This window comes from Cystobacter fuscus (assembly GCF_002305875.1).
Classification (GTDB): domain Bacteria; phylum Myxococcota; class Myxococcia; order Myxococcales; family Myxococcaceae; genus Cystobacter; species Cystobacter fuscus_A.
In genome coordinates this window covers 11,050,173-11,165,515 of sequence record NZ_CP022098.1, presented here as the reverse complement: position 1 = coordinate 11,165,515, position 115,343 = coordinate 11,050,173, and the positions used below count along the sequence as shown (strand labels likewise).

General features: G+C 68.3%; 86 protein-coding genes and 2 pseudogenes (2 of these 88 cut by a window edge). 53 read left to right on the top strand and 35 right to left on the bottom strand.

Translation table 11 applies throughout. The annotated features are described in order from the left end of the window. Positions 1-376, top strand: partial view of a methyl-accepting chemotaxis protein gene (locus CYFUS_RS45215; protein WP_095992609.1) — the final stretch only. It extends 1,211 nt beyond the left edge of the window; only the last 376 of its 1,587 coding nucleotides appear in the window; the start codon falls outside the window, past its left edge; the stop codon is at positions 374-376. 43 nt (positions 377-419) lie between these two features. Here CYFUS_RS45215 and CYFUS_RS45210 read toward each other — a convergent pair whose 3' ends face one another. Then, positions 420-1,271, bottom strand: coding sequence for a phytanoyl-CoA dioxygenase family protein (locus tag CYFUS_RS45210; RefSeq protein WP_095990870.1), 852 nt, complete (start codon positions 1,269-1,271; stop codon positions 420-422). A 177-nt stretch (positions 1,272-1,448) separates the two neighbouring features. Between CYFUS_RS45210 and CYFUS_RS45205 the strand changes: the two genes are divergently transcribed. After that, the gene (locus CYFUS_RS45205; protein ID WP_095990869.1) at positions 1,449-2,339 is read left to right on the top strand and encodes a CBS domain-containing protein; all 891 of its coding nucleotides are present in this window, start codon (positions 1,449-1,451) and stop codon (positions 2,337-2,339) included. Positions 2,340-2,839: 500 nt separating this feature from the next. Next, entirely contained in the window at positions 2,840-3,049 is a 210-nt protein-coding gene (locus CYFUS_RS54420) for a hypothetical protein (RefSeq protein ID WP_157759021.1), read from the top strand. Between the two features lie 121 nt (positions 3,050-3,170). On the opposite strand, the gene CYFUS_RS45195 is transcribed toward CYFUS_RS54420, so the two are convergent. The 3 genes from CYFUS_RS45195 to CYFUS_RS45185 form a co-directional block, all read right to left on the bottom strand. Further along, positions 3,171-3,845, bottom strand: coding sequence for a hypothetical protein (locus tag CYFUS_RS45195; RefSeq protein ID WP_095990868.1), 675 nt, complete (start codon positions 3,843-3,845; stop codon positions 3,171-3,173). Next, entirely contained in the window at positions 3,835-5,292 is a 1,458-nt protein-coding gene (locus CYFUS_RS45190; RefSeq protein ID WP_232537178.1) for a hypothetical protein, read from the bottom strand. Before CYFUS_RS45190 ends, CYFUS_RS45195 begins: the two co-directional genes overlap by 11 nt. Before the next feature lie 154 nt (positions 5,293-5,446). Further along, complete coding sequence (locus CYFUS_RS45185; protein ID WP_198316361.1) at positions 5,447-6,073, bottom strand: TetR/AcrR family transcriptional regulator; 627 nt, start codon at positions 6,071-6,073, stop codon at positions 5,447-5,449. A 244-nt stretch (positions 6,074-6,317) separates the two neighbouring features. Between CYFUS_RS45185 and CYFUS_RS45180 the strand changes: the two genes are divergently transcribed. From CYFUS_RS45180 to CYFUS_RS45160, 5 genes are all read left to right on the top strand, one after another. Next, positions 6,318-7,397 (top strand): hypothetical protein, encoded by a 1,080-nt coding sequence (locus CYFUS_RS45180; RefSeq protein ID WP_095990866.1) that lies wholly within the window; start codon positions 6,318-6,320, stop codon positions 7,395-7,397. A gap of 143 nt (positions 7,398-7,540) precedes the next feature. After that, on the top strand, positions 7,541-8,236 hold the full coding sequence (locus CYFUS_RS45175; RefSeq protein WP_095990865.1) for a Coq4 family protein: 696 nt from the start codon (positions 7,541-7,543) through the stop codon (positions 8,234-8,236). A 203-nt stretch (positions 8,237-8,439) separates the two neighbouring features. Next, positions 8,440-9,222: a hypothetical protein gene (locus CYFUS_RS45170; RefSeq protein WP_095990864.1), complete on the top strand. Its 783-nt coding sequence runs from the start codon at positions 8,440-8,442 to the stop codon at positions 9,220-9,222. Between the two features lie 108 nt (positions 9,223-9,330). Beyond that, on the top strand, positions 9,331-10,788 hold the full coding sequence (locus CYFUS_RS45165) for a DNA-3-methyladenine glycosylase 2 (protein ID WP_332468447.1): 1,458 nt from the start codon (positions 9,331-9,333) through the stop codon (positions 10,786-10,788). Then, positions 10,785-11,303, top strand: a complete 519-nt coding sequence (locus tag CYFUS_RS45160) for a methylated-DNA--[protein]-cysteine S-methyltransferase (RefSeq protein WP_095990862.1) — start codon at positions 10,785-10,787, stop codon at positions 11,301-11,303. Before CYFUS_RS45165 ends, CYFUS_RS45160 begins: the two co-directional genes overlap by 4 nt. A gap of 28 nt (positions 11,304-11,331) precedes the next feature. On the opposite strand, the gene CYFUS_RS45155 is transcribed toward CYFUS_RS45160, so the two are convergent. Beyond that, on the bottom strand, positions 11,332-11,940 hold the full coding sequence (locus CYFUS_RS45155; protein ID WP_095990861.1) for a DUF1801 domain-containing protein: 609 nt from the start codon (positions 11,938-11,940) through the stop codon (positions 11,332-11,334). Positions 11,941-11,945: 5 nt separating this feature from the next. Next, the gene (locus tag CYFUS_RS51395; protein WP_157759020.1) at positions 11,946-12,107 is read right to left on the bottom strand and encodes a hypothetical protein; all 162 of its coding nucleotides are present in this window, start codon (positions 12,105-12,107) and stop codon (positions 11,946-11,948) included. A 274-nt stretch (positions 12,108-12,381) separates the two neighbouring features. Between CYFUS_RS51395 and CYFUS_RS45150 the strand changes: the two genes are divergently transcribed. After that, the gene (locus tag CYFUS_RS45150) at positions 12,382-12,837 is read left to right on the top strand and encodes a hypothetical protein (protein WP_095990860.1); all 456 of its coding nucleotides are present in this window, start codon (positions 12,382-12,384) and stop codon (positions 12,835-12,837) included. Positions 12,838-13,037: 200 nt separating this feature from the next. Here CYFUS_RS45150 and CYFUS_RS45145 read toward each other — a convergent pair whose 3' ends face one another. Further along, positions 13,038-15,341: a Kelch repeat-containing protein gene (locus CYFUS_RS45145; RefSeq protein ID WP_095990859.1), complete on the bottom strand. Its 2,304-nt coding sequence runs from the start codon at positions 15,339-15,341 to the stop codon at positions 13,038-13,040. 502 nt (positions 15,342-15,843) lie between these two features. Here CYFUS_RS45145 and CYFUS_RS45140 point away from each other — a divergent pair. The 3 genes from CYFUS_RS45140 to CYFUS_RS45130 all read left to right on the top strand — a co-directional run bounded on the left by CYFUS_RS45140 (position 15,844) and on the right by CYFUS_RS45130 (position 23,737). After that, complete coding sequence (locus CYFUS_RS45140) at positions 15,844-17,289, top strand: amidohydrolase family protein (protein WP_232537177.1); 1,446 nt, start codon at positions 15,844-15,846, stop codon at positions 17,287-17,289. 52 nt (positions 17,290-17,341) lie between these two features. Further along, positions 17,342-22,618 carry a trifunctional serine/threonine-protein kinase/ATP-binding protein/sensor histidine kinase gene (locus tag CYFUS_RS45135; protein ID WP_095990857.1) on the top strand — a complete coding sequence of 1,759 codons (5,277 nt, stop codon included), beginning with the start codon at positions 17,342-17,344 and terminating at the stop codon, positions 22,616-22,618. A 189-nt stretch (positions 22,619-22,807) separates the two neighbouring features. Continuing rightward, positions 22,808-23,737, top strand: a complete 930-nt coding sequence (locus CYFUS_RS45130) for a hypothetical protein (RefSeq protein WP_157759019.1) — start codon at positions 22,808-22,810, stop codon at positions 23,735-23,737. A 403-nt stretch (positions 23,738-24,140) separates the two neighbouring features. Here the strand turns inward: CYFUS_RS45130 and CYFUS_RS45120 are convergent, their stop codons facing one another. The 6 genes from CYFUS_RS45120 to CYFUS_RS45095 form a co-directional block, all read right to left on the bottom strand. After that, positions 24,141-24,917: a patatin-like phospholipase family protein gene (locus CYFUS_RS45120; RefSeq protein WP_157759018.1), complete on the bottom strand. Its 777-nt coding sequence runs from the start codon at positions 24,915-24,917 to the stop codon at positions 24,141-24,143. 240 nt (positions 24,918-25,157) lie between these two features. Next, positions 25,158-25,472 (bottom strand): type VI immunity family protein, encoded by a 315-nt coding sequence (locus CYFUS_RS53530; RefSeq protein WP_232537176.1) that lies wholly within the window; start codon positions 25,470-25,472, stop codon positions 25,158-25,160. 127 nt (positions 25,473-25,599) lie between these two features. Next, positions 25,600-26,538 (bottom strand): SPFH domain-containing protein, encoded by a 939-nt coding sequence (locus tag CYFUS_RS53525; RefSeq protein ID WP_095990852.1) that lies wholly within the window; start codon positions 26,536-26,538, stop codon positions 25,600-25,602. Positions 26,539-26,543: 5 nt separating this feature from the next. Next, positions 26,544-27,431, bottom strand: a complete 888-nt coding sequence (locus CYFUS_RS45105) for an SPFH domain-containing protein (protein WP_095990851.1) — start codon at positions 27,429-27,431, stop codon at positions 26,544-26,546. Positions 27,432-27,479: 48 nt separating this feature from the next. Further along, complete coding sequence (locus tag CYFUS_RS45100) at positions 27,480-29,618, bottom strand: SulP family inorganic anion transporter (RefSeq protein ID WP_198316359.1); 2,139 nt, start codon at positions 29,616-29,618, stop codon at positions 27,480-27,482. Between the two features lie 229 nt (positions 29,619-29,847). Further along, positions 29,848-30,180: a hypothetical protein gene (locus tag CYFUS_RS45095; RefSeq protein ID WP_157759017.1), complete on the bottom strand. Its 333-nt coding sequence runs from the start codon at positions 30,178-30,180 to the stop codon at positions 29,848-29,850. A gap of 465 nt (positions 30,181-30,645) precedes the next feature. On the opposite strand from CYFUS_RS45095, the gene CYFUS_RS45090 reads away from it, so the two are divergent. Then, the gene (locus CYFUS_RS45090) at positions 30,646-31,434 is read left to right on the top strand and encodes a hypothetical protein (RefSeq protein ID WP_095990848.1); all 789 of its coding nucleotides are present in this window, start codon (positions 30,646-30,648) and stop codon (positions 31,432-31,434) included. Positions 31,435-31,500: 66 nt separating this feature from the next. Here CYFUS_RS45090 and CYFUS_RS45085 read toward each other — a convergent pair whose 3' ends face one another. The 4 genes from CYFUS_RS45085 to CYFUS_RS45070 all read right to left on the bottom strand — a co-directional run bounded on the left by CYFUS_RS45085 (position 31,501) and on the right by CYFUS_RS45070 (position 38,984). Beyond that, positions 31,501-35,415, bottom strand: a complete 3,915-nt coding sequence (locus tag CYFUS_RS45085) for a protein kinase domain-containing protein (protein ID WP_198316358.1) — start codon at positions 35,413-35,415, stop codon at positions 31,501-31,503. Positions 35,416-35,670: 255 nt separating this feature from the next. Then, positions 35,671-36,030 carry a MauE/DoxX family redox-associated membrane protein gene (locus tag CYFUS_RS45080; RefSeq protein ID WP_095990846.1) on the bottom strand — a complete coding sequence of 120 codons (360 nt, stop codon included), beginning with the start codon at positions 36,028-36,030 and terminating at the stop codon, positions 35,671-35,673. Between the two features lie 87 nt (positions 36,031-36,117). Beyond that, positions 36,118-37,524, bottom strand: coding sequence for a sigma-54-dependent transcriptional regulator (locus CYFUS_RS45075; RefSeq protein WP_095990845.1), 1,407 nt, complete (start codon positions 37,522-37,524; stop codon positions 36,118-36,120). After that, on the bottom strand, positions 37,521-38,984 hold the full coding sequence (locus tag CYFUS_RS45070; protein ID WP_095990844.1) for a sensor histidine kinase: 1,464 nt from the start codon (positions 38,982-38,984) through the stop codon (positions 37,521-37,523). Before CYFUS_RS45070 ends, CYFUS_RS45075 begins: the two co-directional genes overlap by 4 nt. A 222-nt stretch (positions 38,985-39,206) precedes the next feature. On the opposite strand from CYFUS_RS45070, the gene CYFUS_RS45065 reads away from it, so the two are divergent. From CYFUS_RS45065 to CYFUS_RS45050, 4 genes are all read left to right on the top strand, one after another. Beyond that, positions 39,207-39,629 carry a response regulator gene (locus CYFUS_RS45065; protein ID WP_095990843.1) on the top strand — a complete coding sequence of 141 codons (423 nt, stop codon included), beginning with the start codon at positions 39,207-39,209 and terminating at the stop codon, positions 39,627-39,629. Between the two features lie 12 nt (positions 39,630-39,641). Further along, positions 39,642-41,717, top strand: a complete 2,076-nt coding sequence (locus CYFUS_RS45060; protein ID WP_095990842.1) for a tetratricopeptide repeat protein — start codon at positions 39,642-39,644, stop codon at positions 41,715-41,717. A 132-nt stretch (positions 41,718-41,849) separates the two neighbouring features. Continuing rightward, on the top strand, positions 41,850-43,637 hold the full coding sequence (locus tag CYFUS_RS45055; RefSeq protein ID WP_232537175.1) for a chloride channel protein: 1,788 nt from the start codon (positions 41,850-41,852) through the stop codon (positions 43,635-43,637). Continuing rightward, the gene (locus CYFUS_RS45050; protein WP_157759016.1) at positions 43,624-43,875 is read left to right on the top strand and encodes a hypothetical protein; all 252 of its coding nucleotides are present in this window, start codon (positions 43,624-43,626) and stop codon (positions 43,873-43,875) included. Before CYFUS_RS45055 ends, CYFUS_RS45050 begins: the two co-directional genes overlap by 14 nt. 21 nt (positions 43,876-43,896) lie before the next feature. Here the strand turns inward: CYFUS_RS45050 and CYFUS_RS45045 are convergent, their stop codons facing one another. Beyond that, on the bottom strand, positions 43,897-48,621 hold the full coding sequence (locus tag CYFUS_RS45045; RefSeq protein WP_095990840.1) for a translocation/assembly module TamB domain-containing protein: 4,725 nt from the start codon (positions 48,619-48,621) through the stop codon (positions 43,897-43,899). Continuing rightward, complete coding sequence (locus CYFUS_RS45040) at positions 48,618-50,846, bottom strand: BamA/TamA family outer membrane protein (protein WP_095990839.1); 2,229 nt, start codon at positions 50,844-50,846, stop codon at positions 48,618-48,620. The genes CYFUS_RS45045 and CYFUS_RS45040 overlap by 4 nt, the downstream gene beginning before the upstream one ends. A gap of 111 nt (positions 50,847-50,957) precedes the next feature. On the opposite strand from CYFUS_RS45040, the gene CYFUS_RS45035 reads away from it, so the two are divergent. Continuing rightward, complete coding sequence (locus tag CYFUS_RS45035) at positions 50,958-51,287, top strand: hypothetical protein (RefSeq protein ID WP_198316357.1); 330 nt, start codon at positions 50,958-50,960, stop codon at positions 51,285-51,287. A 62-nt stretch (positions 51,288-51,349) separates the two neighbouring features. On the opposite strand, the gene CYFUS_RS45030 is transcribed toward CYFUS_RS45035, so the two are convergent. Next, on the bottom strand, positions 51,350-52,897 hold the full coding sequence (locus CYFUS_RS45030; protein WP_095992605.1) for a 4-alpha-glucanotransferase: 1,548 nt from the start codon (positions 52,895-52,897) through the stop codon (positions 51,350-51,352). A 149-nt stretch (positions 52,898-53,046) separates the two neighbouring features. Between CYFUS_RS45030 and CYFUS_RS45025 the strand changes: the two genes are divergently transcribed. The 5 genes from CYFUS_RS45025 to CYFUS_RS45005 are packed head-to-tail and all read left to right on the top strand — an operon-like array spanning position 53,047 to position 56,279. Beyond that, positions 53,047-53,628, top strand: coding sequence for a DNA-3-methyladenine glycosylase (locus CYFUS_RS45025; RefSeq protein WP_095990838.1), 582 nt, complete (start codon positions 53,047-53,049; stop codon positions 53,626-53,628). A 34-nt stretch (positions 53,629-53,662) separates the two neighbouring features. Further along, positions 53,663-54,277, top strand: coding sequence for an RNA polymerase sigma factor (locus tag CYFUS_RS45020; RefSeq protein ID WP_095990837.1), 615 nt, complete (start codon positions 53,663-53,665; stop codon positions 54,275-54,277). 59 nt (positions 54,278-54,336) lie between these two features. Continuing rightward, positions 54,337-54,576 (top strand): anti-sigma factor family protein, encoded by a 240-nt coding sequence (locus CYFUS_RS45015; protein ID WP_095992604.1) that lies wholly within the window; start codon positions 54,337-54,339, stop codon positions 54,574-54,576. Beyond that, positions 54,573-55,646, top strand: a complete 1,074-nt coding sequence (locus CYFUS_RS45010; protein ID WP_095990836.1) for a radical SAM protein — start codon at positions 54,573-54,575, stop codon at positions 55,644-55,646. The genes CYFUS_RS45015 and CYFUS_RS45010 overlap by 4 nt, the downstream gene beginning before the upstream one ends. An 18-nt stretch (positions 55,647-55,664) precedes the next feature. Then, positions 55,665-56,279, top strand: coding sequence for a DedA family protein (locus tag CYFUS_RS45005; RefSeq protein WP_095990835.1), 615 nt, complete (start codon positions 55,665-55,667; stop codon positions 56,277-56,279). Between the two features lie 31 nt (positions 56,280-56,310). Here the strand turns inward: CYFUS_RS45005 and CYFUS_RS45000 are convergent, their stop codons facing one another. Next, on the bottom strand, positions 56,311-59,490 hold the full coding sequence (locus CYFUS_RS45000) for an ABC transporter substrate-binding protein (protein ID WP_420042666.1): 3,180 nt from the start codon (positions 59,488-59,490) through the stop codon (positions 56,311-56,313). Positions 59,491-59,548: 58 nt separating this feature from the next. Here CYFUS_RS45000 and CYFUS_RS44995 point away from each other — a divergent pair, with 58 nt between their 5' ends. Next, on the top strand, positions 59,549-60,565 hold the full coding sequence (locus CYFUS_RS44995) for a hypothetical protein (protein ID WP_095992603.1): 1,017 nt from the start codon (positions 59,549-59,551) through the stop codon (positions 60,563-60,565). A gap of 21 nt (positions 60,566-60,586) precedes the next feature. Here CYFUS_RS44995 and CYFUS_RS44990 read toward each other — a convergent pair whose 3' ends face one another. Beyond that, positions 60,587-61,612, bottom strand: coding sequence for an arginine N-succinyltransferase (locus CYFUS_RS44990; protein ID WP_095990833.1), 1,026 nt, complete (start codon positions 61,610-61,612; stop codon positions 60,587-60,589). 233 nt (positions 61,613-61,845) lie between these two features. Beyond that, positions 61,846-62,787, bottom strand: a complete 942-nt coding sequence (locus tag CYFUS_RS44985; RefSeq protein WP_095990832.1) for an iron-containing redox enzyme family protein — start codon at positions 62,785-62,787, stop codon at positions 61,846-61,848. Between the two features lie 65 nt (positions 62,788-62,852). Here CYFUS_RS44985 and CYFUS_RS44980 point away from each other — a divergent pair, with 65 nt between their 5' ends. Continuing rightward, on the top strand, positions 62,853-63,335 hold the full coding sequence (locus CYFUS_RS44980; protein ID WP_095990831.1) for a hypothetical protein: 483 nt from the start codon (positions 62,853-62,855) through the stop codon (positions 63,333-63,335). Here the strand turns inward: CYFUS_RS44980 and CYFUS_RS44975 are convergent. Beyond that, positions 63,278-64,198, bottom strand: coding sequence for a methyltransferase (locus CYFUS_RS44975; protein WP_232537174.1), 921 nt, complete (start codon positions 64,196-64,198; stop codon positions 63,278-63,280). The two genes, CYFUS_RS44980 and CYFUS_RS44975, sit on opposite strands and share 58 nt — an antisense overlap. Before the next feature lie 235 nt (positions 64,199-64,433). On the opposite strand from CYFUS_RS44975, the gene CYFUS_RS44970 reads away from it, so the two are divergent. From CYFUS_RS44970 to mug, 3 genes are all read left to right on the top strand, one after another. Continuing rightward, positions 64,434-65,444: a polysaccharide lyase gene (locus tag CYFUS_RS44970; RefSeq protein WP_095990829.1), complete on the top strand. Its 1,011-nt coding sequence runs from the start codon at positions 64,434-64,436 to the stop codon at positions 65,442-65,444. Positions 65,445-65,515: 71 nt separating this feature from the next. Next, on the top strand, positions 65,516-67,036 hold the full coding sequence (locus CYFUS_RS44965) for a pyridoxal-dependent decarboxylase (RefSeq protein ID WP_095990828.1): 1,521 nt from the start codon (positions 65,516-65,518) through the stop codon (positions 67,034-67,036). 101 nt (positions 67,037-67,137) lie between these two features. After that, complete coding sequence (gene mug, locus CYFUS_RS44960; RefSeq protein WP_095990827.1) at positions 67,138-67,641, top strand: G/U mismatch-specific DNA glycosylase; 504 nt, start codon at positions 67,138-67,140, stop codon at positions 67,639-67,641. On the opposite strand, the gene CYFUS_RS44955 is transcribed toward mug, so the two are convergent. Continuing rightward, positions 67,638-68,108, bottom strand: coding sequence for a hypothetical protein (locus CYFUS_RS44955; protein WP_157759015.1), 471 nt, complete (start codon positions 68,106-68,108; stop codon positions 67,638-67,640). The genes mug and CYFUS_RS44955 overlap by 4 nt on opposite strands. A 1,273-nt stretch (positions 68,109-69,381) precedes the next feature. On the opposite strand from CYFUS_RS44955, the gene CYFUS_RS44950 reads away from it, so the two are divergent. The 8 genes from CYFUS_RS44950 to CYFUS_RS44915 all read left to right on the top strand — a co-directional run bounded on the left by CYFUS_RS44950 (position 69,382) and on the right by CYFUS_RS44915 (position 76,056). Beyond that, the gene (locus CYFUS_RS44950) at positions 69,382-70,467 is read left to right on the top strand and encodes a protein kinase domain-containing protein (RefSeq protein ID WP_157759014.1); all 1,086 of its coding nucleotides are present in this window, start codon (positions 69,382-69,384) and stop codon (positions 70,465-70,467) included. Between the two features lie 8 nt (positions 70,468-70,475). Next, on the top strand, positions 70,476-70,919 hold the full coding sequence (locus CYFUS_RS44945) for a helix-turn-helix domain-containing protein (RefSeq protein ID WP_095990824.1): 444 nt from the start codon (positions 70,476-70,478) through the stop codon (positions 70,917-70,919). Further along, the gene (locus tag CYFUS_RS44940; protein WP_095990823.1) at positions 70,916-71,188 is read left to right on the top strand and encodes a hypothetical protein; all 273 of its coding nucleotides are present in this window, start codon (positions 70,916-70,918) and stop codon (positions 71,186-71,188) included. The genes CYFUS_RS44945 and CYFUS_RS44940 overlap by 4 nt, the downstream gene beginning before the upstream one ends. 9 nt (positions 71,189-71,197) lie before the next feature. After that, a complete protein-coding gene (locus tag CYFUS_RS44935; protein ID WP_095990822.1) occupies positions 71,198-71,572 on the top strand; it encodes a helix-turn-helix domain-containing protein in 375 nt (124 codons plus the stop codon). Positions 71,573-71,764: 192 nt separating this feature from the next. Beyond that, positions 71,765-73,345 (top strand): serine/threonine protein kinase, encoded by a 1,581-nt coding sequence (locus CYFUS_RS44930; protein ID WP_198316356.1) that lies wholly within the window; start codon positions 71,765-71,767, stop codon positions 73,343-73,345. An 85-nt stretch (positions 73,346-73,430) separates the two neighbouring features. Further along, the gene (locus CYFUS_RS44925; protein WP_157759012.1) at positions 73,431-73,967 is read left to right on the top strand and encodes a hypothetical protein; all 537 of its coding nucleotides are present in this window, start codon (positions 73,431-73,433) and stop codon (positions 73,965-73,967) included. Positions 73,968-74,078: 111 nt separating this feature from the next. Continuing rightward, positions 74,079-75,017: a DUF2381 family protein gene (locus CYFUS_RS44920; RefSeq protein ID WP_095990819.1), complete on the top strand. Its 939-nt coding sequence runs from the start codon at positions 74,079-74,081 to the stop codon at positions 75,015-75,017. Between the two features lie 415 nt (positions 75,018-75,432). Next, a complete protein-coding gene (locus tag CYFUS_RS44915) occupies positions 75,433-76,056 on the top strand; it encodes a DUF4328 domain-containing protein (protein WP_157759011.1) in 624 nt (207 codons plus the stop codon). A gap of 135 nt (positions 76,057-76,191) precedes the next feature. On the opposite strand, the gene CYFUS_RS44910 is transcribed toward CYFUS_RS44915, so the two are convergent. The 8 genes and pseudogenes from CYFUS_RS44910 to CYFUS_RS44875 all read right to left on the bottom strand — a co-directional run. Continuing rightward, positions 76,192-77,532, bottom strand: coding sequence for a hypothetical protein (locus tag CYFUS_RS44910; protein ID WP_095990817.1), 1,341 nt, complete (start codon positions 77,530-77,532; stop codon positions 76,192-76,194). Further along, a complete protein-coding gene (locus tag CYFUS_RS44905; protein WP_232537173.1) occupies positions 77,529-79,847 on the bottom strand; it encodes a hypothetical protein in 2,319 nt (772 codons plus the stop codon). Before CYFUS_RS44905 ends, CYFUS_RS44910 begins: the two co-directional genes overlap by 4 nt. After that, a pseudogene (locus CYFUS_RS44900) lies at positions 79,837-80,037 on the bottom strand (hypothetical protein); the annotation flags it as partial. The gene CYFUS_RS44905 and the pseudogene CYFUS_RS44900, both read right to left, overlap by 11 nt. Before the next feature lie 223 nt (positions 80,038-80,260). Next, entirely contained in the window at positions 80,261-80,731 is a 471-nt protein-coding gene (locus tag CYFUS_RS44895) for an NUDIX hydrolase (RefSeq protein WP_095990816.1), read from the bottom strand. 22 nt (positions 80,732-80,753) lie between these two features. Further along, on the bottom strand, positions 80,754-81,224 hold the full coding sequence (locus CYFUS_RS44890; RefSeq protein ID WP_095992601.1) for an NUDIX hydrolase: 471 nt from the start codon (positions 81,222-81,224) through the stop codon (positions 80,754-80,756). A gap of 21 nt (positions 81,225-81,245) precedes the next feature. Beyond that, positions 81,246-81,716: an NUDIX hydrolase gene (locus CYFUS_RS44885; protein WP_095990815.1), complete on the bottom strand. Its 471-nt coding sequence runs from the start codon at positions 81,714-81,716 to the stop codon at positions 81,246-81,248. Beyond that, complete coding sequence (locus CYFUS_RS44880; RefSeq protein WP_095990814.1) at positions 81,713-83,233, bottom strand: DUF2380 domain-containing protein; 1,521 nt, start codon at positions 83,231-83,233, stop codon at positions 81,713-81,715. The genes CYFUS_RS44885 and CYFUS_RS44880 overlap by 4 nt, the downstream gene beginning before the upstream one ends. Positions 83,234-83,251: 18 nt before the next feature. Then, positions 83,252-83,980 (bottom strand): annotated as a pseudogene (locus CYFUS_RS44875) (hypothetical protein); the annotation flags it as partial. 442 nt (positions 83,981-84,422) lie between these two features. On the opposite strand from CYFUS_RS44875, the gene CYFUS_RS44870 reads away from it, so the two are divergent. The 11 genes from CYFUS_RS44870 to CYFUS_RS44820 all read left to right on the top strand — a co-directional run bounded on the left by CYFUS_RS44870 (position 84,423) and on the right by CYFUS_RS44820 (position 104,765). Further along, on the top strand, positions 84,423-86,603 hold the full coding sequence (locus CYFUS_RS44870) for a hypothetical protein (RefSeq protein WP_232537172.1): 2,181 nt from the start codon (positions 84,423-84,425) through the stop codon (positions 86,601-86,603). Then, positions 86,600-87,940 (top strand): hypothetical protein, encoded by a 1,341-nt coding sequence (locus CYFUS_RS44865; RefSeq protein WP_095990813.1) that lies wholly within the window; start codon positions 86,600-86,602, stop codon positions 87,938-87,940. The genes CYFUS_RS44870 and CYFUS_RS44865 overlap by 4 nt, the downstream gene beginning before the upstream one ends. 277 nt (positions 87,941-88,217) lie before the next feature. Then, complete coding sequence (locus tag CYFUS_RS44860; protein WP_232537171.1) at positions 88,218-90,266, top strand: hypothetical protein; 2,049 nt, start codon at positions 88,218-88,220, stop codon at positions 90,264-90,266. Beyond that, the gene (locus CYFUS_RS44855) at positions 90,263-91,603 is read left to right on the top strand and encodes a hypothetical protein (protein ID WP_095990812.1); all 1,341 of its coding nucleotides are present in this window, start codon (positions 90,263-90,265) and stop codon (positions 91,601-91,603) included. The genes CYFUS_RS44860 and CYFUS_RS44855 overlap by 4 nt, the downstream gene beginning before the upstream one ends. Before the next feature lie 29 nt (positions 91,604-91,632). Next, on the top strand, positions 91,633-92,913 hold the full coding sequence (locus tag CYFUS_RS44850; RefSeq protein WP_095990811.1) for a TIGR04013 family B12-binding domain/radical SAM domain-containing protein: 1,281 nt from the start codon (positions 91,633-91,635) through the stop codon (positions 92,911-92,913). Between the two features lie 71 nt (positions 92,914-92,984). Beyond that, complete coding sequence (locus CYFUS_RS44845; RefSeq protein ID WP_095992598.1) at positions 92,985-94,241, top strand: metallophosphoesterase family protein; 1,257 nt, start codon at positions 92,985-92,987, stop codon at positions 94,239-94,241. Next, on the top strand, positions 94,238-97,444 hold the full coding sequence (locus tag CYFUS_RS54210; protein ID WP_095990810.1) for an AAA family ATPase: 3,207 nt from the start codon (positions 94,238-94,240) through the stop codon (positions 97,442-97,444). Before CYFUS_RS44845 ends, CYFUS_RS54210 begins: the two co-directional genes overlap by 4 nt. 156 nt (positions 97,445-97,600) lie before the next feature. Then, entirely contained in the window at positions 97,601-100,630 is a 3,030-nt protein-coding gene (locus tag CYFUS_RS44835; RefSeq protein ID WP_095990809.1) for a carbohydrate-binding protein, read from the top strand. A 131-nt stretch (positions 100,631-100,761) separates the two neighbouring features. Further along, the gene (locus CYFUS_RS44830) at positions 100,762-101,526 is read left to right on the top strand and encodes an esterase family protein (RefSeq protein WP_095990808.1); all 765 of its coding nucleotides are present in this window, start codon (positions 100,762-100,764) and stop codon (positions 101,524-101,526) included. 116 nt (positions 101,527-101,642) lie between these two features. Then, positions 101,643-103,040 (top strand): FAD-binding oxidoreductase, encoded by a 1,398-nt coding sequence (locus tag CYFUS_RS44825; RefSeq protein ID WP_095990807.1) that lies wholly within the window; start codon positions 101,643-101,645, stop codon positions 103,038-103,040. Positions 103,041-103,154: 114 nt separating this feature from the next. After that, a complete protein-coding gene (locus CYFUS_RS44820; protein WP_095990806.1) occupies positions 103,155-104,765 on the top strand; it encodes a multicopper oxidase family protein in 1,611 nt (536 codons plus the stop codon). A gap of 77 nt (positions 104,766-104,842) precedes the next feature. Here the strand turns inward: CYFUS_RS44820 and CYFUS_RS44815 are convergent, their stop codons facing one another. Both CYFUS_RS44815 and CYFUS_RS44810 read right to left on the bottom strand, forming a co-directional pair. Continuing rightward, positions 104,843-105,334: a response regulator gene (locus CYFUS_RS44815; RefSeq protein ID WP_095990805.1), complete on the bottom strand. Its 492-nt coding sequence runs from the start codon at positions 105,332-105,334 to the stop codon at positions 104,843-104,845. Beyond that, positions 105,331-107,469 (bottom strand): sensor histidine kinase, encoded by a 2,139-nt coding sequence (locus CYFUS_RS44810; RefSeq protein ID WP_095992597.1) that lies wholly within the window; start codon positions 107,467-107,469, stop codon positions 105,331-105,333. Before CYFUS_RS44810 ends, CYFUS_RS44815 begins: the two co-directional genes overlap by 4 nt. A gap of 539 nt (positions 107,470-108,008) precedes the next feature. On the opposite strand from CYFUS_RS44810, the gene CYFUS_RS52065 reads away from it, so the two are divergent. The 6 genes from CYFUS_RS52065 to CYFUS_RS44785 all read left to right on the top strand — a co-directional run. Next, on the top strand, positions 108,009-108,326 hold the full coding sequence (locus tag CYFUS_RS52065) for a hypothetical protein (RefSeq protein WP_198316355.1): 318 nt from the start codon (positions 108,009-108,011) through the stop codon (positions 108,324-108,326). A 267-nt stretch (positions 108,327-108,593) separates the two neighbouring features. Then, the gene (locus tag CYFUS_RS44805) at positions 108,594-109,874 is read left to right on the top strand and encodes a multiheme c-type cytochrome (protein WP_157759010.1); all 1,281 of its coding nucleotides are present in this window, start codon (positions 108,594-108,596) and stop codon (positions 109,872-109,874) included. Further along, the gene (locus CYFUS_RS44800; protein WP_095990803.1) at positions 109,871-110,728 is read left to right on the top strand and encodes a hypothetical protein; all 858 of its coding nucleotides are present in this window, start codon (positions 109,871-109,873) and stop codon (positions 110,726-110,728) included. The genes CYFUS_RS44805 and CYFUS_RS44800 overlap by 4 nt, the downstream gene beginning before the upstream one ends. Positions 110,729-110,731: 3 nt before the next feature. Beyond that, positions 110,732-111,205 (top strand): hypothetical protein, encoded by a 474-nt coding sequence (locus CYFUS_RS44795; protein ID WP_095990802.1) that lies wholly within the window; start codon positions 110,732-110,734, stop codon positions 111,203-111,205. A 102-nt stretch (positions 111,206-111,307) separates the two neighbouring features. Then, positions 111,308-112,483 (top strand): RNA-binding domain-containing protein, encoded by a 1,176-nt coding sequence (locus CYFUS_RS44790; RefSeq protein ID WP_198316354.1) that lies wholly within the window; start codon positions 111,308-111,310, stop codon positions 112,481-112,483. Further along, positions 112,476-115,343: the 5' portion of an NACHT domain-containing protein gene (locus tag CYFUS_RS44785; protein ID WP_157759009.1), read on the top strand. 525 nt of this gene lie beyond the right edge of the window; the window shows 2,868 of its 3,393 coding nt (coding positions 1-2,868); it begins with the start codon at positions 112,476-112,478; its stop codon lies beyond the right edge, outside the window. The genes CYFUS_RS44790 and CYFUS_RS44785 overlap by 8 nt, the downstream gene beginning before the upstream one ends.

Here is a 115,343-nt window from a genome sequence, read left to right as displayed (position 1 = left end):
GCGGGAGGTCTCGGGGCTGGCCTCGGGCAGCGTGAAGGTGGCGACACGCTCGGGGCGGTTGCTGGATGAGCTGGTGCCCTCCATCCGCAAGACGGCGGACCTGGTGCAGGAGGTGGTGGCGGCGTCGGTGGAGCAAGCCGACGGGGTGATGCAACTCAACAAGGCGATGGGGCTCGTGGACCAGGTGATGCAGCGCAATGCGTCGGCCTCCGAGGAACTGGCGTCCACGGCGGAGGAGCTGTCGGCGCAGGCGGAGGCGCTGCAGCGGCTGGTGTCCTTCTTCCGCGTGGGGGATGACTCCGAGCGCGGCGGTGCTCGTCCCCGCGACCTCGTGTCCGCGGGCTCCGTGCGGCACGGGCTGAAGGCGGCGGCGTGAGGGATGGATCCACCCGGGGGCTTCCTTCCCGGGGCGCGGCCCTTCAGTCGGGCGAGGTCGTGGCGAGGGGGCCGAAGCCCCGGAGGGGCAGGGTGGGCGCGCGGTGCAGCCAGTTGTCCTCGGGGTAGCGCGCGGTGCCGTCGATGAGGTGGAGCGAGTAGGCGTGGCGGCTCCTGGGCGAGGTGTTGGCGCCGCTCTTGTGTGGCAGCAGCCCGTGGAGCACCACGAGCGTGCCCTTCTCTACCTCCAGGGGCACCATGCCCTCCTCGGGCAGGGGGGTGGGATCCAACACCTGGAAGGCCGTGCCGCCTCCCTCGGCGCGCACGAAGCGCTTCTTCAATCCGAGCGCGTGCCCGCCGGGCAGCGCCCACAGACAGCCATTCTCCAGCGTGGCGTCCTCCAGGGCGAACCAGAAGCCCAGACAGGTGGTGGGCTCCGTGTACAGGAACGTCGAGTCCTGGTGGCTGTTCACCTCACCGCCGATGAAGGGCTGCTTGAAGATGTACATCGACTGGAGCAGCAGCGCCTGCTTCAGGCCCAGCTCCGAGGCCAGGGTCGCCAGCTCCGGTGTGCGCGAGAACCGCTCGAAGACGGGGTCCAGGTCGTGCATCGCGTGGCCGATCTTGTTGATGGACAGCGTCTTGTCCTGGCGCAGCGAGCCGTCCGGGCGGAAGGCGTTCTCCTCGAAGAAGAACCGGATCTGGTCCCCCGAGGAGAGGAAGTACTCGTCCGAGGTGCGGCTCTGCTCGTGCGTGGTGAAGATGGAGACGGTCTCCGGCTGGAAGTCCGCCACGAGCGCTTCCGCCCGGGCCTTCAAGGCCTCGCAGGCGTGCGCCGGGACGAACCCGGGGAGTACGAGGAAGCCCTGTCGCGCGAAGTCTCTGGCCTGGCTCATGTCCACTCCTTTTGACGGTGTCATCCTCACATTTCAATCCAAGGCCGCCAACACCTCCTTGGCGCCCGGGGTGGCTGGGCATGCGCACGCCCGCCTCTATGTGGCCGATGGCGCCAGGAGGCTCCAGGGTTGAGGGGACCAAGGAGGTTCGTCTGGCCACAGACAGGAGGACTCCTCATGGCGCAGCTTCCCCAGTCCAATGAACCCCATTCCCCCGCGGAGCGGGATCGCCGTGCCGCGGAGTCTCCTCCTGGCTCGAGCGAGCGCGCGGAGTCGGACGTCACCGGCTGGAGCGTCGAGCGCGACGAGCCCCCCGAGCTGCGCCAGGACCGCTTCCAACGCGCCGCCCAGATGTGGATGGCCAACCCTCGCACCGACGCGCTTCCCTCCAGGGATGCGAGCGTGAGAGTGCCTGACGGGCCCTATGGCTGGGATGATCGCGCGCTGGGTGACGCCGTCGGATTGGGGGAGGGACCCCTCATGGGCGATCAGGATTGGGACACGTCCCAGGGGTTCTGGCACCCGGCCCGCGAGTACCGCCCGTGGGACCGCTATGGCGCTGGCGAGCCACCGATCGTCCCCTCGGAGTTGTCTTCTCTGACAGGCCGCCGCTGGCCCCGAGAGCCGTTGACGGCGCGTGAGGTGATGACTCGCCAGACGCGCACCGTGAAGCCCGGCAGCGGACTGCGCGAGGTGGCGTGGCGGATGAAGGAGGACCGTGGCCCCGTCCCGGTGGTGGACGAGCACGGACGGCTGCGCGGGATCATCACGGAGCGAGACCTGATCGCCCGGGTCCTGGCCGAGGGGCGTGCGCCCGAAAGCCTCCATGCCCAGGATGTGATGACGGACGAGGTGGAGACCGTGCGACCCCACGAGACCCTGCCCGCCGTCATCATGCTCATGGGCCGCCATCGGCTGCGCCGCGTGCCGGTGGTGGAACGCGACGGCCAGTTCGTGGGAATCGTCTCGATGGCGAACCTCGCCACGCGCGCCGAGCATGACGAGGAACTGCGGGAGGCCCTGCACCTCATCACGGAGCGGGGTTCCTTCTGGCGCCACCTGGACTGAGCCTTCCGGCTACTCGCGCACCACGAAGTCCCGCCCCACGAGTCGTTTGACACCTTCGCGGGCGTGGTCTTCGGCTCCACGCCGCCCAGCACCGTGTTGCCCCGGACCCCCGGTGACAGGATCATGAACCCGTTGTTGAGGTCATGCCCCGTGCCGAACATCTCCGTGGCACCCTCCGGCCGCGAGCGCGTGCGCCCGAACTCGGTCGCCATGTAGATCAACGAGCGATCCCACAGGCTCTCACCACTCGAGTCGAAGGGCTCCGACTTGAGCAGCTCGATGAGCTTGTCGATCGTGTCCATCAGGCGCGACCACATGAAGGCCTGGATGGAGCGGTGATCATTGTGGCTGAAGTCGTAGGCCAGCGGCGGATTGGTGACCTCATACGAGGGAGTCACCACCATGTTGAACGATGGGCCCAGGGTCACCGACACCGACACCCGGTGCTTGAGCAGCAGGAATGCCAGCGCCGCCTGCCCCTGCACCGGATCCGACATGTAATGGGGGAAGACCGCGCGCAGTCGCTCCGCATCGGGGAACTCGACAGGCCGTACTCGGAGAGCGGCGTCTTCGGCGGCTGGTCGGGCATCACGTTGAGGCGGCTGATGAGGTCCTGCACCTCCAGCGTGGCCTGCCCCGAGGTGCGCTGCTCGTTCCAGAGCCGGAGCGCCGCCGCGTCATCGAAGGTTCGAGTGCCGCCGGGGTGGTGAGCGCGTCGCGGCAGCCCGTCAACAGGGGCCCCATCGTGGAGCCCGCCGCGCACATCGACAACGCCTTCAGGACTTCCCGGCGCGAGAGCCGTCCATTGTTACGCAGTGACATGACGTTTCCTTAGAAGAAGACGGATTCGGCGGAGGAGAGGACGGTGAAGCAGGCCAGGGTCATCCAGTCGCGGCCCGGTGTCTGACTGCCCATGGACTCAACCCGGGTGGCCAGTTGCGACAACGTATCCACCTCGGTTCGCGTGGGTTTTCGCAACAGGGCGCGCTGGTAGAGCGAGGCGATGGCGTCGCGGACCGGCGCGCCTTCCCGGTGGGTCAGACGCCCCCGCGCGTCGAGTTCGATGCCCTTGAAGAGGAGTGCCTCCCCAGGGGTCGTGAGTTCGAGTGAGACGCGCCGGGCGCAGGCCGCCAGGGCCATGCGGTCGATGACGTTGGGCGTCGTCGCGCCCGTGGTCTTCAGGGGCTCGTAGAGACCGACGCCGAAGGGCTCGACACCGCCCAGGGCCACGGTGTGCGCATGACTCGCGCAGGAATACTGGCCCAACTCGTTGCATACCTGCTCCGGCGGCAGGGACAGCGCCGAGGCGAAGTGGGCCGTGAGCTGCTCCGGATTCATGATGCGCAGGTTGTTGCGCGAGGAGGGGGCCACGTCACCGGAGGAACCCGTGCCGGCATCGGCGGGCGGCGGCGTGCCGGCATCCGGCCCCGAGGGCGAGGGGGACGGGCACGCGGAGAGGACACAAGCGGAGGACAACAGCAACACGCGAAGGAAATCAGGGCGCACCGTAGGACTCCGTGCGGATCAGGTCATGAAGCATGCGCTGCACGCGGTACTGGTGCGTGCCCTTGAAGCGCTTCCAGGTGGAGACGAACTCAGCGTTCTCCTCGGGGGTGGGGGGATGGCCTACGAGCAGCTTCCAGTAGTCGGTGACGGCGGCGATGGCGAAGGCATCGCTGTTGGCACCGAGCTCCGCCCACTCCACGAGGTTGTTCACCTTCTGGCCGAAGAGGTACCCGGTCTCCGGCATCTGGGTGATGATCGGGGTGACGTTGGCGAAGCGCTTCTCGATGCGGTCGGGCACGTAGGTCGCCCAGGGCGCATCGGGGTTGATGGGGAAGGACAGGCCCTCGTAGTTGCGGAAGGGGTAGCTGAGCGGATCCAACGTCGCGTGGCAGGCCGCGCAGCCAGGCGAGGTCACGCCCGCGTGGTCATAGTCACGGGGCTCGCCGGGGATGCTGAAGAGGCCCTCCTGTTTGGCGATGTCGAGGCCCAGGTACGCCCGGTAGGCTTGCGACGCGGCGTTGCGCGGCAGCGCGCTGAACATCACGAAATAGAGGAGGCTCCACCGGGAGGTGATGTTGCCCGCGCGGTGCAGCTCATCCATGGTTTGTGTCGGCAGCGTCGGCACCACCGTATAGCGGGTGGGGTGGGTCTCCCGGCGCACGTAGTACTTCGCCGTGATCACCTCGCGCGCGTCGTGGTCGTCGATCTGCGCGTAGGCGTAGAGCGCGTAGTCGTCGTAGTAGTCGGCGAGGGCGATGACACCGGGGTCCTCCTCACCCGCCTTGAGCGAGCCCACCGGGCGGATCTTCGGGTGCGCCAGCTTCCACAACTGCCCGTTCTTGCCACGCCAGAACTCGCTCTGGGTGCAGCGGTCCAGCTCGGCATCCATCCGGGCGCGCTGCGCGTCGGCGCTCAGTGCGCTGAACTCCTCGAACTGCGTGTAGGTGGGCGGCACGCCGCAGAAGTCGAGCAGGAGCCGCTTGTACGCGAAGCGCGCGTCATGACGGCACACGTCGTACTGGGGATTGCTGTCACCCTCCTGGCAACGGCCGGTGTCCACGGGCACGCTGTTGGGATCGCCCGGGAAGGTGCCGCGTTGGAGCTCCACGAGGTTGGGCACGCCGTCACTGTCGGCGTCCTCCGTCTCGACGGCCTTGAGCGCCGTGGGGAGCGCGTAGGCGAAGTCCGTGTCGGACAACGGGCGCGCCGCGCCGGGAGCCAGGTGGGGCTCCAGTCCAGCGCCGAAGACATTTCGCTGCGGTGGTGCGATGTGACAATAATTGCAAGATGGTTGCTGTCCGGTGCACGCGGGCGCCGTGGGATAGGTGGAGCAGAACACACCTCCCGCGGGAGGTTTGGCCAATGCCACACCCGACAGGAACACGGCGACTCCTAGAACGAGTCGTTGAATATTTTTGATTGGAAAAGCTGTCCCGTCACTCTTCATCGGATCCCTTCCCCGCGACCCCGGCCCCGGCCGCTTCGTTGGAGACCCCGATGATGTGCCATTGCGGGAAGTCGGGAACAACCGACACTCTCCGGTGGAGCGCCGCTTAATCGACACGAGCGCACGAGTTTCGAAGAAGTCCGCCGGGGAGCCGTCACCGCCTGTTGTTCATCATGGCGGTGAGAGTCCCCAGCCACCGTGCCATCTCCTCGGGTGAATGGAGGGCGCGTCGATCCAACCACCACTCGAGCACCCCCATGTAGGCCGAGGCCATGAAGCGGTTCATGACGGGGACGGGCACCCCCTGGAACCGGGCGGAGACACTGGGTCGCTCCATGTCGAGGTTCATGAGCTGCTCGAGGAGCTTGCGCAACTGGATGGAGAAGGCGCGCATGCCGCTCCGGCCAAGCATGAGGTGATACAGCTCGGAGTGCTCGGCCGCGTGCTGGAACCACTCCACCAGGGTTCGATGGAGGCGATCGGGCGAGTCACCCAGCTGATGACTCCTCCGCGAGAGTTCGAGGATCATGCCCCGCATGACGTGCGTGAGCAGCTCATCCTTGTCGCGGTAGTGCAGGTAGAAGGTGCTGCGGTTGAGTTGGGCGCGCTCGGTGATGTCCTGGACGCTGATGGAGTCGAAGCCCCGCTCACGCATCAACCCGAGGAGCGCATCGCGAAGCATGGCGCGGCTGCGGTGGGCACGCGGATCCTCGGGGGCGGGCTTCGCTGACTTGCGCGTGCCAGGACCGCCTCGCGCCTGTTTTTTCAGTGGTTTGGGCATGGGGCAGGGCCTTGAAGACGCCTGTCTAGCCGCCCCCCACCAGGCTGGCAACCCATCCGTCCCACCGTCCGTGGCGAGCACGACGGTCCACCAGGTGAGCGGACTTCTTCGACATTTGCGCGCTCGTGTCGAGGAAGTGGCGCTCCGTTGAGGCTCGTGGGTTGTGCTCTGCTTTCCACGATGGCACATCCCTCATCGTGGTTGCCGATGAACTGGCGAGACAGAACATCCAGGGAGCACGGTGATGCTGACCGAAGCACGAAAAGACGAATTGGCGCGCATCCTTCACCCGGTGGCTCCGCCGCGCGAGCTGGACAACGTCTATTCGCAGGAGCAGTTGCGGCGTTTGTTGGGGGTGGTGCGGAGCAGCGGGCCGCACAAGCTGATCATCGCGCAGCATTTCGCCTCCGCCGAGGAGCTGATCGCCACCTCCGCGGGTGGGGTTCCGGAGGGTGTGACTCCGACGCTCGACATGTTCCTGTCGCCCACGTTCCGCAACTTCTACGGGAACTACTCGACCTGTCTCTTCCCCGAGATCAATGACTGCTTCTATAACGACAAGTTCCTGGAGCTGGCGAAGAGCTACTGGGGGGCCAGATACGCCAGGCCCCAGATGATGCTCTTCAATGTGAACGGCCCGTGCGGCAATACGGACCCCGGACACCTGGATTCGCCAAGCTTCCGTGGCGTCCGCTATGAGAATTCGCCGACCTGGCTATGCAGCGTCATGGGGAAGTCGGGGCTGTTCCGCGACCATCTCATCAAGATGGCCCAGGTCATCACCTGGTTCTCGTATGACCCTCGGAGCGGATTCACCTACTGGCCCGACGGGCCACGCGCGGCACCCAAGCGCCTGAAGCCGCCCATCTACAATCGTGGCGTTCTCGTCCAGAACGAAATGATGGTCCATCGTGGTGAGGCGAATGGGCCTGTCGAGCATCAATACCCGGCGGGGCTGGACTTCTCCAGTGTGTTCGCTGGCGACCCCAGCAGTGGCGATCACTGGATTGTCAAAACCGGTGACGCGGTGATCGCGCGCTATCACACGGACGAGCTGCGCTTCCTGGTGCACTGGTCGGCCGAGGTGTTCGAGGACTTCGCGGAGCTGAAGAAGAACATGGACCATACCGCGGATCTCACCTTTGAGCAGGTCTTCGACACCCTGATCAAGGACGTGCGCTCCAAGGGCATCCACGTCGAGACGCCCACGGATCCACTGCATGATCCCGTGTTCATTCGCACCATCAACTCGGCCTACGACATCGGCCGTCCAATGTCCTATCCGCCCGAGGCGCCGGTGTCGCGGTTTCGTACCGCGGCCTGAGTTCCATCAGGAGAGAGTCTTGCCAGGTGCATCGAACACGAAGTTCGGGTTCACGAAGCTCCTCGGAGTGAAGGTCGCCTTCGTGACCGACGTGGAAGGCCATTTGATCGAAGTCGCCCAACCGCTCTGAAGGGAACAGCATCATGCTCGCAAGTACCTCCTCCTCGCTCCCCAAGCTACCCGAGAATCCCTCCCTGTTTACCCGCCTGCGGGTGGGCCTTCAGGCGCTCAAGGTGTTGCAGGTCGAGCCCACGAATCCCGCCTACGGCGCCTTGTTCTACGACAGCGTGGAGATCGGCCTGTGCGCGGCGCTCGCCCGGGACTTCTCCCGCCATGAGGAGGGCCGCCGCCTGCTGGCCGAGAGGCCCTCGTTGCGTGCTTCGGCCCTGGACATGGACGCGCTGGAGAAGTTTCCCTTGGGGTCACTTGGCCACACCTTCGCGCGCTACTTCCGGGAGCAGGGACTGTCGCCGATCGAAACACTCTCTCCGCCGAAGAACGATGCCCAGTACGTCGCCACGCGGCTGCGAGAGACTCATGACTTCCACCACCTGGTGACCGGCTACGACACGGATGTCATGGGCGAGATGGAGCTGCAGGCCTTCACCCTGGGAAACCTCCACCTGCGCACCTCGTTCCTCATCCTGCTCCAGACGGCGAAGTTGCCTCAGCGGGTGCCCGGATTCGATGCGGCCCAGTATGCCCGGCGGTTGTGGGCCGCGTTCCGGCGTGGCAGCCAGTCCCGGCAGCTCGCCAGCTTCCGGTGGGAGGACAACTGGGCGACGCCGCTGGCCATGCTACGCGAGCAGCTCGTCGCGCCCGCGCCGCAGTGGAATTGACGCTCCTGCTTCCATTCCTCACGCGGGGCTCGATGTAGGGAGCGGGGGTCGCTCGTCCAAGCGCTGGGACGGTGAGCCGTCCTGGCCCGTGTCCAGGCCTGGAAGACAGTCAGACGGAGGAGCCGCACCCGTGGGCACACCGGGTTGGCGTCCCACTCACGGGCTCCATCTTTGACTTGTCTCGTATTCGACAGGAGAGGCTCATGCTCAAGGGTTCGTGGTGGTGGTCCGCCGGGGTGGCCGCGTTGTTGCTCATCGCCGGTTGCAAGCAACAGGGTCAGCAACAACAGCGGGACGTCCAGAGGGATGCGCACGCTCAGGTGGAGAAGGCGCAGGAGCAATCGAAGGAGGCGCTGAAGCAGGCCGAGGATGCACAGGCCAGGGCCAGCGACGAGCAGAAGGACGTGGCCAACGCGCGTCAGGACGTGCAGCGGGCCCAGCAGGACCTCCAGGAGGCTCAGGCCAGGGCCCAGAAGGAGGCCCAGAAGGCGCAGACCGCTCAGCAGCAGGCCAGCAATCAGGCGCAGCAGGCCCAGGCCGAGGTCCAGCAGTCTCAGCAGCAGGCCGCCGAGGCGCAGCGTCAGCAGCAGGAGCAGATGGCGCAGACGCAGCAGCAGGCCGCCCAGCAGCAGGAGCAGGTGGCGCGCACCCAGCAGCAGACGGCCCAGCAACAACCTTCGGGCCAGATGCAGCAGATGGTGACGGGCCGGGTGGTGAGCTCGAGCCCGGATGAGCTGTTGCTCAGCAGCGCGGGGGCTCCGGGGCAGCCGCAGATCCGCCTGCAACTCACCCAGCAGACGCAGGTGATGGTGAATGGGCGTCAGGGCTCCACCGCGGACATCGCCGAGGGCAGCCAGGTGCGCGCCTCGTACCAGGATGTGGGCGGTGAGCCGACGGCGCTGCGCGTGGACGTGACGAGCAGTGGTCAGGGCACCGGCGGTAGCCAGGACCTGGGCGGCAGCCAGGGCGGGCAGCCGCTGCCGTAACGGGAGCGACACTCGGGGACAGGCCCGCGGCGACGGCGACCCGATTTTCGCGGTCAGGTCCGAAAACGGCCAGACTGCGGGGAGCGGCCACGCTACGAAAGCCCCGTGATGAAGACGCTGGAGAACGAGACCTGCTACCGGGCCCTGACCGCGCGAGACCGGCGCTTCGATGGGCTCTTCTTCGTCGGGGTGTCCACGACGGGCATCTACTGTCGGCCGGTGTGCACGGCGAGGACGCCCCGCCAGGAGCGCTGCGCCTTCTACCGCACGGCCGCCGAGGCGGAGCACGCGGGCTTCCGCGCCTGCCTGCTGTGCCGCCCCGAGCTGGCCCCGGGCAGCGCACCCGTGGACTCCGTTCCGAGGCTGGTGGCGGCCGCGGTGTCTCGCATCGAGGGGGGATTCCTCAACGAGTCGTCCCTGGATGAGCTGGCGGCGGAGTTGGGCGTCACCAGCCGGCACCTGCGCCGGGCGATGGAGGCGGAGCTTGGTGTCTCGCCGGTCGAACTGGCGCAGTCGCGGCGGCTCGCGCTGGCGAAGCAACTGCTCCAGGACACCGCGCTCCCGCTGGCGGAGGTCGCGTTCGCCAGTGGTTTCCAGAGCGTCCGGCGCTTCAACGCGCTCTTCCAGGAGCGCTTCGGCAGGCCCCCTTCGGAGCTGCGGCGAGCCAGTGACGAGGCGGTGGGCTCGCGCTCCCTCGTGCTCCGGTTGGATTATCGCCCGCCACTCGACTGGGAGCAGCTCCTGCTTTACCTGCGAGGTCGTGCCATTCCAGGAGTCGAGTACGTAGGGGATTCCGAATACCGGCGCACGGTGCGCCTGGGGGCCAAGACGGGCTGGCTCGTGGTCCGGAAGGATCCGAAGCGCCCCGCGCTGCTGGCCGAGGTCTCGTTGTCACTGGCGGGAGTGCTGATGCAGGTGGCCACGCGGCTGCGGGCGCTCTTCGATCTCGATGCGCAGCCGGAGGTCATCTCGGAGTGCCTCGGACACGACGCGCTCCTGGCGAAGTGCATCCGGGCGCACCCGGGGCTGCGAGTGCTGGGTGCTTTCGAGCCCTTCGAGCTCACGGTGCGCGCCATCCTCGGGCAGCAGGTCACCGTGCGCGCGGCGACCACGCTGAGCGGGAGGCTCGTCGCGCGCTTCGGCGAGCCCGTGGACGGTCCCCATGCGGAGCTCTCCCGGCTGTTCCCACTGCCGGAGACGCTGGCGGCGGCGTCGGAGGATGACGTGGCGGCGTTGGGACTCCCCGGGGCGCGGGCGAGGAGCCTGCTGGGGGTGGCGCGGGCGGTGGCGGAGGGCTCGGTGCGGCTGGACCGGCACGCGGAGGTGGACGGGACGATGGCGGCGCTGGAGGCGCTGCCGGGCATCGGCGCCTGGACGGCGCACTACGTCGCCATGAGGGCGCTGCGCTGGCCCGACGCGTTCCCCGCGAGCGATCTCGGGATTCGCAAGGCACTCGGGGGCGTGACGGCGAAGGAGGCCGGAGCGCGGGCCGAGGCCTGGCGGCCGTGGCGTTCGTACGCGGCGATACACCTCTGGACTTCTCTCTCGGAAGGAGCAGGCGGATGAAGCTGTACACCACGACCCTGAAGAGCCCGGTGGGCCCCCTCCGGTTGTACGCCAACGAAGGGGCACTCACCGCCATCTACCTGGAGAACCACAAGCGGGCTCCCGTGCTCGTCGCGAGCGAGGGGGAGGAGCACTCGGTGCTGCGGGAGGCACGACGCCAGTTGGAGGAGTATTTCGCGGGCGAGCGTGGGTCCTTCGAGCTTCCGCTCGAGCCGATCGGGACGCCCTTCCAGCAGACGGTGTGGAAGGCACTCCGGGAGATTCCGTTGGGCGTCACCTGGTCCTATGCGGGCCTGGCGCGCCACATCGGCCGGGAGGGGGCCTCGCGGGCGGTCGGGTCCGCGAACGCGAGGAATCCGCTCTCCATCGTCGTTCCCTGTCATCGGGTGGTGGGCACCAGCGGGGCGCTCACCGGATACGCGGGGGGCGTGCCCACCAAGCAGTGGCTGCTCGAGCATGAGCAGCGGATTCGTGGGGGCTCCTCTCGGGTGGGCCAGGCCTTGCTCCCACTCTAATGAGTCGCACACGGCACGCACTGGCCGCTCACATTCGTTCGCCGGGCAATTGGCTGGCTTGCTTCACCCAAGCGGCGAGTTGAGCTTCGTCGAGCGGGTCGTCCTCATGGATGTCGAGGTAGCGCGTGTCCTTGCTCTTGGACTCGCCGGGGGGGACAGGACGCAGCGACATGCCGCGGAAGAAAGCCACCTTGATGTACTTCGTGAAGCAATGGATGCTGAGAAACCAGCCTTGGCCCTCGACTCCGTACAGCGGCGAGTTCCATTTGACTGCCTTGTGCACGCCGGGGACGGTGCGCACGATGAGCGCGTCGAGACGAAGCCCGACGTCGCGTTTCCAGCCCGGCATGGCCGCGATGTAGGCCTGCACGGGGGCGTCGCCGTAGTCCTTCGCGATCTGGGGGTTGCCGCCTGAGAGGAGGGCCGGCTTCGCGGCCACCGCGGGGCTCTTGGTCTTGGTTGCGCTGGCCTTGGGCATCGCATGGTGCGCCGGCGGTTTCTTCGCCGCGGCCTTCGTGGGCTTACGAGCCGATGACCTGGTGGCCGTCTTGCGCTGTTTGGCCGCCTTTGCAGTGACCCGCTTGGTGGCGGCCTTCTTGGCGACCTTCGCCGGCTTCTTGGACGTTTTGTTGGCCATTGTCTTCACCCCTTGGCGCTCTGGTAGATCGGCCGGTCGTTGTGGCGCACGTCGTCGTCGACGAAGTCGACCAGGCCTGCCAGAGCCCGCCGGTTGAGGCAGTTGATGTAACGCTGGTAGAGGGAGGGAAGACCGGGGTCGGTCAAGGCGGTCGCCTCGTCGGGCATGGCGGCATCCTAGCACGAGGCCGCGGCCGGAAAGGACGGCGTCAGCGACCATGACCGGAAAGATCACCTCGCGCGTCTCCCTTCTCCTCTGACGAAGAGGCGCGGATCTCCCTGGGGACCAAATTGGTTCTTACCGGATCAGATTTGGACCAAAAACCCTCGCCTCCATACGATGCGCGAGGCAGGAGGAGTACTGCGCCCGCCACAGCAGCATTGAGACTTCGCACGGGCAAATCGGAGCGATCCCCGTGACGCCGTTGAAGGTGCCGTAATCATGTTCCGCTTGAATTCGATTTCTCCCGACCTGGCCGAGAGCTTCAGGCACGCGACACCCGGGCAACGACGCAAGGCCACGCTGGTTGCCTGCACGTTTGTAGCCTCGCGGGTTGGTCTTGAAGGTGAAGAGGTTGCCGCCGCACTCGAGCACCTCCGCCATGGTGGGGAGGTGGATCGCGATCTGCTCCAGAAGATCGAGAGCCTCGCTGCCCGGCTCGATGACGAGTACCTTCGCCTGGATGAGGAAGGCGATGAAACAAAGAGGCCGGAGGTGCTCCGGCTCTTCTCGAAGGCTCGTGCAGCTTCCGCTCTCGGGTTCGCCCTCTCCGAGGACCCCGGACAGCTCCACGAGGCGCTCTACGAGGCGCTTGCGGCGGTGGACGATGCCACTGGAGTCATCCGGCTGGTGGCGGAGGCGCTCCAGAGCTCGGGGAAGGTGTCAAAGGGCTCGTAGCCTACAAATCGTCTGACACCCCCTCCCGGACACCCCCTCCCGGGGGCTCCTTTGACACCTTCCTCCGACACCTTCCTCCCTGGGCGGGGGACGGACGCTGTCTGGCAATGACGCCCGGGACCGATGACACGGCCCGGGCGTTCTTGTTTCAGCGGGTTCTCGCGCCTCGCTTCAGGCAGAGCGTCTCCCGAGCAAGCCTCTCAGGGCGTGTAGAGCTCCGCGGAGGAGAGATAGGCGCCTCCGGTGCCAATGCCCCCCGAGATGAGCACCTTCCCGGAGTTCAGCAGGGTGGCGTTGTGTGCACTGCGTGCCACGGCCAGGGGCGCCGTCGAGGACCAGGAGTTGGTGGCCGGGTCGTACACCTGCACGGAGGTGAGGGGTTTGTCCGCGTTGTCGGCCCCGCCCGAGACGAGGATCTTGCCGGAGGTCAGCAGGGTGGCGAGGTGTCCCGAGCGTTCCACGCTCAGGGAGCCCGCCGGGGACCAGACGTTGGTGGCCGGGTCGTACACCTCCGCGGTCGCCAGATGGCTGTTGTAGTAAGCGTACTGTCCCCCCACGACGAGCACCTTGCCGGACGCGAGCAGCGTCGAGGTGTGGGCGTAGCGGACCGAGGCCATGGACGCAGTGGGAGTCCAGGAGTTGGTGGCCGGGTCGTACACCTCCGTGGTGGAGAAGAAGCCGGAACCATAGCCTCCCGTGACGAGCACCTTGCCCGACGGGAGCAGGGTGGCCATGTGCAGGTAGCGCACCGAGGTCATGGACGCAGCGGGGGTCCAGGTGTTGGTGGTCGGGTCATACAGCTCCGTGGAGGAGAGGAAGCTGCCATTGAACCCTCCCGTGACGAGCACCTTGCCGGAGGCAAGCCGGGTGGCGGTGTGGCCGAAGCGTGCCGCGGTCATGGCGCGGGCGGTGGACCAGGCGTTGGTGGCCGGGTCGTACACCTCCACGACGGCGGTGGCGGAGCCTTGGTTGTACCCGCCTGGGACGAGCACCTTGCCCGACGGGAGCACGATGTCCGGGGCGGAGTCGTGGGGCGAGGCCATGGAGCCGGTGGAGGACCAGGAATTGGTGGCCGGGTCGTACAGCTCCGCGGTGGCGGGCGTGCTGCGATTCTCGCCCGTCGCGATGAGCACCTTGCCGGAGGGGAGCAGGGTGGAGGTGTGGCTGGCGCGCGCCGTGGCCATGAAGCCGGCCGACGACGACCCGGTTGCGCAGGCCGGCAGCCCGGAGAGGGCGAAGGGCATGGACGCGGAGAGGCCGTACGCATTGGTGACCACCACCGTCACGGAGGGGGGAGGGCCCGCGTCAGCGCACGCAGGCGCCGTCCACACGACGCGGCTGGTGCTGGCGGTATTCTGCGCCGTGGCCAGCGAGCCCATGTTGGCGCTCCACGCGAACGTCAGGGTGCTGGACTGGGGATCCTGGGCGTTGACCTCGAAGGTGACCGGCTGTCCCGCGGAGGCGGAGAGGGCGGACTGGTAATAGTGGGTGAAGACAGGCGGGAAACGCTGAGTGGACGTGGAGGTCACGCACAGGTTGAGCGAGCCCGTCGTCTGGCCACCGCGACCGTCCTGGATGGTCACCGTGAGACGGCAGTTGTTGCAAGCGCTGGCCGGGACCGAAGACGGCACGAAGGACGCGGCGCTCGAGGTGTCGTTCGTCCAGGTGCCGGGACAGGAGGCGGACCACAGGTACGAGAGGGTATCTCCATTCGCGTCCGAGGCGATGACGGAGACCGCGGTGGACTGCCCCGCGTCGAGCTGGTTGAGGGAAGCGGAGACCTTCGAGACCACGGGCGCGAAGTTGAAGGAGATGTTGATGGCGGCGTTACCGGTGGCGACACCGGAGTAGACGTTGATGGCAAGGGAGACGGAGACGGCCGCCCCCTGCGAGTCCGTCACCGTCAAGGTGAGGGTCTGGACACCGAGGGTGGTGGGCGCGGTCCAGGTGGTATTGGCCGCGGTGGGGGCCGAGAAGGTACCGCTCGTGGCGCTCCACGCATAGGTGAGGGTGTCACCCGGGTTCGGGTCGTGGGCCGTCGCGGTGAGGGAGAGGGAGGCGCCCGTCTGCACGGCGGTGGTGGCCGCAACGACGGAGTCAATCAGCGGGGCTTCGTTGCTGTAGGGCGGTTGGGGAGACAGCTCCTGCAGGGTGAGTGCGACGGCGGTTGTCTGATTGGCGATGATGGTGACGCCGGATGTCTGTCCCTGGAAGCGCTTGGTGCCGGAGGCGTCGAAAGCGTCGGCGACGAAGGTGCGGTTGGTGCCAGCGGGAATATTGCCGATCAACCCTCCCCAGGTGCCGTTCGACTCGGCCAGGTCGACGACAATGGAGGTCATGTCGGAAGCGGAGATGGTGACCGTGACGCGGGTGACGTCACTGGCGGAAAGGGCTTGCTGGACGGCGGCGGCGAAGCTGACGGAGCCTTGCGGCTGCGTGTGACAGGCGGCAATGCAGAGCAGCAGCAATGCGGGGAGAAAGGAGAGACGGCGAAATACGGACACTCTTTGACCTCCAGTGGGTAATGCGCTGGTGAGGCTAGAGTGGACGGAGCAGGATGATAACTTTTTTATCTCGTTGACGTGAAAACCATGTCAGGAGAACCGGAGATGCCGCGATAAGCCTGACATCGGAAAGGGAGTACCCGTGGGAGCCCCCTTCCCGGTGAGCAACACGTCAGGAGGAGACGCTCGGGCCTTGACCTTGGAACGGACCTCCCCGCTGCCCTCTGCTATCGCGCTGCGTCGATCGTCTCGAGAATGGCGATGAACGAGGCTCGACGCCACACCCTGCCACCCACTAGTCTTGCCAGTACTCCAGGGAAATCAGTGTCGCCGCCTCGCGAATGAGGTGGCACGACAATGGGCTCTGGTGAGTCCAGAGGGGGAGTACGACATGTGCCAGAAGCTTTGCGGAAACCATTCGAACCATGACGGCGAGCCAGTGAATGCGGGCTCCTCCCGTCGCGAGTTTCTCTCGGGAGGGGCTCTAGCCCTCGGGGCCGCGGTGGCCTCCTCGGTCCCCACGCCGGTGCTGGCGGCGACCGCGCGGGGGGACCTGTCGCAAGAGGGCGGTGCCAGGGACCAGGACATGCCAAGGGACACCGGTGCTTCGAACCGGCGCTACCTGCTCAAGGGCGGCGCGGTCCTCAGCATGGATCCCCAGGTGGGAAACTTCGCCCAGGGCGACGTGCTCATCGAAGGCAAGCGGATCGTCGCGGTGGGAGCCAGGCTGAACGCTCCCGGTGCGGCGATCATCGATGCCGCGGGCATGATCGTCATGCCAGGGTTCGTGGATACCCACCACCATCAATACCAGACCGCGCTGCGCAGCTTCCTGTCCGACGGCCTGCTGTTCAACGATGGGTTGCCGCACGGCGAGAAGAATTACCTCGACTACATCCACACCAAGATCACGCCGGTCTTCAGGCCTCAGGACGCCTACCTCGCCGAGCTCGTCTCGTCGCTCAGCCAGCTGGACGCGGGGGTGACCACGGTCGTCGACACGTCGCAGGTGGGACATACTCCGGCGCACACCGATGCGGTCATCCAGGGGCTTCAGGATGCGGGCCGACGCGCGGTGTTTGTGTATTCACCGGGAGTGGGTCCCGGCAACATCTTCCCGAGGGATCTCCAGCGGATCCGCGGCCGGTACTTCTCCTCGACCGATCAGCTCCTGACCCTGGCGATGGGCGGGGAGGTGTTCGACGCCTCGTTCCGGACCTACTGGGCGATCGGGCGCCAGAATGGCCTGCCCATCGTGACGCACCTCGTCGGCAGCCTCGGCCAGGAGACGCTGGTGGAGCAGCTCGCGAGCGAGAACCTGCTCGGGCCCGACCTCGTCTTCATCCACGCCAGCCGCATCTCGGAGGGCTCCTGGCAGGCGATCGCCCGCTCGGGGGCAAGCGTCTCGATCGCGGCCCCGATCGAGATGGCCATGCGGCACGGCCTGCCGCCGATCCAGTCCGCGCTCGATCATGGCGTCCAGCCCGCGCTCAGCACGGATGTCGAGTGCACCATGACCGCGGACTTCTTCACCCAGATGCGGACCGTCTTCACGCTCCAGCGGGCACTCATCAACGAGCGCGCGATCAACGGCGAGACGAACCTGCCCGAGCTCCTCACGTGCCGCGACGTGATTCGCTTCGCCACGGTCGAGGGGGCCCGGGTGGCCGGCCTCTCCCACAAGATCGGCTCGCTGACGCCGGGCAAGGAGGCCGACATCCTCCTGCTGCGCGCGAATGCCCTCAACGTGGCCCCGCTCAACAATGTGCCGGGGGCCGTCGTCACGTTGATGGACCGCAGCAACGTGGACACGGTCATCGTCGCGGGACGGATCCGCAAGTGGCGAGGCGCCCTCGTCGATGTGAACTGGGCCCCCCTGCGTGCCGCCCTCGAAGCGTCCAGGGACTACCTCCTCCAGGCGGCGGGCGTCCAGCGCGTGCTCTTCTGATGGAGAGTTCGGGGGTGTTGCGTGAGCGCGGCCCTGGGGGTGGACTCCATCCATGTTGAACCTTCCAGGCTATACGCTCCGTCGTCCGGTCCGCGCCACCGACTCGAACCTGCTGTTCCAGGCGGTGCGCGAGGCGGATGGCGCACCGGTCATCATCAAGACGCCGGTGGACCCCTGCGCTGGCCCGCGCGAGGACGAGCGGTACCGCCGGGAGCACAACATCCTGCGGAGGCTGCTGGGCGTGCGCGGCGTCACCCGGCCCCATGGGTGCGAGCGGGTCAACGGCCGCCCCGTCCTGGTACTGGAGGAGGTGCAGGGGGTGGCCCTCTCCGAGGCGGTGGGCCAGCCCTTCGAACTCGTCCGCTTCCTCGAGCTGGCTGTCTCCCTGACCTCGACCCTGGCGGAGATTCACCTCCGGGGAGTCATCCACAAGGACATCAAGCCCTCCAACATCATCGTCATGCCCTCGGGCGAGCCGCGCATCATCGACTTTGGTGCCGCCACCCTCCAGCGCACCGAGCATGTGGACGCGGCGCCGACCCACCTGATCGAGGGAACGCTGGCCTACATGTCCCCGGAGCAGACCGGGCGCATGAACCGCGTGGTGGACTACCGCACCGACTTCTACTCGCTGGGCGTGACGTTCTACGAGCTGCTCACGGGCGTCCGGCCGTTCCAGGGGCGTGACGCGCTCGAGTGGTTCCATGCGCACATGGCCCAGCTGCCGAGGCCGCCGCACGAACTCGTCGCCAGCGTCCCGCCCGTGCTGTCCGCGATCGTGATGCGGTGCCTGGCCAAGGTCGCCGAGGAGCGCTACCAGAGCGCCGAGGGGCTACGGCACGACCTCGCGGAGTGCGGGGAGTCTCTGCGCCGGGGCGCGCTCGAACTCTTCGTGCTGGGCAAGCGGGACATCCCCAGCCGCTTCCAGCTCCCCCAGCGGCTCTACGGGCGAGACACCCACGTCGCCACCCTGCTCCAGGGCTTCGAGCGAATCGCGCGCGGAGGTCGGCCCGAGCTCATCCTGGTCCGCGGCTACTCCGGCATCGGCAAGTCGTCGGTGGTCCACGAGCTGCACAAGCCCGTGGTTCAGCGGCGCGGGTTCTTCCTGAGCGGCAAGTTCGATCAGCTCCAGCGGGACGTTCCCTACGCCACCCTGGCCGAGGCCATCCGGGGGTTGGTGCGCCAGTTGCTGGCGGGCACCGACGAGGAGGTGGCCCGGTGGCGTGAGCGCCTGCGGGAGGCCCTCCAGGGCAATGGCCAGGTCCTCGTGGAGCTGGTTCCACAGCTCACGCTCCTCCTGGGCCCGCAGCCGGCGGTCCCGGAGCTTCCGCCCGTCGAGGCGCGGCACCGCTTCAACCAGGTGTTCCTCCGCTTCCTCGGCGTCTTCGCCACCGCCGAGCACCCGCTCGTCATGTTCCTGGATGACTTGCAGTGGGCGGACCTGGCCAGCCTCCGGCTCCTCCAGTCCCTGCTCACCGCGGAGGAGGCGCCAGCGGTGCTGTGGATCGGGGCCTACCGGGACAACGAGGTCAGCCCCTCCCACCCGCTGATGATGATGCTCGGGGAGGTGCACGAGGCGAAGGTCGCGGTGACCGACCTCCAGCTCGCGCCGCTGAGCCTGGAGCAGCTCCAGCACCTCGTGGGCGATGCGCTCCCGGGCGCGGGGGCGGAGGTCATCCTGCCCCTGTCGCAACAGGTGTACGAGAAGACGGGCGGCAACCCGTTCTTCCTCCTGCAGTTGATGCAGGCGTTGCACCACGATGGCCTCCTCGGCCGCATTCCCGGAGGGGGCTGGTGCTGGGATGCCGAGGGCGTCCGGGCCCGCGGGTACTCCGACAACATCGTCGACTTCATGGCTCGCAACCTGCACCAGCTTTCCGCGAGCACCCGGCACCTGCTCCCCCTGGCGGCGTGCCTGGGCAACAGCTTCTCACTCGGGATGCTGGCCCTCATCGCCGGCCTGGAGGCGGACGAGGTGGAGCGGGGCCTCGAGCCGGCGCTCCAGGAGAGCCTGGTGGTGCGCAGTGCCTCGGAGCAGTACCGGTTCCTGCATGATCGCATCCAGCAGGCGGCGCATGCCCTCATCCCCGAAGGCGAGCGCCAGGCGATCCACGTGCGCATCGGGCGCCTGCTGCTGGAGCGCCTGTCCGCCGAGGAGGTGCGCGAGAGGCTCTTCGAGATCGTGAGCCAGCTCAACACCGGGGTGGAGCTCATCGGCGGCCACGAGGAGCGCCACCGCCTCGCGCGCCTGAACGCCGAGGCGGGCTGGAAGGCCCGGGCCTCCAGCGCGCACGGCTCGGCCGCCGCCTATCTCGCGATGGCCTTCTCGCTCATCCCGGGCGATCCCTGGGCGCTGGACCCCGCGCTGGCCTTCAAGGTGCGGCTGGATCGGGCGAGCAGCGAGCTCATGAGCGGCAATCTCGCCGAGGCCCGCCGCCTGCTGGAAGAGCTGTGCTCGCGGGCACGGAACCGGGCGGACATCGCCGCCGCCTACACCTTGAGGCATGAGGTGCACCTCATCGTCGGCGAGATCGAGGCCTCCGTCACCTGCCTCCTGGAGGGACTGACCCTGCTGGGCATGCCGATGTCTCCGCATCCCTCCTGGGAGGAGGCCGTGGCCGCCCGGGAGGAGGTCCAGGCCCTGCTGGGGGGCCGTTCCATCGAGAGCCTCGTCGAGCTGCCGCTGATGACGGACGCGGACATGAAGCCGGTGATGAGCGTCCTGGGCCGCCTCTTCCCCTCCGCCTACTTCACCGACAACAACCTGCTCGTCCTCCATGTCTGCCGGATGGTCTCCCTGAGCCTGCGCTACGGCAACACCAACGAGTCGGCGATCGGGTACAGCTCGCTCGGCATCCTGCTCGGGATGTTCTTCAAGAGCTATCAGGAGGGCTATGCCTATGGCGTGCTCGCCCGCGCGCTCGTGGATCGGTACGACCTGACCCAGGAGCGGGTCCGGGCGTTCTTCAACCTGGAGATGATCAGCTACTGGTGCCGGCCCCTGGCCGAGGCGCACGCGCACGCGCTGAATGCCTTCCAGCACGCGGTCCAGAGCAACGACTATCTGTTCGCCTGTTACATCGTCGGCCATGTCGTCTGGAATCGGCAGGCCATGGGGCACCCCCTGGATGACGTCTACCAGGATGCGATCGCCCGGATGGACTTCATGCGCAAGACGGGCTTCGTGGGGGTGGTGGATACCACCCTCATCGTCCTGCGCTACATGCAGACACTGCGGGGCAACTCACCCACGTTCGGCACGCTGGATGGAGAGGGGTTCGACGAGAAGGCTCTCGAGGCCTCGTTGTCGCCGGCCCACATGAGCAGCATGGTGTGCCAGTACTGGCTCTCCAAGATGCAGGCGCGCTTCATGTGCGGCTCCTACGCGGAGGCCCGTGAGGCGGGGGACAAGGCGGCGGCGTTCATCTGGTCCTTCATCGGCATCATCCCCCTCCTGGACTTCCACCTCTTCCGCGCCCTCACCCTGGTCGCGTGCTGTGAGGGCGCGACGGAGGAGGAGCGGCGGCGCTACCTCGAGGCCGCCGAGGCGCACGGGCGACAGCTCGAGGAATGGGCAGGCAACTGTCCCGAGACCTTCCGCGCGCTCGAGCGGCTCGTCTTCGCGGAACTGGCCCGCGTCCGGGGCCACCTGGAGCAGGCGCTCCCCGCGTACGAGGAGGCCCTCCGCTCGGCCCGCGACCACGGCTTCATCCACTACGTGGCCTTGGTGTGTGAGCTGGCGGCGAACTTCTACCGCAAGCGGCAGGCTCCTTTCATCGCGGAGGCCTACGCGCGCCAGGCCCGGGAGGCGTACGCGCAGTGGGGAGCCCAGGGCAAGGTCAAGCAGCTGGACGTCCTGTGGCCGTCCCTGATGCGCCCGGTGGCGGCACCCACGGGTGGCACTACCACCTCCTCCTCGGGGTCCCAGGAGATCGACGCGCTCGCCGTGGTCAAGGCTCAGCAGGCCATCTCCAGCGAGATCGTCCTCGAGCGGCTGGCGTCCACGCTCATCCGGGTCGCCACCGAGAGCGCGGGGGCCCAGCGGGGAGCCCTGCTGTTGCCGCGCGGTGACAAGCTCGAGGTCGTGGTCGACACGGATGCCTCGGGCGGCACGCGGGCCGCTCTGCCCTGGACGATCCTCTCCTACGTCCGGCGCACGCGCGAGCATGTGCTCATTGGCGACGCGGCGGCGCCTCACCCGTTCTCGGGCGAGCCCTACCTCGAGCACAGTGGCGCCAGGTCCGTGCTCTGCCTGCCGCTGATGCGCCAGGAGTCGTTGTCGGGGGTGATGTACCTGGAGAACCGGTTCGCCTCCGGGGCGTTCACGCCGGAGCGCATCCTGCTGCTGGGGCAGCTCGCCTCGCAGGCCGCCATCTCCATCGAGAACGCCCGGCTGTACGCCGAGCTTCAGCGCACCGAGGCCGCCCTGCGCGGCGCCAACGACGAGCTGGAGCGGCGGGTGGAGGAGCGCACGCGCGAACTCAAGCAGGCCCAGGCCCAGCTGGTGGACACGGCCCGTGCGGCGGGCATGGCCGAGGTCGCCTCGGACGTGCTGCACAACGTGGGCAACGTCCTCACCAGCGCCGTCATCAACCTGGAGCTGATGCGCTCCGGGGTCGCGGCCTCACGCTTCGACCGGGCGGCTCAACTCTCCGCCCTGCTCAAGGAGCACCAGGCGGACCTGGTCGGCTTCCTGACGCGCGACCCGAAAGGCCGCGTCCTGCCGGACTACCTGCTGGCACTCACCGAGGCGCTCCGCCAGGAGCGGCTCCAACTCCAGACGAACCTGAACGAGATGAGTCTGCATCTCGAGCACATCCACGCCATCATCCGGGTGCAGCAGGACTACGCCAAGACATCACTCATCCTCAGTGAGTGGGATCTCACCCAGCTCATCGAGGACAGCCTGCGCTTCCAGTTGGTCACGCTGCAGCGCCACGGCATTTCCGTGACGCGCGAGTTCACCGACGCTCCCAGGATGCAGGTGGACAAGCACAAGGTGTTGCAGATCCTCATCAACCTCCTGAGCAACGCCAAGGATGCCATGGCCGAGCTCCCCGAGGGGCGACGTCACCTGTGCGTGCGGCTCACGGTCCAGGGGAGCGTGGCCCGGATTCAGGTGGTGGACAGCGGCAAGGGCTTCGCGCGGGAGCTCCACAGGCAACTCTTCGCGCTCGGCTTCACCACCCGCGAGGAGGGGCATGGCTTTGGCCTGCACTCGAGCGCGCTGGCGGCGCAGATGATGGGGGGCCGCCTGCTGCTGGAGAGCGAAGGCCCCGGCAAGGGCGCCACGGCCACGCTCGAGCTCCCCCTCTCTCGGCCGCTCTGACGCGGGGCCTCGATGAATTCCCGGGCTCGTCAGGCTGTCTTGGTCCACATGTCCCCCAGCACCTCTGTGTCCCTCGGTGTCCTCGCGGTCTGCCTCGGCCTCCTGACCCCCTCGCGGGCGGCGCGCGCCGAGGAAGGCGACTGTCTCGTCTGGGCACAACCTGACTCGAGCAAGCGTCCCGGAGGCGGCTTGCACAAGATCAAGATCCGCATGCCCGACGCGATGGCCCGAGACGAAGCGAGCTTGAAGCACGTCGCCGCGGGCCTCGCGAGCGTCGGCGCCCGGGTGCTCTTCGAGTACGGCGCCGGCTCCGGATTTCCCTTCTTCGTCCAGGCGACCGACTCACAACTGGATGCCCTGGCGGCCCGTCTCACGAGGCTCTACCAGAATCCGGTCGAGCAGGTCCGGGCCTGGTTTCAATATGCCGATGACGTGGACGTGCTCGAAAGCGTCGGCCTGGGCCTGATCGTCGATACCGGCAGGACGCGACCGGATCAGCTCCCGGTGCCGCGAGGGTGGACCCTCGCGGCTGGACCCGAGCAGCCGGTGTATTGGCTGGTCCACTTCGCCGCACCCATGTTCGGTGATTCACCGTGGCTCGCATCCTTGCAGCACGCCCCGGCACTCGCGAGTCCAGCGCCGGTGGTGCTGGTCGACTGGAATGCGACCACCGCCGTGGTCCGCATGAGCGCGGTTCAAGCAGGTCAGGTCCGCCGGTTGCCTGGAGTGGACTGGGTCGGTCGCTACGAGGCGGCATTGAAGCTCGGGCGAAGCCTCGGCCCGCTCTCCGGTTGTCTGGAAGGACGCGCCGGTGCTGCACGACTGCTTCGCTCCGCCGAGGCCCTGCCCGAGGAGGAAGTGGAGCTCGTGGTCGGACTCTTCGAGTCGAACCCGAAGTTGAGCAAGGCGATCATTGCCCAGGGCGGAGCGGTGTCCGAGGGGGGCGAGGACATGCTTATCGTCAAGGGACCGCGGCGGCTGATCCGCTGGCTTGCCCGCCGCGTTGAAGTTCGCTTCCTGGACGTGGCGGCCACCGGGGGTCCAGCCGTGGACGGGCTCGGCTCACCTGTTTCAGCGCCTCGTGCCCCTCATTCTCCCTCGAAGGAGTCGGAATTTTGACCCCGCCCCTCATCGTGCGTGTGCTCGGAGCACTCTCGGCGGCAGTGCTGCTTGGGGGGTGCCCCACCTCGCGTTACCTCTTCATTCCCATCGCCCACGCGCCCAGCGGGAGCGCCAGCAACTGCATCGAGGTCTGCTCTCGAGCCTTGGGCGTACCCCCGTCGGTCAGTTGTGGCTGGAGCGGCGAAGAGGTCCGATGCATCTACTCGGAGCGCGCTCCGGCGCTCCCGAGTCGTCCCTTGGAAGACTCCGCCTGCCGGGCCTCCTGCACGAAGGCCGGCATGCCCGATGTCGAGAGCTGCGAGGCAATCACCGCCATGAATGGGGAGCCGCTGGTGGCTTGCGCCTATCGAGTGGGCTACCTCTGAGCCCCCCCGCCTGGGGAGGAGTCATTTCCAGGGCCTCATCGGCCTGGGGGAATGGGGGTCACTTCGGGGCGCGCACGCGCCGCGAGCGTCGTCGTGAAGAAGGCCAGCCCATCCTCGCGGCCTTGCTCGAACAAGCGCTCGACGATCGTCACCCGGGGAAGGAGCGCGGTGATCAGCGGTGGCTCCTCCTTGGGGAAGATGTCGAGCCGCTTGCGCTGGAAGGAAGGCGTAGGGGAGACCAGGACCGTGTGGGCATCCAGTTGGGGCAAGTTGTTCGAGGCCCCTCCGTCCAGCGCGGGAAAGCCGCCGTAGAAGACGGGCCGTTCGTAGTACAGGGGGATGTAGCAGGACGCGAGCGCGATGCGGAGCAGCTCCTCGTTCGAGCGGAGTTCGCGCTCTGGCAGCAGCAGGTTGCGCAGGGTCGGCAGGCGGGTCACCGAGATGTAGACCCGCCCCCGCACGCGCAGATAGGTGTCCTCGGGCATCAGCCGCCGCAGGCCCGCGGTCACCGTCTGGCTCATCCGCCCGAAGGGTCCCAACCACCTCGGCTCCACGTCTCGCACCATCGTGATGATGAAGTCCAGTGCGTCCGCCGTCTTGATTTCCGCGGCCGCCAGGATCGCCGCCAAGCTTCCAGAGGAGGCCCCCAGGAACGTCGTCCGCGACAGGTCGCACACCTCGCGCGCCACATCGATGACGCCGAGATGGTACGAGATGAGCCACGCGCACCCGGAGAAGGAAATGGACGGCAGCGGAATTCCCGGGGACCCAGTCGGCGCAGTCTCTCTCCTGTTCAGGATCATGTTGCTCATGGGTTCATGGACCTCGGCGCTCGGTGCACCCGCTACTATATCGCACCAAGGCCCCACCCGCCCGCTGAGTCCCACTCGAGGGTCCCGCCGTCGGGGAAGCTGGCAATGAATGGCGTGGCATGTCGATGGGCGCCTCGCGGGAAAAGCATGCATGAGGCGTTCTCCTCCGCATGCGCATTTCACTGATTCCGGAGGTTCTGGCGGCGGGTTCGATTCCCGCCGCTCAGAGATGCCTCAAGCTCATTCGTGGAAGCGGCGCTCCCAGCGGCGGATGTGCTCGGGGACCTCTTGGTTTCGTGGGTACTGTCTGTAATAGAGGGCGGGTTCCAATACACGTGCCAGTTCCCGGTAGGCGGGCAGCGTGCGGCCTCGCTCGATGTCACCCGCGTCAGGTCGGGCGCCAAGGGTGATGACGGCCCGTCCCTCCTTCATTTCCTGAAGGGTGGTATCCGGCGAGTGCAACCGGGCCCGGAGACCCGCTGCTCCTCCCAGTCCGTCCAACACGGGATGACCCAGGAAGTTCAACCAATTAGGGCAGGGGGACGTCAGCTCCATCGCGAGCTCGCGCTCATGTTTGGCGCCGTGCTCCTCCAAGTGGGCTTGCCCGTGCTCGCCGGAGTCCCGGGAAGGGAGCACCCGTGGGTGCCCCCTTCCCGGGGTGCAACACTTCAAGGAGCGGCGCTCAGGCCTCGACCTTACGCTCGTCCCCATTGGGGCGCAGCGTCGGGACTTCCAGATCCTGGGCGCCGTTGGTCGTCGTGGTGGGGAGCATCGCCGCGTCGATGGCCCGCATCTCGTCTTCGGCGAAGCCATGGAAGGCCACGGTGCGGTGCGGGCGCACCTGGGAGAGCGAGTACAGCTCGTTGTAGGCGTGGAGCACCCGCGGCTGCTTGCCCAGCATCGCGAAGGCACGGCCCACCGCCGCCGGGTACTGGCCCTTGGCCTCGGCCACCAGCGACGCCACCTGGGCGCTCGTCTGCGCGTCCAGGAGCGCCACGCGCTGGCGTCCCTCCTCCTCCACCTCCGCCGTGGCGCGCTCGAGCCGCGCCGACAGCGTGTCGAACACCTGCTGGGCCACCTCGGGGCGCAGGCTCACGTTGCGGACGAGCACCCGCTCCACTTCCAGGCCCCAGCGCTGCGTCTCGTCCTGGATGTCCTGGCGCACCTTCTCGCCCAGCTCGCTGCGGTCACACAGGATGTGCTCGAACGAGCGGTTGCCCAGGATGGACAGCGCCGCGTGGGTGACGAGCGCCCGGAGCGACTTGTCCCAGTCCGCCACCCCGAAGAGCGCGCGCGCCGGATCCGCCACCCGGAACTCCAGCCACAGGTCCACGATGACCGTGGTGCCCCGCGCGTCGTTGACCTGGATGTTGGTGATGTCGCGGAAGTCGCGCGCCCGGCTCACCGGGAACGTGCGCACCCAGGGCAGCACGCGCTCGGGCACCCAGTGCCAGCCCGGCTTGCTCAGCGTCTTCTCCAGCTTGCCAAAGCGCGTGACGAGCACCGTCTCCTCGTCCTCCACCTGGAGGCCGAACAGGCGCCCCAGTCCAATCAGGAAGGGCACGGTGCACAGGCCCGCGACGATACCGCCGATGAGTTGAAGCAGTTGGCTCGAGTTCATGGGGGTTACTGTCCCTTGAGGTAGACGGTGCGCGACTCGGACATGACCTCGGCCCGGCGGCGCGACACGTAGAGGTGGAGGGTGTTCTGCCGGTCGAGCTCCGAGAGGAACTCGCCCAGCTTGAGGATTTCCGTCTCGGTCGCCGCGGCGCGCGCCCGGGCGATCTCCACGCCGCGCGCGGCGGCCAGCACGCGCTGCTGGCACTCCGCTCCGGCGCGCGCATAGGCCGCGTCCGACTCGTTCTGCGCGGCGATGACGGCGTTGAGCGCGCTGTCCAGCTCATCCGGTGGCAGCACGTCCGTGAGGTCCACGCCCACGAACTGCACGCCGTACTTGCGGCCGATCTCCTTGTGGCAGAACGCCTCGATGCGCTGGCTGAGCAGCCGGCGCTCGCGGCGGATGAGCGCGTAGGAGTTCTCACCCGCCTGGTTCGCCGCGGCCAGCGCGCCGCTCACCGTCTCCGGACCCGCGGCGGGAGCGTGGAAGTTGGCGATCTCGTTGCGCAACAGGCAGGAGAACAGCCCGGTGATGTGCTCCACCGGCGCGCGCAGGCCGAAGAGGAAGTGGCCCAGGCTGTCGCGCACGGGCACGTAGCGCAGGGTGCTGTCGAAGCGCAGCACCGTGCCGTCTCCCGTCATCGCCGTCTGGCCGCCCTTCTCGCCGGCCAGCTCCAGGGCCTGCTCCATCATGGGGATGTCATGCGCCCTCTCCCAGGGCAGCTTGCGGTGCAGCCCCGGACCCCAGGTGCGCAGCGTCTTGCCATCGGCCTCGGTCCGCGCCGCGCCGAAGGCGGTGAGCACCGTCAGGTGTCCCTCCTCCACCCGGAAGAAGCAGCGGGACAGCACATAGGCGCCGTAGACCGTCGCGCCCATCAGGATTCCCATCAAGAACATGGTTGTGTGACTCCGTAGGAAAGGTTGTCGTTCACGGGGGCCCCGCGCTCAGAAGCGCTCGTCGCGGGAGCGCCGCCAGTTCGTCCATCCGGACGTGGGCTCGGTGTTGTTGTGGGTTGCCAGGGGACGCGTGGTCTGCCGGACCTCCCCGTCCTGGGTACGGTAGGCGGCGGCCAGGCCTCGGTTGACGTCCACCACGTCCTCGTTGAACTCGCGGTGGGCCTCGCTCACCGGCGGCAGGCGCTCGGCCTTCTCCGCGGTGTCCACGATGGTGCCGTGGGGGACGAATCTCCCATCCGGCACCTCCACGCCCACCACGATGGCGCCGATGCCGATGTAGCAGTGGCTGCCGACGACGGCGTCGTGCACCACCGCCTTGAAGCCCACGAAGGTGTCATCCCCGATGTAGCAGGGGCCGTGCACCAGGGCGTTGTGGGCCATGGAGACGTTCTTGCCCACGTACACCGCCCACTCCTCGCCGCCCACCATCACCTTGCGCTCCTTGAGGGCGTGGATGACCACGCCGTCCTGGATGTTGGAGTTGGCGCCGATGTGGAAGGGCGTGCCCTCGTCCGCGCGCACCGAGCTGCCCGCGGCGATGTGCACATGGTCGCCGAGCACCACCCGGCCGATGACCGCCGCCTGCGGGTGGACGAACGAGGAGCTCGACATGAGGGGCCGGGACTTGATGTGCCGCAGCCAGCCGAGCGAGTGCGGCGAGGCCTCCAGGTGGCTCGGGTGCCGTGCCGCGGCGTGGGCCCGCGAGAGCACCGCGCGCACGCCCTGCTGCTTCTGCTCCTGCGAGGGCGCGCTCGGGTGCGGCTTGTGCCTGCGCCGGTGCAGCCAGGCGCCCACCGCGTGAATCACCATGCCGCCCGCGAGGCCCTCCACCAGGTGGCCGCTCAACGTGCCCGCCGCCGTGACGAGGAAGGCCACCGCCTCCACCCGCTCCTCCTTCCACAGGTGGACCAACGTGCCCACCTCCACCAGGCGCAGGCCCACCACGCACAAGAGCCCCGCCAGGCCCGCCAGCGGCACCTTGGCGATTTGATCCGACAGGTACAGCATCACGAAGAGCAGGGACGCGGAGTGCAGGAAGGAGGCGAGGCGGGTGCGGCCTCCGCTCTGCACGTTGACGCCCGAGCGCACCACCACGCCCGTGACGGGCATGCCGCCCATCACCCCGGAGCCCAGGTTGGCCAGGCCCTGGCCGAGCAGCTCCAGCGTGGGCTGGTGGGGCCGAGCGTTGGGGGCCATGCGGTCGGTGACGCGCGCGGACAGGAGCGACTCGGCCGCGGCGAGGATGCCGAGCGGCAGGGCCGCGGCGAACAGCTCCAGCCAACGGCCCTGCAGGGCCGGCAGCGAGGGAGGCGGGAGGCTGGAGGGGACCTCGCCCACGCGGGAGATGTCCCAGCCGAGGTAGCTGGCCAGCGCCGTGACGATGCCCACGCCCACCAGCGCCGCCGGGAAGCGCTTGAGGTGCCGCGCGGCGACCACCAGGAAGGCGACCGCGAGGCCCGACAGCGTCGACAGCCAGGACACCTCGTGCAGCCACTCCGGCCGGTGCATCATCTGCGCGAGCTCGAACACCCGGTAGTCGAAGCCGAGCAGCTCGGGAATCTGTTGATCGAGCAGCTTGATGCCCACGCCCGTGGTGAAGCCAGCGAGCACCGACTCGGGCACGTACTTCATCAGCCGGCCGGCGCGGCCCAGGGAGAGCAGCAACTGCATGCCGCCCACCGCCATGGCGGCGGCGGCCGCACCCGCCACGCCGAAGCGGGCGACCAGGGCGAACACCATGGTGGACAGCGCCGCGGCGGGGCCCGTCACCTGCAGGGGCGTGCCGCCCATCATCGCCGCGATGCCGCCGCCCACCACGCCGGCGATGAGGCCCGCCGAGGGAGGCAGGCCGCTGGCCACCGCCAGGGCCAGGTTGAGCGGCAGCGCCACCGCCGCCACGGTGACACCGGACAGCACGTCCTGGGGAATGAAGCGCACCACGTCCTTCCAGGAGTCCACCAGGTAGCGGCGCACCGAGTGCCACTCGGCGCCGAAGCTGTCCTCCGAGGGCGGGGGGCGTTGTCTCTCCAGGACGCGCGACAGGGGCCTTGGCGCGGGCAGGCGCCGGGCGCGCGTCAGGGCACTCTTCTCGCGCGTCAGGGCATTCTTCTCACGGGCTCGTTGCATGGGCATACACGTGTGGAAACCGGCACGTGCCAGAGGGCACGCGGCCGAGGGGTGAAAGGGACGCCGGGCGGGTGGCAAGGACACGGGAGTGCCTTGCCTCGCGCGGAGGAGCGGTGGCGAAAGGACGTGGCGGAGCGCCGTGGGGGGACGCGGGGTCCGTCACGTGCGCGCGCGCATCAGCACCCGGGGCACGGATGCCGGGCGGACGTCGGGCGCGGCCGGAGCCCGGTCAGCGACAGAAGGGTTCTTCGTCCGGGACTGGATTCGACGGCCGCCACACCACCACCGCCCGGGGGGTGATGACCTGCGCGGGTGGCAGCACCCGCGCGCGGCGGTCCTGCCGCGCACGTGGGGTTTCTCGAGGGGGACACGGCGGCAGGCGGCGTGCTCCCGACAGCCGGGCCATGATGCGCGAGAGCGTGAAATCCTTGTCGAGCGATTCCTGCGTCTCCTCGGTCGCCGCGGCACTGCGGACGGCCAGCTTCCAGGTGTAGGCGGTGAGCGGGCCGAGCAGCCCGAACACCAACAACCCCAGGAGCATGTGATGGATGACGCGCCTCATCGGCCTCGGGGCCCCCCACGCAGGTGGTAAAACCAGCCAAAACCCAATTCTTCTAACACTTCCGGGCGGGTCATGTGCAAGTCAATCGCACCAGGACTTTTCTCATTCCTTTTGGAGAAAAGTGGACGACGAATGGATTCATTTCACCTGAAAGTAGTTGAGTGAATCTAATGGTTTGCATCCATCAGGTTGAAATCGTGGGAGGTGCTACGGAGTGCACAGCGGTTCCAGGGCGGGCGTGGTCAGGGGGGTGACGCCGGTGCGTCGCCGCCCATGACGGGTTGGCCCTCGCTCACTGATGTTGTGCCTGGTGCCGCCGTGGATGGAGCCCACCCAGGCGGGGCATCCGTCTCCATGGAGAGATGGTGCTCTCTTGACCCAAGAGGACATGTGAAGGGACTTGACTTGAATGGTCAAATCCTGTCCCGTGTGGGCCTGGGCCGTGCGGTCACGAGGGGACGACGAATGACGGATGAGAAGAGCGGGGTGGGGGGCACGCCGAGGCTGTTCCAGCCTGGCGAGAGCTACGGCGAGGTCGGGCCGGGACTCGGCTGCCTCTACGAGGCATGGCGGGTGGACAAGGGGCGGCCCGCGCTGGTGCTGAGGCCCGGGAATGACGTGGAGTGGCGGCCCGAGGGTCCCTGGCGGGTGTGCATCTCCTGCGATCCGAAGGGAGACTCGGTGACGTTGGACGTGGAGCAGGCTCCCGCCGCGGCCCAGCTGATGGAGTTGGCGAACCTCCTCGTCCTGATGACCGCGGCGGTCGGACGCGTGGAGGACAATGCCCGGGTGCAAGCCCATCTCGCGCGAGGGCCGGTCGTTGCTTCCGCGCCGTGGAATTCACGAGCGCACTGGTCATGGAGTGTGCCGGCGCTCGCGAGCGTGGCGGTGTTCGCGCTGGGTCTGGGCGTGGGGCTGTCCATCGCGGGAGAGCCTTTGCTCCCGAATGAGGCCGTTGCCGGCATGGCGTCGAAGACAGTCGCCCTGTCGAATGCGCCTTATGTCATCGCCTCGAGTGAATCCCAGGCGGGCATCATTGCCTACCCCATGCCGGCGAACCCCTTCGCGAATCAGGAGCCGGCTCCCTGCAAGGCCCAACGGGGTGAAGTGACCATCAATGGTGGGTGCTGGATTGAAGTCGCCCAGCGTCCTCCTTGTCTGGCGGATACCCATGCCGAGTATCAGGGCAGGTGCTACCTGCCCGTCGCCAAGCGCGTCCGTCTACCGCAATCCGTCGAGCCCTCGGGTCAGTGAAGCGAGGTTTCGTTTCACTGACCTGTGCCCGTAAGGGCAGACAGGCAATGCCCATCCGGGCGTGAGTCACTGTTTGTGGAAGGACGCCTCGTGTGGTTCCGAGAGCTGGTTCAGGCTCGCGCGGGCCCGTCGCTCATAGATGGTCATTTCATGCTCGTGGGCGAAGTGGATGGCCTCGAGGAAGACCTCTCGCGCCTCCGCTTCCCGGCCCGCCATGCGAAGCAACTCGCCCCGGGTGCGAAGCAGCTCGGGCAGGTACCAATACTCTTTCGTTCTTGGCGGCCATGTCAGTGCCTCGTCCACTGCGGCCAGGCCCTCCTTCACCCGTCCCAGCCGCAGGTAGATGGAAGCCAGCATGCCCAGGTTGTGGTGCATTGCCGCGAGGATGCCGGAGTGCTCCCACTGCTTGTGTGTTCGCAGCATCAGGACCAGCCCCTCCTCGGGACGCCCCAACTCGGACAGGGCCCAGGCCCGCAGCGACGAGGACTGCATGCACCACGGGGATAAGCGGTGCTCGTGCATGAGTGAGATGCACTGCTCGGTGTATGCCAGCGTGGTGTTCGCATCCCCGCGCACCTGGCTGCCGAAGGCGCAATGGGTGAGCGCGAACGCCATCGTGTTCGGGTGGCCGATGCGGCCGGCCAGCTCCAGCGCCTCGCGGGTGAAGCGCTCGGCCTGGTCCTCCTCGCCCACCACTGAGAGCGGGAGTGAGCCAATGGTCAGCACGCTCACGCTCGGATCCACCCACTGTCTCACGGCGAGTTCCCGGTGCCGCTCGAGGTCGAAGTCCGAGTGCGCCCGTGCTTGCTCCACGTGGCGCAGGCTCTGGCGGATGTCCCCCCAGGTGAAGAAGTTCGTGGCCATCATCCGGTGGCCCATGCAGAGCATCTCGCTGTTGTCCTGGCGCTCTCCCAGTTCCACCAACAGTTCGGCCACCTTGTGCGCGTCGTGAAACCTGGCTCGCATGCAGTAGTAGACGAACGAGCCCCAGAAGCTCAGCTCCAACCGTGGCAGCTCCTCGCCCACCTGGCGGAAGAGCGCCTGCGCCCGTGCGTACGTGCTCTCCACCTCGGACGACTGGACGCCCTGCACCTGCATCAGTGGCATGCCCAGGGCGGTGAGTAGCTGCAGTTCCTCCTTCGTGAGCTCCGTGCTGTCCGGCAGGCTTCGCAGCAGCTTCAGCGCCTGAGTGAGGTGGCTCACCGCCTCCGTGCTGGCGTGACGCAAGGTGGCGAGCATGCCGCCCTTCCTCCAGTAGTGGATGGCGGACCGGAACTCCTGAGCCTCTTCGTAGTGACGTGCCAGCAGTTCGGGCCGCGTCTCCGCCACTCCGGGGAAGTGCGTCTCCAGTACGTGGGCGATCTTCCGGTGGTAGTGCCGCCGCGTCCCCCGGGGCTGGGATTGGCACGCGGCCTCCTGGATGAGGGAGTGGCGGAACTGGTAGGTGGGCTCGGGGTCGTCGGGCTGGGCTTGGATCAGCCCGGCGGACACCAGCCCCATCAATTCCCGGCGCAGCGCGGGCTCGCTCCGGCCCGTGAGGATGACGAGCAGCGCCTGGGAGAAGGTGCGCCCTATGAGCGCGCACAACTGCGCGAGCTGCTTCTGCCTCCTGGGTAGCGAGTCCAGCTGCGCCAGCAGCAACTCCTGGAGGGTCAAGGGGATGGAGGCCGGTGTTCCGCCCTCCAGGATCATGCGCGTCATCTCCTCCACGAAGAGGGGGATGCCGTCCGTGCGGGCCACCAGTTGCCGCGTCACCTCCTCCGGCAGGGACTGGCCGCGCGTCACCTCCCTCACCAGCCGCTCGGTACAGGCCGCGGGCAGCCGTTCCAGGGGGATGGACTCGAAGTCCGGGCCGTGGGCCCGCGGTGGGCGGAACTCCGGGCGCGCGCTGAGCACGAAGAGGACGCGCGTCCGTTCCACCTCTTCCAGTAGATAGTTGAGCAGTTGCAGAGTGGAGGGGTCCGCCCAGTGCAGATCCTCCACCACTATCAGGACCGGTTGCTCTCTGGCGTTCCACATGAGCAGCGATGCCAGTGCCGCCAGCATCTCTTCCTTCTTCTTCTGCGGGGTGAGGTGCAGGTGCGGCGAGTCCTCGGCCACCGGCAGTGACATCAGCTCGGCCAGCAGCCCCACCTGAATGGGCGACAAGCCCCGCTGCTGGAAATGCGCCTCCACCACGCGCAGGGTTTCCTGGCGCGAGCGCTCCGGGCGAAGCCACATGCGCTGCAGCATCTCGATGACGGGGTGCAGTGCGCTGGCGCTGTACTGGCTCCAGCACTGGAGCCGCAGCAGCGTGGGCCGCTCCGGTGACACCCGCTCGATCAGCTCTTGGATGAGGCGGGATTTGCCGATGCCCGCTTCGCCAGACAGGAGCACGTAGCTCCCCTGCCGCTCGCGGGCGCGCCGCCACGCGTCGAGCAGGCGCCCCAGCTCCCGATCGCGGCCCACCAACGGGCTCAACGTCCCGCCTCCTGTGCGTGCCCGTTCGAAGCGAATGATGGCCTCGCGCGAGCGCAGCACGCGGTGCACGGCCAGTTCGCGCCTGTCGTCGAGCATCCTCGGGCCGAGCGGTTCCGTGTCGAAGGCATGCTGCACCAGGTTGTGCGTGGTGGGGCCGACCACCACCTCGTCCGGCCCGGCCTGCCGTGCCAGCCACCCCGCCACCCGGGGCGCCTCCCCCTGGATGGTGAGGGTGCGCCCGCGCAACTCGGGGAGGATGTCGTCCAGCACCACCATGTCCGTGTAGATGCCCACCCGCGCCGACAACACCGTGTGACTTCCCGGCGGCACCTTCCCCTGGAGTGCTTCGCGCACGGCGGTGGGCAGCGCCAGACCCGCGAGCACCGCGCGCTCCGAGTCTCCCTCCCGTGCCACCGGGTAGCCGAAACAGGCCAGCGTCTCGTTCCCCATACACAGGTGGACGAAGCCACCGTGGCGCTGCATCACCTTCGACGCACACTGGTGGAAGGTCGCCTCCAGTTCGCCGAAGTCCTCCGGATCCATCTCCTCCGCCAGCGCGGACAGCCCTTCGAGTCGGCACGACACCAGCGTCACCTGCCGTCGCTGAGGCGCCACAGACCGGAGGGGCTCTCGCCCCGGCCGGAACTGCTCCTCCAGTTCGTGCAGCTCCTCGCTCAGCTCCTCGGCCGACAACAGTCGTTGCGAGGGCTCCTTGGCCAGCACCACGGACAGGAGTGATTCCAACTCCCCGCGCAGCTCCGGGTGGCGCGCGTGCAGCGGCGGCACCGTCTCCGGCGACAGCACCTTCTCGCGCAGCTCCTCCAGGTTCATGGAGGGGTAGGGCAGCTCTCCGGTGAGCAGTTCGTAGAGCATGATGCCCGCGGCCCAGAGGTCGGTGCGCTCGTCCACCCTCCGCCCGCGCCATTGCTCCGGCGCCATGTATGCGGGCGTGCCGGCGGTGGGCAGATGCGGCAGCGCCGAGGGGCCTTCCGTCAGCCATGCCAGTCCGAAGTCGAGCAGCTTCACCGTGCCTTGTCTGGTGATGAAGACATTGCTCGGCTTGAGGTCGCGGTGGACGATGTGATGCTGGTGTGCGTGCGCCAGCCCGGCCGCCACCCCGCGCAGGATGTCCAGCGCACGCCACGGCGCGAGCCGGTTCTCCCGCCGCAGCACCGCCGCGAGCGACTCGCCCTCCAGACACTCCATGACGAGCACGGGCACTGGATGCCGGCCCGGTCCCTTCGCCCACTCGGAGATGTCGAAGATGCGGACGATGTTCTCGTGGTCCAGTTGGGCAATGGCCCGTGCTTCCCGCAACGCCATGCCCGCCAGCTCCTCGCGGGGGAAGAGGAACTTGAGCGCAACCACGCGCTGTAATTCCTCGTCTCGGGCGCGGAAGACCTGACCCATGGCGCCCGCTCCCAGGCTCTGGAGGATCTCGAAGCGGCGTCCGTCCGAGCCTCCCAACCGCTCTCCGGGCACCAGACGGCGGAACGCGTGCCTTGGGGAGGAGCCAGCCACCTCTTTCAGAAGTGAGTCCCCGAAATCCGAGTCTTCGAATGACTCCCGGGAGGGTGGTGTCGGTCGTTGGTCGCCCTGCTCGCCGTCGCCGCTCTTCCCCATGGTTGGACCCCGTGAGCTGTCTTGAAAAATGTAGAAGCCTCGCAAGGCACGGGCAATGAATTCCCCTCTATGGCGCCAGCGGCGGGCCCACCGCGAGCCCGCCCTCTTGGACCTGGTTCTTCGGGTCGACGTGGTGGCAGCTGAGCCCTCGGGTCAGTGACGAGCGGTGTACTTCCACGCCCACCAGATGAGGGGAAGCTGCAAGGGCAGGCGGACGAGGGCCACCCACAGGTGGGGATTGCCCTGGCGGTGGTAATCGATCGCCATCTGGATGTTGGCGGGGAAGACGGCGATGAGTAGCGCGATGATGCCCCAGGCGGCGTAGGGCCGGGTGACGGCGGGCAGGAGCAACAGGCCCAGTCCAATCTCGAAGACGCCGCTGAGCAGCACCATGGCCCGGTGATAGGGAATGTAGGGCGGCATGAGCCGCACATACGGGTCCGGATGGACGAAGTGGTTGATGCCGGCACCGATGTACAGCAATGCCATCAGGTACAAGAAGAAGCGGGTCATGGGATTTCAAGGGATGTGAGCGTTATGGATATTGGCTCATGGCTGTTTGGAGCAGAGCGGTGGTTGGGATTGCCGCTCCTGCCGGGCCTACGCCTTGGCGTCGTCCTTGTCCTCCGCCCCGGAGGACGCGGCGGGGTGGCGTCGGCCGAGCTTGCGGTAGAGCGTCTTGCGGTCCACGCCGAGGATGCGCGAGGCGAGTGTCCGGCTGCCCCCCACCGTCTCCATGACACGCTGGATGTAGCGCCGCTCCATCTCCTCCAGCGACACCAGCTCGGACACGTCCTGGTTCTGTGTCTGGGGATTGGGCGCGCGGTAGTCCCGGATGCGATCCGGCAGATCCTCCACCGTGAGCTGCTCGTAGGCCGTGAGCGCCACCGCCCGTTCGATGCAGTTCTGCAATTCGCGCACGTTGCCGGGCCAGCTATAGGCCAACAGCCGCTGGGCCACCGCGGGGCTCAGCCCCACCACCCGCTTGCCGCTGCGCGTGGCGAAGTGCTCCAGGAAGCGCTGCGCCAGCAGCAACACGTCATTGCCCCGGGCCCTCAAGGGCGGCAGCTCCAGGCCGATGACGTTGAGCCGGTAGTACAGGTCCTCGCGGAAGCGTTCCTCCTCCACCGCCAGCTCCAGGTCCCGGTTGGTGGCGGCGACGATGCGCGCGTCGAAGGCCACCTCCGTCTCCCCTCCCACCGGGCGCACCGTGCGCTCCTGCAACGCCCGCAGCAGCTTGGGCTGGAGCGTGATCGGCAACTCCCCCACTTCGTCGAGGAACAGCGTGCCGCCATTGGCCTTCACGAACAGGCCCGAGCGCGACGTCTTCGCATCCGTGAATGCCCCCCGCACGTGGCCGAACAACTCACTCTCCAGCAGCGCCTCGGGCATGGCCGCGCAGTTGATGGCCACGAAGGGCCCCGTCCGGCGCCGGCCCCGCGCGTGCAACGCCCGCGCGGCCACCTCCTTGCCCGTGCCGCTCTCGCCCGTGATCAGCACCGACGTGTCCGAGTCCGCCACCCGGTCGATGAGCTCGTACACCCGGCGCAGCGCGAGGCTCTCTCCCACCACGCTCCCTTCCACGGATACCTCGCCCAGCGCCCGGCGCAACCGCCGCACCTCCTCGCGCAGCGCCCGGTGCTGCACCGCTCGCTCCAGCACCAGCGCCAGCGCGTCCAGGTCCACCGGCTTCGTCACGAAGTCGTACGCGCCCGCGCGGATGGCCGCCACGGCCGTCTCCAGGCTGCCAAACGCCGTCACCACCACCACCGGGATGTCCGGACGGTTGAGCGCGACGCGCTCGCACAGCGCGATCCCATCCATGCCCGGCATCCGCAGATCCGTGAGCACCGTGTCGAAGTCCTCCGACTCCAACAGCGCGAAGGCCTCGTCCGCGCTTCCTCGCACCGTGGGCACGAAGCCCCGGCGCGTCAGGCCCTTCTCCAGGAGCGCCCGCATCTCGCGCTCGTCCTCGACGACCAGCACGCGGCCCTTCGTCGCGCTCATGTCCCCGCCTCCTGTGCGTCCCTCGCTCCCGGTGGGAGGAAGATGGAAAAACAACTACCGCGTCCGGGCTCGCTGCTCACGGCAATCCACCCCCCATGGTCCCGGATGAGTCCATAGGAGACAGACAGGCCGAGCCCCGTTCCCTCGCCCACGTCCTTGGTGGTGAAGAAGGGCTCGAAGATGTGGGGCAGCGCCTCGGGCGCAATGCCCTCGCCCTCGTCCCGCACGTCCAGCCGCACCCACTCGGCCTCGGGCCCTCCCAGGTCCGCGGGGGGCAGGGCGTGCTCCTTCCCAAGCCTCACCCGGAGCGTCCCCCCCTGCTTCATTGCCTGCATGCCATTGACGATGAGGTTGGTGAGGGCTTGTTGGATCTGCCCCGCGTCCAGTTCCAGCATGAGCGGACCCGTGGCCTCCTGGTCCAGCGTGACGTGGCGCCGCTCCGCCAGGGGCCGCAGGAGCGTGAGGGTGCGCTCGACGAGCTGCGTCAGATCCTCCGGGGTGCGCTGCGGCGTGCGCCGCCGGGCGAAGTCCAGCAGTTGGCGGATGATGCCCGTCATGTGCTGCACCTGCTGGGTGATGATGCGGGCGTATTCGGGCACCTCCTCGCCCTCGGCCTCGCCCGAGGCGATCATCTTCGCGCGGCCGAGCACCACGTTGAGTGGGGTGCCCAGCTCGTGCGCCATGCCCGAGGCGAGCTTGCCCACGGTGGCCAGCCGGTCCGAGTGCCGCAGGTGCTCGAGCGTGGCCACGCGCGCCGCCGTCTCCGCCTCCACCTGCGCGCGCGCGGAGGACAGTTCGTGGGCCATCTGGTTCATCGCGCTCGCCAGCGTGGCCAGCTCGTCCTCCTGGCGCAGGTGCACCCGGGCCTCCAGGTCTCCCTGCCCCACACGGTGGGCGAGCCCCACCAGTTGCTCCACCGGCTGGCCCACCAGCCTGCGCCCCATGGCCATGGCCACGATGAGGAAGGCGAGGGTGATGGCGCCCGTGGCCACCGCGGTGCTCACCACCGTCTGCCGCACGTGCAGGCGCTGCTCCATCAGGGGCTCGATGATCTCGATGGCGCCCAGGCGCCCGTTGACGGTGACGGGGGTGAAGGAGAGCAACCACCCCGGCGGCCGGGACTGGTCCGTGAAGGACGTGTCCTGTCCGGCGAGCAGCGCCCTCCATTGCTCGACGGGGAGCGCTCTGCCCTCGCGCGAGTCCAGCCACAGCCAGCTCAGCCGCACCTGCTCCTGGAAGAGGTTGGCGTCCGAGAGCAGGGTGAGTGCCGCCTGCTGGCCCTCCATCTGCCAGGCCCGGACGAAGGAGCCTCCCAGCGTATGGCCGAGCAGGCGGTGGTCATGCTGCATGTCCAGCTCGGAGCGAGCCAGCTCCCTGCGCACCTGGATGGTCTGCAGCCCGGCGATGACGGCGAAGGCGAGCAGTACGAGGGCGAGGACGATCTTCCGGGCGAGCTTCATGGCGTGGTTCCGGGGTCTGGCATACCCCCTGGGACTTCTTCAAGAAACGCACCCGACTCCCTGTCTTCCAGGGCCGCCCCGCGCGAGGCGCAATGCCCCCGATGGGGCAGGTTGCCCCCCGGGCGCGTGCCCTCCGGGCCCCGTGTCTCCTCCGAGACGCGCACTGGCACACGGCATGCTCCTGGAGGGGGGAGTGCCCTTCCTCCCGCCGGAGCGTTCTCCATGATGTCTTCCGAACCCCCTCCGCTTCGCATCCTCCTGGCGGAGGACGATGAGCAGATGCGCTCGCTCCTGACGTTGACGCTGGTGCGCGCCGGCTTCGCGGTGGTGGCGCTGGAGGACGGCTACGAGCTGGCCGACTACGTGTCGTTGACGCAGGTGTGTGGGGGGCCCCTGTCGCCGCCGGATCTCATCCTCTCGGACATCCGGATGCCGGGGCGCACCGGGCTGGAGGTGCTCGCCCAGACGCAGGCGGCGGGGCTCTCCTGTCCCGTCATCCTCTTGTCCTCCTTCGCGGACGAGGAGACTCGCGAGGAGGCCAGACGGTTGGGGGTGCGAGCGTTCCTGGACAAGCCGGTGGATCTGGAGGTGCTGCGGGACACCGTGCGTGAGGCGACCGGCGCGCTCGACTCCTCGTTGCGCTAACCTTCGTCGCGCATGTCCCGCTCCCGTCTGCTCCTCGTCGCGTTCGTCTCACTGCTCATGCTGGCCGCCGGAGCCGCCGTCTGGCGCACCGCGGCGTCCGCTCCTCCGGCGCCTCTGGCGGTGGCCGTCCCGAGCGCTCCACCCGCGGTGGCCCCGGCGTCCGTGAAGCCGGCCGAGGCGATGGCCCAGGCGCCCGCCCGGTTGTCCTCGCCCGCGGCGGGCTACGTGGGCGCGGAGAAGTGTGGCGAGTGCCATGACACCGAGCACGAGGCGTGGAGCAAGGACTGGCATTCGCGGGCGCTCTCGCCGGCCGAGCCCCGCTTCGTGGTCGGCGACTTCACCAACACCCACTACAAGGGCGAGTCCAGCGAGGCGTGGATGACGCAGCGCGACTCGCACCCCTTCATGCGCACGCGCGGGCCCACGGGCGTGCTCGCCGACTACCCGGTGGACTGGGTGATGGGCGGCAAGCACATGCAGGACCCCGTCACCCAGATGCCGGATGGCCGCTGGCAGGTGCTGCCCATCTACTTCCACGTCACCGGCCATGGCGAGTGGGTGGACTACTCCGAGGCCAAGCAGGGCGCCCTGCCGCCGGACCACCCCTTCTTCTGGTCCAACTGGCAGCGCAATGCCCAGCACTCGTGTCTGGACTGCCACGTCACCGGGCTCGACACGCGCTACGACCGCGCGAGCCATCGCTGGAGCACGGGCTTCGCGGACCCGGGCGTGGCGTGCGAGAGCTGCCATGGCCCGGGCGCGCGCCACGTGGAGACGCAGCTCGCCCGGGACATCGTCCAGCCGGAGAAGCTCCCGCCGGAGAAGGGTCTGGCCCTGTGTGCCCAGTGCCATGGCCCCCACCGCACGCTCTTCCCGTTGCTGGACGCCGCGCACCATTTCAAGCCCGGCGAGCGCTATGAGGACAGCTACCAGCCCATGGTGTTGCTGCTGGGCGAGGATCGCTCCGGCGACTTCTTCGACGATGGGCGTCCGAAGACCTCCAGCTTCGAGTACCAGGCCCTCATCCAGTCGCGCTGCTACCAGAAGGGAGGCGCCACGTGCCTCACCTGCCACGACGCGCCCCACGACGGGCACGTGAATGAGCTCAAGTCACCCAAGCACCCCGCGAAGGCGGTGACGGTGGGCTCGGCGACCTGCCAGGGTTGCCACGCGAAGGAGTTCGCCGAGGGCTCCCGGCACACCCACCACACCGCCTCGGCCGAGGCGCCGGACTGTGTCGCCTGCCACATGCCGCCCACGGTCTCCGGCGTGCTGGACACGTTCGCGGACCATGCCATCGACGTGCCGGTGCCGCGCAACACGGTGAAGCATGGCATCCCCAACGGGTGCAATGCGTGCCATGCGCATGCGAAGGCCACTCCCGAGGCGATGGACGAGGCGCTGGCGAAGTGGTGGCCCCAGGCGAAGACGCGGCAGGCCCGGCGCATGCGCCTGGCGGATGCCCTGGCGGTGAAGACCGCGGCGGACAGCCGTCCGTTCCTGGAAGGCGTGCTGGCGGACACGAAGGAGGCGCCGTCCCTGCGCGGCGTGGCGGCGCAACTGCTCGCCCAGCGCTTCCACCAGGACGCGGTGCCCGCGCTGAAGGCGGCGCTCGCCACCGCCCGGGATCCGGGACTGCGCTCGGACCTCGCCGCGGCGCTGGTCGCCACGGGCTCGCGCGAGGCGCTCGACGCGCTCGCCCCGCTGCTCGAGGACAAGTCGCTCTGGGTGCGTCAGTCCGCCGCGCTGCCGCTCGCCGGGGTGGGGGATGCACGCGGGCGCGCGACGCTGGAGTCGCTGGCCCACACGCCCACGTCGGAGGGGCTGCCATTGCCTCACGTGGTGCTCGGTCAGCTCGCGCTGCGCCAGGGCGACGTGGCCAAGGGCATCGCCGAGCTGGAGCGCTCCCTGGATCTGCAACCGTACAACACCGGCGTGCTGGTGCTCCTGGCCGATGTCTACGCCCGCCAGGGTGACATCCCGCGGGCCCGCGAGCGATTGGAAGAGGCCCTGCGGTTCGATCCACGCAACAAGGGGGCGCGGCAGCGCTTGAGCCTGTTGCAACGGGGGCCGGGCCCGCGCCGCTGAGCGGGTCTGGGCCGTCGTGAAGCGGCCAACGCTGGGGGTGGGTTCCTCGCTCCCTCGGGCCCCGCGCGAGCGAAGTTGCGGAGGGCAGTCAAGCAGGCAGGAAGAGGCCGGAGACCCACGGGTTGAAAGATCGTGGGTGTCCCTATCAAAAGCGAAGAGCCGGAGCCGCCAGTCCCGACCGTCCCCAGGTTCCGGCCCTCCTCCCTCTCTCCCTCCGTCCGCGAGTTCCTCCGCTCCCTGTCCGGCAGTGCTCAGCGCTTCTGGATCCTGGTGGTCCTCACGGGGCTGGTGAGCGGGCTGAGCGCCGCGTTGCTCGTCTCCTTCCTGCGGTGGGTGCAGCGGCTGGCCTGGTCGGAGAGGGGCGAGTCCTTTCTCGCGTCCGCCATGGCGACCTCCGCCTCCCACCGGGTGCTGGTCACGGTGTCGGGCGGGGTGCTCGTCGCGGTCGTGTCGCTGCTCATCCGCCAGCCCCTGAAGGGCCATGGGACGGCCTCCATCATCGAGTCCATCTGGGTGAAGTCCGGGCGGATGCAACTGCCGCGGACGCTGTTTCGCGGGGTCGTGTCCATCATCGTGGTGGCCCTGGGCGCGCCCCTGGGACGTGAGGGCGCGTTGCTGCAATCCGGAGCCGCCACGGGGTCCGCGCTGGGCACCCGGCTGCGGCTGCCAGCGGATCAGGTGCGGCTGCTGGTGGCGTGTGGCGCGTCCGCGGGTATCGCCGCGGCGTACAACGTCCCCATCGGGGGAGCGCTCTTCGGGCTGGAGGTCCTGCTCGGCAGTCTGGCGCTGGAGCTGTTCGGCCCCATCGTCCTATCCTGCGTGGTGGCGACCATGGTGTCGCGCATCCTCATCGCCGACCACCCCAGCTATCTCATCCCGGCCTACCACCTGCTGCGTCCGCGCGAGATACTGCTGGCCATCGCCTTCGGACCGGTGATGGGCGTGGCCTCCGCGCTCTACGTCCGCACGGTGAATGCCTTCGCGGTGGTGCTGGAGGGTGGCTCACGGGTGCGTGCCACGCTGCTGCCCGTGGTGTCCATGCTGGCGGTGGGCGTGGCGGCCATCTGGTTTCCCCAGTTGCTGGGCAATGGCTATGACTCGGTGAACGCGGCGCTCCAGGGCCATCTGCCCCTGTTGCTGTTGTTGCTGCTGCCCCTGCTCAAGATGGTGGCCACCTCGCTGTGCGCGGGCGCGGGCATCCCCGGAGGGCTCTTCACCCCGTCGCTCTTCTATGGCGCGCTGCTGGGCGGGGCCCTGGGCTCGCTCGCGCAGTGGGTCTGGCCCGGAGTCATGCCCTCGGGGGCCTATGCCTTGCTGGGTATGGGCGCGGTGCTGGCGGGCACCACGCATGCGTCGGTGTCGGCGGTGCTCATCATCTTCGAGCTGACGGGCAACTACAGCATCATGCTCCCGCTCATGCTCGTGTGCGTGCTGTCCGCGGTGATCAGCCGGAGGCTGTGCCCCGAGTCGCTCTATACGTCCAGTCTGTTGAGGCGCAACGTGAAGCTGCCACGGGCCTCCAGTCCCAACTGGTTGCGCTCCACGGACGTGGGGGCGCTGCTCACGCCCAATCCTCCCACCGTGCGTCTCCAGACGTCCTTCCAAGAGGTGGTGGTGCGGCTGTTGGAGGTACCCGCCGGCTACGATCTCTATGTCACCGGCGAGGACGGGCGACTCCTGGGCGTCATCATCCTGGACGCGCTCAAGGGCCACATCCCGGACCATTCCCTGCTGGGCATGACGGTGGCCGCGGACGTGATGGAGTCATCGCTGCCGCGTGTGCGCATCGACATGTCGCTCGCCGAGGTGGCCTATCGGTTTGGCGACACCTTCGTGGAGCACCTGCCCGTGGTGGATGAGCAGGGCCTGCTGTTGGGCACCATTTCCAAGAGGGACATCCTGCGTCATGGACGATTCTGAGCGACAGCGGCGAGTGGCGAAGCGGTGGGCGTCCGTGTCCCTGGTGGGCGCGACGATCCTGATGGCCCTGGGCATCCGGTACGCACCCCATTCGAGGCCGCCCCGGCGTCGCCGTCCGAGCGCCGTGGCCCCCGCCCATGCCGGGGAGGACGCCGAGACTCCGGCCACTCCGCCCCAGGAGAAGGAGAAGGCGGCGCCCGTGCCGCCCTGGCTCTTCTTCGTCCTGCCCGGGCATTGAATCGCCGGAGACGGGCGCCCCTCAGTACTCCTTGCTCCAGATGAAGTCCGCGCCACCCACCTGCGCGTCGCCGTACTCGGCCTCCACGCCCCAGCGCGGGCCGAACTGGTACTCCAGCCGCACGGAGTTGGCGTTCTCCCGCCGCGTGGTGGACTGGTTCTGGGGCGTGCCCAGCCGGCCGCTGTAGCCCAGGTAGAGCTTGTCCGTGAGGTACTTGCCCACCTCCAGCCGCGCTCCGGCGAGGCCCTCGTCACCGGACTCGATGGTGAGCACGTCCAGCGGCAGTTTCGCCGCCAGGGCCTTCTTGGCCTGCGAGGCCAGCAACGAGCCGAGCACCGAGGCCACCTGTCCCTGGTTCATCGACGAGGCGCCCGAGCCCGCCTTGAGCGTGCGCCGGCCCGTGGCCAGCAGCGTGTAGATGTCCGTCTCCGGCAGCGGCGGATCGCTCGTGGGCTTGATGGTGAAGTCCTTGCCCTGGCCGCGCACGGCGACGTACACCGTCACGCCCGCGCTCTCGTTCTTGTACTCGGCGGTGGCGTTGATGTAGGGCGCGGCCGCGGGACCGGTGAAGCGCACCTGGCTGGAGTTCTGGATGTTGAAGCGCCGGCCGAGCACCTCCACCTCGCCGCGATGCACGTGCACCTCGCCGTAGATGGAGGCGGTGTCCGCGTACTCGACGCGGAAGTTCTCCGACAGGCCGACCTCCACGTTGACGTCGGCGCCCTGGACCCAGAGGTTGCGCGGGGCATTGATGTTGATGCGGTACTGGCGCTGGGGCTCGGTCTGGGCGGGGCCGGCGCCGCCCGTGGCGGTGTCCGTGGGGGCCGCCGTGGCCTCGGTCCGGTCGGGATTCATCGGCTGGCCCTGGCACGTGAGCACGATGCCCTCGGGCCGATCGAGCACCTGCAGGTCCTTGCGTTTCTCCTCCGGCAGTTTGATGTGGGCCTCGGGGATGGAGAGGTTGCGCAGGTTGATGAACTGGGCGGTCTTGGAGATGTCTCCCTCGAACTCGGTGCGTAGCTGGATGATGGCGAAGAGCTGGTCGTCGAGCACGAGCGGGAAGTTGTCCAGGTTGCCCTCGCCCGAGAGGTCGAACGAGCCGGACGCCGTACGCTTCCCCTCGGCCTTGAGGTTGAGGCGGCCCTGACCACTCTGGGCGGAGAAGTCGGAGAGCGCGATGCGCTGGTCGTCCACGGCGAGCGCCACGTGCACGTCGCGGTAGTCGCCCATTCCATCCAGCGACAGCCGGCCCTGCTTCCACTCGAGCTGGCCCTGCAGCTTGGGCGCCCCGAGCGTGCCGTCCACGCGCACCTTGTTCATCACCAGCTCGCCGCCGATGGCGCGCACCATGGGCAGCTGGGCGCCGGAGAGGAAGGAGAGATCGAACTGGTGCGAGTCCAGCTCCACCACCAGGGGAATGCGGCGGGTGTCCATGCCCTGGCGCAGCGCGGGCAGGGACAGATCCTGCGTGGCCTGGCCTCGGGCCGTGAGCGTGCCGCCCTTGGGTGAGGTGAGGAGCGCGTCGAAGGCGGAGCGTGCGTTGGCGTAGGTGTAATGCAGCCGCGCCTGGCCGAGGCCCAGCTCGCGCACGCCGATGTTCTGCACCCCAGCGGTGAGGTCCACCTGGGGGTCGTTCAGCGTGCCGCGCGCGCTCAGGCTCAGGGCGACGACGTTCTGGGGCTCGGAGGCGTTGTTCTGCTGCTCCCGGGGTTGCGCTTCGCCCCCGCGGCAGCGGGCATTCAGCGAGGCCCGCGGGGAGATACTGGCCAGGCCTTGCAGCTCCCGCTGGGACAGGGGGCCCGCGCGCGCGGCGAGGGTGAAGGGCACATGGCCCACCACGTCCTGGTCCTGGAGCGCCATGAGCGAGGCGCGCACCTGGGCCTCCATTTGCGCGAGCAGCGTGCCCTCGCGCCGGGCCTCGAGCTGGAGCTTCACGGAGGAGGGGCCGGTGACCACGGCCAGATCTCCATCCAGGGGAACGACGCCATTGACTGTCGCCCGGCGGGCCTGCACCTTCAGCTCCCCCTCGGGCGCGAGCATCGGACCGGTGAGGTGGGCCGTCATGGAGAGCTTGCCGCCCGCGTCGGTGGCCAGCCCGTACTGAGACAGCAGCGCGAGCGGCATGTCGACGACCTCGGCGCGCAGCGCGCGCATGGGGGTCTCCATGGCCTGCTGCGCCGTGGGCGGACGGGCGATGAGCCCGCCGAGGGTGAAGGGCGTCTCCAGGGTGACGGTAGCCTTCTGGGCGAGGCCGCGCAGGTTCAGGGTCGCGCCGAGCGTGCCGTCCTGCTCATCCGACCGGGCGGTCAGCTCGAAGTCGAGCTGCTGTCCGGCCAGCTCGGGCGGGAGCGCGCCGACGGCGAGCGGCACGGGCGGGGCCTGCTCGGAGTTCGTCGCGGAGGCCGTTCCCCAGTAGCGCAGATCCGCGCCCTGGAGCGCGAGGTCCAGCCGCGGGTCGTTCGCCATGCCCTTGAGGGTCACCTTCCCGGACAGCCGGCCGGTGGCGGACTCGGGCTGGCGGGCCATGCGCAGCGCGGGGCCGATGTCCAGGTGGTCCAGGGTGAGCTCCAGGTCCACGGGCTCGCGGCGGTGCTTCATGAGGCCCTGGACCGGCACGTCGAAGTGGCTGGAGACGCGCAGCGCGGGTGCGCTCGCGGTGAAGGTACCGGTGGCGCGGTCGCGCGCGTAGCGGCCGTCCAGGTCGAACGCCAGGTCCGAGTACTGCTGGTAGCGGCCACCGCTCAACTTGAGCTGGGCCCGGGCATCCGGCCGGGACATGCGCCCGTCCACGGACACCTCGCCGGAAATCAATCCCGCCACGTCGAAGGACGCGGGCAGGTAGGCCTTGGGCAGGCGGCTGAGATCCAGGGCGCGCAGCTCGGTGCGCGCGCGGATGGACTCCCCCCGCATCTTCAGGGCGAGCGACAGGCCCTGCTCGCCGGAGGTGAGCGACAGCGCGGGCTCCACCTCCACGCGGCCACCGCCCCAGGTGAGGTGCGTGGGGTGTTGCAGCGTCCAGGCCGCCTCCGGGTACTTGAGGGTGACGTCCTCGAGCGCGAGGCCCTCGTTGTTCTTGTCCAGGGTGCCCCACAGCGCGAGTTCCAGGGGCGCATCGCCCTCGGTGTGCACGGAGACCTCGAGCTGGCGGCCCTTGGTGCCGACGAGGGCGCGCAGGTTCTTGTAGGTACGGCCTCCGGCGGTGAGCTGGTTCACCTGGAGCCGGGCATCCGTGGTGAGGGGCTGGGTGGCGTCGGGCAGGCGCACGTCGACGGTGAGTCCCTGGAGGGAGGTGTCCGCCCAGGCGAGCTTGTCGAAGCCACCCACGAGGCTGACGGCGGGCGCGCGCACGGGCCCGGACGCGGCGAAGTCGAGCGAGCCGCGGCCCGACAGGGGCATGGGCTCGCCGCCGCGGCCCAGCCGGCCCACGGTCTGGGCGAAGGTGCCGAGGTCGGCCGCCACGAGCCTGCCCTCCACCTTGAATGTCTCCTGCGTGCCCGAGCCGCTCGCGTAGAGGCTGAGGCCGGGGACGCGCGCCTGGAGCTGGGTGAGGGTGAAGCGTCCGTTCTTGGCGTTCGCGTGGATGTCCACCGGGCCCAGCGTCTGGCCCTGGATGGGCGAGGCGGGCATGGTGAGGTCCAGGGTGCCCTCGAGCGTGTCCAGGCTCTTGCCACCGCCGCGCACGAGCAGGTCCGCCGCGAGCGTGGAGTGGGGCCCGCTGCCCAGCAGCTTGGAGAGATCCAACTCGCGCACGCGCACGGTGAAGCCCTGGGTGGTGAACGTCTCGAGGTTCACGTCGCCCTGGGCCGTGGCGGTGCCGTCGGCGGCCTGGGCGTTGAGGTCCGCCTGCACGACGTCACCCGTCTTCGCCACCGTGCCCGCGAGGGTGACGGAGGTGGTCACGGGGTAGGAGGGCAGCACGGCGCGCGCCAGCGCGGGCTCCAGGCGGAGCTTCTTCACCTCGGCGCGCAGCTTCTGCTCGCCCTCCATGGCGCCGCTGCCCTGCAATTCGAGTCCGGGAGCGGTGAAGTCCACCTGGGCGTTGAGCTGGCCTTCCTCACCTCCGGCCTGGAGCGCGAGCCGCACGGGGCCCTGCTGGGGACTGGCCAGGCGGGCGGTGGCGTCGAGCTTCGCGGCGAGGGCCTCGGTGGCGGCGGCCCAGGACGCCGAGCCTCCGGCCTCCAGACCCTCGAGGCGCACCTCCTGGTTGCCCTGGGGGGATTCGGACACGAAGGCCACCGCGCCGCCCTTCAAGCGCAGCTCCTCCAGGGTGAAGCGCAGCGTGCCGCGGGGCGCGTTGGGATCCTCGGGCTTGGGCTCGGAGGGGTTGCGCAAGGCGATGGCGCGCGAGAGGTTGAGCCCGCGTGCGTCCTGGCGCAGGAAGAGGTGGGGCTCGTCGAGACCCACGAGCTTCACGACGACGTGCTTGCGCAGCAGGGGCAGCAGCGCCACGCGCACTTCCAGCCGGGTGAGCTCCGCCACCAGCTCCTGGTCGGGGTCATACAGCTTCACCCCCGAGAGCACGAGCGAGCGCGGCCCCAGGTCCAGTCCGGCGAGCTCCAGCCGGCCGGACAGCTGCTCATTGGCCTGGGTGATGGCGAAGTCGCGCAGGCGGGCCTCGCCCGGCGGGGTCATGAGGTAGATGAGCGCGCCAGCCACCAGCACGAGCACGAGCCCGATGAGGCCCACGAGGCCCCACAGGAGTCGGCGGCCCCAGCGTCGGGCACGGGTGGGAGGCGGTGTGCTCAAAACGCCTCTCCAATCGACAGGAAGAAGGTGCAGAGGCCCTCGGGAGCGCCCGCGTAGTTCCTCGTCACGTTCACGGTCTTGGACACCCCGTCCTCCACGATCGTCTGTTTCTTCACGCCCAGTCCAAAACAGTCGCCCAGACCACCCAGGGTGGTTGGCGAGCCAGCCGTGGAGCGCAAGATGGGCAGCGGCTGGCCGATATTCAACCTCCGGGCGATATCCACCCGGATGGGGCCGACGAGGGTGGCGTAGCGCAGACCCAGGCCCACGGCGTGATAATGGTAGTCGCCGAAGACGCGGCCACTCTCCAGGCGGATGTCGTCCTTGTGGGGCCCGAAGTTGAGCGGCCCGATGCCCGCGAGCCCCGAATCGTGGAAGAGGGCGAGCGTGAGCTCCGAGAACAGCTTCACGCGCAGTTCCACGCTCGTCTCCAGGAGGCTGTTGCCTCCGATGGGGACGAGGCGGTCCACGGGTTCTTCGGAAGTGGTGCTGATTTCACTCATGGGCGAGAGCCGGCGGGTGTTGAAGCCGCGCATGGAGGCGCCGCCGCCCAGGAAGAAGCGGTTGACGATGGCGCTGTCCTGGCCGGCGGGCGTGAGCAGGGTGCCCATGCGCAGCCGGGCCGCGAGCGTGAAGCGGTCCTTGGGCCCGAAGGTGTAGTAGCCGCGCAGGTCCGGCAGGATGCGCACGAACGTGTACTGGCCGAGCAGGGGACCGCCGCCCTCCTGCAGGGACAGCGAGGCGTAGAAGCCGTTGCGCGGCGCGAGCGGATCATCCCGGCGGTTGAGCTCGATGAACTGCTCCAGGTAGCTCACGGAGATGTTGCACTCGGTCCGGGCACTGTCCTCCGGACAGCCCAGCAGGATCGCCGGGGCGGTCGCCTGGTCCACGCTGCCGCGCTGCCCGTTGAGGTTGTAGAGTTCCAGGTTGTAGGTGGGGGAGATGGAGAAGTCGGGCCGGGGCTGCCAGACGACGCCGCCGCGCAGCCGTCCGCCGAGGTAGTTGTAGGCCTGCTCCAGACCACGCTCGGCGGTGAGGGACGTCTGCAGGCGCAGGTCCCGCGCGAGGAAGCGGGGCTGCTCGAACTGGGCGGAGAACTGGAAGATGGGCCCGTGAGGGGTGCTGGTGTTGGGCGCGTCGGCCTCGTCGTCCCCGTCCGTGTCGATCCGATCGAACGCGGCGGTGATGTTGGGGATGAAGGCGTAGCCCACGCGGCCGGTGAGGGTGAGCTTGCGCAGGCCGCCGAAGAAGTTGCGGTCCGTCCACTCGCCGAGCACGCGGATTTCCTGGCGGGCCGCGTCCAGGCCGATACCGCCACCGGCGCGCACCGAGCGGAAGGGGGCCTCGCGCACGTCCACCACCACGGGCACCGTGCGCGCCTCGCGGTCCGGCGCGCCGCGGTTGACCTTCACCGCGCCGAACACGCCCATGCGGAAGACGCGCGCCTGGGCGTCCGCCAGCGCCGACTCACTGAACCACTCGCCCTTCTTCACCGAGCCCTGGGCCTGCTCGATGATGCGCCGTGGGTTCACCTGGGGGTCGGCGTCCGTGGCCACGAAGATGTTGCCGAAGCGGTAGCGCGGCCCGGGCTGCACCCGCAGGTCCACCGTCGCGCTCTGCGTCGCCAGGTCCACCCGCACCTCGCCGCCCACCTCCGCCTCGGCGTAGCCCAGCTCGTGCAGGCGCTGCGCCACCATCTCCTTCGTCACCGCCCACTGCTCCTCGCGGAAGACGGCGCCCTGGGCGAGCGGCAGGTCCTCCAGGGCGCGCTCCCGGTGCTCCTCGCTCAGCTCCTCCAGGCCCGTCACGTTCAGGCTCGTGACGAGCGTGGGCGAGCCCTCGTGCACCGTCACCTCCAGCGCGACGGCGTCCTCGCCCCGGGGCTCCTGCTTCGCGTCGTCCACCCGGGCCTCGTAGAAGCCCTGGGCCTGGTAGAAGCGGACGATGCGCTTGAGGTCCGCCTGCCAGGTGTTGGGGTCGAAGTAGCTCGGCTTGCCGAACGGGTTGAGCCGCTGCCACCAGGGCGTCTTGGTGGTGACGATCTTCTCCTTGATGTCGGAGGCCTTGACCTGGTCGGTGCCCTTGATGTCCAGGGCGACCACCTTGGGCTGGCCCTCGGGCGAGGCGCCCTGGGTGTGGGCGCACCCGGCGGAGAGGGTGAGCAGGGAGAGGATCGCGAAGACCGAGCGGAGTGAAAAGGAGGCGGCGTCCACGGGGAAGTACATAGCCCGGAAGCCCTCCCAGGGAACCCCCACCCGCGCGGGTTCTCCGCCAGAGGACACTTGGAGTCGTGAAAACGTGCATCCCGGGCGGGGTGGCTCCAAAGTCAGCACCCTATGCGAGGACGAATCCGGAGAATCCTGGCAGGGGTGGTGCTGGTGGGGCTCACCGCGTGCGGGGTGACCGAGGACGAGGCGGTGCGGCTCAAGGAGGGCCAGACGCTGAGCGTCCCCGGCGTGCCCCTGGAGGGGTGCTCCACCTTTGGGTGCCTGTACGAGGGTCAGGTGTGCATGGAGGTGTTCTTCGAGTACGGCCGCTCGCCCGCGGTGTGCGTCTTCACGGACGTGTGCGACCGGCTCGAGTGCCAGACGCAGAAGCCGGGCTACAAGTGCACCCTCTTCGATGGCTTCCCCGGCCAGGTGAAGTGCATCGAGCGGGAGGACTGACGGCCGCCTCCCCGTGCCGCCGGGGCCTCCGGTGGGAGGCGCCCGGGCGGGGGGCGAGCGCGTCAGCGCCGGGCCGAGGCGGTGAGCAGGCCGAGCCGATCGGCCGCCCCGCGCGTCTCCTCGTGGGTGAGCAGGTCCTCGGTGTTGGTGGCGATGCGGTAGGCCCAGTTGGCGTCGCCCACGGAGCCGGGCAGGTTGATGCGGTCCTTGGTGCCGAGGATGTCCTGCCAGGGCAGCACGCACAGGTCGCTGCCCGCGTTGAGCGCGGCGGCGAGCGTGGCGCGGTGGAGGGCGGGGGTGAACTCGCGCGTGGCGGCGATGCCCTGGAACTCGGGGTAGACGCGCGCCATGGCCTGACGCTCCCCATCGCTGGCGGACTCCCACCAGTCCGCCACGGGCTCGGTGTCGTGGGTGCCGGTGGTGACGAGCGACACGGGTGGGAAGGCGTGCGGATCGCGGTACACCCCGTCGTCGCGCTCCCAGCGCAGCACGCGGTAGCCGGGCAGGTTCAGCTCCCGGAGGATGGTGCGCACGAAGGGCGGGACGACGCCCAGGTCCTCGGCGACGATGCCGGCGCCCTTGGACAGCAGGCGGAAGTGGCGCTCGCCGTAGCGCTTCCACTGCTCCTCGTGGTCGGGGACGAAGCGCCCGGTGGGCGTCTTCTCGTCGCGGATCCACTGGCGGAAGTAGCCCACCGCGTGGTCCACCCGGCGCAGGTCGTAGTAGCTGGCGGCCTTGGCGGCGCGCGACTTGAGCCAGCCGTAGTCGCCCTTCTCCATCTCCGCGAAGTCGAAGTAGGGCAGACCCCAGTCCTGGCCGGTGGCGGAGAAGTCGTCCGGGGGCACGCCCAGGCGCGCGTCACGGCGCAGGATGTCCGGGTGCGCCCACACGTCCGAGCTGTCCTGGCCGATGATGAAGGGCTCGTCGCCGCACAGCAGCACGTCGCGCTTGCTGGCCAGGGCGCGCATCTCGTTCCACTGCGTCTCGGCCACCCACTGCAGCCACGCGTGGTAGCGCACCTCGCGCTCCAGTCGCCGCACCTCCGCCTGGATGGCCTGGGGCTCGCGGTGCTTGAGCGGCTCGGGCCACTCCCACCAGGGCGCCTGGTTCCTCTCGTTGGAGATGGCGGTGTAGAGCGCGTAGCTCTCCAGCCACTCGCCCTGCTGCTGGCGCCAGGCGGCGAACTGCTGGGCGCGCGCGCTCCGGGGCCACTCGGTGCGCTCGAAGTGGTCGAAGGCCCGCCGGAAGGCGGCGTTCTTGAGCGGGAAGACCAGATCGTAGCGCACGCGGGGCGCGGCGCGCGCCTCGGCCAGCATGCGCTGCTCGTCGGGGGAGAGCGCCGCCTCGCCTCCGGAGGCGTGGAACTCCGGCAGCGACTCCAGGTGGATGAACAGGGCGTTGAGGCCGAACGCCGAGCGCGTGGCGTAGGGGCTGGGGTCTCCGGGCGCGGTGGGCAGCAGCGGGAGCAACATCAGCATCCGCTGGCGCGCCGCCTCCATCCAACGAAAGAGACCATCGAGCCCGCCGAAGTCACCGATACCGAAGTCGGTCTTCGAGCGGAGGGAGAACAAGGGCAGGAGGAGACCGGAGAGGCGGCCGGTGGAAGACATGGTGCGCGCACAATGCATCACGCGCCCCCCCATGTGAACTGTCCTGGCACTTGGTTCGTGGCCGGGGGTCGGGCTCGACCTTCTGGAGAACACTTGGGCTGCCCTGACATTGACGGGAATCTCTCGCGCGCGGCGGGCCTTCTTCCCGCGTGCGCCTGCCCGTCTCGTTCTATGCGCGCCCCGCGCTCACCGTGGCCCGCGAGCTGTTGGGGGCCCACCTCGTGCTCGAGGGGGAGGCAGGGCGGCGTGTGGGCCGCATCGTGGAGACCGAGGCGTACGTGGGGGCGCATGACCTGGCGTGTCATGCGTCCAAGGGGCGCACGGCCCGCACCGAGGTGCTCTTCGGTCCACCAGGGCGCGCCTACGTCTACCTCATCTATGGCATGTACCACTGTTTCAACGTGGTGACGGACGTGGAGGGCGTGGCGTCGGCGGTGCTGGTGCGGGCGGTGGAGCCGGTGGAGGGCCTGGCCCCGGCGCTGCGCACGGATGGTCCGGGGCGGCTGTGCCGGGCCATGGGGCTGACCCTGAGCCACAATCGTTGGGACCTGCAGTGCGCGCCGCTCTATCTGGAGGAGGGCTCGCCCGTCGCGGAGGCCCAGGTGGCGCGGGGTCCGCGCATCGGGGTGGACTATGCCGGGGAGTGGGCACACGAGCCCTATCGGCTGTGGGTCCGGGGCAGTCAACATGTGAGCCGGCCGCCTGCCCGCCGGGCCCTCGAGTCCGCTTGACGGGCACGGCCCGGGCTGGGAGGGTGCGCTCCAAATGTCCGACGAGGCCGTCAAGGAAGAGGACCGCCAGCTGGTGGAGCGGGCCCAGGCGGGAGACATCAGCGCCTTCGAGGCGCTGGTGGATGCCCACCGGGATAAGGTGTACGGCCTGGCGCTGCGGATGACGCGCTCCGAGGCGGACGCCGCGGAGATCAGCCAGGATACCTTCCTCTCCGCCTACCAGCACCTGCGGGAGTTCCGTGGTGATGCCGCCTTCAGCTCATGGGTGCACCGCATCGCGGCGAACAACGCCCTGATGCGTCTGCGCCACCGGCGGGTGGTGCAGGCGGCCGAGGGAGAGCTCCAGGGCCCGGAGTTCACCGAGCGGGGGAGCCTGACCGAGTACCCCGCCCGGGACTGGAGCCGGGACGCCGAGGGGCGCATCCTGGACGCCGAGCTGGGGCATGCCATCCAGCAGGCGACCGACCATCTTCCCGAGGGCTATCGGGAGGTCTTCCTGTTGAAAGACGTGGATGGGCTCAGTTACGAACAGATCGCCGAGGTGACGGGGGATTCCATTCCCGCCATCAAGAGTCGATTGCACCGGGCCCGACTTGCGCTTCGTGATGCCATCGACCGGTTCTATAATCAGGGTGATGCGAGCGGGTGAAACCCATCAGGAGGCTGGGCATCTCGTGAATGACGAGGCAGGCCACGGCCGAGGTCCGGATGTACACGTGTAAAGACTCCATCAACCTGCTGCAGGCGATGCTCGACGGGGAGTTGTCCGCCGAGGAGACCCAGCACCTGCGTGAGCATCTGGCGGGCTGCGCCCCCTGCGTGGACTTCCTACGCACCTACAGGGCCACGCCGGGCCTGTGTCGCAAGGCACTGGCCCAGAAGATGCCCCAGGAGGTCTCGGCCAAGCTCACCGAGTTCCTGCGCACGCGCATCAAGCCCACCCCGTGAAATTCCATCTCAGGACGCTGTCGCTGCCGGAGCTACAGGAGGCCCTCGCGCCCGTGCAGCCCTCGCCCGTGGCGGTGCGCAAGGTCTTCGCCGCCGTCTTCGCCCATGGGGCCTCCTCGGTGGAAGAGGTGTGCCGGGCGCCGCAGGTGCCCAAGCGCGTGGCGGACTTCCTGCGCGAGCACGCGGAGATGCCCCGCCTGACGATCGTCGAGCGACGCAAGGCCGAGGACGGCTTCGTGAAGTACCTCTTCGACTCGCCCCTCGGGGGCCGGGTGGAGGCGGTGCGCATCCCCATCTTCGACCACAAGTACGTGGTGTGCATCTCCAGCCAGGTGGGCTGCGCGCTCGCGTGCGACTTCTGCATGACGGGCAAGCTGGGCTTCCAGCGCAACCTGCGCACCTGGGAGATATTGGACCAGGTGATGCAGATCCGCGAGGAGGCCGACCGGCCCGTGCGCGGCGTGGTCTTCATGGGCATGGGCGAGCCGCTGCTCAACTACACGGAGACCTTGAGGGCCGCGCAAATCCTCTCGCACCCCGCGGGCTTCGCCATCTCCGGGCCCTCCATCACCTTCTCCACCGCGGGCATGGTGCCGGCCATCCGCCGCTACGTGCGCGAGGGGCACCCGTACCGGCTGGCCTTCTCGGTGACGAGCGCCATCCCCGAGAAGCGGCTGAAGGTGTTGCCCATCGAGAAGGCGCACCCGCTGCCGGAGCTGGTGGACGCCATCCGGGAGTACGCCACGGTGCGGCGCGAGCGGGCGATGATCGCCTACGTGGCCATCAGCGGTTTCAACCTGGGTGAAGAAGACGCACGGGCGCTCAAGCAGGCCTTCGAGGGCATCCCCATCAAGGTCGACCTCATCGACGTGACGGACCCCCAGGGCAAGTACCTGCCGCCCTCGCCCGAGGAACTCAAGGCGTTTCGCGACCACCTGCAGATCCTCGGCGCGCCCATCGCGCGGCGCTACTCGGGGGGCAAGGACATTGGCGCGGCGTGTGGCACGCTCGCCGCCTCCCAATATGGGGGTGTGGTGTTGCCGGCCCCGCCGCCCGTGAGCATCTCGTAGTCTCACCGCGAGAGGCGCATGGTCGAGTTCCTCGACAACTTCATCGCCCACCTGGGCCTTTTGGGCCTGCTGGTGTTCGGCGTGGCGGCGGCGCTGGAGTACGTGGTGCCGCCCTTTCCCGGAGACACCATCACACTGCTGGGTGGGGTGTACGCGGTGCGCGGGGAGCACCCCTGGCCGCTGGTGTTCGGGGTGGTGGTGGCCGGCAGCGTGCTCGGTGCACTCATCAACTACCAGGTGGGACACTGGCTGGGAGGCCGCTTCGAGCGGCGGCCGGGAGAGGCCTTCTTCGGCATCACCCACGCGCGGCTGGAGTCGGTGCAGGCGCAGATGCGACACAAGGGGCCGTGGCTCCTGCTCGTCAACCGTTTCCTACCGGGCATCCGCGGGCTCATCTTCGTCGCGGCGGGGGCCGCGCACATGCCCCGCGTCAACGCGCTGCTGCTCGGGGCGCTGTCGGCCATGGCACACACGGCCCTGGTGTTGGCGCTGGGCGTGGCGGTGGGCGGCAACCTGGAGCGGCTGGAGTTCCTCGTGGGGCGCTACCAGCGGGGCGTCATCCTCGGCGTCGCGCTCGTCGTCCTGGTGCTGGGCGTGCGCACCCTGTTCAGGCGCCAGCCGCGCACCGGGTGAGTCCGGGGCGGGGTGGGCTCCGCCCCATGCCTCAGTCCCTCGGGGCCGTCTCCGGCTTGTCCAGCCACAGCTCCTCGAAGCGCACCTGGGGCAGCGCCTGGTGCAGCCGCATGCCCTGCACCGAGCCGTTGGCCACCGTGTGCATGCGCTGGTGGAAGAGCGGGAGGATGGGGCTGTCCTCGTGAACGACCCGCTCCGCGAGCCGGTAGAGCCGCTTGCGCTTCTGGGGATCGATGGTGACGCGCGCCTCTTCCGTGAGCCGGTCCAGCTCCTCGTTGCGGTAGTTCAACGCGCACAGCACCTGGGCCTTGGAGTGCAGCAGGTAGTAGAGGAAGTTGTCCGGGTCGGGATAGTCGGCGACCCAGCCCACGCGGAAGGCGGACAGCCGCCCGTTGCGCCGCCGCTCGAAGAACTCGTCCGCGTGCAGCTCCTCGTGCCGCAGCTCCACCAGCCCCGCGTCCACCAGGGGCTGGAAGAGCACGGCGTCCTCGAGTGACGTGTCGTTGCCCTGGGGATAGTGCAGGGTGACGGGCAGGGTGCGCACCCCTGCCTCGCGCAGCAGCCGCTCGGCCAGGGCGATGTCGCTGCCCGGCCCCGAATCGCCCAGGGGCGCGTCGTCCTCCAACAACTCCGGTGGCGTCAACGTGCGCGCCAGGCGTGCCCCCTTGTGGAACTGGTCCACCATGCCGCGCACGTTCAGGCCCGCCCGCAGCGCCTTGCGCACGCGCACGTCGTTGTAGGGCGCCTCGCGCATGCTGAAGCCGAGGAACGTCGTGGAGGGCGTGCTGCTGGCGAGCACCTGCTGTCCGTCCCGCTCGAGCGACTCCACCTGCCGCATGAACAGGTGGGAGACGATGTCCACCGCGCCCTCGCGCAGCGCGTTCACGGCGTGCTCGCGCGACTCCAGCAGGTGGAACTCGACCCGATCCAGCAGGGGCTGCCCCGCGCGCCAGTAGCTGGGATTGCGCTCGAGCGTGATGAGCGCCGAGCCGAAGTCCACCAGCCGGAACGGGCCGGTGCCCACCATCTGTCCCCGGGCGTCGAGCCGGGCCACCGCCGCGCCCGGCAGGGTCATCAATTGCAGGAAGAAGGCCTTGGGCTCCTCGAGCCGGATCTCCAGCGTCAGGTCGTCCACCACCTGCAGCCCCTTCACCTCGCGCGTCTGCCCCGAGGTCACCTCCGAGGCCCCCTCGACGACCTCCATCAGGGTGCGGTCCGGCGAGTTCACCGCGGGGTCCAACAGCCGCTCGAAGTGGCGCTTCACGTCGCGCGCGTTCAAGGAGGTACCGTCGTGGAAGACGACGCCCGGGCGCAGGTGGAAGCGGTAGCGGCGCGCCGTGGCGTCCACCTCCCAGCGCTCGGCGAGCTCCGGCACCAGCACGCCATCATCCAGGCGCAGCAGCGGGGAGAAGACACAGCAGGTCATCTCCAGCACCTGGGTCTCCACCGCGAAGAGGGGATCCAACCCGCCCTGGTTGTGCAGGAACGCCGACTGATGGACGCCCGCGCGCAGCGTGCCACCCGGTCGCGGCGCGGGCAGCCGGAAGCGGAACACCTCGCCGTCCAGGCTCGCCGCCTCGTGCGCCAGTTGCTGCACCGAGCGGCTCAGCCCATCGCCAATGCGGATGACCTGGAGCGCGTCCTCGCTCACCCGCGCCACCTCCTCGGCGATGGCCGTGTCGCCCCGCATGAGCACGCCGTGCGCCGCGCGGATCTCCTCGATGGCCGTGCTCAGCCGCACCACCGCGCTCGACAAGTCCCTCCCCGTGCGCGCCTGGCCCTCCGCCTTCTGCGACGCCTCCTGCGCGAGCTTGGCCATCTGCTGCGTCTGGTGCACCAGCTCGCGGCCGTGGCCCGCCTGCTCGATGGCCGCGCGCGTCACGTCGTCCACCCGTCGCGCCACCCGGCGGCTGGCCTCCACCACCGTGGAGCCCTGGGCATCCAGCCGCTTCGTCTCGGCCACCGTGGCCTCCACCGCCGAGAAGGTGCGCTGGGTGATGGCGCGGATCTCCCGCAGCGCCTCGGCGGCCCGGTCTCCGAGCTGCACGCCCGTGCTGGCCTGCTCGCGGCCCTCCCTCACCAGCGACACCGCCGTGCCCACCTCGCGGCGGATGCCACTGACCATGGTGGCGATCTCCCGCGTGGAGCGCGCGGTGCGCTCGGCGAGGCTGCGGATCTCATCCGCCACCACGCCAAAGGGCCGGCCCTGCTCTCCCGCCTGCGCCGCGATGATGGCGGCGTTGAGCGCGAGCAGGTTCGTCTGATCCGCGATCTCCTGGATGACGTCCACGATGCGGCCAATCTGCGTGGAGCGCACGCCGAGCGAGTCCACCAGCTCGGCCGTCTTGCGCACCGTCTCCTCCACCCGGTACATGCCCTGCACGCAGTCGTTGACGAGCACCGCGCCGTGCTCGGCGGTGGCCGTCACCGCGTGGGCGAGCTGGTTGGTCTCCGAGGCGCGGTGGCGCACGGCGTCGATGCCCGTCTGCACCAACTGCACGAAGGCCTCCGCCTCGCTGGCGAAGCGTCCCAGCTCGTCACCCGAGGAGGCGATGTGGTGCAGCCGCTCGCTCATGGCCTGCACCTGCTGGGTGGTGCGGTGCGAGAAGTCGTCCAGCGCGAGCAGCGCCTCGGCCACCTGTCCGAGCCGCTCCGTCATGTCCGTGAGCGAGCCGTTGGTCTCCTGGATGAAGCTCTCCAGCTGCGTCACGCGCTTGCCCGCGGCCTGCATGCTCTGGCCCATGCTGAGCACCGACTGCTGCGAGCGCTCCACCGCGCCGCTCTGCCGGTGCGCGGCCTCCAGCAGCACGTGCACCTCCTCGGACACGCCCTGGCAGGTGCGGCGCACGTTGCCCGTCACCCGCTGCACCTGGGTGAGCGCCCGGCGCAGGGAGTAGAGCAGTCGGCGCACCTCGCGCTCATCGCGCAGGCCATTGTAGGCGCTGTTGGTGAGGTCTCCCTCGGCCAGCCGCGTGAGCAGACTGGCCCGCTCCTGGAGGCGCCGGTTGGCCCACAGCGTCCAGAAGGCGTAGGTCGCCGCCATGAGCAGCAGCGGCGTGCCGAGCAGCAACACGGCCCAGCTCGACGGAGTCATGGACTGCCCGGCGGCGAGGTGCAGCAGTCCTCCCGTCAGGATTCCGAGGGTGAGCCCGATGACGACGCTGAACGAAAGGAGGTACTTGTAGAGGTGCATGAGAGACCGAGGTCCCATCACCGTATCCCGCCTCGCCCATGGGGTCCTCATCTCGTCGCGAGGGAGCGCCCGGCGCGTGCTTCTGCCCGTGCTCCTGCTCGCACTGCCAGCAAGGGGCGGCGGGCCCCCGGCCCCCGCGACCGAGCAGGCTCGCTTCGTCTTCGCCTGGAAGGGCGTTCCGGTCGGACTCGTCACCCTCTCGCTCTCCCCCGGGGCCCGGCGCTTTACCTACACCTCACGGCACCTGCACACCCGCGGGGAACACGTGGGGCAGCGCACGCGGGAGGAGACCGTGGCGTTGGGCGAGGAGGGCACCGTGGAGGGCCGCTCGAGCGTGTCCCAGGCGTTGTGGCTGTGGCACAAGCCGTCCGCGAGCGGATGCGTGCTCGGCCGCGAGGAGCTGTCCGGACGCGAGGGGCCCCACTGTGTCACCTCGCTCCAGGAGGACCGCGTCGAGGGGACGCTGTTCGGCCAGCCCTTCTCCGCGCGCTATGACTCGCGGGGGCGGATGGTCGCGTTGGAGGTGGGGGAATCGCGCTTCACCCAGGTGCCCCCGGGCACGCGGCTGCGCGCGCCGCCGGAGCTCTTCGTGGACGGCGTGCCCGTGGAGGGCGACCGGGGCGTGCTCGGCTTCGAGCCCCCCTGGCCGCTCGCGCGGCGCCCCGCGTGGTTGACGGAGTGGCGGGAGGCGCCAGCACGCGCGCTCGCGCGGGAGGTCCACGCGGCCTTTCCCGAGAAGCTGCCGAGCGCGGCGGACTGGAGCGACACGGGAGAGGGCGAGGCGGGAGGGTGTCTGGCACATGCCTCGCGCTTCGCGGCCCGGGCGGCGGCGCGGGGGCAGCGCGTGGCACTGGTGCAGGGCCTGCTCGTCGTGGACGGGGGCCCCGCCCGGCCCCATGCCTGGGTGCGCGTGGGGCTCGCGGGGGGGGGGGTGTTGGATCTGGATCCCACGTCGCTGGACGCCGTCCTGCCCACCACCCACCTGGCGCTCGCCGTGGTGGAGCCCGGCCGTCCCTCGGTGGAGGCCGGAGAGCGGTGGCTCGCGCTCTTGCGCGGCGAGCACCGGGTGGTGCGTGCTCCGGCCGCCCCGTGAGGCCAGGCGCCCGGGGGCGGCTCAGTCGAAGGGGATGATGGAGAGCCGGGCACCCACGGGCGCGTCCAGCAACTGCTTGGCGCGCGCGGGCAGGTAGGCCGTCTTGTCGTCCAGCCGGGCCATGGTGCGCACCGCGCGGAAGCGGTTGCGCCCCGAGTCGCGCTCGTAGCCGACGAGCACGTCATCGCCCTCCAGGTCGAAGTCCTCCGCGGCCAGCTTCACCGAGCGGTAGCGGCGCACGAGGGTGATGTCCGCGAGGTTGGCCTCGAAGTGCGGGCCGCCATCGAACGGATCGATGCGCTCCACGTAGCGGAAGCCGACGCGCTCGAGCATCCGCTGCACGCCCTGGGTGTTGGGCCCCACCTCGCCGAGCACCTTCTGCACGCGCTCGGGGAAGAGCGAGGCGTAGATGTCCGAGGAGGGGAAGAGCTCCTTGATGAACTCCTTGTTCTGCCGGCTGAGCCGGTCCGCCTCCTGGTAATCGAGCCCGGTGAACTTCTTGCCACACGCCTCCCAGAGCAGGCTGCGCCCGTCGGGCATCAGCGGGGGCAGCAGCTCGGCGAGCACCCGCGGGCGGAACAGCCGCTTGTGCATGGCCATGAAGAGGAAGCGCACGTAGGACAGCTGCTTGCCGGGCTTGTCCGGCGTGGCGCGGTAGGGCGGATCCACCACGAGGCCGCCAATCTCCGTGGGGCCCTCGTAGTTGTAGCCGATGGAGAGCACCTTGTGCCGGAAGTGCCGGCCGATGCTGGCCGAGTAGTGCTCGCGCTCGGACACGTCGTAGTAGATGTGCGGGGCCTCGTAGGTGCCGTGCTGCGCGATGACCATCGACGTGCCGATGATCAGCTCGTTGCGCACGTCCTCCAGCACGAAGAGGTACTCGCGCTCGAAGGGATCCTTCACCTTGTCCGAGAAGCTCTTCACGGACTTGTCGATGATGGCCTCGAGCGTCTCCTCGTTGTTGGGCAGGTTGACGGTGTTGAGCACCGCGGCGAGCCGCTTCAGGCCGGGCAGGTCGGTCTTCTGGACATCGCGCAAGACGAGCATGGGGGCACCCGCGCCTCTTTCCCCCCTTGGGAGAGGGCGCTGCGAGAAATCACCTTACACCACCAGGGGGAACCGTCAGCCGCTCCCGTCCTTCCGGATGCGACGCGTTGCGTTGGCTTTCATGCTCGCCCGGCTGCCTGACACGTTTCAACGTCCCCGGGCATGAGCCCAGGAGATGGCTTGGTGCAGATCCGCGAGCAGCGCGTGGACACTTCTCGGGCCGGTGCCGTGTCTCAGGCCCGGGACAGCTTCAGCCCCAGCTCGTGGCGGTAGCGCTCGAAGCACCGGGCGCCCGCGTTGAGGCGCATCAGCGCTCCTTCCGCGATGGGCCGCGCCACGCGGGGATCCGCCGCCACCAGGGGCTTGAGCACCTCGCGATTCCAGGCCTCGGAGTGCTTCACGTCCAGCGTGGCATGCACGGCGTAGTAGCGCCGCACCGGCATCTTGAAGCCGAGCCGTTGCAGGCCCGCGTTGACGCACGCCGAGCGTCCCGGCGCCGTCAGCTCCACCGCGCCCAGCGCGCCCACCGACTGGTAGGTGTAGCGGCGGTTGGCGGCGAGCGCGACGAGGAGGTTGGCCAGCGCGTGCGCCTCCCACACCGTGCCCTCGTCCGTGGGGCGCAGGTGCAGCGCCGTGGCGAGCTGCGACAGCATGGGCCCATGCATCGCGTCCTCTCGGCCCCGGCCCATCTCGTCCCAGTAGTTGCGCGCCAGCTCCAGCTTGGCCTGCGTGGGCAGCTTCACCTGGGTCAGCGCCACCAGGTCATCGAAGCCCGCCTCGCCCGCGAACTCCTGGGTGAGGAACCAATGGAAGGGCTCCAGCGGCGCCTCCGTGGCGAGCCACGCGAAGAGCGGGTCTCCCTGTCCCGGACCCGTCTGCTTCAGCTCCTCGAACCAGGCCACGAAGGCCTCGGGCTCCTCGGGCGCCTCGGCGGCCCGCTCGGCCACGAGCGCGCGCTCGCGCTCGACGAACTCTCCCTCCAACAGGCGCAGCCGTGTCTCGCGCGTCACCTCCTCGCGCCAATCCTCATGGGGAAGCGTTGGTCGCAGCCGTGCTCTGTTGAATTGAAGGAGCACCCGGTGGAGCGCGTTCTGCTCTTGCTCGCTCGCCCCTTCACCGAGGAGCGCACCGAGTTGCACTTTCTCCGAGCTCCCGCTCTCTCCAAACCCCGCCATGGTGCACACCCTCCTGACTGGTGCCTCGGCGTGATGCCGAGGCGCATACAAGGGAGAAGGTGGGGATGCTCGCGGTCACAAGCCAGTCATCGCTGACGTTCGCGATCAGCGAGATTCGTTGTGAGAGGAATCAGTGCGCCATCCAGACGGTGGACTGTGCCTATCAAGTGGCTTGGAGCATCAACCCGCATATGAGGATTGGTGCCGTCAACTGGCGTCACGCGCGCGCCCAGCATCAGGCCTACCGCCGCGCCCTCCTCGAGGCGGGCGCCGAGTTGATCTCCCTGCCCTTCGTTCATGGCGCGTATGACTCCGTGTTCGCCAAGGACAACGCCGTGCTGCACTCCCAGCGTGGGCGGATGCGGGCGTTGCTCGCCTCGCCCGTCCACGGCGAGCGCCAGCAGGAGCAGCGGGCCCGGGCCCGTGTGCTGGACACCCTGGGCTTCGAGGTCTTGGGCGGCAGCGCCGCGTGCCTCGTCTCACAGGTGCATCACGCCGGGCGCGTGGCCACCAGCGACACCACGGCGATGCGCTCCACGTTCGCGTAGGGCCGCTGTTCCAGCTCCTCGCCGAAGACATCCGGATCCAACTCCTCGTACTGGAAGTGGGCCCGGGCCTCGGCGAGCACTGGAGCGAGTGCCGAGTGCAACTGGTCCTCGCCGTCCACCACGGGCGCGCCGCTGTAGAGCACGAGCGTGCCGCGGGGCGACAGGCGGCGCAGGGCCTCCTGGGTGAAGCGCACGGACAGGTCCACGCCGTGGGGGCCGCCACCATCGCGGTACGTGCGCGCGCCCTCGTCCACCAGGTAGGGCGGGTTGGCGATGACGAGATCCACCTCGCCCGGCACGCCGCCCAGCGCATCGCTCGTGAGCACCTCCACGTGGGACACCCCGTTGAGCGCGGCGTTGATGCGCGAGAAGCGCAGCGCCCGCTCGTTCACGTCGGCGAGCACGAGCGTGTCCACCCGGTGGGCGATGGACAGGCCGCCAGCCCCCGAGCCACAGCCCACGTCCACCGCGCGCCGGAAGTGGCCCGGCACGCGCGCGAGCAGGGAGGCGAAGCGGTAGGTGTCCGGACCGAAGAAGACGGCGTCCTTGTTCGTGGTCGGATAGGCCTCGTGGAGGTAGAGCCCCGGGCCCAGGCTGGAGTAGCGCACGAGGCTGCGCAGCCGCCCATCGGGTTGTTTCTCCACCATCCGCGCGCGGTCCAACAGCGCCAGCATGGGGGAGGGCAGCACCTGCGCGGCGAAGGGGCGATTCCAGCCAAACACATCGCGCAGCGAGCGCGCCGTCTCCGAGGAGTGGCGGGCATTGACGCGTCGGTGGGTCTCGGGCGTCACGGTGATGAAGTGGTAGCCGGCGGAGCGCAGCGCGCGTCCGAGCTCGATGAGGGCCTCGTCCTGGGAATTCACCTCCGTACCCTTTGGCCGGGGGAGCACCCCGTCAAGCAAGGGCCGGTTTCCCGGCATCCTCCAGAGCACACTTTTGCAGCGTCCATGTCGGCGGACGACAGCGCCGGCGACAGGCGCTCCAATGCCTGTCTGCCCTACGGTCGAGGCCATAGAAATGACAGCCGCTTGAAATAAAACCCGAACATGAAAGCTTGGGGCCCCCCCGTTGGATGCCAGACGTTTCCGAGGAGGCCCTTTGAGAAGACTCCCGCTTGCGCTGTTCGCCGTGTTGATGCCGGGCCTGTCATGGGCGGGTGTCGTCTGGAGGGGAGACTTCGAGACGGGAGGCATCACCCAGTACACCCGCGCGCAACGGGTGAGCGCGGACCGGTTGCAGATCGTGCAGTCGCCCGCCTTCCAGGGCCGCTACGCCCTCAAGGCCACGGTGCGTCAGGGCGATGATCCCATCGACTCGAGCGGCAATCGCAACGAGCTCGTCTACATGGGGCAGGAGAAGGAGGGCTCGGAGTACTACTACCGCTGGCAGGTGATGTTCCCCACGGACTACCCGAGCGTGGACGCGTGGCAGGTCTTCACCCAGTGGCACCACTCGGGGTGCTGTGGCTCGCCGCCGGTGGAGTTCTTCGTCAAGGGCGAGGAGATGCGGCTCACGCTCTCCGACAGCGTCACGCCCTGGAAGACGAAGCTCGTGCGCGGCGTGTGGCACGACTTCGTCTTCCACGTGAAGTGGTCCTCGAGCGCGTCCGTGGGCTTCGTGGAGCTGTGGCTCAATGGCCAGCGTGTGTTGTCCAAGTACAAGTACGCCACGCTGTACGAGGGCGATGGCGTCTACCTGAAGCTGGGCCTCTACCGCAGCGACACCGTGAAGCCCGTGGGCGTCGTCTACCACGATGGCTACACGCAGGCGACGCAACTGGCGGACGTGATGCCCCCTCCAGCACCCCCGCCCACGCCGGTGGACGCGGGCACGCCGGCTCCCGTGGACGCGGGCACTCCGGCACCGACGGACGCGGGGACTCCGGGGCCGGTGGACGCGAGCACGCCCGGATCCGGGCCCGGGACGGAGACGCCTCCAGCGGGTGAGACACCGGTGGACTCCTCGTCGCCCACGCCGGGAACGGGAACCGTGCTTCCGCCGCCGGGGGAGCAGGCCCACGCCGTCGGGTGCTCGAGCACCGGCGGGGCGCTCGGAGTCCTGGCGCTGTGGGGGCTCGCGGGACTGCTGCGGCGGTGGCGGCGCTGGTAGACGCGCCTTCGCGCTCGCTACCCATCCTCGTGGGGCTGTCGTAAGAGGCACCCCCCGAGGAGGAAGTCGAGATGAGCGATGCGCGTGAGAAGGCGGTGCCCCACCTGAGCCCGGAGGAGTTCCGGCGACTGGGTCACCGGATGGTGGATTGGATCGCCGACTACTGGGCGCGGCTGGAGTCCTTCCCCGTGCGCGCGGCGGTGGCGCCGGGCGAGGTGGCGGCGAAGCTGCCCGCGCATGCGCCCGAGGAGGGCCTCGAGGGCGCCGAGGGCTGGGAGGCCATCTTCCGCGACCTGGAGGACGTGGTGCTGCCGGGCCTCACCCACTGGCAGTCCCCTTCTTTCTTCGCCTACTTCCCGTCCAATGCCTCGGGGCCCGCGGTGCTCGGCGAGCTGCTGTCCGCGGGCCTGGGCGTGCAGGGCATGCTCTGGTCCACCAGCCCCGCCGCCACCGAGCTGGAGACGCGTGTGCTGGACTGGCTGGGCGAGCTGCTCGGCCTGCCCGCCACCTTCCTCTCGAGCTCGGGCACGGGGGGAAGTGTCATCCAGGGCACCGCCAGCGAGGCCGCGCTCGTGGCGTTGGTGGCGGCGCGCGAGCGGGCGCGGCGCGCGCTCGGCCGCGAGGCGGAGTGGGTGGCCTATACCTCCACCCAGACGCACTCCTCCGTGCTCAAGGCGGCCATGCTCGCGGGCGTGGCGAACGGAGCGCAGGACAGCGTGCACGTGCGGCAGATCGACACGGATGCCGGCTACGCCCTGCGCCCGGACCTGCTGGAGAAGGCGGTGCGCGAGGATCTGGCCGCGGGCCGCCAGCCCCTCTTCGTGTGCGCGTCCCTGGGGACGACGTCCTCCGGAGCGATGGATCCGGTGCGCGCCGTGGGCGAGGTGTGGGAGCGCACCGGGGTGCGCGCCTCGGGCGGGTGGCTGCACGTGGACGCGGCGTGGGCGGGCTCGGCGCTGGTGTGCCCCGAGTACGCGGCCCTGCGTGACGGGCTGGACGTGGCGGACTCCTTTGCCTTCAACCCGCACAAGTGGCTGCTCACCAACTTCGACTGCAACGCCTTCTACACGAGGGATCGCAAGGCCCTGGTCGACGCGCTGAGCGTGACGCCCGAGTACCTGCGCAACGCGGCCAGCGCGAGCGGCGCGGTCATCGACTACCGGGACTGGCAGGTGCCGCTCGGCCGCCGCTTCCGCGCGCTGAAGCTGTGGTTCGTGCTGCGCCACTATGGGGCCCGGGGGCTGCGCACGTACCTGCGCGAGCACATCCGGCTGGCGGAGCGCTTCGCCGCGTGGGTCGAGGAGGACGCGCGCTTCGAGCTGGCCGTGCCCCGCTCGCTCGCCCTGGTGTGCTTCCGGCTCAAGCCCCGGCCGGGCGAGGTGCCGGGGGACACGGACACGCGCAACCGCCTGCTGCTGGAGCGGCTCAACGCGAGCGGCCAGGCGTTCCTTTCCCATACGGTGCTGCCCGGCGTGGACGGGGCGCCGGCGCGCTATGTGTTGCGCCTGGCCATCGGCGCGGTGCGCACCGAGGAGCGGCATGTGCGCGCGGTCTGGGAGCGGCTCGTGGCGCTCGCGGGGAGTGGGGAATAGCGGGGCGCGCCCGACGGTAGAGGTCGAGTCACCGGGAGGAACGCCTGAAGTCGACTCACAGACCCACGAGGGAGGAGCTGCTGGCCGCGGTGGGAGCGAAGATGCAGGACGTCATCGCTCCCGGCCTGAAGGTCCTCTTCTGCGGCATCAACCCGAGCGTGTACTCGGCCGTCGTGCGCCACCACTTCGCGAGGCCGGGCAACCGCTTCTGGCCGGCGCTGTACGCCTCGGGCTTCACGGACCGGTTGCTCTCCCCCCACGAGCAGGGGGAGTTGCTCGTGCGTGGCTACGGCATCACCAACGTGGTGGAGGAGGCGTCGGTCGCGGCGGACTCGCTGACGGCGCGGGACTACGCCGAGGGCGGTCGGAAGCTGGAGGCCAAGGTGCGGCGCTACCAACCGCGCTACCTGGCGGTGCTGGGCATTGGCGCGTGGCGCACGGCGTTCGGCAAGCCGAAGGCCCTGCTGGGATTGCAATCGGAGCTGCTGGCGGGCACCCGCGTCTGGGTGCTTCCCAATCCGAGCGGACTCAACGCGCACTACCGCCCCGCGGACCTGGCGCGGATGTTCCGCGAGCTGCGTCTGGCGGTGGCGGCGGGCGGCTAACGCACGTTGCAGGCCAGCCGGTACCTGAGTCCATCCTGCGCGCTGTTCTGTTTATGGTAGGTGCCCTCGCTGGACAGAAGGTGGGGATAGAGGTTCAGCGTCCAGCTCTCGCCAGTGGCGGTCCCATTGGCGGACGCATGGACGACGCATTGACCTTTTTCGGCCTCGGGATGATCGCCTTGGAACACGCTGGAGCCACTTCCCTGGAGCGCACCATCCAGGTGACAAGTGGAGATCACGCTTCCGTCCGACATGACGTTCACGAGGTGCTGGATGCTGAAGCTCGTCATGCCAGTGTGGACGAACAGGAGACAGTCGTAGGTCCGCGTCAATGTGAGGGCGGCGGCGGCCTTGGATGGGCTCTCTTGAAGAGAGACGACAGTGTTTGTCGGGGGGCGGTCGGAGGGTTCACCAGGGCCACAGGCGCTGGCGAGAAGAGCGGTAAGGAGGAGGGAGGCGAGACGCATGGGAGTTCTCCCGTGAGAGCGGTTGGGCGTGTAGGAACCCTACGCGTCGAGTCTCGGAAGGCTGTATCGACCGAAAGTGGTACGTGCGGGCTCTTGCGTGCATGCGCTCACCGTGCTCTTCGGGGGGGCCGCCGGAGAGGCTCCTGTCATGCCGACGAAAACCCGTTTGTTCATCCCCGCGAGAAGCTCTGTCTCGACACCCATCGTCGTCCCGATGCTTCTGGTCCTGGCGGTGCTCGTGTCCCCAGTGGGGTGTTCCACGGGGGTATCCGGCGAGTTCGTGGCGTTGCAGCAGGGTGGACATGCCCCGGTTGGTGGAGGCGTTGGATGCCACGCCAGGCTCGCCCCTTCGCGAGGCTGGCGAACCTCATCCGCCGCGCCCATGGCTTCCGCAATCCCAAGGCATTCAGGGCGATGAGACTGCTGTGCCGCGGGGCATGGAGTTCACTTCGCCATTGCCAGTAGCGGCGTAGCCCCTCGCGGTAGATGCAGGCGGCTGGGGACCGAGCCCTGGAGCGCCGACAGATTCGACTGCAACCCGGCCAGCAGGGCAGCGGAGCCCAGGCGCTCTGTCAGGCACAGCCGTGGCTTTCTGGCACCCCAGGTCGTGCCCCTGTCTCATTCGTGCCTCGAACTCTCGCGGGGACTTGAGTCCCATGGCCATCGCTCGGCTCCGCACTCCCTTGAACCCCAGTCCTCGGCCCTGCCCAATCGACGTACCGAAGATCCCAACTTGTTGGGTTCAGCACCCCGTCCTTACTTATCAATTCCAAACCGCCGAGGCTGGCGCGTCTCTCGTAAAAACAGGTCTCTGACGCTCTGACTGGTAGGCCCGGTTGTGTGACTTTTTTGGTCGGACGGGGCTTCCCACTTTCGTTGGGCTGTGCTACCTGTTTGGTCGTCAGCCAAACCAAAGTCATTGGTGCTCTGGAGGTGCCATCGTGCCGAGCGAATTTCATTCGCACCGGAAGGGGATCCGTCTGTCCATGAGTTCCGCCCGCTCTCTTCCTTGTGTTGTGCCTCCTGGCGTGTGCCAGCAACACGAAGCCCCCGGCGTATGCCTCCACGCGAGATGCGCTCGCGGACTTGGACGAGTTCGGTGCCCTGTTGGTGAAGGCTGGGCTGCCCACGGAGTTGCTGCCCACGGGCCGGGACTTGTCCCCGGAGAACGCCACGCAGCTCCGGCTGCACTTCCACCTCTTCCCGCCCAAGGCCTCGGAATACGCCCCGTCACTGGTGGCGGACGTCCTGCTGCTCGATGTGGCGCTCAAGAATGAGGCCGTCCCTCGGTCGGAGCTCAGCCGCCGCGTCCAGGAGTTCCAGCCCCTCGTGGTGCTGCGGCCTGACGGCCGGCGGACTCAAGCCGCACAAGCCCTTCCAGGTGGGCGACTTCCGCTACGAGGCGGTGCGCCCCCTCGTCGTCCACCCCGACTACGACACCCTCCTGCTCGCCACGAGAGAGCCGCTCCAAGGCGGCTCGGTGAAACTCGTCGTCCTCAAGCCCATCGTCATGGAGCATGGGCGTGAGGCCCGACACCGAGCCTTGGAGGAGGTGAGCCTCTCCAAGGCCTTGCGCCACCCCAACATCGCCACCGTGTACGGGTATGTGGTGCACGACGAGCTGCCCTACATCGTCATGGAGCACCTGCGTGGCTGCTTCCTCCTCACCCTCATGGACGCGGCCTGGTTGGTGGGGCGCAGGCTGAGTCCCGATTTCGCGGCGTACGTCGCCGCGGAGGTGGCGGACGCGCTCGACTACGCGCACCGCTGCGAGGACGACGAAGGCCACCCCCTCAAGCTCGTCCACCGCGCCGTGGGGCCCATGCGCATCCGCTTGGGGGACAATGGCCGCGTCAAGCTCACCAACTTCGGTGCCGCCTACTCGGAGTTGCTCGGCCGCATTCCCACCCGGCGGGGGCTGCTCCGGGGAGACCCGGCCTACATCGCCCCGGAAATCCTCCTCGGCTTCGTCAAGCCGGAGGCTCGCCAGAGAGACCCACTCACGCCCCGGAAGTTGGATGGCCGGGCCGACATCTTCTCTCTCGGCCTGGTGCTGCTGGAGATGCTGCTCTCCCGCTACCCGTTGGACCCTCCCGACAAGCTGTGGGAGGACCTCGAGGAGCGCTTCCCATCCGAGGTGCGCGCCGAGCGCTCCACGCTGCTGCCGCTGGAGACGCTCGCCAACCGCGTGCTGCACTTCGGCCCGGACGAGGTGGAGTGCGCGGCCAAGGAGCTGCCCGGGCCCCTGCGGAAGGTGGTTTCTGATCTGCGCAAGCTGGCGGCCCACCCGGACGTGGAGCAAGGCGTCCTTCCCGAGCCCCCGGACCTCAAGTCCGACGAGCCCGGCGGAGTCCACTGAGGCGCACCGTGGCCCACGCCAACAAGAAGAAGGCGCCGCTTGCCACCCAAGTGGGGACGGCTGCACGCGAAGCGCGCTTGCGCGCCGGGTTGACTCAGGAAGAGCTGGCCGAGCGGGCCGAGCTCGCGACGGAAGTGTATGGGCGCCTGGAGCGCGGCCTCATGCTTCCAAGCCTTCCTTCGCTGCTGCGGTTGTGCCGCGTGCTGCGGGTGGACGCCAACACCCTGCTGGGCTTTTCCACCGAGAAGCCCCCCGCCTGGCTCGTGGAATCCCCTCCGGCTTCGAGTGAGCCACCAGCCCTCCGACGGCTCCTCCGCACGGCGCGCCTGTTGACGCCCAAACAGCTCACCGTGCTCGGCAATGCCGCCCAGGCCATGGTGCCCAGGCCCAGGTGGCAAGCTGCATGGGCCTCGCCACGGCTGTCTACGGCCGCATCGAGCGGGGGTACATGACGCCCAGCTTGCTCTCGCTCATGCGGCTGTGTGCAGTCCTCGAGCTGGATGCCAACGCGCTGCTGGGGTTTACCTCCTCGACACCGCTGCCCTGGCTTGTGTCGGAGCCAGCACCTGCCCACGCGCGGCCCGCTGTCTCCAGGCTCCGTCCGTTGTTGCAGCGCTTGCCGCGGCAACAGGTGCTCGCGCTCGCCAACCTGGCCGACTGCATGCTTCCCACCCCTGAAACACGGGACCCAGGTGAGCCGCAGGGCACGGAAGATTCATAGAGGCGGCCCATGGAACCTCAAGAACTCCAGAAGTCCCTCGGCGGCGTGTGCCGCGTGGCACGCGAGCGGCTGCGGCTCACCCAGGCCCAGGTGGCGAAGCAGGCCTGCCTCGCTCCCAACGTCTATGGCCGGATTGAGCGTGGCGGCATGATGCCGTCCGTCCCCACGCTGCGGAAGCTGGCCGTTGCCCTCGGCATCTCCGCGGACGTGCTGCTGGAGTTGAGCCGGGCCGACGTGGCGCCCTCCCTGGCGGCACCAACCCCCGAGGGCAGCCTCTCTCAGGAGTTGCGGCAGCTCGTGCGCATGCTGCGCGGGTGGAGCCCCGGCGAGGTGAAGCGGTTGATGCGCGTGGCGAAGGTGCTGGAGGGCCCGCCCGACGAGTAGCCGCGCCTCACGAGTTGGAGCCGGGGCCAGGGGCACGAGCCGCACCCGTTCTGGAGGGGTTCCGGTGTGTGCTACCCCTGGCTCCGGCGACAAGTCCAAGAGGGGAGACGCCGCACGTCCGCGGCCTCCTGCGGCGGCATGGCGCCTCCCATGCCGTGCTGGCTTTCCGAGTCAGGAGGACGCCCCACTCCCATGCAAGCCCCGCCCTTCAAGCCCCCTGAGTACGGTGACATGGTGGGGAACTACCGTGTGGAGGAGAAGCTGGGCGACGGTGGCTTCGGCTTCGTCTACAAGGTGGAGCGCGCGGGCCGTTACTTCGCCATGAAAGTCATCCGCGCCCGCGAGTTGGAGAGCTGGGGCCAGCGGGAAATCACCATCCTCCGGTACGTGGTGCACGAGAACGTCGTCCGCTTCCGGGCGTGTGACAGGTGGCCGGACCCGGACCATGGTTACCTGTGCTTCATCATGGACCTCGTCGTGGGCCGGACGCTCGAGCAATGGGCGCTGGAGGAGAACCCCACGGCGCGCCAGGTGGTGCGCATTCTCCTCGAGGTGGCGCTCGCGCTCGCGGACATTTTCAAGCAGGGAGTGCTGCACCGGGACTTGAAGCGGGAGAACATCCTCATTCGGGACTCGGACGGGCGGCCTGTCCTCGTGGACTTCGGCATTGGCTACCTGGCGGGCGAGCCCACCATTACCGGCGAGCGCTACCTGCCGGGGACGGACGAGTACCGCACGCCCGAATTCGTCCGCCATGAGCAGGACACCTCCAAGGGCAAGGTGGGCTATAGGCCCGACGTGGGCGACGAGCTGTGGGCCCTCGGCGTCACCCTCTACTGGCTCCTCACCGACGTGCTGCCCTTTGGCCACCGCGCTGAAGGGGGCCTCTACGACAGGATTCTCACCCAGACGCCGCCCGCGCCTCACGAGCGCAACCCGCGCGTGCCCCCGGCACTCGGCGTCATGTGCATGCGCATGTTGGAGAAGGGGAGGGCGGCGCGCTTTCCCGACTACGTGGCGCTCTGCGGCGCATTGGACGCCGCCCTCGTCGCGGCGCAGAAGGACGAGCGCTGGGACGTGCCGCTGATGGACCCGGACGCGCCGGACGCGACGCCCACGGTGAAGGTGCCCGGCATGGGGCCCCCGGCAGGGGAGGAGCAGGCGGGCCTCGTGTGGAAGGCGGACCGCCCTCGGCGTGGGCGCAAGGCCGCTCAGAAGCTGCAACCTGTGCTCGAGAGCGACGGCACCCCGGCCGTCTTCGCCCCCCTACCGGCGAAGGTGGCCGAGCCTGCGGCCCCCGCGAAGGTGGCGCAGGCCGCGGCCTCGCCCGCCGAGGCCCTCGTGGCGGTGTTGGCCGAAGTGGCGCCGCAACACGCCTGGGAAGGCCTGCCGCCGCCGGTGCCCGAGTCCGCCCTTCCGTCTGCACCGCCAGCGGCTGTGGCCCGGGCGGCACCAGCTCCACGGCAGGCCCTGCCCCCCCACGCAACCCGCGCCTCCGCGGAAGGCGCGTGGCCCCCTCCGGCGGGCACTCGCGCGCGTCTTCTCCACGAGCCTCGGCATGCTTCCGGTGCGCACCCCGGCGATGGCGTCCCTCCCTCTCGCCGCGCTCCTCTTGGTGGTGGGTGCGCTGGCCCTGGCGAGCGCCAGCGTGTGGGGGGTGCATACGCGCCCGGCGCCCGGCTCGCCTTCCACGGCGCGGTCGGTGGCTTCGGCTTCACCACTTGTCGAGTCTCTGCGGCAGAGCCCTACTGCCCAGGCCTGTGCCGTCCGTGAAGTGGCGAGTTTCAAGGAGTGGCCTGAAGCTGGGGTGGGCGCGGCCTTCTACCTGCCCCCCACCCCCGCGCCCGGATTCGCCACCATGCTTCGCAAGGAAGACTCCCGCTCGAGGCCCGAAGAGACGCCCGCTCCTCAGTCGCAGCGCAAGGCCATGCGCGCCCGTTTCATGGAGAAGTGCGTCGGCGCGGCCTGCTGCGCCGTCTTCGGCGCCTGCACCGGGGCGCCCGTGCGCCCCACGCCCGAGCCCGAGGCGTGCTTCTCCAAGGCTCTGGCCACCATGAAGGAGCTGGACATCGACATTGACGACAAGGCCGGTGGCACCTTCCCCGTCGTCGGAAGTGCCAAGCCCGTTTCCGTGCAGGAGTCCACCACGTTCGCGCTGGAGGACGACCTGGGGAAGTTGAAGGCGGGCACTGTACTTTCCGGCCGCCTCATTTTTGGGGAAAGCCGCGTCTACGGGCGCTTCACGCAGGCTCGTTATCGTGGGGAGACCTGGCCCGTCTGCTTCGAGCTTTATTACCGAGGGACACGGGGCACCGGGTATATGCGTGACAGCGGGCCCAGCTCGCCTGTGATCGGCTCCACGGCGGACGTCCATGCGGTGGACCGCTTCGAATAGAGAAGTACGTGGGCTTGGCGGGCCGCGGGCCGGGCACTTCGAGCAGGGATGTGTGGTAGAGGCCCCTGCTCCCAGGGCGAGTCCCCGCGCCCTCCTGGAGGTTGACCGTCCGTGCTCCCCGCCTCTCCTGTCGGCCTCCTGGCGCTGGCGCTCGCGTCCACTCCTGCCGACGTGTCCGCGGCTACGGCCGTGGATGAGTGTGAGTCACAGAGCCCGCGCATCGAGTTATCCGCCTTCCCCTCCGCCAAGTCTCCCGTGGTGTGCATCGGCTCGGGCTTGACCATCAACTTCCGCTTTGACGCGCCCCTCCAGCGGGAGTCCCTGAAGCTCGAGGACCGGGGCTGGTTCCTGGACTGGGCAGTGGGACAGCAGACCGTCACGCTGGTTCCCCGCGACAACCTGGTTGCTGGAAGACGGACCGACGTGACGGTGTGCTTTGCGGACGATGCCGCACCGCCATGCACCACCCTCGTGCTCCTCGTGCATCCCGGCCTCGGCATGCAGGAGGTGAAGGTGCTGCGTCAGGCACGCTCGGTGGCCTACTTCCAGCAGATGGCGGATGAAGCCCAGGATGAGGTTCAGCAGCTTCGGGCAGAGGTACAGCAACTTCGTTCTGAACGTAGCGTGCCGGACGGATTAAGAGGCGCCCTCGCCTCCGGCCTGGTGGATGGCGACAGGGGTGTTGCCGTCAAGGACCTGACGTGGGACGTGAAGGAGAAAGAGGGCAACGCTCTTATCCATCGCACCGTGACGAGTTACCGCGCCAAGGAGCGGGTCGCGGTGGAGGTGTACCTCACGAATCTGGGCACGATGCCTTGGACGGCGGCGGGTGCGGTGCTGCGTAGCGCCAAGGGCGAGGTGTTGAAGCCGCTCCCACTCTGGCCGCCCGAGCCCGTTCTTCCTGCCACCCCAGGAGAGGAGCTCAAGCGGGGCCGCGTCGTGGTGGAGGTACTGGCCACGGAGAAGGAGGCCCAGGGCACGTACACGCTCATCCTCTGGGATGCGGAGCGACAGCGCACGGTCACTCTCGGCAACGTGACGTTCCCGTAGAGACCGCAACCACACCTGTCTTGGCTCACGCCGATGTGGTCTGTCGCACCGAGTACAAATTGGTCATACAGAAGCACCATGGAATCGGCGCTAGCCCAAGCTTGAATCTCGTCTTCGCTATCCGCCAGGCGATGTTGGTCCAGAGGATTCCGAGGTTGCGGGCTTACCGCAAACGTCGGTATCCTAGATCTACCAGTGACGTTGCCGAGCCATCTACACGCCAATTGGTCCTGCATTCTGAATGCTCGAATCCACTATCATGACAAGTGTCTCCAACGCTTCACCCGAGCTTCGGCCTTTGTGTCCTGCTCACCCCGAAACGCTCGAAGTGAAAGCGTGCGAGCGCTGTGGGAGCTACTTCTGTGCTCATTGCGTAAGCAGTGGTGGGCGCTGCCAGGAGTGCCTCCTCCACTACATGGAGGCAAGCCCTTCCTCGAAAAATCGCGCCAAGCGTGCTGTGTTGTCCCTGCGTATCTTGGCGGCATTGGGGATGTTCAAACTGATCGTCAATGTCTGGGGGGTCATCCTGTGGGATGTGGTTCTGCCTAGTCGCCCAGACTCCAGATATGTGGACATTTACGTGCCGACCGTGTGGTTTGTGGCAGGTGCGTTTTATGTGCTCTTGTCGCTCACGGCTGTTGCCTGTTTGATGTGGGTGCACGCCGTCGTCCGGCAGATGAATGTGTGGGGTGCCAACGTGGGGGCAACGCCAACATGGGCCGTGGTTTGCTGGTTCGTACCCTTTGTGAATCTCATCAAGCCGCTTATGATTGTGCGGAGAATTGTTGAGGAATTGGGGGGCCGCGGGTTGGTCGCCGCGCTGAAACTGCGCGTTTGGTGGGGGGCATTGCTCCTCTCGCGGATCCTGTACGGCGTTCTCCAATCTCTAATGCGCCCTGTCTTGGTCTCGCTGCTCGTAACCACAAAGCTCCTAGTCGAGATTGGTTTCTGGACGTGCGCCCTCATTGCTGTATTCCTCACTCTCCGGATACTCCGCGAGGTGCAAATGCGGCTCGAATCTCGCCGGAATTGCTTTTGAACGCCCCTTGCATTTCGAGCGCCAGAGGTGGAACTAGACGCATGCGGTTCCTGAGTCTGCGTCTCTCGAACCGTCAGCACTCCAGAGTTCTGTAAGACCGGTGGCAGCGCAGCGCCGCACCACTTCGGGTGTATGTCAACTTTGGTGCCGCTCGGCCGCGCGGTAGAGCTGGGTGAGCGAATGGTCGAGTAGCGCCTGTCGCGAGGCCATGTAGCGCCGAGCCCGAAGGAAGGGCAACCAGACGCGGTTGCCCACCAGCACCTGTGCCTCCTCGAGTTTCTGGCGCGGAATCCACCTGCCGCCGAGGTTGCGCACCAGCACTTCGCCCAGGTATGCGCCAATGGCGGGGACCGCGTGCTCGTCAATGACTTCCCGCAGGCGGCGCTTCGGGAATTCCTCCCGCCAGAAGTAGAAGTCGGCGTCCGTGAGCGACTCGGGGGTTGCCTTGAAGACGGAGGGCACCTGCGAGTGCAGCAGTGCCACGAGGTGCTCGGCGTAGAGACTGTACTGCTGGAGCGCACGCTCGACGTTCTCCACGTCCGGGGGGAGGGCAGAGTTGGCGGGGCGCCACTCCTCGGGCTCGGCAGGTTGCCAGGCGTTGAGCTCGGCAATCCGCTGCTGGCGCTCGTGGCTGGCGGCGCGGTCCACCACACGCGAGAGGAGTGTGGCCATGTCTGGGTGGAAGCGAGGCTCCACGGGGGTGAGCCTGGCACTGCGCTCATGCAAGGTGCGTAGCACGGTGTCGAAGTCGAGGTCCGGCCGAAGGTGGGCGTGGGCGCGGGCCTGGGCGAGCCGGGCTTCCTTGCTGGCGAAGTCCGCAACCGTGGGCCAGGTCACCAGGAGGATGGAGCCGTTGGGGAGTTCCTCCACGCGGTGGGCCGGCGTGGACAGCATGCGCTCGCGGCCCACGGTCTCCACCAACTTGGGGCCGAAGACGTTGAGCCAGAACACCTCGTAAACCTTGTCGAAACCGTTCTGCCGCGAAGTCTTCTCGTCGCGTCCGAAGCGGGGAGAGCCCGCCAACTCCGCGTCATCGGCGCTGTGAGCCCGAGCATGTGTGACTGGATAGCGGCAAGCCCAGGCGCGCACCATCTCTACGATGTGGAGACAGCGCTCCTCTTTCGCGAAGAAGGAGAGTGCCTTGACCTTGACCACGACATCCAGCATGGGCAGAAGGGGCGGCAGGTAGAGACCGAGCAGCATGTCCACCGCGGGCCATCGTGCATGATAGAGCCCACAATGCGTGTATCTTTGGCTGCCCCGCTCTTCTAGCGCCCTCAAGACGGCATCGCGAGTGTACTCGCGTTGCCGCTTGCCTTTGACGACATCCGGCATCCACTCACCGGCGTGTGCCTCAAGCACCTGAAGAAAGACCTCAAGCTCGCTCTGCCGTGCTGCCTGCGAGTCGAAGGAGCCTTTGAAATCCAAGCGAAGGCTGTCATCCTCGCTCGCGTCGTAACCTTCCATCACCTTCATTGAAACAGTACCTCCACTCCCGGAACTGCCTGCTCGGCCGCAGTCACGACTGAATCCAGGTCATCTATTTTCATGGGCTTGAGTTCACCGCCCTCATAGATGAGGCGAACTCTCGAAACCTGCACCTTCCTGCCGTCCGGGAACAGCGAATGGAGAGACTCACGGCGGATGTCCAGCCGCTCTCCGTACTTTTGCAGAGCTTCCCTCGCGTCCTCAATCACCTGCGCTGTCAACGCATCTGGGTCCAACCGAGAAAGATCCCTACTCTTGAAGCTGAACGTCTCCACGCGCCGTGGCCGTCCGCCGAGTTCGCCCTCTTCGATGACGAGCACATCCGCGTAGCGCAGGCCGGGGCCCGGCTTCCTCACGCCCACCTGCACTTCAACACGGGGCTTGTCGAAATCTCCGAGGAAGCGGCGCTGTAACCGAGGCCTCGTCGCGTCCTCTCGCAGCAGCTTCACCATGTCGGCCTCGAAGGCCATCCCCCGGGCAAACCACGCGCGCATCCGCTCGTAGGGCTCCCACCTGAGGGGGCCCTCGGTGGCCGTGCCCTTCTCCACCTCCCGCTGGCGCTTCTCGTAGTAGTCGACGTACTCGCGCCAGCGCGGGTTGCCCCGGGCCTCGGACGGCGGGGCGGCGAGGGAGGGGCGGTGCTTCTCCAGCACGCCCATGTCCCTGGGAAGACGCGGGCCCGTGGCCTCGAGCTCCACGGCCGCGAGCTTCGCCTCCACCACTGCCGGCGTGTGGCCGACTCCCTCGTCCACGAGCGAGGCCAGTGTGCCCAGGCGCCCCTCGGCACCGGCCTTCGTCGCGGAGGGGCGTGCGGCCTCCCCGGCACCGTTCTCCGCGCCAGCCTTCAGGGGCTGGGAGCCCGTAGCCCCAGGCTTCGCCCTGGACATGAGCGGCCGAGCCCTGGCCACATCTCCCCCTGCCTCATGCAGCGCCAACGCGGCGTCGGCCCCGCCCACGGCGACGAAGCGGCCTGCCTCCCGGCTCGCTCGCACCTCCCGCACCAACTCCCGCAGGCCCTCCAGGCTCATCGCCCCTTTGAACTGCCGTGCCGTCTCTGTCAGGGCCCGCAGGCGCGCTTGCGCGACCTCCACCCCGGAAACGATGCGCAAGCGCATACCCGCGGCGCCTTCTCCCTTGGAGAGGTTGCGCAGACCCTTGCCACCCGCGATGAGGCCCAGCACCAGTGCCGGAGCCACCTCGCGCGTGCCCTCCTCGAGCTCTCCCTTCCAAAGCAGCTTCCCGCCATGGAGGGTGGTGGCGACAGAGTGGTAGGCGCCCAGCGGCACACCAAAGGTGAGCTCGTCAAAAGCACTCACCGCCATGCTGTCCGCCGCGGCGTTGCGCATTAACTCCTGCTCGGCCGTGGCGAGTGCCTCCTGGTATTCCGGCGGCAGTTGGAGTCGTATGGGAAGGAAGGCGAAGTCCCGTCCGCCCCCGGCCATGAGTGAGCTGGAGAGCACGTCCTTCCCAGCTCGCACCAGGCCCCGGCCCAGGTCTCCGAGCTCGGAGTCCCGGTCCACGCGGGCCGTGGGTTTCAGACCCCGCTTCTCCAATGCCACCTGGAACGCGGGCAGCAGCGCGAGGGTTTCCGCCAGCCGCTTGTCCTGGGCCAGCAGGAACAGAATCTCCCTCAGGTCATCGTCATAGGCGGAGTCGACGCTGTAGACGGCGAGCACCTGCGCGTTGAGGCGCCCATAGGCCGCGGGGGCCTTCACGAGGAGGGACTTGCGCTTCTCGTTGAGCTGGCGGGCAATGTCCTCGCGCGGTGGGCCCAGGGCGCCGAGTCGCACGGCGCTCCAGTCGTCCAGCACCTCCAGCAGCCGGGGCATGTCCACCCGCTCCTGGAGGGCGAGGACTTCCCCGGGCGAGGTGCAGCTGAGGAAGGGAGCCAGCAGCGCCTCTCGGCTGGAGGAGAAGTCGGGCCAGCCCGGGGGCACGGCCTGCCCTCCGCACGAGGGCGGCTCCTCGGGGGCGGCCGCGCTGGCCACCTCGTACACGGGCGCCTCGCCCGAGTTGGCCAGGGCAGCGTCCGGGCCCAGTCCGCGGGCGCTGCGGCGGCGGTGCAGCCTCTCCTGTCCGCCTGGATTGCCAGAGAATGCGTGCTCGCTCGCCTCTGGGAGAGCAAGAGGGGCGGGCGCCTCGAGCGGGGGCATACCGGCCCCCGTCTCTCGCCACGTGGAGAGGGAGCGCGGGCCCTCGGCGGTGCTGCCACCCTGTCGTGGTGCCAGCGTGACGCAGCCGGTGGAGAGCAGCACGGCCACCAGCAGCGCGGCCCACCTGTTCGCTCGGGCCTCAGCGCGCATTGTCCACTCCTAGTCCCAGGGAGGCGTAGGCACCCGGGCGCAATGCCCCGTCCGCATTCGGGTACAGCAGGGTACCGCCCTCGGCCAACGCGTACAGCTTGTGGCCGAAGCGCCAGCGCACCTGGCCCGAGTACAGGTGGCGTGCCCCCGGTTGGCCCAGCCCCAGCGCCAGCCCACTCAGGGCCACTGTGAACGTCATGAAACCCCCAGGCAGAGGGCTCCTACTCTAGCAGGCGAGCAGAAAAATCAGGACAGGCAGGGCAGCTCCGGACATGCAAACTTGAAAAGTCACTCAGTGGGATGAGGAGCGCCAGAGTATCGTCACCTTCGGCAACGTGATGTTTCCTTAGTAGAGGTCGCCTGTCGGGACTGCAGGGCTCGCCCGTGCCTTGTCTCGTTGGGCAGGGGAAAGCTCAGACTTCCTTGTCAGGCAGGAGCGTGAGTAGCAGCTCGTCGTCGGGGCCGAGCGGGCGCCAGCCGGGCGGTGGTGGCGTGGCGAGGAGCGCATTGCTGACCCGATCGACGCGCTCCTGATGAGTCACTGGAGTGAAGCCAAACCAGGAGCCGAGCGCCATAGCAACTTCCAGGCGGGCTTCGTCGTCCATTACGGCCGGCCAGCCGTTGGGGAGTGCCTCAGCGAGTTCGCGCACGAGTTGCCCGCGTACCAAACGTGTGACTTTGCGGCTTCGCTCCGCCTCGGCCACCAACCCGCTGAACACCTGCACTGCCGCGATGTCATCAGTACCAAGCTCGTCCGCCAGCTCCACCAGCGAAGAGGTGGGGCGCGCCTCGGCGAAGGCGGTGAGCGAGTCGTAACCTCGCTCGCGGACCCGCTCATACAGGCGCGCTTTCACGTTGCCCTGCCACGCACGTCCGCCGCTCATGGTCCCCTCCAGGAGGTGAAGCTCAGACTTCCTCGTCGGGCAGGAGCGTGATCAGTAGTTCGTCGTCAGGTCCACGCGGGAGCCATCCGGAAGGCGGTGGCGTGGCGAGGAGTGCATCGCCGGCCTTGTCGACGCGCTGCTCATGAGTTTCTGGGGTTAAGGCTTCCCACACGCCGAGTGCCTTCGCGACCTTGAAGCGGTTTGCATCGTCGAGCACGGCTGGCCAACCGTTTGGGAGACACGACCACAGTTCTCGCACGAGCAGGCCGCGCATGAGGCGCGTGATCCGGCGGCTTCGCTCCGCCTCGGCAAGCAACCCGCTGAACACCTGCACTCCCGCGATGTCGTCCGGGCCAAGCTCCTCGGCCAGCGCCACCAGCGAGACAGTGGGGCGCGCCTCGGCGAAGGCGGTGAGCGAGTCGTAGCCTCGCTCGCGGACCCGCTCGTACAGGCGCACCTTCCAGTTGCCGTCCCAGGAGCGTCCGTCAGTCATCCCGATCTCCAAGAGGGAACTTCAGACTTCCTCGTCGGGTAGGAGCGTGAGCAGCAGCTCGTCGTCTGGCCCGCGAGGGACCCAGCCGGGCGGCGGTGGCGTAGCGAGAAGCGCATCGCTGACCTTCCTGGCGCGGTTCTTATGGGTTTCTGGGGTGTAGGCAATCCACGAACCGAGTGCCTCAGCAACTTTGAAACGGTTGTCGTCGTCCATCACTGTCGGCCAACCGTCGGGAACGCTCTCGGACCACAGGCGCGTGAAAACGTCGCGTACAAACCGCGTGACCTGCTTACGCCTCTCCGCCTCGGCGAGCAGCCCACTCAAGACCTGAACCCCGGCAACGTCGTCCCTGCCTAATTCCTCAGCCAGCAAGTGTAAAGGGACGGTGGGGCGCGCCTCAGCGAAGGCGGTGAGCGAGTCGTAACCTCGCTCGCGGACCCGCTCATACAGGCGCGCTTTCACGTTGCCCTGCCACGCACGTCCGCCGCTCATGGTCCTCTCCACCGGACGAAGTTCATTGAAATGTAGTAGTCCTTCATACGCTTCGCGACGATGTTCAGGATGGCATTCCGCGTCAACATCCGACCAGCCCTGGTCTCAGCTTCGTACAGCGCCTCCATGATCAGCCGGTTCCACTCGCCGGCCCACGTGCGGCCCAGCTTCCAGTTTCCACCACCGTGAATGGCCTCGTGGTGCGCCTGCTCCAGCCTGACGCAGAACTGGTCGATGTCCATCTCGCCGGTGAAGCCGCGCTTCTCGAACCACTGCCGGAACTCCTTGGGCATGACGTGGTGCCGAGGGGGCTCGGCCATGCCGGCCCCCGCTTTGCCCGTCACGCGCATGCCCCGCACCTCGGGGCTGTCGCCCAGCGCCTCGCGCACGCCCCTGGGTAACTCGCCGTGCGCCTCGGCCATCAGCACCTGGCCGGCCTGAATCCGCACGGCGGCGCTGACGGCGGGCACGGAGAGGACACCCGCCCGCACCAACTGGCGCATCATCTCCACCCACTCGGCGGAGACGACAATCCGCGTGCCCATCATCACGCCGTTGGAGCCCACCATGAGTCCCACGCCAATCGTGGCGGGACCGGCTCGCGGCAGCAGCCGGGGCAGGGAGTACCTCAGCCCCGACAGCGTGGTGAGTGCCTCCATGGCATCCTTCAGTGCCAGCGCCTTCTGGAGGACTTCCGCCCCCTTGCGCATGGCCTCACGGAGTGCGGCGAACTCGCTGGTGAGGTGGCCCACCAGGGCAGGGACGTTTTGCGCCGCTGCCTCCACCTGCTCCGGCTCCAACGAGGAGAGTGCCGTCATGGTGGGCTCGAGCATCTTCTGGATGGAGTCCATCTTCACGAACAGCGTCTCCACGCCATAGAGGTGCCGGGAGAGCGCGACGTCGCTGAGGTTGAGGAAATCAACCCATCCGGACAGGAGAATGGAGCCCATCATGGCGGCCTCCAGGCGTGGGCCGGCCAGGCGCAGCAGGGCGAGCTGCATGTCCGGGTCCTCCATCTCCGAGGCGGCAGTGGCCAGCCGGGTGGTGGCGGCGAGCTCGGCGTCAATCCACCGCAGCTGACGTTCGCCGGAGTCGACGTAGCGGACGAAGATGCTGTTGCCCACGCTGGCGACGCCCAGGTGGCTGCTGGCCCTGCGCCTGGAGAACTCGCTGGAAAGGCGGCGCGAGGAGGTGGACACCTCGTCCACTGCACCGAGAAATGCCACGTGGGCCGCGAGGGCGCTCAGCCACGCATTCTCCTCAACCCTGCCAGGGCCCGCCGCCGTCACGGCCTCCCGCGAGTCGCGGCGCCGGTGCAGCCGCTCCGGTGCCTCGGGCTCTGGAGGGGAGAGGGGCAGGGCGGCGAGGGCGAGCGGAGACCCCTCGTCAGGCCCTCCGGCCACCGCGGGCCTCGTGGCCTCATGCGGCGTGTAGTGCAGGCTCATCCCCAGGCCGGGCGGTGGCCTCAGCGAGGCACAGGCGCTGGACAGCAGGGCCAGGGCGAGCAACAGCCCCATTCCCTTGCCCCTGGCAGCTCAGCGCGCATTGTCCACCCCCAGGCCCATGGAAGCGAAGGCGCCCGGGCGCAGCGCGCCTTCGCCTTCCGGAAACAGCAACGTGCCACCCGTGCCCAGCACGTACAGGCCTCCCCCTTGGAAACGCCAGCGCACCTCGGCCGCGCCCAGGTAGCGTGCCCCCGGCTGCCCAAGGCCCACCGCCAGGCCCTTCGCGGCCACCTCGAGGGCGCGGCCGAAGAGCTGCACCGCCACGCGCCCGTCCACGTCGAAGCGGCCCCAGGTGAAGGCCTCGGCGGCGAGCGAAAGCTGCAAGTGCTTCTGCAGTCCGCCGTAGCGCACGGAGTCCCAGCCCACCACTGCCTCACCGTAGAGGGAGAAGCCGTCCGGGAAGAGCGCCTCGGCGAGCGGCACGCCCTCGGGGCCCGCGGCCCGCAAGCGAGCCAATTCGTAGTCCGGGCCGAAGTACCCCTGGCGGAAGCCCCCGTGCTGCCGCCGCACCTCCAGCCGCAGCGTCATGTCGAGGGTGGGCGTCACCGCATCCGCGCCTGCTCCCACCACCGCACCCCACGCGCCGCCGTGGCCCGGACGTCCGCCCCAGCCCGCCAGCACGTGCGCTTCAAAACCCGAGCGCACCACCACCACCATCGTCCCGTCCAGGTGCGCCAGCGTGACCGGGGGCGCACGCCCTCCGGCCATGCCCCAGTCATGCACGGCGGAGAGCGCCAGCGTGTAGCGCCCGCGCTGCCTGGCAGCGTGGCCGTCATCAGCGCCTCCCATGGAGGGCTCCCACTGTAGCGGGCACCTCCGACAACTCCGGACAGTCGCGAAAAGGCAGGTGGAGGCGACCTGATTCCTGGGACTGGTGAGGCCGACCACTCAGGCCACCTGGGCAACGCAATGGAGCTGCGGAGCCCGCGTTCCCGCCGGAGCCTGGTCCCCTCGAAGAGAGACGACAGTGTTTGTCGGGGGGCGGTCGGAGGGTTCACCAGGGCCACAGGCGCTGGCGAGAAGAGCGGTAAGGAGGAGGGAGGCGAGACGCATGGGAGTTCTCCCGTGAGAGCGGTTGGGCGTGTAGGAACCCTACGCGTCGAGTCTCGGAAGGCTGTATCGACCGAAAGTGGTACGTGCGGGCTCTTGCGTGCATGCGCTCACCGTGCTCTTCGGGAGGGCCGCCGGAGAGTCTCCTGTCATGCCGACGAAAACCCGTTCGTTCATCCCCTCGAGAAGCCCTGTCTCGACACCCATCGTCGTCCCGATGCTTCTGGTCCTGGCGGTGCTCGTGTTCCTGGAGGGGTGTGCCACGGGGGCATCGCCCGGGAGCCTGACGAGCGGCATGGACCTGCACCTGCTGGGGTCGGCCACTCCGCCCATCCTGACAGGGGCGACGGGTGGGGCGGGCGGTTTCTCCATGCAGACGGATGGCTCACCGGCGGGGGGCGCGCTCGCCTGTGGGGGAGTGCCCGTGCCGCCGGGCTGGCCCGACCTGTCCTCCGGCGATTCAGAGGCGCTGCTGGCCCCCTTCCTGGCGTGTGCCTCGCCCGGCGAGTACGTGGCGTTGCAGCAGCGGGTGGACATGCCGCGGTTGGTGGAGGCGTTGGATGATTGGTCCGCTGTTCGCCTCGGCGCCCTGGGGCCCGTGCGCGAGGATGCCGCTGCGATTCTCCACCGCAAGCGTGTCTCCTTCCTGCTCGCCGTCACCGAGCGTTATGGCCTCTTCTACGCGGAGGTGTTCGCCCTCTTCGTCCTGCACTCGGCCCATGACGACGACGTAGCGGCGGTGCTGCGGTTGTTGGCCCAGGACAAACAGTTGGGCCAGACGCTGGCGCTCATGCCCGCCGTGCGCGAGGAATTGGAGGCGCGAGGCTTGTCGCTCTCGGCGTACCCGGAGAGGGGCGAACGGGCGAGTGACGTGCTGCGGGGGCTGGGTCGCGCGGCCCGGGATGCCCTGTCCTCCAGCCTGGCGAGTGACGGCGCTCGCTACACCGGGTTTTCCGCGAGGCGGGAGCAGTTGCCCGCACCCTACAGGGACGCCCTTCATGAGGTGGAGCGAGCCCTGGCACTGAGGCACTTCGCTCCGGGGAGCGTGGCGGTGGGAAGCCTCGATGCGGCGACGTTCGGTGTACCGCTGGGCTTCTACTACCTGGTGGCCGGTACGGGCCAGGGCCTCTCCTCGCTCTCCCAGGGCCAGTACGAGCAGGCCACACGCGAACTCGCGCCCGCGATGCTGCTGGGGGCGCTGTACGCGGGTGGTCGGAGTCTGCGCGTCCTGTCCGAGGCGCGCGGCACCACGGTGGGCGGGACGCACCGTTTGCACGGGCTTCAGGCAATGCAACTGCGGTTGAGGGGCCTCGAGGAGGTGGCGCGGCGGTTGGAGGGGCTGCTGGGTGGGGAGGGGATGCGCGAGTTGGCCCGGGACATCCGAGCCAGCCGGGAGGCGGGTCGCTTCGTGGCCGTGGGAGGCGTGGACGCCGCCCTGGCGCTACACGAGGCCCGAGGCGATGTGGCGAGGGCGCAGGCGCTGATGTCCAAGGCCAGGCCCGGGGCCACGGGTTCCTCGGCGGTGGGGCGTGGTGCGGCGCGTACCGGGGGCCTGGCCTCGTTGGTGGACGAGCACGTGGGCCTCACCCGGGAAGTGGTGGAAGCCAAACTGGCACGGGTGGAGTTGGAGGCCACGGGCCCGCGCCTGTCCAGGGACGTGACAGTACTGGAGCGGCAACGTCCTGCCCATGAGGTCCCGCCGCCCGAGGCCCGAGGCAATCCACGCTGGCGTGAGTACGTCGACTACTACGAGAGACGCCTGGGGGAACTCAAGGAGGGCAAGAGCACCAAGGGGCCTTTGCGATGGGAGAACTACGAGCGGATGTGGGGATGGTTCGCCCGGGGGCTGACCTTCGAGCGCCTCATGGTGAAGGTGCTGCGCGAGGACGCGCTCTTGCCTCGGGCCCAGCGCCGCTTTCTCGGGGACTTCAACAAGCCTCGTGTCGAGGCGAATGTGGGGGTGTGGAAGCCGGGCCCTGGCTTGCGCTATGCGGATGTGCTCGTCATTGAAGAGGGCGGGTCCGCTGGACGGCCGCCTCGCGTCGAGACATTCAGCTTCAAGAGCCGAGACCTCTCGGGACTGGGGCCAGAGTCTTTGACGGCGCAGATGGTAGAGGACGCGAGGGAGGCTCTGCGAAAATACGGTGAGACCGTGGACATTCGCCGAGACTCCCTCCAGTCCCTTCTTCGTGGCGACAGCAAGGTGCCGGTCCCAAGAGTCCGCCTCATTTATGAGGGCGGTGAACTCAAACCATCGGATGTCAGAGACATGGATGCCGCCTTGATCAAGACTCAGGAGCAAGTTCCGGGAGTGGAGGTCTTCTTCCAATGAAGGTGCTGGATTTTCACAGCGTGAAGGGCGAGGACAGCCTCCGGTTCGATTTCAAAGGTACTTTCGACTCGCGGGTGGCGCTGGAACGAGCACTGGAGCACTTCCTCCAAGCCCTCGAGAAGTTCGCCGATGGGTGGATGCCGGACGTCGTCAACGGCAAGCGGAGGCGCAAGTACTCCCGCCCCTCTTTCTGGAAGGCGCTGGAAGAGCGGCGTGACGGGAACAGCACGGCTCTCGGGCTCTACCGGACGGAGTGGCCCGCATTGGACATGTTTCTCTGGCTTTGGCTTCCACCGCGGCCTTGCGAGCTGGACATCGCGATCAAGGTGAAGCCTCTCTCTTTCTTCACCGAGGCTGAGCGCTGTCTCCAATTCGTGGAGATGGTGCGGCACTGGGCCTCTCACTACCCGGTTACTCATGCCTCCGCCCATGGTCTGGCGGATGATCAACTGTCTGGCGCTCCCCGCTTTGGCCGCGATATGCAGACCTCCATCCGGGACGGGTTCGATAAAATCTACGAGGTTTTCTGGCTGAATGTCTTCGGCCCGAAGTTGGTGGAATCCGTTGGTCGTGAGCGCATGCTGTCCACGCCAGCCTGGCGGGTCGAGGAACTCCCCAACGGCTCCGTCCTCCTGGTGACCCGGCCTACCGCCGCGGACTTCGCGAGCGAGGAGGCGCGTGAGGCTCAAGCGCGTGCCCACGTCCATCTCCGGCCGGACCTCGACTACGCCACCGTGCTGCGCACCTTGTGCGAGCGCAGCGCCGCGCTCGCCCCCGTGCAACCCCGCTTCCACCCGGACGTGGCTCCGCTCCTCTCACGCGTGGTGGATGGCGTCGCCATTCATGAGCGCCAGCGGAAGATCGCCGGGTTCAACACGTACCAACCGCCAGCGCCCTCGGAGTGGCACCCCGCCGATGCTGCCCTGCCTCCGGACGTGGACGACCCGGAAGCGGCTCGCGAGCATTACAGCAACCTGGCCGAGCACCTGGTGGCGCTGATGCACACGAAGGTGCCTTCCGTCTTCGAGGCAACGCCCGAGTCGCTGACGGACGTGGACTACCAATTCTGGCACGAGGAATTCCCGAGGGTGTTCGAGCGGCGGAACATCGAAGCGCACGCCGTGCCCGCCATTGGCGCCTATCTCGGTGAAGTGCTGGTGCGCCGCCTGGGCGGCCGGTGGATTCCGCGCCGGAAGCTCGAGGAGGCCCAGGTGCTCGTGGGCAGGCGCGTCTGGTTGCCCTTTGTCCGGGCACACCACTACATGCGCTCGTGTCAGTCGCTGCTGGACTGCTCCCTCACCCAGCTCTACCGCGTGGCCGAGCGGCACCGCTCCTGAGTGGAAGCGCGTGTTAATGTTCGTGGGCGATGTCCTCCACGAACAAGAGCTACCAGTACCCGAGCAAGTACGCCCTCAGCGTGCATGCTCACCGTGCTCTTCGGGGGGTGCTGCCGCCGGAGAGGCGCTTGTCATGCAGATGAGAACCCGTTCATTCATTTCCACGAGAAGCCCTGTCACGACGCCAGTTGTCGTCCCGGTGCTCCTCGCCCTGTCGGTGCTCGTGTTGCTGGCGGGGTGTGCCACGGGGGCATCACCCAGGAGTCTAACGAGTGGCATGGACCTGTACGCCGGGTCTTCTTCCTTTCTGCCCATCCTGACTGGGGCGATGGGAGGTGCGGGCGGTCTCTCCATTGAAGCGGATGATTCGCGGGCGGAGGGCGGGGCGGGGGGCGCGCTCGCTTGTGGGGGCGTGCCCGTGCCTCCGGGCTGGCCGGATTTGTCCTCCGGCGATGCGGAGGCGTTGCTGGCGCCCTTCCTGGCATGTGCCTCGCCCGGCGAATTCGTGGCGTTGCAGCAGCGGGTGGACATGCCGCGGTTGGTGGAGGCGTTGGATGACTGGTCCGCTGTCCGCCTCGGTGCCCTGGGGCCCGTGCGTGAAGACGCCGCGGGAGTCCTCCACCGCAAGCGTGTCGCCTTCCTGCTCGCGGCCAGCGAGTGTTATGGCCTCTTCTACGCCGAGGGTTTCGCCCTCTTCGTCCTGCACTCGGCCCATGACGATGAGGTGGATGGGTTGTTGAGGCAGTTGGCCCGGGACAAACAGTTGGGTGAGACGTTGGCGCTCATGCCGTCCGTGCGAGAGGAGTTGGAGGCGCGAGGCATGTCGCTCTCGGCGTACCCGGAGAGGGGAGAGCAGGCGAGTGACGTGCTGCGGGGGCTGGGTCGCGCTGCCCGGGATGCCCTGTCCACCAGCCAGGCGAGTGACGGCGCCCGCTACACCGAGCTGTCCGTGCGGCGGGAGCAGTTGCCCGCGCCCTACAGGGACGCCCTCCACGAGGTGGAGCGAGCCCTGGCGCTCAGGCACTTCGCTCCCGGGAGCGTGGCGGTGGGAAGCCTCGATGCGGCGACGTTCGGTGTGCCGCTGGGCTTCTACTACCTGGTGGCTGGCACGGGCCAGGGCATCTCCTCGCTCTCCCAGGGCCAGTACGAGCGAGCCACACGCGAACTCGCGCCCGCGATGCTGCTGGGAGCGCTGTATGCGGGAGGCCGGAGCCTGCGTGTCCTGTCCGAGGCGCGTGGCATCGAGGTGGGCGGGACGCATTCTTTGAACAGGCTTCAGTCCGTGGAACTGCGGTTGAGGAGCCTTGGGGCGGTGGCGCGGCGTTTGGAGGGGCTGCTGGGTGGGGAGGGGATGCGCGAGTTGGCCCGGGACATCCGAGCCCGCCGGGAGGCGGGCCGCTTCGTGGCCGTGGGGGGCGTGGACGCAGCCCTGGCGCTACGCGAGGCCCGAGGCGATGTGGCCAGGGCGCAGGCGCTGATGTCCAAGGCCAGGCCCGGGGCCACGGGTTCCTCGGAAGTGGGGCGTGGTGCGGTGCGTGCCGGGGGCCTGGCCTCGTTGGTGGACGAGCACGTGGGCCTCACCCGGGAAGTGGTGGAAGCCAAACTGGCACGGGTGGAGTGGGAGGCCACGGGCCCGCGCCTGTCCAGGGACGTGACGGTGCTGGAGCGGCAACGTCCCTCCCTCGATGTCCCACCGCCCGAGGCCCAAGGCAATCCACGCTGGCGCGAGTACGTCGAGTACTACGAGAAACGTCTGGGGGAACTCAAGGAGGGCAAGAGCACCAAGGGGCCCCTGCGATGGGAGAACTATGAGCGGATGTGGGGATGGTTCGCCCGGGGGCTGACCTTCGAGCGCCTCATGGTGAAGGCACTGCGCGAGGACGCGCTCCTGCCCCGGGCCCATCGCCGCTTTCTCGGGGACTTCGACAGGCCTCGTGTCGAGGCGAATGTAGGGGTGTGGAAGCAGGGACCTGGCTTGCGCTATGCGGATGTGCTCGTCATTGAAGAAGGCGAGTCGGCTGGACGGCCGCCTCGTGTCGAGACATTCAGCTTCAAGAGCCGAGATCTCTCGGGCATGGACAGGGACGCGTTGACGGCGCAGATGGTAGAGGACGCGAGGGAGGCTCTGCGAAAATACGGTGAGACCGTGGACATCCGCCGAGACTCCCTCCAATCCCTTCTTCGTGGCGACAGCACGGTGCTGATCCCTAGAGTCCGCCTCATTTATGAGGGCGGTGAACTCAAACCAGCGAACGTCAGAAACATGAGGGCCGCCTTGAGCAAGACGCAGGAGAGAGTGCCGGAAGTGGAGGTGTTCTTCCAATGAAGGTGCTGGATCTTCACGGTGTGAAGGGCGAGGACGGTCTACAGTTCGAGTTCAAAGGTGATTTCGACTCGCGGGTGGCACTAGAACGAGCACTGGAGCACTTCCTCCAAGCCCTCGAGAAGTTCGCCGATGGGTGGATGCCGGACGTCGTCAAAGGCAAGCGGAGGCGCAAGTACTCCCGCCCTTCTTTCTGGAAGGCGCTGGAGGAGCGGCGCGATGGGGACAGCACGGCTCTCGGGCTCTACCGGACGGAGTGGCCCGCATTGGATATGTCGCTCTGGCTTTGGCTTCCACCGCGGCCTTGCGAGCTGGACATCGCGATCAATGTGAAGCCTCTCTCCTTCTTCAAGGAGGAGGGGCGCTGTCACCAGTTCGTGGAGATGGTGCGGCACTGGGCCTCTCACTACCCGGTTGCTCATGCCTCCGCCCATGGTCTGGCGGACGATCAACTGTCTGGTGCTCCTCTCTACGGTCGCGATATGCAGACCTCCATCCGGGATGGGTTCGACAAGATCTATGAGGTGTCCTGGCTCAACGTCTTCGGCCCCCAACTGGTGGAAGCTGTTGGGCGCGAGCGCATGCTGTCCACTCCAGCACATCGGTTGGAGGAACTCCCCAACGGCTCCGTGCTTATGGTGCTCCGGCCTACCGCCGTGGACTTCGCGAGCGAGGAGGCGCGTGAGGCTCAAGCGCGTGCCCATGTGCATCTCCGGCCGGACCTCGACTACGCCACCGTGCTGCGCACCTTGCGCGAGCGCAGCGCCGCGCTCGCCCCCGTGCAACCCCGCTTCCATCCGGACGTGGCTCCGCTCCTCTCACGCGTGGTGGATGGCGTCGCCATTCATGAGCGCCAGCGGAAGATCGCCGGGTTCAACATGTACCAACCGCCAGAGCCCGTGGAGTGGCGCCCCGCCGATGCCGCCCTGCCTCCGGACGTGGACGACCCGGAAGCGGCTCGCGAGCATTACAGCGACCTCGCCGAGCACCTGGTGGCGTTGATGCACACGAAGGTGCCTTCCGTCTTCGAGGCGACGCCCGAGTCGCTGACGGACGTGGACTACCAATTCTGGCACGAGGAGTTCCCGAGGGTGTTCGAGCGGCAGAACATCGAAGCGCACGCCGTACCCGCCATTGGCGCCTACCTCGGTGAAGTGCTGGTGCGCCGCCTGGGCGGCCAATGGATTCCGCGCCGGAAGCTCGAGGAGGCCCAGGTGCTCGTGGGCAGGCGCGTCTGGTTGCCCTTTGTCCGGGCACATCACTACATGCGCTCGTGCCAGTCGCTGCTGGACTGCTCCCTCACCCAGCTCTACCACGTGGCCGAGCGTCACCGTTCCTGAGCGGGAGCGCGTGTTAAGGTTCGTGGGCGATGTCCTCCACGAACAAGGTCGCGCTCGTCCTGAGCTACCAGTACCCGGGCAAGTACGCCCTCACCGTCCTCGCGGGTGCGGTGGAGTCAGATCCGGTGGGGCGGGAAGTGGCCCTGCGTTTCCCCCGGGACCGGGACTCCCTGCTGGCCTCGGTGCGCGAGTGCCTCGACGAGGGCTACCAGGTGGTCGTGGCGTGGTCCTTCTACTCGGCGAGCTTCCCCGCGGCGGCGGAGGAACTCGCCTGGCTGCGTGAGCGGCTGGAGGGGCGCGAGGTGTTGTGCATCTCGGGCGGAGTGCACGCCACCGCCGAGACGGAACAGACGCTCCAGGCGGGCTTCGATCTCGTGGCGGTGGGTGAGGGCGAGGCCATCCTCCTGGACCTGCTCGGCCGGATGATGCGCGGGGAAGATCCCCGGCAGACGCGGGGCTTCTCCCAGCTCGTGGAGGGACGCGTGGTGCCTCGGGGCCGGGGCGAGGGCGTGGTGCTCGACCACTACCCACCCTTCGCGGCGAGGAACATGAAGTTCGGCGCCATCGAGATCACGCGCGGGTGCATCTACGCGTGCCGGTTCTGCCAGACGCCCTTCCTGAACAAGGCGCGCTTCCGGCACCGCACCGTGGAGAACATCGCCCACTGGACGCGTGTGCTGCGCGAAGCGGGCAAGCGGGACGTGCGCTTCATCACTCCCACCTCCATGTCCTACGGCACCCAGGACGAGTCGATGAACCTGGAAGCCGTGGAGCGGATGCTCGCCGCGGTGCGCGAGGCGATGGGCCCCGAGGGGCGGGTGTTCTATGGCACGTTCCCCTCGGAGGTGCGGCCCGAGCACGTGACGCCCGAGGCGCTGGCCCTGCTCAAGCGCTACGTGGACAACGACAACCTCATCATCGGGGGCCAGTCCGGCAGCGAGCGCATCCTCCAGGAGACGCGCCGGGGCCATGACGTGGAGACGGTGGTGCGGGCGGCGAGTCTGGCGGTGGAGTGGGGCTTCGTGCCCAACGTGGACTTCATCCTCGGCCTGCCGGGGGAGACTCCCGAGGATGTCCGGGCGACCCTCGAGTTGATGCGGCGCCTGGCGCACGTGGGCGCGAAGGTTCATGGTCATACGTTCATGCCGCTGCCGGGAACGCCCTACCGCGACGCGCCCCCGGGCTCGGTGGACGACGAGACCCGGCGGGAGTTGGATCGCCTGGCGTCGCAAGGCCGCCTGTATGGCCACTGGAAGCAGCAGGTGCGCCTGGCGAATGGAATCGCCACGAGGCGTCAGCCCAGGCGCTGAGTCGGCGAGGAGGCATCCAGGGGCGGGGAAGGTGAATGCCCTCCCAGGGGCGGCTACTGTGCGCCCTCGCGATGCACTTCAAGTTCGTCCACGCCGCCGATCTGCATCTGGATACTCCCTTTCGGGGCGTGCCCGTCGACTCGGGGCTCCTGGGCGCGTTCCAGCAAGCCACCTTCCGGGCCTTCTCCCGCATCGTGGACCTGTGCCTGCGCGAGCGCGTGGCCTTCCTGCTGCTCGCCGGGGATCTCTTCGACATGAAGGATCGCTCGGTGCGCGCCCGGCTGGCACTCCGGCGCGAGCTGGAGCGGCTGCACGTGGCGGGCATCCAGACCTTCATCGTCCATGGCAACCATGATCCCCTGAGCGGGGACACGGGCGCCCTCGGCCTGCCGGAATCGGTGAAGGTGTTCGGCGCCGGGTGGGAAGAGGCCGAGGTCCGCCGCGAGGGGCGGCTCGTGTGCCGGGTACAGGGCATCTCCTATCCAGACGCGGAGGTGCGCGAGAACCTCTCGGCACGCTTTGGCCGCACGGCACCGGACTTCACGGTGGGCCTGCTGCACGCGAACCTGGGCGGCGTGGAGGGCCATGCCAACTACGCGCCCTGTACGCTGGAGGACCTGGCCGCGCGGGGGCTCGATTATTGGGCGCTGGGCCATGTGCACACCCGCGCCGAGTACCCGCTCCCCGGTGGCGCGGTGGCCGTCTACCCGGGCAACCCGCAGGGCCGGCACGTCAACGAGACGGGCGAGCGCGGCTGTGTGCTGGTGGAGGTCGAGGACGGACGCACGCGCCGCCGGTTCGTCCCGGTGGACACCGTGCGCTGGCATCGGCTGGAGGTTCCCCTCACGGGGCTCGCCTCGCTCGATGCGCTCGTGGCCGCCCTGCTGGAGCGGGTGGACGCGGACTGCTCGGCGGAGCTGGAAGGCCACGCGGTGCGGCTCACGCTCACGGACCGGGGGCCGCTGCATCGCGAGCTGGTCCGGCCCGACGCGCTCGCTCAGTTGGAGGCGGAAGTGCGCGAGCAGCTCGCCCGGCGTCACCCGCCCGTGTTGCTCGAGTCCCTGCGTGACGCGAGCCGGCCCGCGCTGGACCTGGCGGCGGTGCGGCTCGCGGGAGGCTTCTCCGGCACCCTGCTCGCCGAGGCCGAGGCGCTGACGGCCGATCCCGAGGCCCTGGCCGCGTTGTGGGCGGAGGAGGAAGAGCTGCGCGCGCTCTCCCAGCGCTTGCGGCGGTTGGGCGTGGATGCGCTGGAGCCGCTCCGGCCGGAGTGGGTGGCGGAGGCGGGGACACGGGTGGTGGAGGAGCTTCACGAGGAGGAGGCGGGATGACGGGGGGGCTGCGGGTCGAGCTGTTGCGCGTCCAGGGCTTTGGTCACTTCTCGGACTACGAGCTGGAGCTACGGCCGGGTCTCAACCTGCTGTACGGGCCCAACGAGGCGGGCAAGAGCACGCTGCTCGCGTTCCTCCAGGGCATGTTGTTCGGCTTCGACAAGAAGGGCCGCGCGGAGCCCCGGTACGAGCCCGAGGTGGGAGGGCGCGCGGGTGAGTTGTTCGTGAGCGCGGCCACGGGCTCCCTGGTGGTGAAGCGCATCAAGAAGACGGTGAAGGTGTTGGATGCGCGGGGGCACGAGCTGAGCGCCTCGCGGCTGGACGAGGCGCTGGCGCACGTCTCCCGGGAGCTGTTCTGCGAGGTCTTCGCCTTCGGTCTGGATGAGCTGTCCAGCTTCGAGCGCCTGTCCCAGGAGGACGGGGTCTCCCGGGCGCTGTTCGCCGCGGGGCTGAGGGGCGCGCGCCGGCTGCCCGAGGTGGAGAAGCACCTGGAGAAGCGGGCCGGAGAGCTCTTCAAGAAGACGGGCAAGAACCCCGAGCTCAACCAGGTGCTCCAGCAACTGGAGGAGGTCCGTCAACGGCTCGGCGAGCTGAAGGATCGGCCGGCGCGCTACTTCCAGGAGCGTGAGCGGCTGCTGTCGCTGGGCGGGGAGCGCGAGGAGACGCAGCGGCTGCTGGAGAGCTGCACGCGCGAGCTGCGGCGGCTGTCCCGGTTGGAGGAGGCGCTGGGCGACCTGAGCACCCTGGCGAGGCTCGACGAGGAATGGGCGTGGCTGCCCGACCTGTCATCCTTCCCGAGTGAGGGAGTGCCCCGGTTGGAGGCGTTGCTGCGACGTGCCAAGGAGTTGCGGGCGGAGCACTCCCGGTTGGAGGCGTTGCTCGGGGCAGTGGAGGAGGAGCGCGGCCCGTTGTCCTCCGCCATGCTGGCGCGCGAGCGGGAGGAGGCCCTGCGCTCGGCGTGGGGGGCCTTCACCGCGAGGGCCGAGCTGCTGCGGGCGCTCCCCGGACGGCGCTCGGCGCTCGATGCCCGGCACCAGGACGTGGAGCGGGCGGTGGAAGGGCTGGGCCTGGAGGTGGACCTGACCGGGCTGTTGGCCCTGGAGCTGGGCGCGGCGGCGCGTGGCGCCCTGGAGGCCCTCGCCGAGCGGCTGTCCAAGGTGGAGGGCGAGCGGCGCGAGGCGGAAGTGGCGCTCGTCCGGGCCCGGGGGGAGCGTGAGCGCATCCTGTCCTCGCTGGCGCGGCTCCAGGCGGAGCGGGCGCGGCTTCCGGACGTCTCCACGGCGGAGATCCGCCAGCGGCAGGTGGCGCTGGGGCGGGTGAAGTTGCTGCGGATGGAGCGCGAGCAGGTGGTGGCGCAGCGCACCGAGTTGCAGCAGCGGCTCCAGTCGCTGCGAGCCACGTCCGAGCCCGAGCCCGGACCGGCTCCCTCGCCCCTGGGGACGTGGCTCGGCGTGGGACTGGCGGTGGTGCTCGTCCTCGGGGTGGGCGTCTCCTCGGGCGCGGCGGCGGGGGCCCTGGCCACCCTGGGCGCGCTGTTGCTCGCCGTGCCGCTGGTCCTCGGGCACCAGGGGGCCGTGAGGAGCCACCAACGCATGGCCGAGGCCCACGTCGCGCGCCAGCGTCAGCACGCGCAGGAGATGGCCCGGGTGCAGTCGGCGCTGGACTCCCTCATGGGGCGGCGCGTGGCGGTGGAGCGGGAGCTGGCGCTGGCCGCGAGCGAGGCGGGGGTGGCCGCGGATGATCCGGTGGCCGGGCTCGCCTTGATGGAAGCGACGCTGGCGGATGCGCTGCGGCAGGCCGAGCGGGTGGAGCACCTCGGCCGCGAGCGCGAGGGTCGCCAGGCGGAGGTGGATGCCGCGGGGCGCGAGGTGCAGGTGGCGGAGAAGGCGGGGCAGCGGGCCGAGATGCAGGTGCGCACGCTCCGGGGAGAGCTGTCGCTCGTGCTCGATGCGCGGGGGTTTCCCGCGAACCTCTCCGCGCAGCGGGCGCTGGAGCTGTGGCGTGACGCGGCCGAGCTGCGGCGGCGGCTGGTGGAGCTGAACGTGGAGGAGCGGGTCCTGGCCGCGGACGAGTCGGGCTGCCAGGCCGTGGTGGCCCGGTTGTACGAGGAGGCCCGGGCGGTGGGGCTTCCGGAGGGCGGCACGGTCGAGGCGCTGGCCTCGCGGGTGGCCTCGGCCCTGGAGGAGCAGAAGGCGCGGGAGGCGCGGCTGCGGGAGCTGCGCGCGCGCGCGGAGGACCTGTCCGGGGAGCGGACCCGGTTCTTGCGTCTGTGGGAGGCCGAGGAGCGGGCCGTGGAGGCGCTGCTGGCCCAGGGTGGCGCGGACTCGGAGGAGTCCTTCCGCCAGGGGGCGCGGCGGGCGGAGCGCTTCGAGGAACTCACGGGGCAGCGGCGCGAGCTGCGTTCGCGGGTCGAGGCCGCCACGGGCCTGACGGCGGAGGTGGCGCGTGCGGCCATCGAGGAGCAGGGGGGCGAGGAGCGGCTGCGCGAGCGGCTGGGGCAGTTGCGCATCCTGGAGCCGGCCTACGCCGAGCGCCTCAAGCAGTTGCACACGGACTATGGCTCCGCCCGGAGCCAGCTCGAGCGCTGGGAGGGGGACGAGGAGCTGGCGCGGCTGCGCACGCAGGAGGAGCGGCTGCGGGCACGGGCCGCGGAGCTGGCCACGCGCTACGCGAAGGACCGGCTGGCGCTGGCCCTGTTGGCGCGGGCGCGGCGGCGCTTCGAGCAGGAGCAGCAGCCGCGCGTCATCCAGCTCGCCTCGGAGCACTTCGCGGCGCTGACGGAGGGCCGTTACCGCCGTGTGTTCGTTCCGGCGGGGGACTCGCGGGAGCTGCGGGTGACTGGAGCGCGGCGGGACTGGAGCCCCGAGGAGCTGTCACGGGGCACGCGGGAGCAGCTCTACCTGGCGTTCCGGCTGGCGGTCATCCAGGACTTCGGCGAGACGCGTGGCGCGTTGCCGCTCATGGTGGACGACATCCTGGTCAACTTCGATCCCCGACGCGCGCGCGGCACGCTGGAGCTGCTCGCCCGGTTGTCCACGCACCATCAGGTCATCGCCTTCACCTGCCACCCCTGGCTGCGCGAGCTCTTCGAGGACAAGGGCGCCCGGGTGGTGGAGCTCCCCTCGAGCGGCGAGGCCGTCCCTGCCCGGTGGGACTCCCCAGGTGGAGTGGCCCCGCTGGAGCGCCGGGCGGTGAACCGCTGACAGTCCAGGGCTCCGATTGGCTGACGCGTCAGCCAATGGTCGTTCTCGCACACTGCTGTTTTTGCTTCCGGAGAAAATGGGTCTTTCTTTATTTATTGTTTAACCCTGAAAAATACTCTCCCCGTTCTCAACCATCGACGATGGAGAGGAGTTTCAATGGGCACAGCGAAGAAGAACATGTGGCGGACATGGAGCGGCCGGATTCTCGTGGCGTCGTGGTTGAGCGCTGGCGTGGGTTGTGGATCCCCAGCGGACCCGTCCGTCGAGGAAGGACTGGCCTCGGAGCAGCAGGCGGCCGGGTCCACCTATGAAGCGGAGTCGGCGGCGTTGTCGGGCGGTGCGGTCATCGCGACCGACCATACCGGCTATTCGGGCACCGGCTTCGTGGGGGGCTTCACCGACGGGAACAAGGGCAATGCCGCCGCTCAATTCACCATCAGTGCGTCCGCCACGGGTAACTTCGACGCGACGCTGCGTTATGCCAATGGGACGGGCACTGCGCAGACGTTGAGCCTCTACGTCGATGGCACGAAGGTGAAGCAGATCTCCCTGGGGGCAACGGCCAACTGGGACAGCTGGGGCACGAGGACCGATACGCTCAGCCTGGGGGCGGGCACCCACACCGTGCGCTACAAGTTCGACACGACCGACTCCGGCAACGTCAACCTGGACAACCTCACCCTCAGCGCACAAGCCACCCCTCCGCCCGCGGGTTCGGGCCCTCTCTATGAAGCGGAGTCGGCGACGCTGTCGGGCGGTGCGGTCATCGCGACCGACCATACCGGCTATTCGGGCACCGGTTTCGTGGGAGGCTTCACGGACGGGAACAAGGGCAATGCCGCCGCCCAGTTCACCGTCACGGCGTCCACCACGGCCAACTACGAGGTGGCGCTGCGCTATGCCAATGGCACGGGCGTCGTGCAGACGTTGAGCCTCTACGTCGATGGCGTGAAGGCGAAGCAGCTCTCCCTGGACGCGACGGCCAGCTGGGACAGCTGGGGCACGAAGGCGGAGACGCTCAGCCTGGGCGCGGGCACCCACACCCTGCGCTACAAGTTCGACGCGACCGACTCCGGCAACGTCAACCTGGACAGCATCACCGTGGGCGATCCCATCGTCCCGCCTCCTGAACCGCCCACCCCGCCCGCGGGCTCGGGCTTCGTCTATGAGGCGGAGGAGCAGTTCTTCTCCGGGGGCGTCGCCCGGGAGTCCGTCTGGCTGCGGAACTTCTCCGCCCCTGGCGCGAGGGTCATCTTCACGGTCAACATGGACGCGGCGGCGGCCTCGAGCGTGGGTCTGCGCTATCTCAACAGCTCGGGGACGAACAAGACCCTGAACGTCTACGTCAATGGCCTGTTCGCCCTGACCACGACCCTGGCCTCCACGGGCTCCACCTGGTCGGGGAAGACGGAGACCCTGAACCTGCGTCGGGGGCTCAATACCATCACCTATCAGTACGACACGGGGAACACCGGAGGGGTCAGCATCGACGCCCTCACCGTCGTGAATGGCAAGGCCCTGGCCGCCCGGGGCGCCACGCTGCCCTACCAGGAGCTGGAGGCCGAGGCGGGCACGACCAACGCCACGGTGCTCGGCCCCAACCGGACTCCCGGCACGGTGGAGGCCGAGTCCTCGGGCCGCCGGGCCGTCAAGCTCACGCAGACGGGCCACTACGTGCAGTGGAGCGCGCCCCAGGCGGCCAACTCGCTCGTCGTCCGCTACGGCATGCCGGATGCGCCGGCCGGAAGTGGCATCAACGCGACGCTGAGCCTGTACGTCAACGGAACGAAGCTCCAGACCCTGAACCTGACCTCCCGGCATGCCTGGGTCTACGGGGGTTACCCCTACGGCGACAGCCCGAGCACGCCGTCCAAGCCGGGCGAGTGGGATCCGGGTCCGCATCGCTTCTATGACGAGAGCCGGTTCCTGCTGCCGTCGTCCATTCCGGCGGGAGCCACCGTCAAGCTGCAGAAGGACGGCGGAGACACCGCGGCCTACTACACCATCGATCTGATCGATCTCGAGCAGGTGGAGGCTCCCCAGGCCATGCCCGCGAACTTCGTGAGCATCACGTCGTTCGGAGCCATCGCGGATGACAGCGGAGACGACACCCAGGCGATCCTCAATGCCATCTCCAACGCGAAGTCCACCGGCAAGGCGGGGGTCTGGATTCCCTCGGGCGCCTTCAACATCAACGGCCGGGTGGCGCTGGACAACATCCACCTGCGCGGCGCGGGCCCCTGGTACACGCGCGTCCAGGCCACCAATGTCGGCGAGCACTTCATCGGCACGGGCAGCAACGTCAAGGTGGTGGACCTGGCGTATTTCGGCAACGTCGTCGAGCGCAACGATGGCGCCGACAGGGCGGCGTTCGAGGAGAACTTCGGCACGGGCTCGCTCATCCAGAACGTCTGGATCGAGCACGCCAAGGTCGGCTACTGGATCCGGCCCGGCACGGATGGTCTGTACATCGTCGATGGCCGGGTGCGGAACAGCTTCGCCGACGGCATCAACCTCCACGCGGGCGTCAAGAACACCAGGGTCAGCCACGTCCACGCTCGCAACACGGGCGATGACGCCTTCGCCATGTGGTCCGATGGCTCCATCAACGAGAACTGCACGTTCCGCTACGACACCGCGCAACTGCCCAATCTCGCCAACACCTTCGCCATCTACAACGGCCGGGACAACAAGCTCCTGGACAGCGTGGGCGCGGACACGCACTACGCCTCCTCGGGCGTGCTCGTCACCGACTGGTTCGCGGACCTGCCCTTCCTGGGCACCACGGAGGTCAAGCGCGTGACCTTCAACCGGACCGGTGGTGAGCAGACGGTGAACTTCAGCATGAACGCCGGGGCCGTGTGGATCCATGGGGTGAGAAGGGAAATCTCGGGGCACATCCTCGTCGAGGACGTGGAGATCAACGACAGCACCTTCTCGGGCCTCAAGATCAGCTGGGGAAAGGGCGCGAGCACGAATCCCCCCGTGAACAACTACGCCATCTCCCCCGTGACCCTGAAAAACGTCACCATCAAGGGCGCGGGCACCTATGGAGTGGAGACCTTCAATGTGCTTGGGACGGCCACCTGCACCAACGTCACCGTGACGGGCGCGGCCTCAGGTGGTCTCCTGAACCACAACAACCGGTACACCTTCAACAAGGTCTCGGGCAACACTGGCTGGTGATGACGTCTTGCTGACGGCTTCCCGGGGAAGGCCGATGGGCGCGGTGCTCGCGGCCTTCCCTCGGGAGTGGACGTCACCCATGAGGCTGCTAAGAGGAGGCGAGCCCCCATCCACGAGAGGAAGCCGCCTTCATGTCATTCGTCGATCCAAACCTGCGCCGGGAACTCTTCGGCTGGTACAGCCACCGGCTGGGCATGGACATGCCCGTCGTCCGTTACGGCCACTGGGGCCCGGCGCTGCTGCTCTTTCCCACCGCCGGAGGTGACTTCCTCGAGGCCGAGCGCATGGGGCTCATCCAGGCCGTCGCGCACCACCTGTTCGCCGGCCGGTTCCAGATCTTCGCCATCAACAGCATCAATCCCTGGGCGTGGATGAACCACGGCATGCCCATGCACGAGAAGGCCCACAACCAGGCACGCTTCTCCGAGTACGTGGAGCAGGAGGTCGTCCCGTACATCCGCGGCTGTCTGGGCAACGACCACGCGCGCATTGGCGCGGCGGGCGCCAGCTTCGGAGCCTTCCACGCCGCCAACGCCTTCTTCCGGCGCCCGGATCAGTTCGAGCTGCTCCTCGGGCTGGGCGGCCTCTACGATCTCCAGTCGGAGTTCCTCCACGGCTACTGGAGTGACGACGTCTACTTCAACAACCCCGTCTCCTACGTGCCGAACCTGCCCGAGGGCCATGCCATGGACCTCCTGCGGCACCACAGCCGCATCCACCTGGTGACGAGCCGCGGCGCGTGGGAGTACCCCGAGTTCTCCGAGCACCTGAGTCACCTGTTGCACCAGCGCGGCATCCCCCACAACCTGGACATCTGGGGCCACGACATGCCTCACGATTGGTCCACCTGGTACCGGCAGCTCGACCACTACGTGGCGGAGCGGCTCGGGTACTGACGCATAGGTTTCATGCTGGACGGCCGGGCGGGCGAGGGCCGGTCCGGCGGTCCATGACTCCGCAGGCACCTGGAGGCTCACCACCCTACAAGGGAGGATCGCAGCGGAGGATCACGGTGCGGACAGAATCGGCTCCCAGCGTGCGCAGGTCAGGGGCATCCGCGCGGCACGATGCGCGTCATGCGGCGAAGGTCGAGCGGATCGCGCGGCAGTTGCGGCGGCGCCGGAGCACGCGGCCCGCGTCCTTCAAGAAGAAGACGCCGCCGCACCAGGTTCCCAAGCGTCACGACCAGCGGCGCCAGGACGAGAAGATCGACCTGAGCGACCTCGATCGGATTCTCGAGATCGATCCCGTGTCGATGACCTGCACGGCCGAGCCCGCGATCACCTTCGACGAGGTGGTCCACGCGACGCTGCGCCATGGGCTCGTGCCCATCATCGTCCCCGAGCACAAGACCATCACTCTCGGGGGCGCCGTGGCGGGGTGCTCCATCGAGTCCATGTCCTTCCGGCGGGGCGGCTTCCACGACACCTGTCTCGAATATGAGGTCATCACCGCCAGGGGGGACGTGCTGCGCTGTACCCCCGACGAGAACCCGCTCGTGTTCCAGATGATCCACGGCTCGTTCGGCACGCTCGGCGTCCTGTCCAAGCTGCGCTTCAGGCTCGTGCGCGCCGCGCCCTACGTGCACGTGAAGTATGAGACCTACGAGACGCTCGAGGCCTTCCAGCAAGCCATCTGGCGCTACTTCACCGCCCAGAACGTGGATTATCTCGACGGGCAGATCTTCTCCCCGACCCGGCACGTGCTGTGCGTGGGCCGCTTCTCGGAGCAAGCGCCGTATGTGAGCCGTTACGACTGGCTCAAGGCCTACTGTGAGAGCATTCCGCGCCGCGCCGAGGACTACCTCACGGTCTATGACTACCTCTTCCGCTACGACCGGGGCGTCACCTCCGTCACGCCGAAGAGCCTCGTGGGCCGGGCGCTGTTCGGCAAGCTGGTGCACTCGGACAGCGTGTTGAGGGCCGCGGACCGCTTCCACCGCTTCCTGCCGGCGAAGAGCCCGAAGGTCATCGTGGACGTGTTCGTTCCCTTCTCGCGCACGGCCGAGTTCATGGACTGGTACCACCGCGAGATCAAGCACTACCCGGTGTGGTGCGTGCCCTACAAGCGAACGCGGGACTACGAGTGGCTCACGCCCCGCTGGTGGGCCGGCGTGCACGATCCGCTGTTTCTCGACCTCGCGGTCTACGGGCTCAAGCAGCCACCGGGCCGCAACATCTACAAGGAGTTCGAGGCCGAGCTGCTGGAGGTCAACGGCACCAAGACGCTCATCTCGTACAACTACTATGACGAGCAGACCTTCTGGAGCCTCTGGAACAAGGAGACCTACCAGACGGTGAAACAGCTCACGGATCCGGACAACATCTTCCGCGACCTCTACACGAAGACGTGCAGGGCGGCGCTCGGACTGGGGGCTGGGACGCCCGGCTCCGGGGGGGCGTTGCACTGAGGCGGAGCGGCCCGTCACATCCCGCTCCGGGTTCCTCCATCCCGTGAATCACCGAGTACGGAGAGCTGCTCGGCTTCCGAGCCTCCGTGCGCTCGATCACATGGGAGAGGACACATGGAGAAGACCAATGCGGGGCATGGCTGGCATCCGGAACACCCGCATCCTCACGAGCATCCCCATCCTCACGAACATTCGGGAGAGGTGGACGTGCGGTTGGAGCTCAAGTACGCCATCAACCAGATCGCCAGCGTCCTGGTGAATGGGCAGGCCCAGGGGGTCGACACGGTCAGGCTGCGCTCCTACAACGGCAAGCTGGTGGGACCCACCATCGAGGCCCGTCCGGGAGACACGCTGAACATCCTCCTGGACAACCAACTTCCCGAGGAGCCGCATACGCCGGGGCCGGATCACCACTCACCCGGCTTCAACACCACCAACCTCCACGTGCATGGGTTGCATGTCTCGCCCGCTGGAAACTCGGACAACGTGATGCTCGAGCTGGTCCCCGGCCAGCAGTTCCAGTACGAGATCAAGATCCCGAGAGACCATCCCGCGGGGACCTATTGGTATCACCCCCACAAGCACGGTTCGGTCGCGATCCAGGTCTCCAACGGCCTGTCCGGTGCCTTGATCATCCGCGGTGACATCGACGAGGTTCCCGCCATCGAGGCGGCCCGGGAGCAGGTCTTCGTCATCCAGCAGATTCCCTACGTCATCAACGAGCAGACGAAGCTTGGTCAGGTGGAGCCTGGTGACCAGGTGGAGGGCGCTCCTGTCTTCGCCCCCGGCGTCTGGGAGAAGATGAAGCGGCGCTTCACCATCAATGGAGAGGTCGAGCCGACCCTCCAACTGCGGCCGGGCGAGGTCCAGCGCTGGCGGTTCATCCACGCGGGCTTCCGCGAGAAGCTCGAACTCAAGCTGGTCAGGCGCGACCCGAAGACGGGCGTCGAGCAGACCCTGCCCCAGTACCTGATCGCGCTGGATGGCATCACGACGGGCAGTATCGATCCGGTGGAGGAGATCGAACTGCATCCCGCGTACCGCGCGGACGTGCTGGTGCGCGCGACCGACCCTCAGGGCAAGGTCCTGCCGGAGGGTATCTACTGGCTCGTGGACGGGATCCAGGATGCCCAGGCGGAGAGCAGGAAGCTGGCCCGCATCGTGGTGAAGGGGCCTCGCGTCATGATGGAGTTGCCCATGGAGGAGGAGCTGGCTCCCTTGGCTCCCTTCACGGACATCCAGGACGGCGAGATCACCGGGCACCAGGAAGCGAAGTTCGAGCTCAGACTCGACCCGCCGCCTCTCGTGGGGATGATCAACGGCAAGACTTTCAATCCCAGTGATCCGCCACGCATGCTGCTGCTGGGCGCGGTGGAGGAATGGGAGGTCTCATCCCCAAAGCACCCCGCCGGCTCGGGCTTCGCCGATGAGGGTCATCCCTTCCACATCCATCTCAATCCCTTCCAGTGCACCATCAAGCTCAAGGGGGTAGGCGGGGAGAAGGAGAAGCGCGTCTGGAAGGATACGATCTTCGTGGAGTCCGGCGAGACCGTGAAGTTGCGCACCCGCTACGAGCGCTACATCGGGATGTTCATGGTCCATTGCCACATCCTGGACCATGAGGATTCCGGGATGATGGAGATGATGGAGATCATGCTGCCGGGCAGCATGGACATGCACATGCCGGGCGGCGACGGCGGGGGGCACGGGGAACACATCCACTGACGCGTGGCCGCGCGGGGTGCGGGTGGGGCCGTCCTGAGCTGTCCGAGGGCCGCCCACCTGGGGAGGGCGCGGCTGCTTCACGCGCCGTTGAGGGCCAGGTGGCGCACCGCCTGGCGGTTGAAGGGCTTGCGCAGCTCCCGGAGCAGGTGGGAGTCGCCGAACTCCTGGATGACCTGGGCCCAGGAGTAGTCGGAGTAGGCCGAGCAGAGCACCACCCGCAGCGAGGGGGCCACCTGCCGCAGGCGCCGGAGGGTCTCGGCGCCATTCCAGCCGGGCGGCATCCGGTAGTCGAGGAAGGCCATCTCGTAGGGGCGGCCGGTCGCCAGGGCTTCCTTCACCTTGGCGAGGCCCTCCTGTCCCTGGAAGGCGGAATCCACCTCGAACATCGGCTTGTCGGGGTCGGTGTCGCGCGGGTGCGCCGCCGTCGCGCCGAAGAGGGCTTCTTCCAACTGGTCGAGCTCGTCCCGGCTCCGGGGTGGCTCTTCCTGCAGGATCCGGCGGAAATCCAGGTGAATGGCCTCGGAGTCGTCGATGACGAGAATCCGCCGCTTGCTCTCGTGCGTGCTCATGTCCCCTCCTGAACTGGATGATAAGGGATTTCCAGCGTGAAGGTGGCGCCTTTGCCGGGGCCGTCGCTGTGGACCGTCAGGGTTCCCCCCAGTTCCTGGGCCGCCAGGGCGCTGGAGTGCAACCCGAAGCCATGTCCCTCCGCACGGGTAGTGAAGCCGAACTGGAAGATGCGGGTGAGCATCTCCGGGGCGATTCCAATCCCATTGTCATGCAACTCGATGCGGACGCGGTCGTGGGTGGCACGTTCCAGCCTGATGCGGAGGATCCGTTCGTTCGTGGGCACGTGGTCCAGGGCGTACTTGGCGTTGCTGACCAGGTTGACCAGGATCATCAGCAGCTTGTGCTTGTCGGTGAGCACCTGCGGCAGCGACTCGAGCCGCCGCTCGAGCTTCACCTGATGCCGGGACAATCCCGCCGAGTTGATGCGCAGCGAGTCCTCCACCAGTTGGTCCAAGAGGACGGGCTCCTGCATCCTGGGCAGCCGGGCGTAGTCCTGTTGGACCTTGACGATCTCCCCGATGTGCTCGGAGTAGCGGCCCACGTCATCGAGCAGGGAGACCACCTCCCGGCGCTCGTCCACCAGGTTCTGGCCGAGCTTGTTCAAGAAGGGCAGCAGGTGGCGTCCGCGCTCGTCCTGGAGGAAGGCGGCGAGGTCGGACTGGCGCTCCTGGAGCATGGTGGCGACCCGGGTCACCTGCTCCAGGCGCATCTCCGTCACCCGCTCCTTGGCGACCTGGGACGAGGTGTAGACGCTGTTGAGCACGTTGCCCACGTTGTGCAAGACGTTGGTGGCGATCTCCGCCATGCCCGTGCGCCGTGCCGTCTGGACGAGCTGCTGGTGGACCTCCTTCAGCTCCTGGGTGCGCTCGTCCACCCGCTGCTCCAGCCCTTCATTGGCCACGCGCAGCTCCTCCTCGCGGTGCTGGATGCGATCGGCCATGACGCGGAAGGCCCGGGCGAGCTGTCCCAGCTCGTCCTGGCGCTGGATGTCCAGCTCGACCTTGAATTCGCCCGCCGCGATGCGCGCCGTGGCCTGGGTGATGCCAAGCAGGGGGCGGGTGATCTGCTCGCCAAGGACCCAGTACGCGATGGCCAGCTCGAGCATCAGCGACAGCACACCGAGCAGCAGCACGATGCGCGCCGCGCGCAGGGCGGCCTGGGTCACCACGTGCTCGGGCTGGATCGTGGCGAAGAACCACCCGGTGCCCCGCATGCGTGCCACGGCGACATACTCGCCATACTCCGGCAGCGCGAACGCGCCCTGCCTGACCCCCGCGCTCTTCACGTGCTCGAGGATGCCGCGCAGGTGGGCCTCTTGCGCCTCGGCGTTGCTCTGCCCGGGGGCGCGTTTCAGATCCAGCTCGGGATGGGCGATGATCTGGCCATCCTCGCGGAAGATGACGTTGTACGCGGAGGGCAGGTGGTCGCCGAGGGTGCGGGCCATCAGCTCCTCGAGCAGGATGTCGTGGCTGACGGACGCGACATACCGGCCATCCATGTCCAGGGGCGTGGTGGCCACGGTCACCCATCTGCCGCTGACCTGCTCTTTGTAGACGCTGGTCCAGCGCGTCTCCCGCCGCGGGTTGTTCTCGGGCAGGGTGGAGAGGAAGTACTCGGTGTCAGCCACCGAGGCCTCCGCCGGGGCCTCCTGGCTGTAGGTGGGGCGCTCGGGCCAGTAGATGAGGCCCGGTTGTTCGGGCAGGGTGATGAAGGTGTCCTTGAAGCGCACGAGGAAGGCGGGCCCGTACTGGCTGAGCACCTCGTACCCGGCCACGAGCCGGCGGCGCATCCAGCCGTCCACGGGAACGTACCGGGGAACGAACAGCCCCACCTGGCGCGTGCCGTCGAAGCTCTCGGGACGGTTGCGGATGCTGCCGTCGGGGTGGCGAACGAACAGGCGCTCGAAGCGGGCGTCCGCCTCCTCCTGGGCGAGGGAGCGGATGCGCTCCGCCAGGGCCCGATTGAAGGCGGCATGGTTGTCCTCGGCGAGCTGGAAGATGGCTTCCTCACGGGTGGCGCGCTCCGCCACGTGCCGCTCCAATGTCTCCAGCGCCTCGGTGCGCAGGGTGTGGAACATGTGCAGATAGCTGAAGAGCGTGGAGAGGACGATGACCACCGCGATGCGTACGCCCATCTTGATGAGCGCCGATCGGGCCAGGGGATCGCGGGGTGAAGTCATGTGCGGCATGAAAGGAGTCGCTCTGCGATGCCAGTGGCGGGACTGTGAGCCCAACGCGATGGCGCCCCACTGGGGGATCGTCCAGCGGAACGCCTCGTGGCGTGGTTGACATTAGCACCGGCGAATTTTCCATGCGGATGGAATCACCGCGTCCCACTGCCGTTCGGCGTTCTCGTGGAGGGGTCAGGAGTGCTCCTCGTGGCCCGTGCGCTGAAGCTCTCGTTGAATCTCGGTCCGGTCGTGATTCCCTTTGCTCCGCTGTCCTGGGAGCAGCTGTGTTCATGAGGAGACAAACCGGTACAAAGCCTGGGCACCCGACATTCCAGCTCGCCTGGGAGGGGGCCGGAACAATGAGCAGACGTCTCTCCGCTCGCCTTCCATGTGAGGGGTTGCCGCGCGCGACTACGCGTGCGACGGCTGCTACGAGCCCCAGTTCGTGGGCCAGAACTGGTTCACCCTGGGGGGGCCTGTGCGCTCTCGAGTCACTCGAGGCCGTGCTCAACCAGGGCAAGAGCTGGACGAGCGCCGGCCCCATGTTCTTCCGTGGCCAGCGCGTGTCCTTCACCTCGGTGCCCGTGCGCATCCAGGCCCAGGCCGAGCGCTTCCAGCAACTGCGCGCGGTGACGTTGGCGCTGCTTCCGCTACGGCCGCGAGAAGAACCCGGAGCTGGCCGCCTTCGGCAACCGGATCCTCCAGCGCGTGGCGGAAGCGGGCGTGGGCGTCTTCACGGAGCCGGTGGAACCCACCGCCGGGCGGATGGACGCCGGCTCGGACAGCCCCTGGCCTCGGACGTCGGGGCGCCAACATACTGACCATCACCTGCGCTAATCCGGAGACCTTCGCCGGGGCCGCCGAGGATCCGGAAAAGTACAACCTGCTGCGCGTGCGCATGGGCGGCTGGTCCGAGTTCCTCGTGGCCATGTATCCAGCTCATCAATCGCAGCACCAACGGCGCCCGCTCAGTGACGCCGCCACGCCAATGTGATGTGGATGGGGCTTGCCCTTTATGTGCGAGTGCTTTAACTGGGAGTCGTTTGTGTTGAGTGGCGAGCCTCCCCCCTTTCATGTGCAGGAGTGACATGCCCTCGGTGAGCTTCAAGTCCGTGTTCATCGCCGTGTTGTTGGGCACGGCGATCATCGTCGCCGCGCTGTTGGTGAATTCCCATCGGCCCCCGGTGGAGACGGCACAGCCCAGCGCGGATCTGGTGCGCGCCACGGGTAAGTGCGCCGAGTGCCACGCGCGGGAGACCTCCGCCGTGGTGCACCAGTTCGAGCGCAGTCGCCACGCGGAGCGGGGCGTCAATTGCCTGGACTGCCACAGGCCGGTAGAGGGCCAGGATCCCATGGAGCACCGTGGCTTCACGTTGGCGCGGTCCCTCACCGCGAAGAACTGCGCCCAGTGCCATGCCACCGAGTACGAGCAGTTCGAGCGCAGCCGGCACGCGGGGCCCTCCTGGGCGGCGGTGCGGGGAACGCAGGGCTTCTCGCCGGAGCAGATCGCGCTGGGCGAGCGCTTCCATCCCGGGTGGATCAAGCGCCCGGCCCACCCCGTGGGGGAGATGGAGGGAGAGGCGGCGACGGTCGGTGGCTGCGACGCGTGCCATGACATCGGCAAGCCCAACGCGGACGGCTCCTTCGGCACCTGTACCGAGTGCCACTCCCGGCACTCCTCCTCCGTGGCGCTCGCGCGCGAGCCGCGCACCTGTGGCCAGTGCCACATGGGACCGGACCACTCGCAGATCGAGATCTTCGAGGAGTCCAAGCACGGCGTGATCTTCACCGCGCAGCGAGAGCGCTTCAACCTGAACGCCCATCCCAAGCAGTTGACGACGGTGGACATGCCCGCGCCCACCTGCACCACCTGTCACATGAGTGGACTGGAGGGCCTGAAGGTGACGCACAACCCGGGCGAGCGTCTGTCCTGGTTCCTCTTCGCGCCCGTCTCCACGCGCCGCCCCGAGGGCAACTCGGGCGAGCTGCAGATGAAGGAGGTGTGTCTGAAGTGCCATGCGCACACCCAGGTGGAGAACTTCTACGGCATCGCGGAGAAGGTGCTGCTGAGCACCAATGAGAAGGTGAAGGAAGCGCAGGCCGTGGTGGCCGCGTTGCGCAAGGATGGGCTGCTCGACGACAAGCCCTTCAACCACCCCATCAAGTTCGTCGAGTTCGACCTCTGGCATTACTTCGGCCGCACGGCCAAGCACGGTGCCTACATGGGCGGCGCGGACTTCGTGCAGTGGCACGGCAACTACGAGCTGGCGCGGCTGCGCAACGAGCTGGACACCATGGCCGAGGAGCTGCGCACCAAGAGCGGCAAGGGGGGCTCCGGGCCGGTGAAGCCGGGGGATGCCAGACCATGACGCTCCGGGAGCGGCTCGGCGCCGTGACGCCCTTTTTCGCGGCGCGTGCGTTTGCCCTGGGCAACCTGGCCTTCCTCGGCGTGGACATCCTGCTCGCGCACGCGGCCAATGACTTCGCCCTGCCCGTGGAGTGGTTGCCCGTCGTCTTCTCGGTGGTGGCGCCGCTGCTGCTGCTGCCCGGACTGGTCTCCGAGCGGCTGTGGGCGCGCACCCGGGTGGTGGACGTGGCCGTGGCGCTGGGCTCCATCGGCGTGGGGGTGGCGGGGATGATCCTGCACCTGCACAGCGCCTTCTTCGAGCGCCAGTCGCTGCACGATCTCGTCTACACCGCGCCCTTCGTGGCCCCGCTCTCCTACGTGGGGCTGGGGCTGCTCGTGCTGCTCAACCGCATGGAGGCGCCGACGGGCCCCGCGTGGGCGAGCTGGGTGGTGATGCTCGCGCTGGGCGGCAGCGTGGGCAACCTGGGGCTGTCGCTGCTGGACCATGCGCAGAATGGCTTCTTCTCCGCGACGGAGTGGGTGCCCGTGGTGACGGCCGCCTTCGGCACCAGCTTCCTGCTGGTGGCGATGCTGCGTCCGGCGCGCGGCTTCCTGTGGCTCACCCTGGGGATGATGGGGGTGCAGTCGGCGGTGGGCGTGCTCGGCTTCGTGCTGCACGTGCTCGCCAACCTGCGGCACACGAACGTGCCGCTGCGTGAGCAGGTGATCTACGGGGCGCCCATCTTCGCGCCCCTGCTCTTCGCGGACATCTCCGTGCTCGCGGCCATTGGCATGTGGGGCCTGATGCGCGGTGTCTCCCACGCCCAGGGCTCGCTCGGAGTAGGCTCGCTCGCCCACGCCTCCAAGGAGGTCTGAGAGATGTCCAGGCTGCTGAGCTGCATGGTGGTGGGAGTGTGTTTGCTGGGCGCGGCGCCGGTGGGCGCCGACGCGCCGAAGAAGGACGAGGCCCCCGTCCAGGTGAAGAGCTTCACGGAGCTCCAGAAGGCGCGGCCCGGCCGGGTCTTCGAGCTGCATGTGGCTCCCGCGGGAGTACTCGCGGACTCGCCCGGCCTCATCTACGCCGAGCCGTGCGATCCCAAGGATCCGGCGATTCGCGCGCGCACGGGCGTCGTCGGGACGGTCGAGGTCGAGGACGTGCCCCAGGCGACGGCCACGGCGATGAATGCCCGGAATGGCGAGGAGTTCGCCAAGCGGACGGCCATCACCTGCTATCGCGTCATCGCCCGGCTCAAATCCAACCGGAAGGGGTGGACGAAGCTCGCGTTCGTCTCGGCGGAGCCCTCTGGTTCCCGGCCGTATGACGAGCGCCTGAATCCCGCCCGGGGGGACTGAGGCCCGGCCCGTGGAAGGCCGACGCGGAAGTGGGAAGGGGACGACGGATGCTGCACTGCGCGCTGTCGTCGAATAGGCGGGCAGGGCAAGATGCACCCCACCATGACTTTCGAGGAGCTGGAGCAGCGGTTGAAACTGGGTGAAGACACCGTCACCGAGTTCAAGAGCACCGTGGTGAACAACTACCAGGTGGACTCGAAGGACATCGCCAAGGCCATCACCGCGATGGCGAACACCAAGGGTGGTCACCTGTTCCTCGGCGTGGAGGATGACGGGACGGTGAGCGGTGCCGGAACTCCTCAACAGGTGGACAAGCTGATGCTCCAGGTGAGCAACATCTGTCAAGGCATCCAGCCTCCGCTGACCTGCTCCTTCCAGAAGCTGGAGTTCCAAGGTCAAACACTCCTGGTCGTGGAGGTTCCCCGTTTCAGCGCCGAGCGTCCGTACCACGCGGCGGGCAAGTACTACGTCCGCGATGCGAACCAATCCCGGGAAGCCCGGCGTGACGAACTGCGCCGCCTGCTCGAGTCGGCTGACTACCACTTCGACGAGGAGCCCGTGGCCGGCTCCCGTTTCGAGGATCTGGACCCCGAGGCGATCCGCGTCTTCCTCGCCATCCTCTACGATGAGCCCGATGAGGCGAGTGGGCGGCAGTTGCTCTCGGCCCTGCAGTGCCTGGATGCCACGGGAACGCCGACCGTCACCGGCATGCTGCTCTTCGGACGGGAGCCCCAGCGCAGTTTCCTGGACGCACGCATCTCGGCGGTGCTGTTCAAGGGCACGGAGTTGACGTCCGACTTCGTCGATCGGAAGGAGATGACGGGCAGGCTGTTCGACCAGGTCGAGGACGCGGTGACCTTCCTCAAGAAGAACGTGCGCTCGCCCTCGCATGTGGAGGGACTGGAGAGGATCGAGGAGGGATTGCCCGAGAAGGTCCTGCGGGAGGCCGTGCTCAATGCCGTGGCCCATCGTGATTACCGGGCGGCATCGCAGGTGCGCATCTACGTCTTCGACGACCGGGTGGAGATCGTGAATCCGGGGGAGTTGCTCAACAAACTCACGCTCGATGGCATCCGGCTCGGTGGCATCAGCCAGCGCCGCAACCCCGTCCTGGCGGGGCTGCTTGCCCGGGCGCGCCGCCGCGAGAACCTGGGCATGGGTGTTCCGGAGATGATTCGCCAGATGAAGGCGCGCAAGCTGCCGCCCCCCGAGTTCAGTGTGGGCGACGGGCATTTCCGTGTCGTGCTCCGGCTGGGTGGGGAAGGCGGCCATGCCTGACACGCCCTGGTGGGAGGGCACGTCCGAGGGCACTCCTCTGCTGCTCGCCTTCGTCCAGGTGGTGCGGGAAGACGTGGCGGAGGACTCGCTTCAACAGCGGGATCGCTACATCGCGGGGGTCGAGTACGTCGCCGACAAGCTCGGTGCGGCCCAGCCCTTGCGCTGGCGCGAAAACGACGTGCTGTTGCTCGTCCACGCAGGCGAGCCGCACGTGGCCATCACGAATGCGCTCTCGGCCGCGGAGGCCATCCGGGAGCGCGCCATGGTGGACTTGTCGATGACGGTCCAGCTCGCGGTGCACGCCGCCTGGGTCGAGTGGACCCCGGACATGGAGAAACTGGCACCCCTTGAGGTTTCCCGGTGCGAGCAACTGGCTCGTGCCACACCCGCCCAGGGAATCGCCATCACGGAAGACGTGTACCTGGCCCTGACGGACACCGCGCGGCGGCGTTTCGCTCCCCTGGGTACATGGGGCCATGATGGCCTGGTCACGTATGTCTTTCCCGCGAGTCTGGCCACGAAAGCGGCTCCCGGGGTCTTCCAACCCCTCGGGGATGCGAAACGCTGGCAGTCCTTCCGGCGCTACGTCGACAGCCCGGAAGTCCGTCGGCTGCGCTACGTTGGCTTTCCGCTCCAGAAGAAGCAGCCCCCCAGTCTGGATATTCGCGAGGTCTTCATCCCACCCGAGGCCCGGCGACTCGTTGAACGAGGCACGGATTGGACCCAGGCGGCCCGAGCGCCAGACGTCGAGAGGCAAGAGGTCGCCACTCCGCTCGAATCGCTGGCGAGGCTCGTGCGGAGACACCGGGCGCTGGTGGTGCTTGGAGACCCCGGCTCGGGGAAGACCACGGTATTGCGCTGGCTGGCGGTGCTCGCCGCGGGGGGACCGCTCTCCTGGGCCGAGCAGATGGGCACTGCGGAGCGGCTGCTTCCCGTGTTGGTCAGCGTCGGCCGGTTGGCCCAGCTCCGCTCCCGGCTGGGAGAGGATTGCTCCGTCCTCGACGCGCTCGCGGTCTACCTTCAGGACCGTGGCGTGGGAGACGAGGCGGAGCTGCGGCTCTTTCTCGAAGGAGCGCTGGAGGCGGGCGAGTGCCTGCTCCTGCTCGATGGACTCGATGAGGTCCAGAGCGAGGAGCGAGGTGGTGTCCTGCGCTGGCTCGAGTCCTTCTGCGTCCGCTATCCCAGCAACCGCTTCGTTGTTTCCGCTCGCCGGGTGGGTTACTCCGGCTTCGCTCTCCCCGAGGGCGTGGAAGTGGAACTCGGCGGCTTCGAGGACGAGCAGATCCGCCGCTATGTCCGAGCCTTCGCGCGTGCCTGCCGCCAGTGGGAGAACGAGGGAGTGCCGGACGAGTCGGGAGCCGACCAGGATGCGGAGCGGCTCCTGGAAGCACTCTTCACCAGTTCCCGCTTGAGGGAACTCGCTCGCAATCCCTTCCTCTTATCCTCCCTGGCCTTGATTCACCGGGCCGAGGGGCGCCTGCCCCTTCACCGGGTACAGGCATATGAGATCTTCGCGCGGACCCTGTGCGAGACATGGGGGCAGGCCCGCCGGGTCGTCGCGAGTGGAACGTCCACCCGGGACATCCGTTACGAGGAAGAGGCCATCCCCATCCTCGGGGAACTCGCGCTGCGGCTGCATCTAGACTGGCCCACGGGAGTGGCTCCCGAGGACTTCGTCATTCGCGTCCTCTCTCAGTCCAGTCAGGAACGGACAGGAGTGGAGCCCTCTGAAGCGGAACGCTCCGCGAGGGAGTTCCTGGAGCGCGCGGGCCGGGAAGTGCAGATCCTGCTGGAGCGCGGAGCGGGCCAGTGGGGTTTTCTCCACCTGACCTTCCAGGAGTTCTTCACCGCCGTGGGGCTGCTTTCGGCGGAGAACTTCGAGTCCGTCGCCTTCGAGCACCTTTTCGAACCCCGTTGGGAAGAGGTCATTCGGTTGGGCGTGGGCTACATGGCGCTCATCCAGAAACGGGCTCAGGCCACGCAGCGGTTCGTCCGTCGGGTCTTGCTCCATGAGGTGAGCGGCTCCCAGCAACCCGAGAGGAAGCAGGTCTACCTCGCGGCGCTACTGGCCAGCGAAGCTGGCGATATCCTTCCGCCCTCCTTGCAATCGGAGATCGCCAGGGCCGTGGTGGCGTGGAACCAATCCGTGCCAGAGACTATCGCCCTGCCTTTGCTGCGTGAATTGGCCTTGACCGAGTTCTCGGAACGGATCCTGGATGAATTGCTGAGCAACGTCTCCGCGTATGAGGACCCCGCACAGGGGAAGGCCATTCTCGCGCTAGGCGTGCTCCGTGGCGAGCGCTCGCGCAATGCACTTCAACTGGCCGCGAAGGCGCGGAGCCGTGTTGTCAGGGCCCAGGTGGTGAGGAGCATCATCACGGGAGGCGACCCGATGGATTGGGCAACGCTTTCCCTGCTGGTCGATGACGAGGATTCCATAGTTCGGAGTTCCGCATTGGCGGGGTTTATTTCATCTCACGATCAATACAGACGTGACGAGGCGCTCGACCTGTTACTGAGCAGCTCTCGGGCAGAGGTTCTGAGAGCCGTCATACAGATCATCAGGTTCTTGCATGCAAGAAGCCCTCAATCAATGACCCTCGACGCGGCCCAATCCAGGGTTATTCGGCATGCCATCCGTACAGGCCTTTCTCATGAAGACGAGGAAGTGCGGGAGGAGTCGCTTTTTCTCCTCGCCATGGCACGCGAGCACTTCCCGGAAGAGGCCCACGCTCACGCGGAAGAACTCGAAGAGTTCATCGCGATCCTTGCCCTCCCTTTCCCACTGCAAAAGGGTCCGCGAGTAGATGAGGAGAAGGCGTTGCACGGCCGGGCCCTTCAAAGGGACCCCTCGGTCATG

Excerpts from the sequence above, each read along its gene's own strand:
- CYFUS_RS45210 (WP_095990870.1), bottom strand. The coding sequence starts at position 1,271 with ATGAGCCAGGCCAGAGACTTCGCGCGACAGGGCTTCCTCGTACTCCCC.
- CYFUS_RS45205 (WP_095990869.1), top strand. The coding sequence starts at position 1,449 with ATGGCGCAGCTTCCCCAGTCCAATGAACCCCATTCCCCCGCGGAGCGG.
- CYFUS_RS54420 (WP_157759021.1), top strand. The coding sequence starts at position 2,840 with ATGGGGGAAGACCGCGCGCAGTCGCTCCGCATCGGGGAACTCGACAGG.
- CYFUS_RS45190 (WP_232537178.1), bottom strand. The coding sequence starts at position 5,292 with ATGAAGAGTGACGGGACAGCTTTTCCAATCAAAAATATTCAACGACTC.
- CYFUS_RS45185 (WP_198316361.1), bottom strand. The coding sequence starts at position 6,073 with ATGCCCAAACCACTGAAAAAACAGGCGCGAGGCGGTCCTGGCACGCGC.
- CYFUS_RS45180 (WP_095990866.1), top strand. The coding sequence starts at position 6,318 with ATGCTGACCGAAGCACGAAAAGACGAATTGGCGCGCATCCTTCACCCG.
- CYFUS_RS45175 (WP_095990865.1), top strand. The coding sequence starts at position 7,541 with ATGCTCGCAAGTACCTCCTCCTCGCTCCCCAAGCTACCCGAGAATCCC.
- CYFUS_RS45170 (WP_095990864.1), top strand. The coding sequence starts at position 8,440 with ATGCTCAAGGGTTCGTGGTGGTGGTCCGCCGGGGTGGCCGCGTTGTTG.
- CYFUS_RS45165 (WP_332468447.1), top strand. The coding sequence starts at position 9,331 with ATGAAGACGCTGGAGAACGAGACCTGCTACCGGGCCCTGACCGCGCGA.
- CYFUS_RS45160 (WP_095990862.1), top strand. The coding sequence starts at position 10,785 with ATGAAGCTGTACACCACGACCCTGAAGAGCCCGGTGGGCCCCCTCCGG.
- CYFUS_RS45155 (WP_095990861.1), bottom strand. The coding sequence starts at position 11,940 with ATGGCCAACAAAACGTCCAAGAAGCCGGCGAAGGTCGCCAAGAAGGCC.
- CYFUS_RS51395 (WP_157759020.1), bottom strand. The coding sequence starts at position 12,107 with ATGCCCGACGAGGCGACCGCCTTGACCGACCCCGGTCTTCCCTCCCTC.
- CYFUS_RS45150 (WP_095990860.1), top strand. The coding sequence starts at position 12,382 with ATGTTCCGCTTGAATTCGATTTCTCCCGACCTGGCCGAGAGCTTCAGG.
- CYFUS_RS45135 (WP_095990857.1), top strand. The coding sequence starts at position 17,342 with ATGTTGAACCTTCCAGGCTATACGCTCCGTCGTCCGGTCCGCGCCACC.
- CYFUS_RS45120 (WP_157759018.1), bottom strand. The coding sequence starts at position 24,917 with ATGAGCAACATGATCCTGAACAGGAGAGAGACTGCGCCGACTGGGTCC.
- CYFUS_RS53530 (WP_232537176.1), bottom strand. The coding sequence starts at position 25,472 with ATGGAGCTGACGTCCCCCTGCCCTAATTGGTTGAACTTCCTGGGTCAT.
- CYFUS_RS53525 (WP_095990852.1), bottom strand. The coding sequence starts at position 26,538 with ATGAACTCGAGCCAACTGCTTCAACTCATCGGCGGTATCGTCGCGGGC.
- CYFUS_RS45105 (WP_095990851.1), bottom strand. The coding sequence starts at position 27,431 with ATGTTCTTGATGGGAATCCTGATGGGCGCGACGGTCTACGGCGCCTAT.
- CYFUS_RS45100 (WP_198316359.1), bottom strand. The coding sequence starts at position 29,618 with ATGCAACGAGCCCGTGAGAAGAATGCCCTGACGCGCGAGAAGAGTGCC.
- CYFUS_RS45095 (WP_157759017.1), bottom strand. The coding sequence starts at position 30,180 with ATGAGGCGCGTCATCCATCACATGCTCCTGGGGTTGTTGGTGTTCGGG.
- CYFUS_RS45090 (WP_095990848.1), top strand. The coding sequence starts at position 30,646 with ATGACGGATGAGAAGAGCGGGGTGGGGGGCACGCCGAGGCTGTTCCAG.
- CYFUS_RS45080 (WP_095990846.1), bottom strand. The coding sequence starts at position 36,030 with ATGACCCGCTTCTTCTTGTACCTGATGGCATTGCTGTACATCGGTGCC.
- CYFUS_RS45075 (WP_095990845.1), bottom strand. The coding sequence starts at position 37,524 with ATGAGCGCGACGAAGGGCCGCGTGCTGGTCGTCGAGGACGAGCGCGAG.
- CYFUS_RS45070 (WP_095990844.1), bottom strand. The coding sequence starts at position 38,984 with ATGAAGCTCGCCCGGAAGATCGTCCTCGCCCTCGTACTGCTCGCCTTC.
- CYFUS_RS45065 (WP_095990843.1), top strand. The coding sequence starts at position 39,207 with ATGATGTCTTCCGAACCCCCTCCGCTTCGCATCCTCCTGGCGGAGGAC.
- CYFUS_RS45060 (WP_095990842.1), top strand. The coding sequence starts at position 39,642 with ATGTCCCGCTCCCGTCTGCTCCTCGTCGCGTTCGTCTCACTGCTCATG.
- CYFUS_RS45050 (WP_157759016.1), top strand. The coding sequence starts at position 43,624 with ATGGACGATTCTGAGCGACAGCGGCGAGTGGCGAAGCGGTGGGCGTCC.
- CYFUS_RS45040 (WP_095990839.1), bottom strand. The coding sequence starts at position 50,846 with ATGTACTTCCCCGTGGACGCCGCCTCCTTTTCACTCCGCTCGGTCTTC.
- CYFUS_RS45035 (WP_198316357.1), top strand. The coding sequence starts at position 50,958 with ATGCGAGGACGAATCCGGAGAATCCTGGCAGGGGTGGTGCTGGTGGGG.
- CYFUS_RS45030 (WP_095992605.1), bottom strand. The coding sequence starts at position 52,897 with ATGTCTTCCACCGGCCGCCTCTCCGGTCTCCTCCTGCCCTTGTTCTCC.
- CYFUS_RS45020 (WP_095990837.1), top strand. The coding sequence starts at position 53,663 with ATGTCCGACGAGGCCGTCAAGGAAGAGGACCGCCAGCTGGTGGAGCGG.
- CYFUS_RS45015 (WP_095992604.1), top strand. The coding sequence starts at position 54,337 with ATGTACACGTGTAAAGACTCCATCAACCTGCTGCAGGCGATGCTCGAC.
- CYFUS_RS45005 (WP_095990835.1), top strand. The coding sequence starts at position 55,665 with ATGGTCGAGTTCCTCGACAACTTCATCGCCCACCTGGGCCTTTTGGGC.
- CYFUS_RS45000 (WP_420042666.1), bottom strand. The coding sequence starts at position 59,490 with ATGGGACCTCGGTCTCTCATGCACCTCTACAAGTACCTCCTTTCGTTC.
- CYFUS_RS44990 (WP_095990833.1), bottom strand. The coding sequence starts at position 61,612 with ATGCTCGTCTTGCGCGATGTCCAGAAGACCGACCTGCCCGGCCTGAAG.
- CYFUS_RS44985 (WP_095990832.1), bottom strand. The coding sequence starts at position 62,787 with ATGGCGGGGTTTGGAGAGAGCGGGAGCTCGGAGAAAGTGCAACTCGGT.
- CYFUS_RS44980 (WP_095990831.1), top strand. The coding sequence starts at position 62,853 with ATGCTCGCGGTCACAAGCCAGTCATCGCTGACGTTCGCGATCAGCGAG.
- CYFUS_RS44965 (WP_095990828.1), top strand. The coding sequence starts at position 65,516 with ATGAGCGATGCGCGTGAGAAGGCGGTGCCCCACCTGAGCCCGGAGGAG.
- mug (WP_095990827.1), top strand. The coding sequence starts at position 67,138 with ATGCAGGACGTCATCGCTCCCGGCCTGAAGGTCCTCTTCTGCGGCATC.
- CYFUS_RS44955 (WP_157759015.1), bottom strand. The coding sequence starts at position 68,108 with ATGCGTCTCGCCTCCCTCCTCCTTACCGCTCTTCTCGCCAGCGCCTGT.
- CYFUS_RS44950 (WP_157759014.1), top strand. The coding sequence starts at position 69,382 with ATGAGGCCGTCCCTCGGTCGGAGCTCAGCCGCCGCGTCCAGGAGTTCC.
- CYFUS_RS44940 (WP_095990823.1), top strand. The coding sequence starts at position 70,916 with ATGACGCCCAGCTTGCTCTCGCTCATGCGGCTGTGTGCAGTCCTCGAG.
- CYFUS_RS44935 (WP_095990822.1), top strand. The coding sequence starts at position 71,198 with ATGGAACCTCAAGAACTCCAGAAGTCCCTCGGCGGCGTGTGCCGCGTG.
- CYFUS_RS44930 (WP_198316356.1), top strand. The coding sequence starts at position 71,765 with ATGCAAGCCCCGCCCTTCAAGCCCCCTGAGTACGGTGACATGGTGGGG.
- CYFUS_RS44925 (WP_157759012.1), top strand. The coding sequence starts at position 73,431 with ATGCTTCGCAAGGAAGACTCCCGCTCGAGGCCCGAAGAGACGCCCGCT.
- CYFUS_RS44915 (WP_157759011.1), top strand. The coding sequence starts at position 75,433 with ATGGAGGCAAGCCCTTCCTCGAAAAATCGCGCCAAGCGTGCTGTGTTG.
- CYFUS_RS44910 (WP_095990817.1), bottom strand. The coding sequence starts at position 77,532 with ATGAAGGTGATGGAAGGTTACGACGCGAGCGAGGATGACAGCCTTCGC.
- CYFUS_RS44905 (WP_232537173.1), bottom strand. The coding sequence starts at position 79,847 with ATGCGCGCTGAGGCCCGAGCGAACAGGTGGGCCGCGCTGCTGGTGGCC.
- CYFUS_RS44895 (WP_095990816.1), bottom strand. The coding sequence starts at position 80,731 with ATGAGCGGCGGACGTGCGTGGCAGGGCAACGTGAAAGCGCGCCTGTAT.
- CYFUS_RS44890 (WP_095992601.1), bottom strand. The coding sequence starts at position 81,224 with ATGACTGACGGACGCTCCTGGGACGGCAACTGGAAGGTGCGCCTGTAC.
- CYFUS_RS44885 (WP_095990815.1), bottom strand. The coding sequence starts at position 81,716 with ATGAGCGGCGGACGTGCGTGGCAGGGCAACGTGAAAGCGCGCCTGTAT.
- CYFUS_RS44880 (WP_095990814.1), bottom strand. The coding sequence starts at position 83,233 with ATGGGGCTGTTGCTCGCCCTGGCCCTGCTGTCCAGCGCCTGTGCCTCG.
- CYFUS_RS44870 (WP_232537172.1), top strand. The coding sequence starts at position 84,423 with ATGCCGACGAAAACCCGTTCGTTCATCCCCTCGAGAAGCCCTGTCTCG.
- CYFUS_RS44865 (WP_095990813.1), top strand. The coding sequence starts at position 86,600 with ATGAAGGTGCTGGATTTTCACAGCGTGAAGGGCGAGGACAGCCTCCGG.
- CYFUS_RS44860 (WP_232537171.1), top strand. The coding sequence starts at position 88,218 with ATGGACCTGTACGCCGGGTCTTCTTCCTTTCTGCCCATCCTGACTGGG.
- CYFUS_RS44855 (WP_095990812.1), top strand. The coding sequence starts at position 90,263 with ATGAAGGTGCTGGATCTTCACGGTGTGAAGGGCGAGGACGGTCTACAG.
- CYFUS_RS44850 (WP_095990811.1), top strand. The coding sequence starts at position 91,633 with ATGTCCTCCACGAACAAGGTCGCGCTCGTCCTGAGCTACCAGTACCCG.
- CYFUS_RS44845 (WP_095992598.1), top strand. The coding sequence starts at position 92,985 with ATGCACTTCAAGTTCGTCCACGCCGCCGATCTGCATCTGGATACTCCC.
- CYFUS_RS54210 (WP_095990810.1), top strand. The coding sequence starts at position 94,238 with ATGACGGGGGGGCTGCGGGTCGAGCTGTTGCGCGTCCAGGGCTTTGGT.
- CYFUS_RS44835 (WP_095990809.1), top strand. The coding sequence starts at position 97,601 with ATGGGCACAGCGAAGAAGAACATGTGGCGGACATGGAGCGGCCGGATT.
- CYFUS_RS44830 (WP_095990808.1), top strand. The coding sequence starts at position 100,762 with ATGTCATTCGTCGATCCAAACCTGCGCCGGGAACTCTTCGGCTGGTAC.
- CYFUS_RS44820 (WP_095990806.1), top strand. The coding sequence starts at position 103,155 with ATGGAGAAGACCAATGCGGGGCATGGCTGGCATCCGGAACACCCGCAT.
- CYFUS_RS44815 (WP_095990805.1), bottom strand. The coding sequence starts at position 105,334 with ATGAGCACGCACGAGAGCAAGCGGCGGATTCTCGTCATCGACGACTCC.
- CYFUS_RS44810 (WP_095992597.1), bottom strand. The coding sequence starts at position 107,469 with ATGGGCGTACGCATCGCGGTGGTCATCGTCCTCTCCACGCTCTTCAGC.
- CYFUS_RS44805 (WP_157759010.1), top strand. The coding sequence starts at position 108,594 with ATGCCCTCGGTGAGCTTCAAGTCCGTGTTCATCGCCGTGTTGTTGGGC.
- CYFUS_RS44800 (WP_095990803.1), top strand. The coding sequence starts at position 109,871 with ATGACGCTCCGGGAGCGGCTCGGCGCCGTGACGCCCTTTTTCGCGGCG.
- CYFUS_RS44795 (WP_095990802.1), top strand. The coding sequence starts at position 110,732 with ATGTCCAGGCTGCTGAGCTGCATGGTGGTGGGAGTGTGTTTGCTGGGC.
- CYFUS_RS44790 (WP_198316354.1), top strand. The coding sequence starts at position 111,308 with ATGACTTTCGAGGAGCTGGAGCAGCGGTTGAAACTGGGTGAAGACACC.